Here is an 83,501-nt window from a genome sequence, read left to right on the forward strand (position 1 = left end):
CCCCCCCCCGAAATTTTCTGTCAATTTTTCTATGCGTATTTTTGCAATAAAAAAAGACAGTTCACAATATTCGCTGAACTGTCCATTCACTTCTTCATGCTACGGATAAACGTCATAAAAATTTCTCTTTCTTTTTCTTCCATGCTATCCCAAATATCAAGTATTTCTTTTTGCTCATCTGTCAGATTCAATCTTCTTCCATCCTCTGAAAAAAATTGTGCGATTGTAACTTCAAAAGCATCACAGATTCTTTCCAGGTTAGCCATTGTTGGCATACTTTTCTGATTTAATATATTTCCAAGAGCAGTCTGCGTTATTCCTGTAAGCTGAGCTAATCTATACTTTGTATATCCTCGCTTCTGGCATAATTCCGCTATTCTCAACGGAATATACTCTTCTATGCACAAGTATATGCACCTCTCTTCTAGTCTATGATACTTATATTGTACCCGTAGACCAGAAGATTTATTAGACATTTATTTATTGATTATATACTCTTGTACGCAAGACTATTCAAGTAAAAAAATATAGCTGGACAGTCCACGATATTCAGTTGTTGCATATATTTATGATACTTTCTACGAGGAAATCTGTCAAATACATGTTGTTAAAAAATGATATTATAACTCAAAAAATCCTGATAGATAACTTTATCTATGCAGTTACCTATCAGGATGGGAATTTTATCTTACACCACGATCAGCTCCTCTCTCCGGCTTCTGTTGATATTGTCAGTATAGCAAAATAAGCTTTTGCAATATACATCCATAATAAAAAATTAAATCTTTATAATTCCCATTTTTGAGGAATAACACAAAATAAGGCCCAAAAGGGCACTTTCCCTTTTGAGCCTATACACTTTATCAACTAACGTATTTTGCTTTCATTTTTCCATGTCTACACATGACATTTTTCTCTTAAATCGCATCCTATGATAGTTCTTTCATCTTGCTGATATCCTTTGCCTGCATTTTTCTTGAAGTGCTATATGGTGGTACCAGTTTTAAAGACAACCGTCCCTTTCTGATCATATACGTTTCACTTCCATCCTCCGCAGATCCTTTCAACCAGCAATCATCCGGATACTTCTCAGCAAAGGTCCGTAACCGTTTCTGCAAACTCTGATTGAAGGTATACACATCATAGAATCCGTCATCTTCATTGGTCAGAATAATCGTTTCTTTTTCACACTTTAACCTTCGCATATTCTACCCCCGCTTTCTTTCCATTTCCTGATCCAGGTATTTGGGTATCGGCTTTCCGGACCGGCGAGCAATAGCAATCTGTTTCTGATGGAGTCGCTTGATCACAGATCTTCGTTTCTTAGGTTTATTATCCTGTTCATTTCGGGAAGTCTGTTTGTTGCTGCGAGCATCAAAGGTCTTTTCCTGATTCCTCTTCTGATTATTCACCAAACCATCCACCATATCATAATTAGCTTCGGTACCGGATTCTCTGCTCCGTTCATAAGTGCCGTTCTGGTAGAACTTCTGGTAATGTTCCAGACGGATTTGACCATCTTGTTTTAACTGTTCGACTGAATTTAGCGGTGCCTGCTGTTGAATGTAATTATGGATCTTTTGTTTTGTTTTTTCGTCGAATTTCTTACATTCTTCGACAACCATTTTCCCATAGGCATCCAGGATAACACCTTGAGCCTGATCCCGGTATACTTGATGCTCCATCAGATAAAACTGTTTCCCGTCGATGATGATGGTGTCTGTTGCAATCCAGTTCCCTTTTTTTCCGTCAATTTGATAATTCTCAGTCTCCATAGTGATCAGTGCGCCCGATGTATTGATACGAATGAATCCGGCCAGATACTGTGGATAGTTCTCATCTACATAGTAGCAGTTGATTTCTCCATCCCTGTTCAGTACAAGTACGTCACTGACTTCGCATTGCTTTTTCATTCGTTTCCAGATGTCAGCGACTTTTTCTTCTTCCTGCATTTCATGAATCGAGATTACTCGGTAATTTTCGACAGTAATCGACACATTCTGCTGTCTTGCTTCTTGATATGGCAGATGCCACAGTGCTTTTCCTGCTGTCTGCTGATCTACTCGGTAGACTGCAAATTGATTAAGCTTCATAGGCATCGTCCTCCAAGTTATTCAGATAATAATTCAGGTCCAGAGAATAGTAGTATTTGTCTTCGATCTGCTGTAATTTTCCAACTGTAGAATTGATGATCTCAATCATTTCATCATTCTCAGGATCACTTTCTTCCTGTTCCAAAACTTCCAAAGCTTCTTTCAGTGTTTGGATTGTTTCTTCCTTTGTGTGCTGCTGGAAGATAGCAGTAATAGTCAGTTCGTTTTCTTCCAAGTTTACATTTCTCATAGGCTCATTTCCCCCCTTTTCTTTTTCGGTATTGGTTTCATCTGTATATTCAGCTCCTTCTCGTTTTTTTCTTCGCTTATATTTTTTTCGTTATCCACTTTCTTATTGGATTTCAGTGGATTTTCCACATTTGGATGTCTTTCTTCCAAGTACTTTTCCACACGACGGATTGCATTTTGCACATAAGAATTTTCTCTAAATCCAGGAATCGAATTCAAAAATTCTTTCTGTATTTTTCCTTCGATCATCAGACTCTGCATTCCTTCATAATCACTTCCGTCTTTCAGATCAAAGCCAACACATTTCAGTCCATGTATACGTTCTGATGGGATTTTCTCATAAGCTTCCAAGGCTTCCGGTAATGTCAGGTCATAATGTACTTCACCCATTACAGGAAATTCAGCACATTCAGCCGCATAAAAGCTGATACATGTAAGATCATTTTCATAATCCACATTTTCTATTTCCGGGACAATATCGAGTATTTTTTCTCTTTGTGCTGCAAAGTCTGGAAGTTCTGCAAATCCAAATCGATCCACGTAATATGCCTGCATATCCCCACCACGGTTTGTAATGATAACATCACTGACCGACATAGAATGTGCTTTATAATCTGCCGGTGGATTATCGTTAAATACGGCATACAAATCATCCAGCTTTTCATTTTCATGTAATCTGCCGGAATAGACACATTTATAATTTGCTGCATCGATTGTAATGCCATCTTCTTTGACCATTGCCATATTCATAAATAAATGTTGTTTTCCCGGTGTGCCTTCATCCACGTGGTAAATCGCATAGCGGTCACCATTACCTCTGAACATTTCTTCCTCTAGGGTATAATCATACTTAAATGGGTACATAGCCCGATCAACTCTTTCCGAAACATCCGTCCCTTCTGCAATCGTATCTTCCAGCCAGTCTTTGATATCTCCCCATGATTCAAACTGCAAATACCCAGCAATTTCATGTGTCCCATCCGGTGCCAGTACAATATGTCCCGGTTCGCTTTCCCGATAGTCATAGCGGTATCCGGCTGCTTCCAGTGCATCTACCAGAATTCCGTATTTTTCATGTAATTCTGTTTTCTGTTTTTCTTCAAGAATGATTTCAAGTTCTTCTGTAAGCTGATCGATCATTTCACCGGCTGTCTTGCGGATCACATCCATAGATGCTTTCATTTCCTTCATTTCCCGGCTGCTACTCCAACCTGCAATGTAAGGAAAACTATAATCCGATGTATCCAAACCAAAGGAAGAGCACACACAGTAAGCAACGGATTCAGCCTCGACCTCTTTTGTCAATCGGTCTTTTTCTACACCAAGGCTTTCCATGATTTCCCTGTCATGCAATTTTGCATGGGCTGTTTCATGAATAGCAGTCTTTAAGGTCTGGCTTTCACTGAGTCCTTTTTTGATCACAATTTCCTTATCTGCATTGTGATAATATCCATTGGCATTGCCATCGATCTCATCGAATCGTATCGGCACTGGGGATATTTTCTGAATAGCCTGCATGAAAGAATCAAAATCCTGCACAGCTGCAGTCAATAATTCCGGTGTCAGTGTCTGGATTGGTTCCCCGGATGTCTGAGCAATATCAAAGACGGTAACTGCTTTAAAATGTGGAACCGTAACTTCCACTTTTTCAGTCTTAGGTTTTCCATCGGTTCCCATGATTGGTCGCTGATTTTCATCCAGGACCTCTTTTTCCTTCATTTTCTTATATGGTGCTGGTGCGATGATCGTAATTCCTTTTTCGCCTTTCATGACCTGTCTACCCATGGACTGCCAGTTTTTGTAACTGGTAACAAGTGTGGCATCCGGTCGCTGCATAGCAATCAGCATTGTATTATTAAAGGAATAATTGTGAAACTTTGCCATGGTTTTAAGAAATTCCTGATAGCGGTTACTTGTAAAAAGTTCTTCCACACCGGATTCCAGTGACTGCATAATGCTGTCCATATCTTTTCCCTGAACCGGTAATGGAATTGTTGCTGTCTGCACCGTTGGAATATCTCTTACGTTATCTTTTTCTTTTGTATCTGTTACTTCTTCATAGGGTGCGATGGCTTCTGTCACCATTCCTTTAGTTAAATCAATGTCTTCAACACGAGTTGAAAAACGGTTCCTGCTATCTGGAAATTCTCCTTTATCTCGAAAGGAATAGTAATTTCCATCCCGTCCTGTAATGATGTGATCAACCAAGGAAATCCCCATCAATTCACCTAATTCCTGCATTCTTGCTGTAGTCTGGATATCCGATGTAGATGGGGTCAGATTTCCCGACGGATGATTATGAATGAGCATCATTGAATGAGCATTAGAAAGAATTGCACTCTTAAATATTTCTCTTGGATTAATCAATGCTTCATTCAATGAACCTACAGATACGATATTCATATTGATTGGTGTTAAATCTGCCTGTAGATTAACAATACAAAAGAGTTCGCGATCCATCTGAGAAAGAAATTCATTCATAACACGAATGGCGGCATCCGGATTGTTCATTGGTTCTTTACTATAAAGTGGCGGCTGCTCCACCATACGAATTGCTACCTGCTCTAATTTATCTGCCATCAACAACACCTCCAATCGGCACATTTATAATAAATTCCTGATCATGTAACATCTCAATTTGCTTCTTCATTTTTTCAAACGAAAATGTGTGTAATAATCTTTTTTGATACTGGCTGTATCTTAAGCTTGTATTTGTTTTAATGTTTTCTTTCGTCATAATCTTCTCCTTTTCAAAAATGCCCCACGACATTTCTTTATGCCGCAGGGCGTTTGCTCATTTAACGGTTTTCATGCTTGGTATTAAAGTTCCATATCATGTTTCTTTGTTTTCGGTTTCTGATCTGGCTGTTCTTTTCCTGTTTTCTCTGTTTTTGCAGCCTGTGCTTCTTTTTCTTTCTGACGTTCTGTGAATCTGTCAGCTTTTTCAAAGACATGATCCTTTGTATCAAAGTGATATACATCATTGGTAAGGCGTTCTGCTGGTGCTACCTGAGTGGCATTGACTTCTTTTACCATATCTCTTAACATTTCTGCATCCACTTGCCCGTCATCTGGCAAGACCAGCATTTCATGGATGGATGATGGCAAAATGAAGAAATCATTTCCCAGAAGTTCCCCCATGTTATCCATGAATTCCGGATAAAAGATCACACCGGCTCCATCAATTCTTTCTGTATTCGTAACAACAAAGAATGTCGGCATCTCGCTTGATTCCTGCAATGTTTCCTGCAGCATTTCACGTTCATCCGGTGTCAGCATGAGAATATTTTTCTGGTACATTTCATCTATCAATGCACCTATACTTGATACCTCCGGGGCCATGACACGCGGTGAACTTTTCATAGCATCTTCATGAAGCTGTTCTACAGAGATTCCATACTGTTCAAGCAGATCATTTTTGATAAACATGGAACTTAATCCATCCTGATCCTTGCCTACTGCCACATGATAGGTGATTGCGAGATCTTCCTTCAGCTGGTGTGGCGCATTTTCGAGGACTTCCTTATTTGCTTCGGCTGATGATACACGGATAAACAGCTTGTCCTTCACATCTTCATAATTAAAAATAGCTTTCAGATCAACCTGTATCGGTGCCTCAATAACTATATCTGCAATCTTTCTGCATACAGTTTCCATTGTTACACCAGGCTGTGCTTTATATGCTTCATACAGCTGGTTAAGATTGATCGTCGGGGTAAGCATCTCACCTTCTTTTCTCACCATCAGTCCCGTATAGACACGGTTCAGTTTCTGACACTCCATCGTTGATACTTCTGCATTCTCATAATCCTTTGGTAAAAAGAGTTTGATATTGTCCTTTACTTCATTTACAAATTCATTAAAATTCATTCTTCGTTTCCTCCTCTAATCTGTTTTCTTATTTCTTTTTGCTTTTGTTTTTTGGTTTCTTTTTGGGAAAGGATAAAGAAAAATTCACCTTTCCGGTTTCATCTGTATCCATATGGAGATCTGCCTCAAAGTACATATTTTTCTTTCTGGAATACAGGTCTTTTACATGCACACTTCCGTTTTTCAGAAGTTCTGCGGCCATCTTTTTATCCATGTTTTTTTCCATGCTCTGCAGATAGCGGTTATCTTTCCAGAGAGCAAAGTGACAATCATGGTCGCTGCAATAGAAGTTGGTTTTGCTTTCATATACCAGGCTTCCACATACCGGACAGGTTCCAATGCTTTCTCTGGTCTGAAATCTTCTTGTTTCTTCTTCGGAAATCGCATCACATCCATTCAGCATCATGGTAAGCATGTTTTTGATCCCAGTCATAAACTGTTCCGGTGCAATCTCTCCATGCTCCATCAAAAGCAGCTGGTTTTCCCATTCTGCAGTCATACCTGCAGATTTCAGGAAGTCTGGCAGAATCTCAACAAGGACTTTTCCATCATCTGTTGGAAGGATCTGTTTTCCTTTTCGGGTGGCATACTGGGAATAGATCAGTTTTTCGATGATACCGGCTCTTGTTGCCGGAGTTCCTAATCCTTTCTTTTCCGTATCTTCATCGAATTCCTTATTTCCAGCAGTTTCCATTGCCGCAAGGAGAGTATCTTCACTGTATGGTTTTGGTGGCGATGTAAAATGCTCTGTCTTTTCTGCATCTACAGCATAGAAAGTCTGTCCTTTGGTTACTTTCGGGATTTGGTCTTTCATTTCCTGATCCGGATCTGTGATTGCCAGGCTATCCTTATTCTTGAAGCAGTTTTCAAAGAGTTTCCATCCATCCTGCAGCACGGTTTTTCCTTTTGCCTTGAAGATTTCTTCCTGGCATTCCACCTCAATCTCTGTTTCTTGGTAAATGTGATCTTTACTCATTGCCATGACCGTATGGACTGCAATCAGGAACAGAATCTTTTCTTCCCAGGATTTCAATTCATCCAGATGGCAGGATGCAAGCTCCAGCGTTGGAATGATTGCATGGTGATCTGTCACTTTGCTGTTATTCATGACTTTCTTCACATTTGGCTGCTCCGTCTGATCAAAAGGACCTGTCAGCTGATATTTCTCATAAATCTGACGAACCACATTTCTAGCAGTCTGCTCCATATCTTCGGTCAGATACTGGCTGTCCGTTCTTGGATAAGTGATCAGCTTCTTTTCGTACAGGCTCTGGGAGGTATCCAGTGTCTGTTTTGCTGTCATTCCATAGATACGGTTTGCCTCTCTCTGCAATGTGGTCAGATCATAAAGCTTTGGTGCTTTTACTTTCTTTTCCGTTTCTTTTACTGCAGTGATACTAGCTTCACTTCCCTGGCATCTGCTTCTTAACTGTTCCGCCTCATCTGGATCAAAGATCTTTGGTTTTACTGCCGGAATTCCGTCACAATCCAGTTCTACATTGAAATACTTTTCTTTCTGGAAATTGCTGATCTGTCCGGCACGTTCCACCAACATGGCAAGTGTCGGTGTCTGAACCCTTCCAACGGTCAGCTTTTTGAAGTACTTTGTGGTGTAAGCTCTGGTTGCATTCATTCCTACCAGCCAGTCAGCCTGAGAACGGCATACAGCAGCTTCGGCCAGATGCCGGTATTCCTCTGCGGATCTCAGATGCTGCATTCCATCAAGGATTGCTGAATCTTCCAAAGAACTAATCCATAATCGTTTCACCGGCTTTTTACTTCCGGATAAGTCATAGACATGTTTGAAGATTAATTCTCCTTCACGTCCGGCATCACAGGCATTTACGACATATTCAATTTCCGGACTGTTGAGCAGTCTTTTTAAGATATAGAACTGATCTTTCTTATCTTCTGAGACTGTAACTTTCCAGTCTTTCGGGATGATCGGGAGATCTTCATATCTCCACTGGTTAAATTTCTCATCGTAAGCATCCGGTGAAACATATTCGGCCAGATGTCCGAAGCACCAGCTGACCATACAGTCGGTTCCTTGTAAATATCCGTCTTCTCGTTCCTGTGCTCCAATCACTTCTGCGATTGCTCTTGATACACTTGGTTTTTCTGCAATTACTAAATACATGATGTATTACCTCCTTCATATAACGAAACGGAGAGAGCATGTTTTACAGCCCCCTCCGCTAAAAAAGTTTATTTATTTTTCATTTTCTTCAAAATCTTCGTCTTCAGACTCTTCCTCATCCGGAACTTCTTCCAGTCCACCTGTTTCCAAACCTTCCGGCTGATCATCCTCATCTTCCTCTTTTTTAGGTTTATAGATCTTGAAGTAGTAGTAAGCTGCCACACCGCTGAGAGCCAAAATCAGGATTGTTGCCATTGCACCCATATTGGTTTTTGCAGATGCTGTTTTCTCCGGATCAATGGTAGCTTCCTTGTCTACATCCTCATTATTTGTTTCATCCAGCACTACCTTTGATTTATCTGGCTGTGGTGTTACGACAGTAGCAGTGCTGTCTTTATCCAGAAATTCGGACAGATCATTCTCATCAATCTGGGATAACATATAGACATTCTGTGATGTGGCACTACGGTCGATCACGATATAGAAAGTGTTGTTATTCTTCGTTGTAACCGTAAGAAATTCCTTTGTGGAATCATCGGTAATGTCATCCTTGACTTCACCATTGCCAGGTGTCGTAAATGCAGTTCCCTGGTCTGTTCCATCTTCTGGCAACGCCTCATTTGTACTTGCCGCCTCATCCTTTTTCTCTTCTTTGTCTGTTGATTGATCTGTCTGAGTTGTCTCTACTTTGGATGCCTCTGCTGATTCATCCACATAGGCAAATGCTGTGGTTGATGCAGTAAAAAGCATCATGACTCCTAACAGCAGTCCTGCCATTTTCTTATTCATTTTCTTCCATTTCACCATTCTGATATTCCTCCTTATTTTCTTCTGTGAATACAAAGGAGCCTGAACCTTCATCGTCAGACTCCCTGCTTACCTGAAATTTAACTTTTCCACTCTGGATACCATCCAAAAGATCATATAACTGATCATTCTCCATCTTCATACCACGGATGCACCTGATCATCTCATTGTCCTCTTCCTGCTTTAATGCAGCCTGGACACCCCTAAGATATTGCTGCAGATCCGCGATCTTTTTCTCTGTCTTGGCAATCTCATCCAGATATTTTTTAATCTTTTTATTCAAACTTTCACCTCCCTTCGTTCACCCCTTTATGGCAGTCTTCCAAAGCACATGAAATGTTGCTGCCAGTAGGATGTGCTGATATTTGAGTAATGGATCGGATCCCCGCAATGGATCATCATATTGTTACCGACATAGATACCCACATGGCTTGCACCGGATGTATTATACGTTCCCTGGAAGAAGATCAGATCTCCTGGTTTTGCTTCTTGCGGTGATACATAAGTACATACGCCTCTTAATCCATCTGCGGTCAATCGTCCATAGTTCCAGCCATTACCACAGTGGTTAATGACATAAGATACGAAACCTGAGCAGTCAAATCCGGACGGAGAGTAACCACCCCATACATAAGGTACTCCCAGATATTTTTCTGCTTCCCGGATCATCCGGGCAAATTCTTCATCCTGCAGTGCTTCCGGTGGAATCTCATAGCTCATTCCATTACCGCCTGATCCACTGGCCACATTGTTTACATCCCACAGATAATTTCTGTTTCCATAGGTCGTATTTAATGCATTATAGATGATCAGCTGCTCCGCATTCAGATTGGCTCTTGCCAAAGCATCAAAGCTTCCATTTGTCAGTGTCACATATAGAATCTTCTTAGTGCTTGTACTGGTAACCGTTACTTCCTGACTGCCATTGTCATCTGCGATATAGGCTTCCCAGGTCTGGTGTCCATGAGCAGAAGCGGCAGCATGGTTGTCATAGTAAACGTCAAACTGCACACCATATCGTGCAAAAGCTCCGGTATCTTCAACCGTGTATTCCACACCATTCATTACTACCTTCGTTCCGATTGGCACAAATGGATTGGAAGCATCTACAGCAATGGTATGGTTTGCAGTTGGATATGCACCACTGGCAGTTGGTCCGCCTGACCATACACCACAACAGATTCGACAATTACAATATCCACTGGTCACTACCTGTCCCAATGATTCTCCGACTCGAACATTTCTGGTTTCTGTCACCGTTTCTGTTCGACCTTCAGTATTCAGATGATATTGTGCTTCAAAAAGAGCTTGCAGTTCATTTTCAACATCTGAGTACGTCCAGTCCCCATATTTTGCGGTAAGATACGAGATAAGATGGTATGGATTATGACCAATCTCAGCAATGTTGTACTGATACTCGTCATAATTTGGATGTCTTCGTTCCATCTCATTGATCTGCTGATTCAAGGCACTTTCCAAAGCGGCATATCTGTTTTCGGCAGCATAGATATCCTCGTCTGAACTTGGATACGTTGTAATACCGATCACAGATCCAGCACCCTCAATAGAGGCACTGCAGCTCCCCAGAGATACTGCTATGACAAGAAAAAGAAGCGCAAAAATACCGATGCCTGCGAACATGGCACGATTACGCTTTATAATCTCTTTCAAGGCAATCTTTGCTTTCACCGTCATGTTCTCGACACCGGTAATGGTTGTCGCTCCACCTAGACTGCCAGCGGATTTTCCGGCTCTGGCTGCCCGGTATGCATCCTTATATCGTTTTTTCTGAAAGAAGCGGTTATAGAAATGTCTCTTTTGCTCAGCGTTCTTTACCGATTCTGCATGTTTGACTCCTTCCATACTTTCTGCAGAACCAAATTTCAGTTTCTTTTCTACAGTAGCCTCACGATAACCTCTGCGATGGGTTTTCACATCCGTTCGTTTGCTGCGGATCTGAGCATGACGTAGGCCACGTAACGCAGCTTCTGTTTCACGCTCTGCAAGTCTGGCACTTTCCACACCTGCATTTTCATCTGTTTCTTCCTCTTCGGAAGTGACTGCTTTCATGCCAGATATAACAGCTTGTGTAGCAATGTATTTCCCGGCTGTCCCTCCCGGTTTCATGCCAGCACCTTTCACCATTTGATTTCCTTCATCATCAAAAGATAATCTTCCGGCTTTTGCCTGTTCTTTGGTCATCTGTTTTTGCAGCTGCTTCTTCCGAATGGATTTCTTTTGGCTGTTCAGATTATTATCATCATCCGGGATTTTTTCATAACGATGCAGTTTCTTTTGATATCCGGATACTTTTTCTTCCGGTGTAACTTCAACTGTATCCTCAACAGCTTCCTGCCGGACAGAAGATTTCCGGATCTTTTCCATCTGCAGTCGTTTTCCTTTTCCTGATTTTGAATCTTCATTCTCAGCCTTTTTCCGTTCCCGTTCAGGAACAAATTCTTCCTTATTTTCCGGTCGTCCTCGACTCCTGTGACTGATATCTTTTACACTACCATCACGAAGATTTTCTTCTGTCAGACCATCCCTGGTCATCTTTGCGACCTTTTTATCTTTGCCTTTAAATTCTTTTCCAGCTATAGGTCATCACCTCCTGGCACAACTTTTCTTTCTGTACTCATTCAGTTCCTGGCGTCCTATAATCGGGATACCAGGATAACCATCTGCCTGTGTCCTGATTGCCGGAGAGCTTGCCTGAATATGAAATACCCAGTTCAGCTCACTCGGATCTCTTGGCCAGAATCTATTGATCAGCATGGCTTCCTTGAACTGGTTATTGTACAGATGGATCTGGGTTCGTTTATACAAAACTTCTTTCAGATCATCACTGGTAAGATGTGGGTAGATCTTTTGTGCCGGATAGAAATTCCAGAATACCCAGTCAAGGATAATATTCTGTGTTTCCAGCGGAAGTTCATACAGATGATGATCGTCATTAACTGTATGAACACGGTATCCAGGCTGCGCATTTTCCAGATTTTTCATCTGAATGTAAGGATTATCCTGGTTCCACTGCCTGATTCGGATCTTATCGATTTCCTTCATGCTTTTCCGCCTCCATTTCTTTCTCTCGTTTTTCAACTTCTTCCGGTTTTGTAGTCATCAAACTGTACAGCTTCAAGCTCTTATCGAACTTGTCCTTAAATGGAATAATTGTTGTTCCATAGAAAAGAAGTCCTTCTCCTTCCCCGGAATTCGTCACATAGGACAACTGATATGGGGAAATATTCAGCTGTTTTGCGAGGATCTGTCTGTCACCTGCCGCCTGGTTCAGCATCAGGATAAAATCACTGTTCTCAAAGATATTTTCAATTTCCCTGCTGGCAAGAAGATCTTTGATATTCTGTGTGATTCCAGTCGGTACGCCTCCCCATTTTCTGAATCTCTTCCAGATTTCTACGGAATAAGCTGCTGTCTGTTCTTCTTTGAGCAGAAGGTGGAATTCATCGATATAGTACCTGGTAGATTTGATGCCACGGTTGATCGTAACTCTGTTCCATACCTGATCCTGGACGATGAGCATTCCGATTTTCTTCAGCTGCTTTCCAAGTTCCTTAATGTCAAAGCAGACAATACGGTTATTCAGTTCCACGTTGGTTCTATGATTGAACACTTTCAGTGATCCATTTACATAGATTTCCAGTGCTGTTGCAATCCTCTGGGCCTGTGGTTCTTTCTGTTTTCTAAGGCAGTCATACAGATCACCGAGGACCGGCATATTTTCCGGTTTTGGATCTGCAAAGTACTTCTGATACACCAGTGGAAGACAACGATCGATCACGGATTTTTCTTCCGCTTCAATGCCATCCCTGCTTCCCATGATCAGCTCACATAAGGACAGGACGAAATCGGATTTTACACCAAGTGGATTGTCATCATCGGAATAATCCATATTGATATCCATCGGATTGATATAATCCTTACTGGTCGGTGAAATGTGTACGACCTGTCCGCCAAGTGCATGGACCAGTGGATAATACTCACCCTCCGGATCTCCGATGATAATGTCATCCTTCGTGACAAAGAAAGCGTTGGTGATTTCTCTTTTTGCAGCAAAGGATTTACCGGATCCAGGTGTACCAAGGATTAGTCCATTCGGGTTTTTCAGCTTTTTACGATCCACCATAATCATGTTGTTGCTGAGTGCATTTAATCCGTAATACAGGGATTCTCCTGCCATAAAAAGTTCCTGAGTGGTAAACGGTACGAAGATAGCAGTGCTGGTCGTGGTCAGTGCACGTTTGATGGGGATATGATTGACTCCCAGCGGAACACTGCTCATCAGTCCTTCTTCCTGCTGATAGTCCAGACGTTTCAGTACACAGTTGTATTTCTGTGCAATTCCGGCAGTCTGGAAGATGGCATTGTCCAGTGCCTGTTTGGTCTTTGCTGTATTTAAAAAGAGCGCTGTTACAAGGAACATACGCTCATTTCGTGACTGCAGGTCTTCTAACAGACGCTTAGCTTCTCCGCCATACGTGTTCAAATCCGATGGAATGATATCCATATCGTATCCGGCCCGGACTGCTTTTTTCTGTTCTTCGATTTTCATACGGTTGATATCCGTCACTTTGCTTTTTACCAGCTTGATTGCCTTCATCTGATCCACAGACTGGACATGCAGGTTGACGATCAGGTTCTTATCGATATCCAGAAATTCTGCCAGCATCTTATCCGTAAGCTCCGGTGCCAGGATCTGCAGATAAGAGACAGCCCCGATAGTATTTCCCATCTGGAACGTATTTCTGTCTCGGAATACAAAACTGGTCGGTGCCACATAATCCTTTGTATTGAGTCCTGTCCGGATCATGGAACCATAATCAAACTGGAAGTCTGTCATGACATCCGGATTGAAAGTCTCATACAGTATCTGCAGACGTTCCACGCCATTCAGCGGATATGCCGGAACTCCAAGGATCTTGAAGTTGTTCAGGATATCTGATTCAATACGTTCCAGCTTTGGCTTTGCTTCCCGGATATTATCCGCTTCGATGGAAAAGGTGATATATTTTGACTTCACCAGACCGTTGTTTCCTTTTGCCAGCTGCTGTTTCAACATCTTTGCGTATTCCATACGGACATCATCAAAAGCATCCTCCTGTGGTCGGATCCGGATGACCTGCTCAAACTCCTTCATGCTGCTCTTATGGTTGATAAAGCTCAGCTGAAAATGGATGCTGCTGTCAAAGTAATTGAGGAAGTCACACCAGTTTTCAAAGATTGCATTTTTATCTTCATTCTGAGCCAGCTGGTAGTTGATGTCATAAAAGCGGATACACTTAGAATACGTTTTTCCCTGTACCCTGCAGATTCCATCTCTTCCCATTTCCTTATAAGCGATCGACTGCTGGACGGACAGTTTTTTCTGCCTGCGTTTTTCCTCCTGCTTTTCTTTTTTCTTTTTCTCTTTTCTGTCTACTTTTTTGTATCCGGTATCTGTGACAGTTTTCTTATTTTTCTTTTTTCGCAACCGTTTTTCCTCCTTTCGGTTTTCCTGTATCCGGAGACTGTCTGATCTGTTCCGGATCTGTCTCATAATAGTTTTCAGTTTCATATTTTCTAACGGGTGAACGAAGAAACTTCACCCTGATCATGTGCATCAGAACATCTTCAAGATGCATCCCGTCTTTTTCGTACATGGCAAATAAAAATGCCGGTAACATTAAAAGCACCATGACCGTTGCTGCATTACTGTTTCCCATCACATTTCGCAAGAGGAAATAGCTTGGAATTCCCATTGCAGCACCTATACCGATACAGATCAGCTGTCTTTTGGTCAGGTTAAATGCTACTTTATTTTTTACCTTCGTTAAATCTTTCGGTACGCTGACATATGCCATGATTTTCACTCCTTCCTGTAATTTAGTGCGCGTTGAATATCGACTTACTTAAAGAGGCCGTCTTAAAGAGGCTGTAACATAAGATTACTGTGTAAGCCATAACGCCAAATAATGAAGAACTCAGATTATCTGAATACTGGATACCTGCAACAAGCACTGCATAGATTGCAACGCATACCATCATCAGAAATGCCTGGAAAGCCAGGGCAAAGAGTCCTCTGAAATAATTCGTGCCGATCTGTCCCCATTCTCTGTTACTCATAGTTGCGAATGGAATCGGCGCAACTGAGGTATATAGGTAAATCTCTATCATACGTCCATACATGATCACTGTGATCAGTACAGACAGGATCTTCATACAGAAGCCGGCGATAAGGGTTTCCAGCGCCAATACAACAAGTTCTCCGATTTCCATACTTTCCAGGGTTGCGGAAAGATCCGTCAATGCCGAAGAAATATCAATGGCGGTACTTCCGCTGATAACACCGGCCGCAGAATTAACTACGTGCTGGCCCACATCGAATACCGCCATTGTGATCGTAAATGTGTTACTCACCAGATATACAGCGATCCACATTTTTACGAAGTACTTGAAAAACATCCAGGTATCAATATCATGCATGTTGTTGCGCTCGGTCAGCATAGAAATCAATTCGTAGCAGAGTACGAGTGTGATAATAATGCCTGCGATCGGCATGATCACGGAATCCGATAAGTTCCGGATCATACTGAATATGCTGCCGTTCCACCCTTGCGGGGTCTGTCCAACCTGGGTAGCGATCTCACCAGTCTTTTGATTGACATCAGTAAACATCGTGTCCAGGTTGGAAGTGATCATCCCGGTTAAGAGTTCCCTCATCCATTCCTCAATCGCATCAAAAATCTGACTGAACATGGATCTCTACTCCTTTCTCTTAACCAAATAATCCACTCAGAAGCGGGATCAGCTGTGTTCCGATCAGGATAACACCACCACCGCTCATCAGCTGCTTAATTCCCTGGGATTTTGCACCCGGGTTGTCGTTTCCATAACCTTCCATCAGGTTGATTACGCCCCAGACACCAAGACCGGCACCGATTGCAACAACCAGTGTCTGAAGGATATTGATTGCACTGCTAAAAAAAGCCATAATCAAATGTATGAACAAACGCTTTTCTTATGGTCTGTAAGCGTTTGGCTCTACTCCTTTCCCTTTTATTCAGACCTTTTTGTACCCCTGCCAAGTAGCAGGGTGCTCGAATTCTTTCTTTCATATCAGTCCTCACCTTCCTCAGCTTCAATCGCTGATACATCTTCTTGTGTTACAGTTACTTCATACATTTCAAATTCTGTATCTTTCGACATCACCAGTCGGTGTGCCAGGTATTTTTCGACATCAAACGCATTATTCTTATTGAAATCGGCAAGCTCTTTGTACCGTTTGTGCTTTGTGATGTCATATTTGTTGCTTAAAAACGGCCGGACTCCTCGAAGCTGTAAGATACATTTTTCTCCATCCATGACCGCCAGCTCATCTCTACTCATCAGTTCTTTTCCAGTCTTTTGATAGTTCAGCCCATAGGACCGGTTGCTACCTCTGGTGTCTGATGTGTTATAAAGATCTATGGTTTCCTTTCCCAGGGTTTCTGATATTTCTTTCAGTGTGGAACTTTCCTTTCCACCCAGGAAAAGAACGGTGTCACAGTTACCCGTGATCGTCTCAGCCGCATCCTTATAGATTGTTTTCAGCTGAGATTGTGACTGCAAAATGATAGAAGCGGAGATTTCCCTACTTCGGATCGTAGCAATCAATTTGTCGAATTTTGGGATCTGTCCGATATTGCTGAACTCATCAAGAAGCAGTCGTACATGATAGGGAAGCCTGCCTCCATGCTCATCATCCGCTTTATCACAAAGCAGGTTAAAGAGCTGGGTGTACATGATTGCTACCACAAAGTTGAATGTGTCATCTGTATCACTGATGATGACAAACATAGCTGTTCTCTGATCACCAATCATATCCAGTTCCATTTCGTCATACGACATAATTTCTCTTAGTTCCTGAATGTCAAATGGTGCAAGTCTGGCACCACAGGAAATCAAAATCGATTTTGCAGTTTTGCCGGCTGCAAGCTTGTACTTGCGATATTGCCTTACTGCAAAGTGTTCCGGATTTTCTGCTTCCAGTTCTTCAAACAATTCATCCACTGCATTTTTAAATTCTTCATCATCCTCCCTGGTCTCACTGGCATTGATAAATTCCAACAGAGTAGAAAAGTTCTGTTCTTCCTCTGGTGCCTCATACCAGATGTATCCGATCAGTGCAGAATACAAAAGACGTTCGGCCTTGACCCAGAAATCTTCCGTTGATTTTTCGCCTTCACCCTTGGTATTTGCAATAATGGTATTGACCAGCTTTAAGATGTCTTTTTCACTCCGGATATAATGGAACGGATTGTAATGCATGGACTTTTTAAAGTTGATCGTATTTAATACCTTGATCCGGTATCCTCCATTTACCAGCATCTTCCCGCATTCAACGATGATCGTACCCTTTGGATCAGTGACCACATAGGATACGTGGTCCGTCATCTGCATAAGATTGGGTTTCACATAGAATCTTGTCTTACCGGATCCGGAACCACCGATGACAATCACATTCTTATTTCTGGCATACTTTGGTGCTTTTGGTCTGCTGTTCATGGTCAGACGTTCCGTTTCTGTGAGGATGACATTGTTTTCAAAAACCGGATCCATGAAGGGTTCGATATCTTTTCTATTTCCCCATCTTGCAGATCCATACTCCACACCCTGCCGGAACTTCTTTGCGTTTTTAGAACGATAGTAGACAACCAGTTTTAATGCACTTGCAACCAGAACACCTACTGTAAGGTCCTGCAAAGCGATACTTGGCAGCCAGCTTAAAAATGCCAGTCGGAAATTGACTAACATCACGCCAAGTCTCTGGACCATGCTTTCTCCCAGGCAATGCCGGTACAGCCAGGATCCTTTATCTGCTACATAGAAGATAAAGAAATATGGGAGATTTAAGATCACCAGTCGTTTGACCTGGATCTTCTGTAATTTTTCCCGGATCATCGTTCCTGACCTCTGGATTTTTGTCTCTGCTTCACACGCTGGCGGTGCTTTGCTTTTCTTTCTACAGATTTCTGCAGTTTCTTTCTGACGGATGGTTTCTTCGCCTGTTTCTTTTTCAGTTCTACTCCGGCATATTCCCGGAAAGCCGCTGTCATCACATCCACATCTTTAGCCTTAAAGAAGACCAGATATTTGGGTGGATCCGCACCGACTTCTTTTTTCAGGCTGTAATCAATCCCGTACTTTCTTGCCACACGGTCAAAGGATTTGATATTTTCATCTGTGATCTTTATGTTGGAAAGCTGTACTCCCTGTGCATTCAGCTGCTTGATGGTCTGCTTTCCATGTGGCTTTTTCTTTTCAATCTTTTTTCGGGCTTTTTCCCTTCCTTTCTCCTGGGCCCGTCCGGTCTTTTCAGCCATTTTCACCTGCGTTGCTTTCTGTTTCCTCCGGTTGTCCATTTCCAGGAACTTCCGAATGGCTGCTTTTAGCACACTGGCAGTGATCTTGACTCCCTGGATGCTCAGGCTGATCACTTTCTGATTTACTTCTTCCTGCAATTACCCACGTCCTTTCTTTCCTTTCATTTCAGAATGAAGACGGGCAATACAATATCCGATGCATGGAACATGTTTTCCATACGGACAGCCACCACATGGTGTTGTTTTTACCGCTTTTTTCTTTTCAGGAAGCAGATAATGGCACTGCTTCAAGTTACAGCCTTTCTTTTTGCCTCCCCACCAGTAACAGTACTTACAGGACCATGGCTTTTCTTCGCTGTACTTTCTTCCTTCTATAGCTGCATTTGGTTCTATGATCAGATCTTTATTTGTCTTCATTCTGTTCTTCCTCTTTTCTCATGATTTCTGTCAGTTTTTTCTCTGCCTGACTTCCGGCAGCAATGAGACAATACAAAACTGTAAATATTGCCGCTGCTCCCAGAAGAGCAACAAAAATAATGATATTTCTCATGGTTTCTCCCATCTAAAAAAGCGTCCACAGATTCCTTTCGGTTTCCATGAACGCTCATTCTTATTTGATTAGTGTTTCTTTTTTCTCATAAATGCAAGGGCTCCTGTACCAGTCGCACCAATGCCGAGAAGCATAAACCACAGCCACAGATTGGTGTTATCCCCAGTCTTTGGTGAATCACTGACAGGTTTTCCACCTTCCGGTGTCTTTTCTGCCGGTTTTTCCTCATCTACCATGGTTACATGCTGTACTTCACTAGTATCCTTTACTTCGAATTCCACATCTTTTGCAACCAGATAGCCATCCGGTGCTGTTTCTTCACGGAGAGTGTATTTTCCGATTGGAAGCATTTCGATGTAATGTGCTTTCTCTGTACAGGTCCAGCTTTCGACAACTTTTCCATCCTGATCAAGGATCGTGAGTTTTGCTCCCGGAAGTTCTTTTCCGGCGATATCCTGTTTGGAGATTTTCACCTTCGTCACATCATCCTTCATCTCAACTTTCTGCACATCGGCAGTATCTTTGATGGTGAACTTCACGCTTTCAGCTGTCACATAACCATCGGCCGGTTTTGTTTCAACCAGTGCGTATTCTTTTCCGACAGTCAGCTCACGGATCACATGTGCTTCTTTACCGGACGTCCATTCATCCACGATATTTCCATCAGCATCTACCACTTTCAGCTTACATCCCGGAAGTCCTTTTCCGGTTGTCAGACTGGATTTTGTAAATTCTACAACGGTTGGCTGATTCTCAAAGGTAAAATCATAGGTTACAGTCGGCTGATTCTCACCTGCATACTCAAAAGTAAATTCCTTTACTTCATCGTTGGTTACGAATCCATCCGGTGCATAGAGTTCTTTTACATAGTAAGTGGCTCCTATTGGAAGATCTGCAACAAATGTGATCTTTCCTTCTTCATCCGTAGATTTCAGTTCAATGATCTCATTGGCTTCGATCAGGACTTTACCAGTTGTCTCAGACTTAATGTCTTCTTTGGCAAATAATCCAAAGATAGCGCCTTCCAATGTACGGTCAGAATCTTTTTCTTTCTTAAGTACACTGACTTCTACTCTCTGGCGGTTGTTCTGCCAGTCTTTGTCATAGACTACAACTGGTGTATTCTGATCCACGTAAGTCAGATCTACATGACGGATCTCACCATCCAGTACATGACCGTAAGCAGTTCCTGTTTCTTTCACATAGTATTTACCAAGTGGAAGATTTTCCAGTTTTGCAATACCAGTTTCATCTGTCTTTATTGTTGCAATCAGTTCATCCTTTTTATAGTAATCGTCACTGACGCCATCGGCAGCCTTAATGTCTTCCTCAGCATAGACTTCAAACGTAACATCTGTCAGCTTTCCAGTTACATAGTTGAAAATGTGTTCCACCACACCTTTGACCTTATCGGCCAGTGTAACAGAATCCAGGAATTCTCCCTTCTTGTTGATTATGAGTTCACCAACCGGTACCTCGTCCTTCATTTCCACTTTTTGAACCTCTCCGGTATCTTTGACTGTGAATGTCACATCATTGGCTACCAGATAACCATGTGGTGCAAACTCTTCATGTAGGGTATAATTCTCACCCACTTTCAAATATTTGATCACATGCGGTGCATCTTTGGAAGATGTCCAGCTGTCTACTACATTTCCATCTTTATCCGTTACTTTCAGATAAGCTCCATCCAGTTCTACACCGGTTGTTGCATCTGATTTTGTGATCTCAACAGTTGTCGGCTGGTTCTTCTTTACGGATTTTAATGTTACTGTCTGTACATCCTGCCCCTGATAAGAAGCATCAAATCTTAGTACTTCATCCGAAGATACGAATCCATCTGGTGCTTTCAGTTCTTTTACATAATAGCTTCCAAGTGGAAGATCCAGTGTACATGCTGCCTGACCTTTTTCATCAGAAGTCATTTCCTGTAAAAGAGTATCTGCTTTAACGATCACTTTTCCATCTTTCGTCTGAATGTCTTTTGCATTGTAAATACCGAACACTGCTCCGGCTACTGTATTGCCTGTCTCAGCATCCTGTTTTTCGACAGTAATCGACACTTTCTGTCGTTCATCTGTGACAGAGATTTCTTTCTCGATCACTGCAGTATCCTGATCCGCATAAGCAAATTCGACATTTTCCGGCACGGTATTTAACACATAAGTGTCCGGTGCATTCTTCTCTTTAACATAATACCTGCCAAGTGGAAGATTCTTTACGGTTGCATAACCATCTTCATCCGTTGTGACGGTTGCTACCAGTGCATCGTTTGCAAAATACAGAGTTCTCTGTCCATCTGCATCTACCTGATGATCGGCGGTATAGATATCCTCTGCCGCATAGACTTCAAATTCTGCACCTGCAAGGCCAGTCATTTCATACTGGAAATCCTTCTCAAATCCTTTTAACACTTCACCCTGTTTATAGATCTTTAACTGACCTTTGACCGGGGCATTGGTATATTCCACATCAATGACTGCATCTCCTGTGACAGGATCAGTCAGATAAGCAGTATCTGTATCAACTGCAACTGTCACATAGTTTTTGGATATTGTGTACCCATCGGGTGCCGTCACTTCCTCAATCCGGTAGTTGCCAGGTTTCAGATTCTTTGGCAGTACCAGGTATCCTTCCTCATTTGTGAAATAGGATTTGTGTACCGTTGTCTTCGGATAGGATGTTGTCTGTTCCACATATTTCTGGTTATCCAGGTCGTATACCTTGAACTCAGTATTGGCCAGGAGTACCGATTTCTGTGTTTCTGCATCCTTTTTGATGATCTTTAATTTTGCTTTGAATTCTTTATCCAGCAGCACTCGCCATGTCTGCGGTGTATCCGGATGATTCTCTGTGATCTTCACTACAAAATCATCGACCGGTGCATAGTTGTGTTTGCTTGTGGTTTCTCTTACCACATAAGTTCCATATGAAAGCGGAATCGATCTTGCATATCCTTTTTCATCGGTAAACATTTCTGCCTGGCCATCTGCAGTCAGTACAACTGGTCTGGCTGAATCAAAATCATAACTTCCATCTGCTTTTACTTTCAGATCACTGACAAGCCATGCTGAAAAACCAACTCCCTGCAGAAGATCTGCATCGGTCTTTCCGTTGTTTGCTGCCTTGATGATCTGGAACGGCTGCTTGATGACGGTTTCTTTACATACAGAAGTTCTTTCTACTGTCGGAACAGTAGCACCTTCGTAAGTACAGTCCACATCATGTTCTGTCGGATCCAGTACATATCCCACTGGAGCACTAAGCTCTTTCAGATAATACTTTCCAAGATACAGATCCGATACAGAGGCTTCGCCATTCTTATCCGTTGTCAGGGATGTGATCAGGCTGTCTTTCTTATGGATTGTTCCGGTTCTTCCATCCGGATGAACAATGTCTTCTCTTGCATAAAGGCCATATACCGCACCTTCCAGTGTTGCATCTCCCTGAGCTTCATTGCCTGTCTCAGCATCCTGTTTTGCAATGTTGAGCTTTGCATTTGTTCGCTTATCCGTTGCATTTTTGGTTGTTGTCTTTCCGATAGCAAGAGTCACATTATAAGACTTTGTATCGATCTGATACCCTGTTGGAACAGAGATTTCTTTCAGATAAACAACTTCCTGTGTCTTTTCCATTGTGAGCTGTGAAGCACCATTCTGATCAGTTGCAGGCATCTCTGCGATCAGCTTTGTACATGCAGCATCGGAATAGATCCCGTACACTGCACCAGCCAGTGCATTTCCTGTATCCTGGTCTTTCTTTACAATGGATACCTTGCATTCTTTTGTCCAGGTTACTTTAAAATCCACATATTTCTCATTTCCGACACCTTCACCGAAAACAAGAGCCAGGTCCTGTGTTCCAGATCCTGTTACAATCTTGTAAGCAGAGTATTCTTTATCAATGCTTCCCTTCATCCGAGAAGAAAATGTAGCACTGACGCTCTCTGCCTGATCAAGTGGTGCTGTCAGATAAAACTGTGTACCTCCACTGATTTCTACACTTGCTCCTGCAGCACTGGTTTTACCGGTTGTCACATTTACAAGCTTTACACCGCTTGGCAACTTAAATGTGATTGTCTGCAGTTTATCTGCTTTGAATGTGATCACGCTTGTTCGCTGGCTGTTTCCTTCCACATAAGCCTTTACATTAGATTCGGAAAAGCTCATATCTACAGACGGAATGTCCGGCATATTTACACAATAATTATAAAGTTCCATTGCCAGGTTCTTTCCTGTTGCATTGGTTCCTGATGCCCAGTCACTGGATCCATTTGCATATGCCGCTGCGATATGAGTAATAATGAATCTCTTTCCTGCCTGGAAATCCGGATGTTTCTCATCAAAGAAACCATTCTCATCACTTGCTTTTGTTCCGTAATAGCAGACCTTTGCAAGTGTCTTTCCATCGGCAAGTTTCTGGATCGTATAAGTTCCATTTCCCGGTCCTTTTTTGGATGGTTCAACACAGTATGCTGTCGCATTGATGCTTCCCCATTTCACATAATATGGACAAGTCAGATAAGAACCTAATCCATAGTCTGCATAATAGTACCAGGAACCTGCTGTAACAGTGACTGATTTTGTTCCTGTTTCACCGGAAGCAAGCATCATTGGCATATCAAAAGTAATACTTTCGCCTGCTTCAAGATCTGCAAGAGCAACTTCCTGGTCAACAGCTTCCTGCATGATCTCTGAGAGTGTGATCCCTGTTTCCGGATCAACGGTCTCCTGATTCTCCGTTGCTTCGATCTCTGCATCAAATTCTTTTTCTGTCAGTTCTGTTTTACTCTCCGTGTCAGCAGCACCAGTTTCCTCTGTAGACGAGTCAGCCTCAGAATCCTCTGTTTCTGTCTTATCGGAAGAACCAGCATCCTGATCAGAAGAACTTTCTGACTGCGAATCTTTCTGCTGATCCGCTTCTTTTACCACGACCTTTCGATTGATCTGGTAGGTTGGATGATCCGTTGTCTGTGGTTCTACATAATAGACTGCCTTATAGGAATTGGCATAATCGGTAGAAAAGTCATTCCCGTCCGTATCTTTTGCTTCCTGAAATGTAACTTTTACTTTGCTGTCATCCTGGATCGTAAGACCTGTATAATCACTCTTTACATCGAAATTGTCTCCAACCTTGATCTCATAATCCTTTGCAGTTACCACTTCATCTTCATCCAGCTGATCCTTGATTTCCTCATAATACGGGATCTTTTTTACAGATCCGGCATCATCAGAAGCATAGGCAACTGCGGGAGAGAGTACCGTCGATAAAACCGTTACTGCAGTCAATAAACCGGACATCACCCTGCGTGCTTTCTTTTTCACGTTCATTCTCTTAAATCCTTCCTTTCTGATTTTTTGTGTATGATTATCTGTTCGTGTCTGCGTATTATCTTTTATACGAAGATGATCGCCTCCTTTCCTGAAATTTGCGCTATTTGGGACAGTCAGCACAAGCTGAGATAACAGCACAAATATATGGCGGTACCTGTTTATCACAAATACCGCCACATGATTTCTACTGTCATCCTCTTTTCAGATTCAGACATTTTATTTTGATTTAAGATTTAAGCGTTTTCCTGTTTTCTTTCCCGGATCCGTTCCTATATCAGTTTCCATCTCTGATACGTTTTCTTCTGGCAGACACGCAGCTTTTCGCTCTATGCATGTTCAAACCGAATATCACTCCGGGCAGGCTATTCATTTTTCAAGGTTCAGGAGGAAGCATTTTTAACTCCCTCACATATACAAAAGATGAACGGCCTTTTTACAGGTTCCAAAATGAAATTTTTTTAATTTTTTATTGATTGGCATATTTTTTCATGATTTCAATCGAGCGTTTTATAGTTCCGGCTACTGTCTGCTGACTGATTCCAAGACTTTTCGCAATATCCATCTGATTCATCTGCTCCCAAAAATACAGGTAAATAATCTCTTTTTGTCTTTCTGTTAATGTTTGCAACAGTTCTTTGATCAACTCTTTTTCAATCACATCGTCCAGACAGTTCCTTCTTGGATCGATCAGATATTTCCGGTCTTCCACGAATACAGAATAAGATATAATTCCGTGATAATCGCCGATCTTGATTTGATTGGTTATCATTCGATCAGATGCAACTAATAATGGAAGCACATACCAGTTTTCATTATCAAAGAACTCTCGTTTCACTCTTTTTCTTGTTCCATCGGCATTTTCATATTCATAGCCACTACATTTGTGCAATGGAAATACTGTGGTCTTTGTTCCTTCCTGATAAAGTACATAGCCATTTTCATAGACAGCAATGGATGCATCTGTCTCAAGTACTTCTTTTACAACAATCTCTGCTCCAGATTCTTTTAACGCTTTTGCTGATGGAGTATCTGCCTTCATATCTGCTACTTTTACTACTTTCTTTAATTCTTTTAATGTCAACATATGGACCGCCTTTCTGCCTTTCGGCTACGGGCAGTCCATGAACAAAGCATTAAAAATGAGCATTCCAATGAGCCACGAACTCACCCGTTTTTTTTTGAACGGGAGTCCGTGACTCCAAGATCATTTATTTTTTCCTCCTCACATATACAAAAGATGGGAGGCTAAAATACAGTGTCTAAAACACAAAAAATTTAAAAACATAAAAAAACCCGACAAAACAAATACTTCAACGATCTCCAAAACCAGAAAATACTTCTGATCTTGCAGTGTATCCGTAAATGTTTTGCCGGGCTCTTAGTGATTCCAGTCAGGTTCAGCTCCTTGACAAACTCTTGCTGTCTGGTGCGTTCTTGATGGTTCCTGCCAAATCCAACGCTTACTACAGACAGCTCATTCTATTCTGTTATGATCCCTGATTCATCATCTTTCGGGAATACGTCCGCATCCTGGACTTTAATTGTTCATCACGAATGTGGATCGGACGAACCGACACCATATCATCCTTTACAAATATCTCCAATGTACTGCGACATTTTTTGCACTCCACTTCTGAATCGCTTTGTGCGCTCTTTTCAATAAATGCTCCACATACAGAGCAGTGTACATGCCATTTAATAGCACCTGATCCCATATAGGCTTCCTCCTTTAAGCAATAAGATATTTCTCCATTTATTACTCAACGGACCAAAGGGAAATCAAATCCGCCTTATGAGCATCATGCCATCCATTCCGTAAGTGCCAAAGCTGCACGAACAGCACGATTTTTATTCTGATCAGATCTGCTTTGTCGATCTGTGCATCCTTTTTATCCTTCCACCAGCTACCACACACTCTTTCCGGTATAAAAAATTCTGCTGTGATTCATTAACACGATATTTCTATAGTTTCAAATACATCACCAGTCAGATCACAGATGTCCTGGATCTGAATCTCAGTATCATCGATCCGTAAGTGAACGGATGGATCAAAAAATTCTACAGTTCCAGATAACGTATGGTACTGGCCAACTGACGGATTCTTCCAGGATTTTTGAAAATAAGTAGCCTGTATCTTCATCCCATATGCCAGGATCCTTAATTTCATATCCAGCTCATTTTTCTTTTCTTCGGATAAATCTCTTTTCGATTCGTAAATGATTTCCTGTTGCCGGATCGTTTCATCCAGTCCACGAAGTGCCGCAAATGGAGCAAACTGTTTTGCCCTGCGTCCTACATCCATGGGATGTCTCCTGGAAACCGGTCTTGATAAATATAAATACGGTTGATATGCACTTGCCAGCACTTTTTACACCTCCTCTAAGCACGGTGACCACCTATTTGTTCATTGCGTTCTCGATAAGTAGAACACTCTAGCAGGTTAGATCCACGCATGATCGCATTCTTTCCATAACGCTGCTTTACATTCAATACTGCTTCCTGTAAATGCCGTTCTTTATCGGTCTGTTTTGGATCATCAAACAGGCTGTACTGCACATAATTTTCAGGAGCAACCCTGTTCGCACACACCTCGATTCTTCGGATTCCGGTATATCTGTCCGCAATCCTGAGATATAAATCTTCCACTGCATCCATGATTTTTTTTGAACTGTTACTTCCTCTTTCGAGTTTTACGGTTCCTTTGGATGCCTCATGCTCATACCTGTGGTCATATGCGATCCATAAGGTGAAAGAGCTTGTCACCAGTCCTTTTTCAAACAGATCCAGGGCCAGGTTGTCTGTCATTTCCCTTACGATTACAAGTGCTTCTTCAAAAGAATAATTTCGCATCAGCACCTGACCATTTGAAAGGCTGTGTTCCTCCGAATGATAGTTCTTGATGTCACTCATCTGGCATGTTTCATAGCCCCATGCATGATCGATCAACAGCTCTGCATCAATCCCAAACATCTTATACAGCCAGTCTTCGGATCTTAAAGAAGCCATTGCGATATCGCCCATCGTATGAATCCCGTAACCGGCCAGTTTTTTTTCAGTCCGGGATCCAATCCTCCAGAAGTCACTTAATGGTTTATGATCCCATAGCTGCTCTCTGTAAGAGAATTCATCCAGGATTCCAATATGGTCATCCACATGCTTTGCTACGATATCCATTGCGATCTTAGCAAGATACAGATTGGTTCCCACACCAGCAGTTGCAGTGATACCCGTTTCCTCCATGACCGTTTGCATAAGCTTTACCGCCATTTCTTTTGCAGTGAGATGATAAAGCTGCAGATAGTTTGTCGCATCAATAAAACACTCATCGACACTGTACACATGGATATCTTCTTTTGAGACGTACCGCAGATAGATTCCATAGATCTTTGCGGAATAATCCATATACAGCTGCATCCTTGGCATGGCTGTGATGTACTTTACACAATCCGGTATCTCATGGATCCGGCACCGGTTCTTGATGCCAAGAGACTTCATAGCCGGAGTGATTGCCAGGCAGATTGTTGACTTTGATCTGGTCGGATCTGCAACCACCAGGTTTGCTTTAAACGGATCCAGTCCACGTTCTACGCATTCCACAGAAGCATAAAAGGACTTTAGATCAATACAGATAATAGAAGTCTGATCCTGACTCACATTGTCACCTCCCATACGTCTTTCCTCTTTTTGTAACATGTATCCCATTTTGACTGTCAATGACTGTGCATCCTTCCTGTTTTCTTTAAAATATAGGAAATTCATTCCACATATTCATTGACAAAAGAGGAAATATTGTGTATCTTATAGGAAAGATGTTTCCCTTATCTGTGATTCACATTATAGGAGAGATATTTCCCTTTGTCAAGATTAATTTTTGATTTTTAGGAGACACATTTCCCGTTTTGCCTTGAGGCGGTAATGAGACTTATAAGACAAGGCTTAGAAAGAGGTATGTTTATGACATTCGGTGAAAAAGTAAGATCATTAAGAAAAGAAAAAAAGATGAGTCAGCAGGAACTGGCCAGTATGGTTGGTGTTTCATATAGGACCATTCGATCCTGGGAAGTAGAAGGACGTTTTCCAAAACAAAATGTTCTGTATCAGAAACTGGCAGATGCATTACAGTGTGACGTTTCTTATCTCATGAGTGAGAATGAAGCTTTTATCACAGAAGCATCCGAACAGTTTGGTAACCGTGGTGCCAGACAGGCTCAGCAGATTCTGGAACAGGCTGCAGCTATGTTTGCCGGTGGATCACTGACAGACGAAGATAAAATAGCTTTTATGGATGAGATCCAGAGCCTTTATCTGGATTCCAAAAGACGTGCAAAGAAATTTACACCGAAAAAATATCTGAAAAACCAAGAGGAAAAATAATAGAAGGCGGGATTATTGTACACCTAATCTGTTACCTTATAGTTACAAGGATATTTCTGCCCTTTTATTTTTTACTTTTGAGGTGATTTATTTGAGAAACACTTACATATATACAGAAACAAAGAAATTAATCAAGAAATATGGAACCCGAGATCCATTTGAGATCATGGATCAGATGAACATTGTTGTCGGGGAAACTTCCAGATATAAGACACTGAAAGGATATTGTTTTATGAGCTGCAAGACGATCTATGTCATGATCAGCAGTTTCCTTTCAGAAGAAGAAAAGATGATCGTCGCCGCCCATGAATTAGGGCATATCATCCTGCATCGTTCCCAGCTGAAAATGGCTCCGATGCAAGATGATACACTCTACAATATGACGGATAATACAGAATACCAGGCCAATCTGTTTGCTGCAGATCTACTGATTGAAGATGAAGACATTGAAGAGATGGTTCAGAACGAAGACCTGGATTATTTCGGACTCTGCAGTTCATTGAATGCGACTCCGGAACTAATGAGCTTTAAATTATACAGCCTGACAAAACGAGGCCAGGCTTATCATATGCCGATGGAGATTCAGAGTAATTTCCTGGCAAAATAATAAAGGATAAGCGTATTCTACAATAAGAAAACTATCGACTTATCTCACTGAAAGGGGGATTATTTATGTCAAAACATCATATCGAAAAGGTCACCTGCCCTTCCTGCCATCATGAGGGAGATTTTGAAGTCTGGGACAGCATTAATACTGTACTGGATCCTGAAATGAAAGAGAAGGTACTTAATCAGTCTATTTTCCTTTATACCTGCCCGAACTGTGGAGAGACCTTTCGTTTAAACTATCCTATACTCTATCACCAGATGGAAGATCTTGTCATGATTTATCTGGTTCCTGAATCAGAAGTAAAGAAGACATATGAAATATTTTATGAAAAAAATGCTTTGGCTGATTATCGTACTGAAAAGTACTTAAACCGGATTGTGACATCAGCAAATCAGCTCATTGAAAAGATCCAGATCTTTGATGCAGGTAAAGATGACAGGGTAATGGAACTTGTTAAATTACTTGCGACAGATTCTATTCGCAAAAATGATTCTGATATAGAATTTGATGAACTGCGCTTTGCTGTCGACGACGACGGAACAAATATTCTTGTAATCATTAATAAGGGTGAAATCACTGCTGCAGTTAATATCGACAATATGTATGAATTTGCTTCTTCACACTGCAGTGATTTCAAAGATCTCCGCGATGATGAGGATATTGTTATCAACAGGGAATGGATCCTTAACAAACTTTCTGAAGAAGAAAATTAATAATATATTTGGTGGCTACACCCCCAAGCCCCTGTGGAATCAACAACACCGGTACCGGATATCAAAATCCCGCACCGGTGTTATTGATTGTAATTAGCTTACTTTGATAGAATGATAGATTGTCAGTCATACAACTCGTAATCTAGCTATCAAATAAATTATATTTTCGTTGAACATACCTTTCAATAAAAACGGCTTGCATTGAGTCTTCATCTTTTGTTTTATGATGAACAACAAGTATCATATTACTCATTTTATATTTATCTTTATTACTTTTCATGAATAGACGCCCAAATCTACGCTCATTTTCTTCCTCATCATGTAACGAAATATCAGGACTATTATAATTAGTTTTTCCGCCAATAAGACCATATGTTTTATTTGTCTCTATTTCAATAAAGAATTTAATATAAGTAAAGAATTTAGTCTCATCGTTTTTGTCTTGACGAATTTGGCTCCATTTTTTATAAATTGACATATCGTATTGTTTGACTTGGCCTTCAAAAATTTTTTTGAGGTCATCTTGTATAGAATCGAATGTATAGAATTCAAATTGAAGGGTTAGTCCAGCAGCTTCAACATCAAATATTTTACTTTCCATCATTACCTCCTGATTATTTAATTATCAGTTCATTAATTCTAGACGGTTAGATAAATGCCCGATTTGCACATCAAATCGTTTTCTTCATTCTATCACAGCATTGTATTATTCTGCCATCAATTTTTCGAACCAGGTATCCATGACAATAATAAACTGGCTTGCCCCTTTCCACTCTTGCAGCATTTCATCCAGAGTTTTGTGTTTCTCATATTTCTGCACGTACACCCAGGTGGCTATACCACTGGCCTCAGAGATAATTCCCGTTATGATCTTACGCATGATGTCCTCAAATTCTGCGATTTCCTCTTTAGGAACAATGTCATAAAGGTCGGGAATCTGGAAATCTTCTTTCCCACAATTCTCATGTACATCAATTAAATCTGCCTTAACTCTCTTTCTGGATTCCTCAGGTAATTTCAAATATTGCCAGATCATTGACACCACTTCGGATGGTGTGTCTTTTTTGATTGGTGGTAATTGTATAAAATCATTCTTTTCACTCATTTTCATATCCTCCTCAAGATAAAATAAAATCAATAATAGATTCTCTTGTCATGTCCAGTACAGTATCTACAACCACTCCTGCAAACAGAACCAGATACAGAATAGTGCTCAGCACAAACAGGAATGCAACCTGAACCCAGTCATGGTAACAGTATGCAGTCGCTATAATCAACAAAGTGAATAGAAACCCAAGGATTCCCCTGACAACCGCATAAGTCTGTACTGTCATCTTCACTGCCAGGCCGATCACAAAAAGGATCAGCCATACCGGCAGTAATAATATCTTCCCAGCAAGTTTTAAAATAAACATGTGTACCTCCTATCTTACCAGTCCTGCATATCATGGTTCACCTCTGCCTGATAATACCCGTTCATCGTGGACGGTGCATTAAACAGAGCTGCCAGCAAATATTTCTTGATATTCTTCACTTTGCTTGTATTCTCGCTCATACAGTGCAAGACATACTCTATGTGTGAATAAGTCAGCATCAAAAACTTTTTCTTCACCAGTGCTGCCGGATACCAGTTGCTGGCAATCAAAATCTTGTCGTTTTTACACATCACTGTCTCTACAATCAGGTTCACGATTTCATCAACCTGTCGCATATCGTCATGATGGGTTATTTCCAGTGACTCATAATCAACGGTCTCTTTGACCAGATTTTCATAAGCCTCATATTCCTCAGTAGGATTATCGCCATCGGATCGATTCTCATCTGCAGATACGATTTGATTAGATTTATTATAATTCATTTCAGTATCACTAAGATTAGTATAATTAGGGTTTGAAATGTAAACTTCTTGAAGTTTGTTTTCGGGACTTCTTGAAGTTTGATTTTGGGACTTCATGAAGTTTGAATTGTAAACTTCTGTAGATTCCTCATTTTCCTCAGAAGTTTGTTTTTTAAACTTCTTTAATTCATCCTCCAGTGATTTCTCTTCCGTTTTTTCCGGCATAAAGGTTTTCACGTAGATAATGTTCACCTTTCCAAATCCCTGTCTGCGTTTCTCAATCAAACCAATTCCTGTTTCATCATCCAGTTCCTGCATGGATTTGATTGCTTTATTTCGACCGCAATTCAGTAATTCCATGATATCTTCTATCGAAAAGTAAATATATGCTCTGTTATTTTCATCAAACCATTGATTTTTAATGGACAGGGACATACGATCCAGCATTAATCCATATAAAATTTTAGCATCGCTTGATAAATCTTTAAAGTAACTATCTGTAAATAATGCTTTTGGTATACGGTAGAAGCTGAACTGATCAGCTTCCGCTCCGTAGAAATATTTGAATTTCATCTTTTTATCCATAACTTCCTCCTTTCGTTTTCTATACAGAAGTCCTCTTTCTAAACTTCTGTGTCTCTTTTCTTCTTCTGTTTCTTACTTAATCATTTTGTTCTTGAGACCATTTTTCCAGCAAGGATTCTATCACCTGTTCCATATCATCAGCACTGTAGCTCTCCGGAAAATACTTCGTCAGCTTCTTTTCTGAAAATGTAATAGATCTTGATGCTGGCTTCACCATCATACATTTGTTAAAGATCGTCAGCATTCCCACCTGATTAACCGATCCTTCATTCAGCTGATTTCTGAGGGCTGTGATCTGCTGTGGTTTAATGAAGCCAGTGTCTTTGATATATTCGTAGATCCATTTCTGGATTTCTTTATCGATGTAGGAAATATCCACAGCTACTGTGAATTTCAATTTCTTACTATCTACTAAATCAAGTAACTCTGGTATCAGTTCTGTTAAACGAATATATCTTTGAACTTGAGCTCTGCTTTCACCCACTTGTTTACTTAACACTTCGTCAGATCTCGACTTCGTCTCATTTTGAGACAAAGTTAAATCTGTCCTGCTTCCTTGTCTCTTCATTGCCTCCAACTTCATCCGATACGCAAATGCCTTCTCACTCGGCAATAACTCCTCCCTTTGAATGTTGGCATCCACCATCGCTATTACCGCGTCATCATCCGATAATTCTCTTACGATAGCTGGGATGGTAGTAAGTCCTGCCATCTTTGCTGCATGTAATCTTCGGTGACCGGAGATCATTTCATATTCATCATTGTTGTCCACTCGAAGCAATACCGGTGTCAGCACACCACTAAGCTTTACGCTTTCAATCAGATCTTGCATCTTCTCATCATCAAGAACCTTAAATGGATGATTCTTGAATGCATGGATCTTGTTGATCTCGATTTCCATTGCTGATTCTTCATTAACAACACCTAATAATTCATCAATACTTGCCAGTTTAATTTTTTCACCCGGTCTATTTTTCATCACTCATAACCTCCTGTGTCAGATTCATATATGCCATAGATACTTTACCTTTCGGACAATGCGTGTAGATACTAATTCCTTCTGCACTTGTCTCTGCCGCTTTTACTGACATTGGAATTACATTTTTAAAGATTGCAATCTGGCTTCCATAAGTTTTCTGTACAAGTGCCGCAATATCCTTCGCATAGTTGGTTCTGAAATCTACCATAGTCAAAAGGATTCCTTCTATCGTCAATTTCCGGTTCAGTCTTTTCTTTACCATAGAGATTGTTTTGATCAACTGCTGTAATCCCTTCACCGGAAGATAGGCTGCCTGGACCGGAATTAAAACAGAATCCGAAGACACCAAGGCATTGATCGTCATCATTCCAAGGCTAGGTAAGCAATCGATCAAGATATAATCGTATCGGGATCGTATCGTATCGATGTATTCCTTCATGATCATTTCCCGACTCATTACATTTCCCATCGTCACTTCCAAAGTTGACAATTCAATATTTGCCGGAAGCAGATCTACATTTTCCTGATGATGCAGAATACCGTCTTCCTCTGATATTTCATCTTCATTAATCACTTTCGTCATGATGGTTGCCAAAGTAACTCCCAGTTCATCCGGCTCTACATATCCAAGACTTGCTGTCAGACTTCCCTGTGGATCTGCATCGATCAATAATACTTTTTTTCCTTCTCTTGCCAGGCCAATTCCTAAATTTACGGTTGTGGTGGTCTTTCCGACTCCGCCTTTCTGGTTTGTAATGGATATCACTTTACACATATGTTGTTCCTCCTGTATTCTTTCATCAAAATTCTTCATCACGGAATGCTTCCAGATATTCATCAATAAGATCCAAATTAACTAACACGATTCTTTTGACATGGTATACTGCTCTGGCATCTTTTGCTAACTGTTGAAATGTATGGACTCCCATGGAATAAAGCATTGCCCCTTCCTCATAACGGACAAATTTCTTGCGTCCTCCTTTGACAAGCTTTTCCAAATCCGGAACCTTGCTTCGGTTATTTCCCATAACGCTTCCTCCTTCTCTTCTTTAATTCTGATACAACCTCAGGATTGCCTTCTAAAAAATCATCCAGAATATTCAGATCCACAATGGCTGTCTTTCGAATCGGATAATTGGCTTCTGCTTTTTTCGCTAGTCTGACAAAAGGCCAGTAGGACATCTTATAAATCTTTGCTCCTTGTGTGTAATTTACAAATCTGCGTTTCTTTCCTTCCAGATATTTTTCCAAGTCAGGTGTTTTTCGTTTTTTCATGGCTTCCTCCTTGTTTCCAGAAATTTATTTGGCAGGTACGTGAAAGGATATGTTTTCTGCATATCATCAAAATGAACAATTGCTATGCCTGACAACAAAAAAAGGACACCTTCCATTGGTATTTCTACCAAAAGAGAAGTGTCCCTTTATACACCTTATTTTTGAAAAATGCTCCTCAAAAATAATCAATATTTTACTTGTAAACAAATAAGTCAAACAGTTAAGAATCCATAGAGCTCCTTATTCTGTTTCCTTATAATCCATACATCATTATTTCAATCTATACAGCTCCAAGCCGTTTCATGTAGCTCCATGTCAATCCGTGGAACCACTTTTCCTGATTGGACGTCTATGACTACCAAACCGAACTCTTTTTTCTGGATTAGTACAGCTTAGCACCTGCCGGAATATGGTTATCAACCATCAGAAGATGCAGTTCTTCATCCTCTGAATTCTTCAGGTTATTTACTGCTGAAAGCAGCATACCGCAAGACTCGATTCCCATCATCTTTCTTGGCGGAAGGTTGGTGATTGCGATCAGTGTCTTACCAACTAATTCTTCCGGCTCATAGTAAGAGTGGATTCCGCTTAAGATCGTGCGGTCTGTACCTGTTCCGTCATCCAGTGTGAACTGAAGGAGCTTCTTGCTCTTCGGAACTGCTACACACTCTTTAACCTTTACGGCACGGAAATCAGATTTACTGAATGTATCAAAATCAACCTCTTCTTCAAATAAAGGCTCAACCTTTACGTTGGAGAAGTCAACTTTTGCGGTCTCTGCTGGAGCAACTGCAGCTGTCTGAGCTACATTATTTGCTTCATTTTTTGCAGAACCTTGTGATTTCATTGTCGGGAACAGAAGTACGTCACGAATTGCCTGGCTATCTGTCAGGAGCATAACGAGACGGTCGATTCCGTATCCGATACCACCTGTTGGCGGCATACCGATCTCCAGTGCGTTCAGGAAGTCTTCATCTGTATGGTTTGCTTCCTCATCACCTGCGTCTGCAAGAGCATCCTGTGCTTTGAAACGCTCTCTCTGATCGATCGGGTCGTTGAGCTCGGAATATGCGTTACACATTTCCCATGTATTGATAAAGAGCTCGAAACGCTCTACCTTGTTCGGATCGGAAGGTTTCTTCTTGGTAAGAGGAGAGATCTCGATCGGATGATCCATGATGAATGTCGGCTGGATCAGCTCTTTCTCACAATATTCCTCAAAGAAGAGGTTGATGATATCACCTTTCTTGTGACGATCCTCATATTCAATATGATGCTCATCAGCAAGTTTCTTAGCTGCCTCATCATCTGCTACTTCGGCAAAGTCGATTCCTGCATATTTCTTGATGGCATCGTTCATGGTCAGACGTGCGAAAGGCTTTCCAAGATCGATCTCGATACCATTGTAGGAAATCTTTGTGGAACCGCAGACCTTCTCTGCAAGGTAACGGAACATGGACTCTGTCAGCTCCATCATTCCCTCATAATCAGTATATGCCTGATAAAGCTCCATCAGAGTGAACTCCGGATTGTGACGGGTATCAACACCCTCGTTACGGAATACACGGCCGATCTCGTAAACTCTCTCAAGTCCGCCTACGATCAGTCTCTTAAGATAAAGCTCCAGGGAAATACGAAGCTTAACGTCTTCGTTCAGTGCGTTGTAATGTGTCTCAAATGGTCTTGCAGCTGCACCGCCTGCGTTGGAAACCAGCATTGGTGTCTCAACTTCCATGAAGTCACGTCCTGCAAGAAAATTACGGATCTCCTTAAGGATCTGGGAACGTTTGATAAATACATTCTTGCTGTCCTGGTTCATGATAAGATCCACATATCTCTGACGATAACGGGTATCTGTATCTGTCAGTCCGTGGAATTTCTCAGGAAGGATCTGTAAGCTCTTGGAAAGAAGAGTCATCTTCTCTGCATGAATGGAGATCTCACCTGTTCTTGTTCTGAAAGCAAATCCCTCCAGACCAAAAATATCACCGATATCAGATTTCTTGAAATCTGCATAGGAATCGGTTCCAATGGCATCTCTTGCCACATAAACCTGAATGTTACCCTGTAAATCCTGGATATTGCAGAAAGAAGCTTTTCCCATTACACGTTTGAACATCATACGTCCTGCGATCGCTACGTGGATCGGGCTTGCGTCCATGATGCTTCTTCTTTCTTCATAATCCTTCTTCTGAGCCTCTTTTGCCTGCTCTTCATCAAGACCTGTTACGTCAAGCTCCTTGCGGTCTTTGAGAAGCTCTGCCTCATGTGCTTCATAAAGCTTCTTTACCTCAAGGGAATGATGTGTCTGATCAAATTTTGTGATCTGAAACGGGTCCCTGCCGTTTGCCTGAAGGTCTGCCAGTTTGTCACGACGTACCTTAAGCAGCTGGTTTACATCCTGCTTCTTCTGCTCTGCCACTTGTTGGCCTCCTTAATCTATCTATCGTTCAGCGGATATGTGCGATCCGCTCCGTTACCTGTTTTATACGTTTCTCTGGATCTCAAGAACTTTGTATTTCATGATTCCGGACGGCATTTCAACCTCAACGATATCGTTGGTGTGAGCGCCGATCAGCGCCTTACCTACCGGAGACTCGTTGGAGATCTTACCCTCAAGGCTGTTAGCCTCTGTGGAACCTACAATCTTCAGCTCCATGTCTTCATCAAACTCATAATCATGAACCTTAACCTTGCAGCCTACGCTGATTCTGTCAAGATCAACTTCGTCCTCTACTACAACCTCGGCATTCTTGAGGATCTTCTCGATCTCCTCGATACGTGCCTCGATATCTCTCTGCTCGTCTTTTGCTGCATCGTACTCAGCGTTCTCAGAAAGGTCTCCCTGCTCTCTGGCCTCTTTAATCTTTCCTGCAACTTCTTTTCTCTTAACAACTTTCAGATCGTGCAGCTCGTCTTCCAGTTTTCTAAGTCCTGCGTATGTGAGTAAGTTCTTCTTTGCTTCTTCCATTTTGCCTTACTTCCTTTCAAAACCGCGCTGTTTTTTTCTGAAAAAATACAGCTTCGGATATTTCTGTTGCTACCATTCCCAAGAGCTCTTTTTCCTAAAAAAGGGCGTAAAAACCTCAGGATATTCACAATTCCTGTATTATACCGAAAAGCCCCTGTATTGTCAAGCATTCCACGTCGAAAAAAGGGCCCTGAAAATGTAGAAAAAACCGCAGGAAAATTTAAATTTCCACACGGTTTTTTCGCAGCATTTTTTCTTATTTCTGTTTCTTATTTTTCTTCCGGGAAAAGGTCTTTATACCGGTTGGTTACCATCTGTGTCTGGAACTCAAAATCCTGCTTGTGCTGATTGACCAGTGTAGACAGGATAATTCCGGAAAACCAGCAGATAATCGCTGTCATGATCACAAATCCACTTACGATCAGTGTAGGCAGTTTGTTCACAGTTCCCACTTCCAGAAAGTGGATCAGTACCGGAATAAAAAATGCCATCCCGACTACAAACAGCACCGCTGCTATAATAGAAAAGAATTCCAACGGCTTATAATTTTTAAACATTCTCATGATCGTCTTCAGCACTTTAAATCCATCTGCGTAGGTATTCAGTTTGGATTCGCTTCCCTCCGGACGGTCGCGGTATTCAATGATCACATTCTCTACCTGCATGTTCTTGTCAATGGCATGAATCGTCATTTCTGTCTCAATCTCAAAATTTCTGGAAAGGACCGGAAATGTTTTTACAAAGCGGTAACTCATTGCCCGGTATCCGGTCATAATGTCCTTGATATCACTTTTGAAAAGGCGGTTGATAGAACCACGGACAATGCTGTTTCCGAAATTATGGAAAGGACGTTTGTTCTCTGTAAAATATGTAGAGGACAGGCGATCTCCGACAACCATGTCTGTTCCGTTTTTCAGAACTTTCTCACACATCTGTGCCGCAAATTCCGCCGGATAGGTGTCGTCCCCGTCAACCATCAGATAGCACTGTGCATCAATATCACGAAACATACTGCGGATTACGTTGCCCTTTCCCTGCTGATATTCATAACGGACAACAGCCCCTTCTTTCCTCGCAATCTCGTCTGTACCATCTGTGGAATTGTTATCATATACGTAAATCACAGACTCCGGAAGTGCTTTTCGCATATCACGGATAACCTTGGCTACAGTCTTACTTTCGTTATAGCAAGGTATCAAAACTGCTATTTTATCTGGCATCTGTACTTTTTTTCTCCTGTAAAGCTCTTATGTTTTCTGACCGACCCACTGACTGTAGCACGCGTTCTGTTCCTTGTCAATAGCCCTGGCGGTTTCTTCCTCTTTATCGTTCAAGAAGCATATCTGTAAGTTTTTTCAGTTCTTCATAACTTGCAATATTGTTGGATTCTCTCCGGATTCCGGCACTGTGCCGCATGCCTGCCGTATACCAGGCTACATGTTTCCGCATTTCACGGATTCCGATATATTCACCTTTGATTTCGATCTGGTTTCTGGCATGACGCAGGATCATTTCACAAACTTCCTCCACGGTTGGTTTCGGAAGTTTTTCTCCGGTAAGAAAATAGTGGTTCAGCTCCCGGAAGATCCACGGGTTTCCACGTACTGCACGGCCGATCATCACCGCATCACAGCCGGTTTCTTTAAACATGGCTGCTGCGGTTTCCGGTGAAATGATATCTCCGTTTCCGATCACGGGAATCGTCACCGCTTCCTTCACCCTGCGGATGGCATCCCAGTCTGCCTGTCCGGAATAATACTGCTGGCGGGTTCTTCCATGTACAGCAATGGCTGCTGCCCCGGCATCTTCCACACGTCTGGCGATTTCCACCACATCCACCGGTGTTTTATCATCAAAACCGATACGCACTTTCACAGTCACCGGCTTGGAAATGGCGCCGGAAACACTGCGTACGATCTCTTCGATCAGTTTAGGATTTTTCAGAAGTGCGGAGCCTTCCCCGTTGTTTACCACCTTGGGGACAGGGCATCCCATATTGATATCGAGAATGTCAAAAGGACGCTCCTCGATACTTTTTGCCACCTCTGCCATCAGATCCGGCTCACTGCCAAAAAGCTGCATGGATACCGGATGCTCCCCTGGATCGATCTCCATCAGTGCCTCTGTATTCTTATTGTGAAAAGAAATTGCCTTGGCGCTGACCATCTCCATACAGATCAGTCCTGCTCCCTGCTCCTTGCAAAGTCTTCGAAATGCCAGATCTGTAACCCCGGCCATCGGCGCAAGCACAAAGGGATTCGGGATCTCCACATTTCCGATCTTCCACTGCATCTTCATGGATCAGTCCTCAACTGTATCTGCTTTTTTCTTAAGTTCCTCGTCCGGGATATCTCCCAGGAAAAATACTTTGTAGTACATTTCCAGAGATTCCAGAAGCTCTCTTTTGTCACGCTGGAGTTCCTTGATCTTCAGCGCACTTCCGATCTCATCAAAACGGGCATCTGCCTCCAGTGCTTCTGTCTTAAACTGCAGGCTTCCGTCCTCGTCAAATTCCAGTGTCAGGATCCCGCCTACATCCTCTGTGAAAAGCACGCACATGATCTGCAGTTCCTGCTTTACTGCTTCCGGAAGGGACGCAAAATCCTGGTTAAAATAATATTTCTGCTCATATGAGCTCGCTCCGCAGAGCACAATGTTATCCTGATACATAAACTCTCCTTTATTTACACATAGCTGTACAGACCGCGCACAGAAACCTCTCCGGAATTTACTTCCTCAACAGTTCCATCTGCACGTTCCACCAGAAGTTCTCCGCCGGGGTTGATTCCCCTTGCAATTCCTTCGTATGGATTGTTCTGATCCAGCACACGTACCGGCTGGTTCAGATTGGCCAGAAGTTTCTCATAATCCGGTTTCAGGCCACTTAAATCTTCCGTCTCTACAAACTTCTCATAATTTTCCTCAAAGTGTTTCATCACAAGCCCGGTTACCTCTGCCCGGTCAAAAGGATGTCCGCTTTCCAGATACAGAGAAGTGGCTTTGTCCGCCATCTCTTCCGGGAAGCTGTCCATATTTACATTAATCCCGACTCCAATAACCGCACAGCCGATCTTATCCTGTTTCATGGTCATCTCGGTGAGGATGCCGCAGATTTTTTTGCGGGAAACTACCACGTCGTTGGGCCATTTGATTCCCACATCAAGACCAAGATCCTCAACTGCCTGAGCAACAGAAAGGCCCATGACCAGTGTCATCATCGGGGCCTTCTGAGGTGCAAATTCCGGGCAGATCAGAAGGCTCATGGTGATGGCGCTTTCCGGCGGTGCACTCCACCGTCTTGTGAAACGTCCGCGGCCTGCAGACTGATACTCCGCCACAAAAAGCTCACCATGTCCCGCTCCTTCTTCCTTCCAGGCACGTTTGCCCCAGAGGTTGGTGGAATCAATTTCTCTTGCAAAATGGACGGTTTTGCCCGCCCATTTTGTATGTGTTGCCTGTGAAATTATTTCTTCATTAAATAACTCTGCCATTATTTCTCCGGCTCTCCTAATGTAGCAACGATCACAGCCTTGATGGTATGCATACGGTTCTCTGCTTCGTCAAATACCTTGGACTGCGGAGACTCGAATACCTCGTCTGTAACCTCCATGTCTGTAAGGTTGAAACGCTCGCCCATCTCTTTTCCAATCTTTGTCTTAAGATCATGGAATGCAGGCAGGCAGTGAAGGAAGATTGCCTTCTCACCGGCGTTCTCCATTACATGTTTCGTAACTTTGTATGGTGTCAGGTCATGGATACGCTCTGTCCATACTTCGTCAGGCTCGCCCATGGATACCCATACATCTGTGTAGATAATGTCTGCATCTTTGGTTCCTGCCTCTACATCCTCTGTGAGAGTGATGGTGGAACCTGCCTCTTTTGCCCACTGCTGGCACTGTGCTACCAGTTCATCATTCGGGAAATATTTTTTATTGGTGCAGGCTACGAAATCGAGACCAAGTTTGGAGCATACAACCATGAGGGAGTTACCCATGTTGTAACGGGCATCACCCATGTATACAAGTTTCAGGCCTTTCAGTTTGCCGAAATGCTCACGTACTGTCAGCATATCTGCAAGCATCTGTGTCGGATGATACTCGTTTGTCAGACCATTCCATACCGGAACACCTGCATGTTTTGCAAGCTCCTCAACAATATCCTGGCCAAATCCGCGGTACTCAATTCCTTCATACATTCTTCCAAGAACTCTTGCTGTATCTGCGATGCTCTCTTTCTTTCCGATCTGGGAACCTGTCGGATCAAGATAAGTGGAACCCATTCCCAGATCATGAGCAGCTACTTCGAAGGAACAGCGTGTTCTTGTACTTGTTTTTTCAAAGATCAGGGCAATGTTCTTGCCTCTGTAATACTCATGAAGCTCTCCGGCTTTTTTCTTTGCTTTCAGGTCCGCTGCAAGATCGATCATGTAAGTGATCTCTTCCGGTGTAAAGTCTTTCAGTGTCAGGAAATTTCTTCCTTTAAGATTCATAATATATCCTCCTCACGGCTGCAGATTTATTTCTGCTCTGCCGGTTTATCTGTCATGATTTCCTTCAGGGATGTTGCCAGCCCTGCAATGCCCTGTATCTCGGACGGAATGATGATCTTCGTTGCCTTGCCGTCAGCAACCTTTGTAAGAGCCTCCAGGCTCTTCAGAGTAAGAACAGATTCATCTGCTCCTGCTTCCTTGATCATACGAAGTCCTTCTGCAGTTGCCTGCTGTACTTTAAGGACTGCCTGTGCCTGTCCTTCAGCCTCTTTGATCATACGCTCCTTCTGAGCCTCCGCATGAAGGATCGCCGCCTGCTTCTCAGCCTCAGCATCCAGGATAGCGGACTGTTTTTTACCCTCTGCAACAAGGATGGTTGAACGTTTCTCTCCTTCTGCTTTCAGGATGGCTTCTCGTCTCTCACGCTCAGCCTTCATCTGTTTCTCCATGGCATCCTGGATGGCTGCCGGAGGAATGATGTTCTTAAGCTCCACACGGTTAACCTTGATTCCCCATGGATCTGTAGCCACATCAAGGGAAGCACGCATCTTGGTATTGATAACCTCTCGGGATGTCAGTGTCTCATCCAGTTCCATATCACCGATGATATTACGAAGTGTTGTAGCAGAAAGATTCTCGATAGCCATGATCGGATTCTCAACGCCATATGCATAAAGCTTCGGATCTGTGATCTGGAAAAATACAACGGTATCGATCTGCATGGTTACGTTATCTTTCGTAATCACCGGCTGCGGTGGAAAATCCACAACCTGCTCTTTTAAGTTTACTCTTCTTGCAACACGCTCAATGAACGGAACCTTGAAATGAATACCTGTGCTCCAGGTAGCTTTGTAAGCGCCAAGACGTTCCAGTACCACAGCATAAGCCTGCGGCACAATGCGGATGCAGGATGCAAGTACCCACAATACAAGAACGATGACTACAAGCAAAACAATAACTCCACCCATAATTTTAGCCCTCCTTATTATCTTCTTTTACGATCAGCTTCACTCCGCGGATCTCTTTGATCTCAACTACTGCACCGGCCGGTATTTCAACCGATTCGTCGGCTGAACGTGCCGTCCATTCGATATCATTGATCCGCACCTGCCCGGTCTGAGCCAGGTTGTTGATTGGCTGTATCACTACGGCCCTTTTTCCCAGAAGGCTCTCTGCATTGGTCTTCTCCACGCCCTTGTTCATGTAGCGAACCGCCAGAGGTCTGGTAAAGATCAGAAGCACCACGGAAACTCCGAAAAATAAAAGGAGCTGTACAACAATTCCCCCGCCGAGCCACGAGACAATGCACGCCACAAGAGCACCGCCTGCAAACCAGACAGTGGTAAGTCCTACCGTGATCACTTCAATTACCAGTAAAATTGCCAGTATTCCAAGCCAGGCCAAAGGTGTCATAAAACCCCTCCTCTCTTATTCTCTTCTCTGTCTTGCAGCTTCATACATCAAAATCCCCGATGCCATAGCAGCATTCAGCGATTCTACTTTTCCGCACATCGGGATGCGTATCAGGCAGTCTGCTGCGTCCGCAGCCTGGTCTGTAAGACCTTTTCCCTCGTTTCCGATAAAAAATGCGGTACCACCTTTATAGGATTCATGATCGTAGGAATTCTCACCTTTCAGATGAGCTGCAAAACTGCGGATTCCTTTTTCTTTCAGCTTCTTTTCTAATGATACCACATCTTCCACATATAGAAAAGGCATTCTGTAAATGGAGCCCATGGTAGAACGGATCACCTTGGGATTTGTGATATCCACACAGGTTTTTGTAAGAAAAACGCCGCTCACGCCGGCACCCTCACCGGTCCTAAGAATGGTTCCCGCATTTCCCGGATCCTGAAGATCTTCAAGGACCATGACCAGAGGATTTTCTCCTGCCAGTACTTCTTCCTCGCTCCAGGAAGGCAGTTTCAGAACGGTAAGGATTCCCTGGGGAGTCTTGGTATCACACATCTGACGGAATACGGAATCTTTCACGATCTCATAAGGATATTTCTCTACCTGAGCCATCAGTTCCCCATCCTGGGAAAAAGTCTCAGAGACAAACACCTGAAAAACCCAGTTTTCCGGTGCTTCCAGGAACATCTTCCGGCCTTCTGCCACAAAAAGTCCCTGTTCTCTTCTGGCTTTTGCCTTCTGGTTCAGTTGCATGACATTTTTTATTTTTGCATTTGATACGCTGGTTATCATACTTTTTATCTTACTCCTTGCACTTATCCTGTTTACGGAATCTTCGAAAAATCACTTCATAAACGCCGGTTCCGCATTAAGATCCTTATTTTTTCCAATGGCGATTATGGAACAGCGGTCCGGAAGCGGCTCGGACGGTTTCAGATCTACTGTGACATTTTCGCCCTGTTTAATACCAATGATATTGATGTGAAAACGCTCACGTACATTCAGATCTATCAGGCTTTTTCCAACCCATGACTCCGGAATGGAAAACTCCGCCATACTGAATTCCGCCGAAAGTTCAAATACATCCAGATATCCGCCGGACAGGAGATTTCTGGCAACACGGAGTCCCATGGCCTGTTCCGGATAAATGATTTTATCTGCACCGATTTTGTCAAGAATACGTCCATGAAGAGAATTCATGCTTTTTGCAACTACAAAGGGAACTCCCAGATCCTTGGCCTGCATGGTTGCGGAAATGCTGGCTTCCAGATTTTCGGCAACTGCGATAATGGCCACATCCACATTCTGAACTCCCAGTGCTTTCAGGATTCCAGGTTCACGGACATCTGCTTTCACCGCGTAGGTTACTTTTTCGGAAATCTCTTCGATATTTTCTTCTTTGTCGTCAATGGCAAGGACATCACAGTCGGACTCTGCCAGCGTCACCGCCAGAGTCATTCCAAACTGTCCAAGCCCGATCACAGCAAAAGATTTATTTTTCATTTTATTCTCCTGTTTAACCGATCATGATATCTTCTTCCCCGAGATGAGTCGTGCTTCCCGGCCTGTTACGCACACGCACCACAACTGCAGTTCCCAGTGTCAGTGGTCCGATACGTCCCAGATACATGGTAAGGATCACGATCCACTTGCCTGCCACATTCAGCTGAGGTGTCAGTCCTCTGGAAAGTCCTACTGTAGCCCCCGCAGAAGTGATCTCATATAAAACATCTGCCAGATCCACTCCCGGCATTACTGCGGACAAAAGCACCGTCATGGTAAAAAGGATCAACACACTGGTTCCTGCAACAACCATGGCAGAACGGAGATAGCTCTCACGGATCCTGCGGCCGTATACCTCTACATCCTTTTTTCCCTGAAGATATGCTGCAATAGAAAGGATCAGAACCGCAATGGTAGTAGTCTTCACACCACCGGCAGTGCCCATGGGTGATCCTCCGATAAACATCCACAGTAGGGAAATGATCACGGTAGGTGTGGACAAAAGCGACTGATCCATGGTATAAAATCCCGCCGTACGTGTTGTCACTGACTGGAAAAAGGATGCCATGAGCTTTGTTCCCAGTGGTGCCCCCTTTAGCGTGGAAGGGTTTCCGGATTCAAAGATAAATACCAGAAATGCTCCTGAAAATACCAGGATCCCGGTCATCGTAAGGACCAGCTTGCTCTGAAGCCGCAGTACACGAAAAATTCTGGATGGGGAGAGCTCTTTTCTCAGAACCTTGCGGAATTTATCCCACAGATCCCACCAGACGATAAATCCAAGACCTGACACAATGATCAGGCCAATCGTAGTGATATTGACCAGCGGATTGCTCACATATACCGAAAGGCTTGTTTCCCCGAAAAGATCGATCCCTGCGTTGCAGAATGCAGATACCGCCAGAAATATGGCATGCACCAGACCTTTTTTTATTCCAAATTCCGGTACAAAGCAAAACGCATACAGGACCGCACCGATTCCTTCTGCAAGAAACACGCATTTCACCACACTGCGGACTACAGCCACGACTCCACCCATTTCATCCAGGTTATAGGATTCCTTGATGATCCGCCGGTTTTTCAGGGAAATTTTTCTGCGGAGGCTGATAAAGATCATATTGGCAAGGGCAATCAGTCCGATGCCTCCAATCTGTATCAGACATAGTATGACAATTTTTCCGATGTGGCTCCACTGCGTCGCCATAACAACTGTGGAAAGTCCTGTCACACATACGCTGGTTGCTGCTGTAAAAACAGCATCCGGGAAGGTAACAGCCTGCCCGGGTGCACTGCAGAACGGCAGCCATAAAATAAGTCCGCCTACAAAAATCACCCCCGCAAAGCCGAGGGCAATTATTTGTGACGTATTCAGTTTATGCAATCCGTCTGAAACTTTTTTCAAGTTCATATTTTTTATTTATTGTAGTTGTGAGAAAGGGAATTGCAAACCTCCCACATGTATGGGTCTACATTCTTCTGCATTGCAAGAGCCTCGTTGATATCGAAGTCGACGAACTCTCCGTGACGGTATCCAACAACACGGCTGCGTTTACCGGCAACAAGAAGGTCTACTGCAAGAGCACCCATCATAGACGCATATACACGGTCCTTACATGTCGGGCTTCCACCACGCTGCATGTGGCCAAGGATAGTAGCACGTGTCTCAATACCTGTTGCGGCCTCGATACGTTTTGCCATAGCTTCTGAATGACCGATACCCTCGGCATTTACGATAATGTGGTGTTTTTTACCTTTTTTACGGCTCTCTACAATGTTATCAATAAGTCTCTGCTCATCATAATCATATTTCTCCGGGATCAGGATATCCTCAGCACCGTTTGCGATACCGCACCATACTGCAAGGTATCCGGCGTTACGTCCCATAACCTCGATGATACTGCATCTCTCATGGGATGTGGAAGTATCACGTACCTTGTCGATGGCTTCCATCGCTGTGTTTACAGCTGTATCGAAACCGATGGTGTACTCGGTACATGCGATATCAAGGTCAATGGTTCCCGGCAGGCCAATGGTATTGATTCCAAGGTTCGCAAGTTTCTGAGCACCTGCGAAGGAACCGTCTCCACCGATAACAACAAGGCCGTCGATTCCATGCTTTCTGCAGATCTCCGCCGCCTGCTGCTGTCCTTCCTCTGTTCTCATCTCTGCACATCTGGCAGTATAAAGAATTGTTCCGCCTCGCTCAATCGTATCGGAAACATCTCTTGCTGTCATGTCTTTGATCTCTTCGTTTAAGAGACCGCTGTATCCTTTATAGATTCCCTTTACGTTCAGTCCGCTGCTTAATCCTCTTCTGACAACAGCACGGATTGCAGCATTCATTCCAGGTGCGTCACCGCCACTGGTCAAAACGCCGATCGTTTTGATTTTGTTCTCTGCCATATTGTTATCCTCCATCTTATGAAACAACCTATTGTAATACACATATTCGGATATAGTTTATAGCATTTTTATAAGTTTTTCAATACTCTGTCCACAATTTTAACATTGAAACTTCCATATTTTTCACCCATACGTTCCAGCCAGGAATCCTCGATATGGACCTGATAAGCAGGTGGAAGTTTCTTCATTGCCTTCACATCTTTGAGATAAATAACTACGGTGCTGTTTCCTCTGGATTCCATCAGATCATCTACCAGACCTGTCTCGGCTTTTGCGTAGTCTTCACGGCTTTCGAACTGAATCCAGAGTTCTTTTGGCATATCGTCAAACATGCGGACTTTTTCCAGGATCAGTTTGCTGGCTTTATCGTCTTCCGCAGATACTCTTCCCTGGATAAAAAGTCTGGCATCTTCGTTCAGGAACATCTGGCACTTTTCGTAATCACGTGGAAATACCACAACTTCTACGGTACCTACCAGATCTTCCACGGTGAGGAACGCCATTACCTTGTTATTCTTTGTATATTTTATGGTTTTATCCGTGATCATTCCGCCTACGATCACTTTCTGATTGTCGTAAACTTCCGGAATTCCGGTTTCATCATCCGGCTGGAAATCCGAAGTTTTTGCGGAGATCATTTTTTCCATCATATTCCGGTAGCGCTCCAGTGGATGACCACTGAGATAGATGCCAAGCACTTCTTTTTCGAAAGTCAGGATGATCTCTTTGGGATATTCCTCAACCTGCGGCATACGGATTTCGAATTCCTTTTTGTCCTCTTCAGAAGCAATATCAAAAAGGCTCAGCTGTCCGGCCATGGTGTACTTTTTGTCCTGGTTGATGCTGTCGATGATCTGTGTATATATGGTCATCTTTTGCTTACGGTTTCCTTCCAGACAGTCCAGCGCTCCGGCCTTGATCAGGTTCTCCACAACACGCTTGTTGATCTGGTCGATGTTCCGCTCCACAAAAGTCTTCAGGGAAGTGTATTCCCCGTGCTCCTCACGTTCCCTCACAATTCCTTCAATAACCGGACGGCCGATGCTCTTGATGGCAGAAAGTGCATAACGGATGGCACCGTTGTCAACAGAAAAACCATAAACACCATGATTGATATCCGGCGGAAGGATCTGGATTCCCATCTGACGGCACACGGAAATATACTCTGCAACCTTGTTTGGCATTTCCACAACGGATGTCATCAGCGCAGCCATGAATTCTACCGGATAGTAATATTTCAGATATGCGGTTTGGTAAGAAACCACCGCATAGGCGGCAGCATGAGACTTATTGAAGGCATACTTCGCAAAGTCTGTCATCTCATCGTAGATCTTGTTTGCGATCTCCTCGGAGATGCCATTGGCGATACAGCCCGGAACCCCCTCTTCCACATTTCCGTAAACGAAATTCTGGCGCTCTTTTGCCATAACAGAAGCTTTCTTCTTGGACATGGCACGGCGCACCAGGTCGCTTCGTCCAAGAGTATAGCCTGCAAGATCACGGACGATCTGCATAACCTGCTCCTGGTATACGATACAGCCATAGGTCGGCTTTAGGATGGGCTCCATCTGCGGGCAGTCATAACGGATGGTATCCGGACGGTTTTTTCCGCGGATGTACTGCGGAATGAAATCCATGGGACCCGGACGGTAAAGGGAAATTCCCGCGATGACATCCTCAAGGCTCTGAGGCTTCAGTTCCTTCATGAAGTTTTTCATTCCGGCACTCTCAAGCTGGAACACACCGTCAGTACGTCCTGTTCCGAGAGAATCCAGTACTTTTTTGTCGTTGTAATCAATTTTCTGCATATCCAGGAAAACGCCGGTACTCTGTTCTATCATTTTTACCGCGTTCTGGATAACGGTCAGGGTACGTAATCCCAGGAAATCCATTTTCAGAAGACCCAGTTCTTCCAGTGTTGTCATGGTAAACTGGGTGACAATGGAACCGTCCTGGGCTCTGGAAAGAGGTACGTATTCCGATACGTCTTTCTGGCTGATCACAACACCTGCTGCATGCATGGAAGTATGTCTTGGCAGCCCCTCCAGACGCTTGGCAAGGTCGATCAGGCGGTGGATATCTTCCTGTTCCTCATAGGCTTTCCGGAACTCCGGATTCATTCCCAGTGCCTTATCAATGGTGATATTTGGCTCCTGTGGAACCATCTTGGCGATGGTGTCTACCTGGGCATAAGGCATGTCCAGAACACGGCCTACATCACGGATCACACCGCGGGCTGCCAAAGTACCGAAGGTAACGATCTGAACCACGCAGTCATCGCCATATTTCCGCCGTACATAATCGATAACTTCCTGTCTTCGTTCAAAGCAGAAGTCCACATCAATATCCGGCATGGATACTCGTTCCGGATTCAGGAAACGCTCAAAGAGAAGATCATACCGGATCGGATCCAGCTGGGTGATCCCAAGTGTATAGGCAACCAGGCTTCCTGCGGCGGAACCTCGTCCCGGGCCGACCATGATATCATTGTCTCTGGCATATTTGATGAAGTCCCACACAATGAGGAAGTAATCTACATATCCCATGTTTTTGATGGTGGACAGCTCATAATCCAGGCGTTTTTTCAGCGCATCGGTTACCGGATGATAACGCTGTTCCAGCCCTTCATGGCAAAGCTTGTTCAGATACTCCCAGGAGGTCAGTCCGTCGGGCACATCATATTTCGGCAGCTTGGTCACGCCGAATTCGATCTCCACGTGGCAGCGCAGCGCGATCTTGTGGGTATTTTCCAGAGCTTCCAGAGCATATGGAAAAAGTCTCGCCATCTCTTCTGGAGATTTCACATAATACTGGCCGCCCTCATAGCGCATTCTGTTCTCATCGCTGAGTTTTTTCTGGGTCTGCAGACAGAGGAGCACGTCATGGGGCTCCGCATCCTCAGCCATGGTATAATGCACGTCATTGGTAGCAACCAGGTCGATTCCTGTCTCTCTGTGCATGCGGAGAAGCTGCTGGTTTACCGTCTGCTGCTCCGGAATTCCATGATCCTGAAGCTCCAGGAAGAAATTTCCTTTTCCAAAAATATCCTGATAACGCAGGGCTGCGATCTTTGCATCCTCATACATTCCACGGGCAAGATACCTTGCGACCTCTCCTGCCAGGCAGGCACTTAAGGCAATAATCCCCTCGTGATATTTTTCCAGAAGTTCCAGATCCACACGTGGCTTGTAATAAAAGCCTTCCACAAATGCCTTGGATACAATCTTCATCAGGTTGCTGTATCCCTGATTATTCTCGGCCAGCAGAACCAGGTGGTAATAACGGTCATCGCCACTTCCCACTTCACGGTCAAAGCGGGAACCCGGAGCCACATAAACCTCACATCCCAGGATGGGATTGATCCCGGCTTCTCTGGCAGCCCTGTAAAAATCGATCACACCATACATAACGCCATGATCGGTGATCGCCGCGCTGTCCATTCCCAGTTCTTTTACTCTGGCTACATACTCTTTGATCTTATTGGAGCCATCCAGAAGACTGTATTCTGTATGGACATGTAAATGTGTAAACTCCAAATTTTTCTCTCCTTACTGTAAAAACAGGGCTCCGGATCCTCCCCGCTCTGCACTTTTCTCGGAACGTGCCGGAGCGTGTCTGATCCGGAGCCGGTCAACACCTTGTTATTTTTTAATGTAGATCCTCTTATCACGGATCTCTACTTTTCCTTCTTTCATCAGATGGCCGACCGCACGCTTGAATGCGTTCTTGCTGAGACCAAACTCTCTCTTGATGACTTCCGGTGAAGCATGATCATCAAATGGCAGCACGCCTGCAAATTCCTCGATCACGCTGAGTACGCTCTCTGCATCTTCATTGATCTGGATGTAAGCTTTCTGACGGTCGCTGACATTCATCTTTCCATCCTCTTTTACCTCAGTGACACGAAGATCAAGAATAGCTCCCGGTCTGTATTTGCCGGTTGCCTCTCTTGCAGGGATCAGTGCGGAATATTTATCATCTACTGCAACAAATACACCGAAGTTTCCGCTGATCTCATAGACACGGCCCTTCACCATATCTCCCGGTACATAAGGAGTTCTGGTGGAAAGATAATGATACACTTTCATAGTTGCACAGAGTCTGCTGCTCTTATCTACATAAAGAGCTACCAGGCACTCCTCACCTTCACGTACTCTGTTGGTCTGCTCATGGTATGGAAGAAGAAGATCCTTCTCCAGTCCCCAGTCAAGAAAAGCTCCTATTCTGGTGACCTGTTTAACCTTGAGGACTGCTGTCTGTCCCACCTGGAGCATCGGCTCACGGGTAGTCGCAATCAGTCTGTCCTGAGAATCTTTGTAGATGAATACCTCGATCTCATCACCTACTTTGGTTCCTTCCGGTACCTGTTTGGACGGAAGAAGCACACGCTCGTTCTGAGGTGCGTTTCGGTCCTCTCCAAGATATATTCCGAAATCTACGGTTTTTACAACCAGTAATTTCTGTTTTTTACCTAATTCTATCATTCTTACTCCTGTTCCTAAAAAATATATATGTTCATTTACTGTTTGCTGTCTGTCCTGCATTATAACATAAGAGAATTATTATAGAAAGCACAAAAAAGGCAGCTTTGGAAATTTCTTTCCGTCACTGCCTTTTATCGGTCGGTTATGCGGATATCTGTGATCCGCATCCGGTCCATCTGTTTTTTTACTAATTTATTCTGTCGGTTTCTCAATCGGCATCGGGTTTTTCATCTTGATAACAAAAAGTACGATCAGCATCAGCACGATTCCAACCGGAAGCGCGATCCATGCTGTTTTTACAAAACCGGCAACAATATACGTTACGAAAGATACTGCCGCAGCTACGATCGCGTATGGAAGCTGTGTGGAAACGTGAGTTACGTGATCACACTGTGCTCCTGCGGAAGCCATGATGGTTGTATCGGAAATCGGTGAGCAATGATCTCCACATACCGCACCTGCCATGCAGGCAGACATGGAAATGATCATCATCTCAGGGCTGGATTTCTCAAATACCGCAACAACGATCGGGATCAGGATACCAAAAGTTCCCCAGGAAGTACCTGTAGCAAATGCAAGTCCGCATCCAACCAGGAAAATAATGGCCGGAAGGATAACTTCAATACCACCGGCAACAGAACGCATTGCTTCTTCTACGAATACCGCTGCACCAAGTGAGTCTGTCATAGCCTTCAGTGTCCATGCAAAGGTCAGGATCATGATCGCCGGTACCATAGCCTTGAAGCCTTCCGGGATGCATCCCATACAGTCTCTGAAATTGACCACACGGCGGATCATATAGAAGATAATGGCAAACACCAGACCAAAGGCACTTCCCATTGCAAGGCCTGTAGAGGCATCACTCTGTGAAAATGCGGTAACAAAATCTGTTCCGCTGAAAAATCCTCCTGTGTAGATCATACTGATGACACAGCAGATAACAAGCACAACGATCGGGATCACAAGATCGATCACCCTTCCTCTTGGATTCGGTGTCTCATCATCCGTTGCATTCTCATAAGGTCTTGCAGATGTTGTATAAAGATCTCCGTTCAGTGCGTTGATCTCATGTGTTTTCATGGCACCAAATTCGGTTTTCATCAGCACCATGCCAACCATCATTACGATCGTGAGAATTGCGTAAAAGTTATACGGAATGGTTCTTACAAAGATTGCAAGTCCATCCTGTCCTTCTACGAATCCGCTGACTGCTGCTGCCCAGGATGAGATCGGTGCGATGATACATACCGGAGCAGCTGTTGCATCAATCAGGTATGCAAATTTCGCTCTGGATACGTGATGTCTGTCAGTTACCGGACGCATAACGCTTCCTACTGTTAGGCAGTTAAAATAATCGTCAATGAAGATCAGGATTCCAAGGATGATCGCTGCAAGTTCCGCGCCCACACGAGTGTGGATCTTTTTGCTGGCCCATCGTCCGAATGCGGCGGAGCCGCCGGCCTTGTTCATCATACATACCACAGATCCCAGGATTACCAGGAAGATCAGGATACCTACGTTATAGCTGTCAGAAAGAACCTTGATGATTCCTCCCTCAAAAATCTGTGTTACGGTTCCTTCGAATTTGAATCCGGAATAAAGCAGTGCTCCTACTACAATTCCCACAAACAGAGAACTGTATACTTCTTTTGTGATCAGCGCAAGGATGATCGCTACAAGAGGTGGAAGCAGTGCCCAGATTGTTGCATACAGAGCAGGCTGATAAGTCTCCTCCGCATCCGCAGCCAGCACAGTCAGGGGACTTGCCAGTGCGCCCATGAATACCATTGCCATAACAGACAATGCTGTTCCTGCTTTTTTACTCATTTTTCTCCTCCCTTTTCGGGGACAAAAAAACGGAGGCTGTCCCTTCTTAAGAACACCTCCGGTTAAATAATCTTCTTTATTCAACTTACGATAGCGCTCCACATCCGTGACAGTACAACGCATATTCTGCGTTATCCCAGTACCCTGTCATCTGGCCTTTCAGAGCACTTCGGCAGATTTTCCTTTCTTTATGGACAGCCTGCCAGGGCCTCTCGTCCATAAATACTGATAAAATCCGCGCCTCTATCTCTTTATCCGTGACCGTTTACCCCCGCAAGGTTTCCCGGTCGCCTTTTTTCTTTATACTGTAGCAGTTTCCGACATAAATATCAAGTAGTTTGCTGTATAAATATCAGTCATACCAATTATCATGCTGCTGATCTCAGGAGCACTCTTCGTTCAGCAACCACTTCACATCCACACCCAGCACTTTTGCAAACACTCTCAGTTCATAATCTGCCACAAAACGTTCTCCGCCTTCGATCCTGCTGATACTGTCACGTTCCAGCATCACACCTTCCACCTGCATTTTTGCCGCCAGATCTGACTGTGACATCCGTTTTATATTTCTCATCTGACGTATTTTTTCTCCGGAAACGTTCTTTCTTCCCTGATAAGTGTAAATTTTCATCCTGCCACCTGTTTTCCAAAATGTGTTAATGTTCTGCATTTTTCTTGACATTAGCACATATTTTGATGGCACCTGTGTTAAAGGTCAGCAAATCTGGTTTTTTTCGACAAAAAATGAACATTTCTTCATTGTTTTACCCTGGATAGTATCTTTTACAGGACACTATTGTATCAGTAAAACAGTTATTCCATTCTGAATTACTGCCCGCCCGTAAACGGCACCTCTCCACAATTTATATTCCACAAAAAAAGAATGCCACACTTTTCCATGTGACATTCTTCTGCTTCTTTTTTTTCTTATTTATTTCCCTGTCCATAGTAGGCATTTGCGCCATGTTTTCTGTAGTAATGTTTATCCTGAAGCTCCTGCGGCGCCGGTTTTACATCCGGATTGATCAGCTCGCAGCGGGAAGCCATCTTGGCAACTTCTTCCAGGACAACTGCGTTGTGAACAGCCTCATGTGCATCTTTTCCCCAGGTAAACGGTCCGTGGTTTTTGCAGAGGACTGCCGGAACTGCTTCGTAATCTTTATCTTTGAAATAGTCGGCAATGAGAATACCGGTATTTTTCTCATAGGCTTCCTCGATCTCATCTTTTGTCAGGTTACGCACGCATGGAACTTCTCCGTAAATATAGTCCGCATGTGTGGTTCCGTAACACGGAATGGATCTTCCTGCCTGTGCCCAGCTTGTAGCCCAGGATGAATGAGTATGCACAATACCTCCGATATTCGGAAACGCATTGTAAAGTACCACATGTGTGGCTGTATCAGAAGATGGATTGTATTTACCCTCAACCTTGTTTCCCTCAAGGTCAACAACAACCATGTCTTCCGGTGTCAGTTTATCATAATCCACACCGCTTGGTTTGATGACAAAAAGTCCTTTTTCTCTGTCGATGCCGCTGACATTTCCCCAGGTAAACGTAACCAGGCCATATTTCGGCAGATCCATGTTTGCTCTGTAAACTTCTTCTTTTAATTTTTCCAGCATTGCGTTTCCTCCCTTTTATAAAGTGTCTTTACAATCCACTTCGTAATATATCCATGCTGTTTAAAACAGCTCTGATTACTTTGTAAATTCCACCACAGCGTAGGGTTCCTGATCTTCCGCATTGAGAACTACCGTTGCCTTATTTGCTTCCATATATACTTCCGGAATCATTACATTTCCAAGGACAGCCTGTCTCTTGTACTCCACACGAAGCTGATGGACCGCAAAATCCTCCGGCAGAAAATCAGCTGCCATTCGGATATACTGGCAGTTGTTTACGTGGTGGTTCGTATCCAGATGATGTTTCTGTACGGCAAAAGATTCCTGCGACTTCCGTTCTTTCGGAAGTGCGATCTTTCTCGGTGCATAATCCATTTCCATCTTCTCGCCCAGGTCATAAGGGTCGGTATCTGCTGCTGTCAGCTTTTCCGGAAGTCCTGTCTCTGTGTTGATAAAGGACCAGTAAGAATTCGCCCAGGCCAGTCTCTCGCCATCCGCTGTCTCAAGAATAAAATTACGCATTCCGATGAAACCACGGAATCCATAAGGAATGGTCGTTACTTTTATATTTTCACCAAGCTTCGGATATCTCTTCACAATTACCTGCCATGCGGAAAGTACCCAGGCTCTTTTCTGTACCTTTAATGCTTCCATTCCGAGACCTGTCTGTTCAGATTCAAAGGTACAGCAGTCCTGAAAATAATCCAGAACTCCCGGCAGCGTCAGGCAGCCATTCTCTCCGATCTCACTGAATCTTACGCGACTTTCAAAACTGTAGCTCATAATGTGCCTCCTGTTATACTGTCTGCAAATTTATTGTATCACTTGTTCTAAAGAAACACACTTGTTTTTTCTCTTATTTCATAGAACAAAAAAGCACCTCTCATCGAGGTGCTCAAGAAGCAGGGCTACAAGGATTCGAACCTTGAACTGACGGAGTCAGAGTCCGTTGCCTTACCGTTTGGCGATAGCCCTATGTGTTTTTGTTTCGCTTGCCTTATCGCTTGCGACGAATGATATTATATAACAGCTTTTTTAAAATTGCAACCCCTTTTTTTAAATTTTTTTATTTTTTTCTAAAAAACTTTTCCAAAGTGCCGGGAAGCCTTATTTTATGCGGCTTCCCGGCATTTTTCAGTTATACAGTAAAACAAATATTTATATTCCAAGTTCACTCTGATATTCTTTTTTATGTTCCCTCTTCTGATTATACATCACTTCGTCAGCCTCATGAAGCAATGTATCCAGATCTACCTTATCATGATTCCGGGGAACTCCTACAATTCCGCAACTGAAACTGCGGGCATAATTTGTTTTTTCTCTCAGGACAAACTGTTTCTGAATATCTGACAGGCGCTTCCTTGCATCATCGCCTGCACAATCCCGCATCAGAATGCAAAATTCATCTCCACCAATCCGGGCAAAAATATCTTCTTCACGGATATTTTCATTTACGATCCTGACAAAAAAGCGGATATATGCATCACCCTCCTGATGTCCAAACGTATCATTGATATATTTCAGGTGATCCAGGTCACAGTAGCAGACCGAAATCTGCTCCCCTGTTTGCAGAATCTCTTCTGCCTTTTCTTTCAGATAAAAACGGTTTCCGATCCTGGTAAGCATATCCTGGTATGCTTCTGCTTTCAGCTGTTCTTCCTTAACTCTCGTCTCTGTAACTTCCTGAACAATATTCACATAAGCCCATTCACCCTGCCATTTCATCTTGCCGGTAGTAATGGCATAAAATCGGTGATCAGAATCTTCTGCTTCCCACTTCCATTCATACAGTTCCTTTCGTCTGTTATTCTTCTGCGTTTTCTGCTCAATCTGACCGATCCACTGCTTATAAACATCCCAGTTCCGTACTTCATCCTCCGTTCTCCGGTTGCTGTACAGAAGGCTCTTTCCGTCCAGACTAATCACCAGGATCTACTTTTCACTTCTCGCGATCAGTTCCATCAGAAGCTGGCTGTAGCTCTCCGCCATCTCTGCATGTTTCTTCTCCTGCTCGGCAATAAGCTTCAGGGACTTTTCTCTTTCCCGGAGCTGCTCTGTCATGGTATTAAAAGCTTCCGAAAATTCCCCCAGATAAGAAACTGTCTGGGAATAATCCCCCTTGGCTACCTGCTTGGCCTGCCAGGTCAGATGATTCAGGTTCGCATGGATATTTTTGAGATTTTCACACAGAAAATTCTCTCTGGCGGGCTTAAAGCTGGAAAGGTCTCCTTTGGATAATGCGGCAGAACATTGTTTCATTTCCTTTACTGCCGTTTCCAGATACTGCAAACCCATTCCGAGTTTCTGAAAAGGCTCATCCAGACTGTCTATCTCCAAAGGCTTTACCTCAGAGTCGTATAAAATTGATCTCAGATATTCAAATAACAGTTCGCAGTTTCTGTCTTCCATTTATCAAACCTCTATTCCGATCATTCCTGTACATCTGCATGAAAACGGCAAACTCTGTCTCCCGTTGCCCAGCAGTCAACTTCTACCGCCGTGTACGGCTTTCCGGAGTACAGAGAAAGGATTCCTGCTATAAAACCTTCATCATAATTACATACGGTTTCCCCGAGAACAGGAAGCCCTGAACAGTCTGCATCTTCCGCAACGGTCAGGATAATTTTTCCGGTTTCTTCATTTACATCCTCAATACGGAGAACCCCGATTTTCAGCTCCTGCATTTTTTTCTGAAGTTCATTGACAAACTGATCCAGCGGCACATCCAGATCCAGCATGTTTTTTGCAAAATATTCTCCGGCTTTACGTCCTGCACTCCGGAATACCTCAATCTGAACCTCTTTTCCAAACCGGTTTTTCAGTTCGTCTTTCAGGGAATACTCCAGCATCCGATATACCATTACCGGAAGCTCATCTCCCAGATTTCCTCTGCATTTGGCATCATATTTAAAATAATCCTCAAACTGGATTTCTTTCATTTCCTTCAGAAAAATATTATCACCCATTGCCGTCTCCTGCTCAAATTTTTTATACATTTATAATAATCCATTCATTTTCCGGTGTCAATTTTATGTAACCTTTTTCTAATAAAAAAAGTATGAAAATTATCCATTTTTATGCACATCAAAAAATCTGACCCTTCTGTAAAAAAAATTTTACAATCCCCTCCTTTGTGTTATAATAAGCCTTATAAAAAAAGAACGGAAACTACCGTGTATTTTCCTCCGGTCACAATATCCGGAGGCACTTAAAGGAGAACTTTATGCGAGCAAATAACCTTACTCTGCTCACGGACCTCTATGAGCTTACCATGATGCAGGGATATTTCAAAAACCCGACCAACCAGACCGTTATCTTTGATATGTTCTACCGCAACAATCCATGTGGCGGCGGTTTTGCTATCTGTGCCGGACTGGAGCAGATGATCGAATACATCGAAAATCTCCGTTTCGCCGAAGAAGACATTACCTATCTGAGAAGTCTTGGCATCTTTGAGGAAGATTTCCTTGAGTACTTAAGCAACTTCAAATTCACCGGTGATATCTACGCGATCCCGGAAGGAACCGTAATCTTCCCGAGAGAACCAATGGTCAAAGTTATAGCACCGATCATGGAGGCTCAGCTTGTAGAAACCGCAATCCTGAACATCATGAACCATCAGAGCCTCATCGCTACCAAGGCAGCCCGCGTATGCCACGCAGCCAAGGGTGATCCGATCATGGAATTCGGTCTTCGCCGTGCCCAGGGTCCGGATGCCGGAATCTTCGGTGCCAGAGCTGCAGTGATCGGCGGATGTGCCGGTACTTCCAACGTACTGACCGGCCAGATGTTTGACGTTCCTGTTCTTGGAACCCATGCTCATTCCTGGATCATGAGCTTCCCGGATGAGTACACCGCATTCAAGACCTATGCGAAACTTTACCCGAATTCCTGTACTCTTCTGGTTGACACCTACGATGTCCTGAAATCCGGTGTTCCCAACGCAATCCGTGTATTCGAAGAGATGCGTGAGGAAGGCATCCAGCTGAAGAATTACGGAATCCGTATCGACAGCGGTGACCTTGCATACCTTTCCAAAAAAGCCTACAAGATGCTGGCTGCTGCCGGTTTTGACGATGCTACCATCTCTGCATCCAGCGATCTTGATGAATATCTTATCGAGAGCCTGAAAGCCCAGGATGCCAAGATCAATTCCTGGGGTGTTGGAACCAAGCTGATCACAGCCGATGACAACCCGGCATTCGGCGGCGTTTACAAACTTGCCGCTGTAAAAGACGCTGACAGTGATACCTTCCAGCCGAAGATCAAACTTTCCGAAAACACAGAAAAAGTTACCAACCCTGGCAACAAGACTGTATACCGTATCTACAGTAAGAAGACCGGAAAGATCAAAGCAGACCTGATCTGCCTGGCAGATGAGAAATTTGATCCGGAAGAAACCATGGTTATCTTCGACCCGGTTGACACCTGGAAAAAGACCAAAGTTCTGGGCGGAACCTACGAACTCCGTGAGCTTCTTGTTCCGGTAATTAAAGGTGGTAAGAGCATTTACAAATCTCCATCTGTCATGGAACTCCGCGACTATTGCAAACAGGAGCAGAACACACTGTGGGATGAGTCCAGACGTTTTGTAAATCCGCAGAAAGTATATGTAGATCTTTCCCAGCCACTTTATGACATGAAAAAGGCCCTGCTGGAAGAAATGAGTGAAAAAGCTCTCTAATTTAAAAAAATCTCCAATCATAAATCCCCTCTCCTTTTCATAAGCTTATGGATAAGGAAAGGGGGTTTTTTATGCACAGAGATTTTTACACCCGTCTGATCAACCGGGAGCATCCTCTGCCGGAATCCTTTGTACCGGAACATCTCATTGACATTGGCCTGCCATTTGAGGCAGCTCCAGGTGATCCCAAACGGCTGCTGGAATGTCAGACCGCCAGAGCCGCCTCCCAGCTTTTTCACGCCTGCCACCGATGTGGCCTGAATCTGTGGGCAGTTTCCGGATACCGTTCTTTCAGGCGGCAACAGGAACTTTTTACAGGAAGCCCTTTTGTGGCAGAGCCAGGAACAAGCGAGCATCAGAGCGGACTTGCCCTGGACGTTTCCTGTCCTTCCATCCATATGGAACTCTCCGAAAAGTTTTCCGAAACTGGTGAAGGCAGATGGCTGAAAAAGAACGCTCCGCTCTACGGTTTTATTCTCCGATATCCGAAAAACCGGGAGGAAATCACCGGCGTTCCCTATGAGCCCTGGCATATCCGTTATGTGACAAAACCGCTGGCATCCTGGCTTACCATCACCAACCTAACTCTGGAAGAATACCACAGCTTTCCCTCCCGCTGCCCACATCCGCCCTGACTGCCGGATTTTTGTTTACTGTTCCATCTGCCGTCCAAGGAAACTGGCCGCAGTACGGACCAGGGCTCTTTCTTTTTCTCCCAACACCGTTTTTTCATTTTTTCCAAGAAGAATCACGGAACCGATGGCATCACTGGCGCACAGAATCGGCTGTATCATTTTTCCACAGAAGGAATCTTCTCCGCCGGAAACCAGCGACATTTTTTCCCTGCCGTTTCCGTCGATAAATTTTCCCTCTCTGCCTGCAATAATTTCATCCAGTTCCGCGCTGATCTCTTTTCCCTCCAGTTCCCGGCTTCCACTGCCGGATGCCGCTACTATCAGATCCCGGTCTGTAATACAGGCTGCCAGCCCGGTAGTCTGCACCAGTGCATCTACATATTCTTCCGCAAAAGAAGTCAGCTCTCCGATCGGCGAATATTTTTTCAGAATGATCTGTCCTTCTCTGTCTGTAAAAATTTCCAGAGGCGTTCCCTCTTTAATCCGCAGCGTCTTTCGTATTTCTTTCGGAATCACTACCCTGCCCAGGTCGTCAATCCTGCGAACAATTCCCGTTGCTTTCATCTTTCCAAATTCCTCCTGTACTTTTTATCTGTTCATTGCCGCTTCCGGCAGTTACTGGTTTATCTGTATGGTTATTATGTGAAAAAATGGGAGAAATATGTATATAAAAAAATCGGGAAAATTAAATTTCCCGACTTTTTTCTCTGATAATTTTTACTGCATCCGGATTGACTTCCTGTGGTACTGCTGCCGGCCGTGCCAGATAATATCCCTGAAGCAGATCTACCTTAAGTTCCAGAACTTTCTCCAGCTCTTCCTTCGTTTCCACTCCCTCTGCAATAATGTACATTCCTCGCTGATGAGCATATTCTACAATATTTGACACGATCTGCTGTTTATCGGCATCCGTGTCAATATCACGGATAATCGCTATGTCAACTTTAACATACTGTGGCGAGAGAGTCAGCAGACATTTTTCGCTGTTATAACCAGTTCCATAATCATCCAGAGCGATTGCTCCCCAGAACTCCGGCGCGTTTTTCTTCTCCATGGCTTCCTGATCCAGGGTTTCCTGTTCTGTAATTTCAATAACCAGCTGGGACTGAAGTTCTCCATATTTGAGCCTGAATTCTCTGCTCTCCTCATCTGTCAGATTCTGACTGGCAATGGAGTTAATAAACAGCAGTTCATCACCTCTTACCTCGCCGTTATCCCGCAGAATACAGTAACCTTCCGCAGCCCGAAAAAAAGTAATTCTCTCCAGCTCATGAAGGCATCGTTCTTCCTTCGCAAGGCGAAGTACATCCTCCGGTGATCTCAGCAGCGGTATCTCCACACGCATCAGTGCTTCCAGCGCTATAACTTTACCGGTTATCGCAGATACAATCGGCTGATAATAATAAGTGAGTTCTTCTTTTCGAATCAGTTGCAAAAACTGCTTCCGTTTCTCCGTTTCATTTGCACTCCGGTCATAAACTTCCAGATCAAATTCCTGGAAATGTCCTTTACCGGAACGTTTTACCTGATACATTGCAAAATCCGCATACTTTTTCAACAGTTTCAGATCCGTTGAGTTTTCAGGATACCAGGCGATACCTCCGGAAATACTTAACCGGAGTTTTCGTCCACTTGGAAGAAGCACAAATTTTCTGTCGATGGCTGCTTTTACTTCAGCAATCACATTTCGGATTTCTTCCTTACTGTCATAACCATAGAAAAGAAGATTAAATTCATCGCCGGAAATCCTGGAACACAGAGTTCCTTCCGGTACATATTCCGCAAATCCTCTTCCCGCTTCATGAATATAACGGTCACCAAAATCATGTCCAAAATTATCATTTGTGTACTTCAGGTTATCCATATCAATCATTACAAACGCGGCAGTTTTAAGCTTCTCCGGATGTTCCCGGAACAGCGCCTCACTTTCCCACTGGAACGCCCGTCTGTTGTAAAGACCTGTAAGTGTATCATAATCTCTTTCATGTTCAATATTCATACGTTCCCGGGTAACTTTGGTAACATCTTCCACAAGTCCGATTCTCCGGTCAGACTCTGTCTTTATCTCCATACGGACATACCGGATTTCTCCTCCGGCATGCTCCACACAATAGACTTTTGCGCCATCACTTCCAACCGTATAGGAACAGCTGCGGTCAAAATTCTTCAAAAATTCCACAAACTGTTTTCCTGTCACAGGTTTTTCTGAGGATTCTTCTACTCCCAGCATGGAAAAGAAATTATCCGTCACATAAACGCTCTCATTATCCATCCGCACTTCAAAACCACCAAGTTCCACACTGGCCATTTCCATAATACGCAGGAACTTTGTGGATATGGTAATCATATCCTGATTCATCTGTATGATCGCATCGGCAAACTGATCCAGTTCCCGGATACCTGTATCCGAAAACTGAAGTGAGGTACTGTTATTTTTCTGTACTGCCTCCACTTCACCGGAAAGCTTCCTTACTGGTCGGGCAAGCCTTAAACTGATCACCAGGCTGCTCAAAACTCCCACCAGCACAGTGAGAAATACTGTCATTGCCAGCATTTTTATCACATGCCAGGAAAAAGAAAACAGCTGTCCCGTATCAACCGCACCGATCAGTATCCACTGCTCGTCAAAAAACGGTGCATTTCTGTTGTACAGCTGAAGTGGCTTTAATGTCATATAATATTTTTTTTCATTAAGTTTCAGCTGATAATCACCATACTGATTCTTTTTAAGCTTCAGTTTTTCTGACTGCAATTCTTTTTCCATGGAGGAATTTTCCCCACTGACACCGCAGACTCCTTCCAAAACGATTTCATCATTTTTCAGTGAAGATTTCGTATAAGCCAGAATATAAATCCCTGCGCTCTGATTCTGCAGTTCTTCATACGGCATCTGAACTTTCAGATATTCTGTAAGCATTTCTGTTCCAAGAACACCATAAACAGTTCCATCTGAAAGGATTAATGGAATGGAATAGGCAATTGCTGAACGGTTGTCGCCGTCCAGTATATAATCTTCTGTTGTCCAGTGGCCATAATCTGCGGCATCCAGCCGGCCCTGATCTTTAAAAGCTTCCTGAAAAACCGGATATATAATTTTCTGAGTACTTTCATCCGAAACAAACATCTGTGATTTCCAGCCCTTATCTGTAGAAATCCCCATGGATTTTACCAGTTCCACAGGAGATCTCTCCATCAGAAGATCCGTATTTTTCTCCGGCGGCAGCGAATCCGGATCCAGATCCCGAATATATAATGCTGGAATTGTATCTTCCGGACTTCTCTGATCCAGGTCTTCCGTATTAAACGCCACATAGATTCCGGTAACAGATTTCCGCCGCATGTTGTTAAGCATTCTTTCACTGATACTTTTCATCAGCAGAAGATAATCTTCTTTATTTTTTTCGATATCTCCAATACGGATCTGCCCTGAATCAACCAGTTCCTGTGCAGTGTTGTTGATCCGTTCTGCCAGGCTGGACAGTTCCTCATTGGCTGTCAGAAGATTTTCCAGATAACTTTGTCTGTTATCTACCTGTTTTTCCAGAATGTCCACTGCATTCTGATTCAGCTGTGTACTCACATGGCTGATTCCAAGCGCTGCTACCAGCAACAGGATTTCAATTCCCAGAACCAGAAGCATAGCTGCCAAAATTGTACGAAATATAGATTTTTCTTTTTTTGTATTAGCCTTCATATGCCTGAAGTTTTGAAAGGACATTCTGATACCATTGTTCAAAATATTCATCCGACAAAAATTCCGCCTCTGCTTCCTCCGCACTCTCACCCTGTGCAATCCGCTCGTCTACAGTATTCCGATCCTGCTGTGCAGTATCTCCGAATGCTTCCTGCAAAACAGTTCTCGCATCATTTCCATTTTCGAATGCATGCATATAATACAGATTATTATCATTAATTTCTGCCTCAGACTCTGTAAGGATTTCCTCCATGGAACTGCTGATATCAGAATCCACAGATTTGATTTTCTCTATATTGTTTGCTTCTTTTGTTACAGGCAGGTATCCTGATCCAACAGAAAATTCTATGTTATTCTCCGACTGAGTAAACCATTTCAGGAATTCTATACTCGCCTTAATTTCATCTTCAGAACCTTTTGTCACAACCATTCCGGCACCCTGCTGGACTGCATAATCATCTCCATCTTTAAATTTCGGACATGGAAGGACTTTCAGGTCTATATCATAGGCAGCTCCGCTGTCGTCACTTACCTGTGTCGGGAAAAATGTAGCACTGGATGTAGATCCAACGTAGCCAAGCACATTGCCAGTTTTTACATCATCACTGCGGAAACGTCCGAATGCTGAAAAATAGCCCTTTACATAAGGAACATAATAATTATCCCAGAGTTTACGGATAATATCTTCATCAAAATTCAGAGTCATTTTTCCATCCTTGACTCCAAAAATATCACATCCAAGTTCTTTTGCGCCTACCAGAAGATAGTTCGCCATGGCATCTCTTCCGAACAGAGCTTTTCCGTCATCTGCCTCCGGAGTCTGACTGTCCGTCCAGTTATAATACTTCTCTGCAGTTTCCACAAGGCCTTCGACAGTCTGGAGATCCTCATACTGAGCACCGGTTTCCTTCGCAAATTTCTGCCAGTCTGTATCATTGAGGAATAAAAGCTCGGTAGATTTCGCAACCGGGAAAATCTTGATACTTCCGTCGTCCGAAAAATCTCCCTCTTTCAGATATTCTTCTACGTACTCATCTTTTTCTTTATCTGTAAGATAATCGGAAAGGTCTACCAGCATATCCTTCTGGTCCATGGTATAAGCCGTATCTGAATATGCAGAAAAAATATTCGGTACTTCGGATGCTCCTACTTCGCCATTCACCGCAGCCAGGACATTCTGTTCCAAATCTTCCGCGGTTCCAAGACTCTTGGTTTCTACGGTAATACCATCTTTCTTTCCAACTGTATCATTAAATTTCTCTGTCAGATCATTAAAAGCATCCAGCTGATCACCATTATAATACGTCCATACTGTAACTGTAACAGGGTCCGACTTTTTTCCGGAACATCCACTGATCATGGACGTTGCCAGAGCCGCGCCTAACAGACAGAGCACTACTTTCCTGTGTGCCATAAATTCTCCCTTCCGCCTGCACTCATTTGCAGGAACACTGTTTTTATCTTATCACAGTACAGACATATTATCAAAGAAAAACCCCGCTTTTTACATTCTGTTTTCTTATTTCTCCATAACTACAGGAGCAGCGTTGTCGTATGCCTGCTCCAGAAATACTTCCTGGGAATTCAGCGGGGCATTATCGGATGGTTCGATTTTATAATTTCCTTTATTGTTCATGGTTCTTGCTTTACGGTTATCACTGAGCATTGTCACAAACATTTCCTGGATCTGCATCCGGATATCCGGATCTTCGATAGGAGCTGCCACTTCCACACGGCGAAGGGTATTTCTTGTCATAAAGTCCGCAGATGAAATATAGATCTTTGCCCTCTCCTGTGTTCCGAAAATATAAATACGGGAATGTTCCAGAAAACGTCCCACAATACTGATAATATGAATATTTTCTGTCTGTCCTTTTACTCCCGGGATCAGACAGCAGATACCGCGGACTACCATATCAATATGTACTCCCGCGCAGGATGCTTCCACCAGCTTGTTCATAATACGTTTATCTGTCAGAGAGTTCATCTTCAGGCCGATATATGCCTGCTCTCCGGCTTTTGCATGTTCAATCTCCTCATCAATCATGGCAAGTACTTTGTTCTGGAGACATTTTGGCGCAACAAGAAGATAATCCATATCTTCAACCGTTTCTCCCATTGCCAGTGCCTGGAATACTCTGGCTGCTTCTGTTCCGATCTTCGGATCAGCGGTCATCAGAGAAAGGTCTGTATACAGACGGGCTGTTTTTTCGTTGTAATTTCCTGTTCCGATCTGTGTATAATATTCCACATTTCCATCTTTTTTCTTCATAATCTGGCAAAGTTTGGAATGTACTTTATAACCATCCAGACCGTAGATCACATGACATCCCGCATCTTCCAGAAGTCTGGACCATCCAATATTGTTCTCCTCATCAAAACGTGCCTTCAGCTCCACCAGAACGAACACTTCTTTTCCATTTTCTGCCGCTTCGATCAGAGCTTCCACAACCTTACTCTGTTTCGCTACACGGTAAAGAGTCATCTTGATGGAAACGACATCCTCATCATTGGCTGCTTCATGAAGCATTGTAAGAAACGGTTTGATACTCTCATATGGATAGGAAAGAAAACGGTCTTTTTTCGCAATCTGGTCAAGAATCGGTTCATGGCTGTTAAACACAGGAGATTTCTGAGGAATTCTTTTTTCATAAAAAAGCTCTGTTCTTTTTCTGAGGCCATCCTGGATCTGGAATACAAAAGAAAGATCCAGCGGGATATCTCCCCGGAATACAAAATTCTTGTCCACTTCCAGATAATCGCAAAGTGTTTCAACAACATCTCCGTCCATTTCTCTGGAAAGTTCCAGACGGATTGGTGCCAGTTTCTTTCTTGCCTTAATCAGCTCCACCATAAATTCACGATAATCCAGATCTTCATCGTAAAGAGCGTCTGCGTCAATATCTGCATTTCTGGTAATACGAAGCAGGGATTTTGCCTTGATGTGGTAACCTTTGAAGATTTTTGAAACAAAGTGAAGGATCAGTTCCTCAGACAGCATATAAGTGCCTGTTTTTCCGGGAACCGGGATCAGGCGCTGGATACCTTCACTGCTGCACGGAATAATACCCAGTTTTTCTTTTCCTTTTTTTGTTTCCAGAACTACTACTGCATAGATTTCTTTATTCCGGAGAAATGGAAACGGCTGTCTTTTTCCCACGATAGACGGAGAAATAACCGGAGCCACTTCTGCTTCAAAATAACGTTCCAGATAATTGCGGTCTTCTTTTTCGATCTTATGGAAATTCAGCATATGTACGCCGTATTCTTCCAGGCTTTCCATAATCTCTTCATAAACCACATCTCTTTTCCGGTTCAGTTTTTTGGTTCTGGCAAGGATTGCGTCCAGCTGTTCCTTTGGTGTCATATTGGTTTTGTTTTCGCGGATATCTTTTGCAAGAAGCATCTGATCCACCAGAGATCCCACACGGACCATATAAAATTCATCCAGATTGCTCTGATAAATCGAAGCAAATGTGAGACGTTCACACAGCGGATTTTCCGGATTCTCTGCCTCCTCAAGTACTCTCTCATTAAATTTCAGCCAGGATAATTCCCTGTTCATGTATATTGTATCTGCCATTTTTTCCTCCTGTAAACGGGCCTTATTTTTTCTGTCTCAGTATACTGGCCTAATGTTTATTTCAGAGCAAGGGTTTGTTAAGTTCTGATAAAATTTTTGCAAAAATAGGGGTTGCATTTTCGAATAATAGTGGTATAGTATTCGTATACTTGATATGTAGTTTTGAATACTACATGTTATTTTATCAATTTCTACATTGTTTGACTGTTATTCCGCATCCGTACAACAGATTCCTGCGGAATATCATACAGGAGGTGTTTTTATGAAATTTAAATTAAAAGACCCTGGAAGTGCTATTACTCATGGGATCGCCATGCTCCTTGCAGTGGCCGGTGCCACTCCGCTGATCGTGAAAGCTGCCAGAAGTGCGGATATTCTTCACGTTTTTGCAGTAAGTGTTTTTATCCTGACTATGATCCTGCTTTATCTGGCAAGCACCCTTTACCATTCCGTAAACTCCACTGCCAAGGTGAACCGCCGCCTGAAAAAAATGGATCACATGATGATCTTCGTGATGATCGCAGGCAGCTATACACCGGTATGCCTGATCGTCCTCCACGGCCGTACCGGTTATATCCTCTGTGCCCTGGTATGGACCGTCGCCATCATCGGCATGATCCTCAAGGGCTGCTGGATCAACTGCCCGAAATGGCTTTCCTCTGTAATTTACATTGGAATGGGCTGGCTGTGTGTTCTGGCTTTTGTGCCGATCTTCCACAATCTGCCGCGGGCAGGTTTCGGATGGCTTCTGGCAGGCGGAATTATTTATACCATCGGCGGCGTGATCTATGCGTTGAAACTTCCAATTTTTAATGCGAAGCATAAGAATTTCGGTTCCCATGAGGTGTTCCACATCTTTGTTATGCTGGGAAGTCTCTGCCACTTTGTTGTGATGTATTTCTTTGTAGCCGGCATGGCCCTGCACTAAAATTTCATCAGCTCCAGCTTCTTTTCTCTGGTCAGCTGTTTGATCCGGTATTCCCGGATCATAGCTTCTTCTTTTGTTGCAAAACCTTCGTAATAGACCAGCTTCACCGGCCGCTTGGCCCGGGTATATTTGGCCCCTGCCTTTCCTTCGTTATGAGCTTTCATACGCCTGGAAAGGCAGTTTGTCCATCCGGTGTAGAGTGTGCCGTCTGCACACTGCACGATATATGTGTAGTTCATGAATTTTTCCTCTTCTGTAAAAACTATTCTGCTTCTATGTAAAGACAGCCGCCGGTGTTTCTTCAGCAGCCGTCCTTCTATTCTCAAGCAGCCGGAAGGATTCATGTAATTCATTCAAAATAAAATTTAAAGCAGGCTGGGATTCCGGCTGCGGATTTTCCCACCTGCTTTATTATACGTTCTTTCATATTTTCTGTGAATATAAATCTAATCCTGCAGATTTTCTTCACAGAATTTTTTATTCAACCACACAGTTTTTCAGTGTATAAATATTTCCATCTGCTTTTGAAGTCTCCAACTTCACAGCCTGCGTCTGTGTCTCCGGATAATATCTGGTAGAGAAAGCCACTTCTCCGCCATTCACATAAATCTCCACAGCTGTAGTATCCGCAAGGATTCTGAGACTTTCAACTTCGCCGGACGGAATATGTGCTTTACGTACTTTTCGTCCTGCACCGGCTTTCTCGGAGAGAGTTAAGATCACATCTCCGCCCTGATACTCCAGGAAAAGATTTTCCCCAAGACTTACCTTGCCCTGGTCACCTTTTACCTGAATATCCAGATCAAATGGTCCGTTCACCGGAAGCTCCACGCTGGAACCGCTGATGGAAGTCCCATTCTCTCTCAGCCCGTTCAGTTCTTTCACCGGATACTGATAAAGCATTCCGTTCTTATACGTAACTTCTCTCGGAACCGTCAGGCAATGCTGCCATCCTTCACTTTGCGCTGTAGGATTTACATACTCCTCGTCTGCATCCGGCATTCCCATCCAGCCGATGAGAATCCGTCTGCCTTTTCCATCCTGGAATGTCTGGGGTGCATAGAAATCAAAACCGTGATCCCATTCCCGGAAATCTTTTTCCTCCGGCTTTCCGTCCTTCAGGATAAAGTATCCGGACTGATAGATGTTCTGGAAACGGAACTCTTCCCTTGTCAGTCCCTGTGGAGATACAGAAAGTACTTCCTGTCCCTCAAGGGTAAAATAATCCGGGCATTCCCACATGTATCCGAAAGCATTCTCTGTGGTCAGCTCATGGTCGAATTTCCAGTTTTTCAGGTCTTCGGATTTATAAAAAAGTACGGCACCCTGGTCGCTTTTCTGACGGCCGCCAAGGATCATGCGATACTCCTCTCCATCTTTCCAGACCTTCGGGTCACGGATGTGGCATGTGTAATTCTTCGGATAATCCTCCCAGGAAACGGCTACTTCTTTTGTTCCAAAATGAACGCCGTCCTCACTCTCCACATGGAGAGTGCTGGACTGCCTTCCGTTATTGATATAATCATAATCTCCATCCATCTTGATGTTTCCTGTGTAGAAAAGATGAAGCTTATCTTTTTCCGCAATGGCGGAGCCTGAGTAAACACCATGACAGTCATAAATGCTGTCCGGCAGAAGCGGAACACCTTCATATCTCCAGCTGATCATATCTTCGCTGGAATAATGTCCCCAGAATTTCAATCCACCGTTGGACTCAAATGGAGAATACTGGAAAAACACGTGATATCTTCCTTTATACCAGCATAATCCGTTTGGATCGTTGAGCCATCCGGTGGGCGGCATCAGGTGATGGGTCAGACGGTTTGTCTGCATTGCCCTTCCCACTGCTGCCGTTTCCTCGATTTTTCGAACTTCCTCCGCAAGCACTTTTGTCAGAGAACTCATTTATTTTACCTCCAGTACTTCAGAACTGTTATTTACGGTTCCTTCTGCAAGCATTTTTACTTCTTCATAATCATCGGTATTGGTTACGATCAGCGGTGTGGTCACATCGTAACCTGCTGCCTTGATGGCATCCATATCAAATGTGATCAGCGTCTGGCCTTTTTTCACTTCGTCGCCGTCTTTTACATGTGCGGTGTAGAATTTTCCGCCAAGCTCAACGGTGTCAACGCCGATGTGGATCAGCAGTTCCAGTCCGCTTTCTGTTGCAAGACCGATTGCGTGTTTTGTGTCAAAAATTGTAGAAACGGTAGCGTCGCAAGGTGCTTTTACCTCACCTTTGGACGGAATCACTGCCATGCCTTTTCCAAGGACTTCTGATGCAAAAGTTGCATCTTTTACTTCTGAAAGCGGGATCGCGGTTCCCTCAAGCGGGCTGTAGAGGGTCTGTGCGCCAGCGTTGGCTGTCTCTGTTTTTTCTTCAACTGTTTCTGCCGGAGCGCTTTCTGTTTTCTCTGTTTCGATATTTTTTTCAGCTGTTTCCTGTACCTCGTCTTTATATCCTATCATCCATGTGAGTACGAAAGCCACTCCGAACGCGATGGCAAACATCAGGATATAAGCAACTGGGTTATTCAGGCACAGCAGGATTCCGAAGATACCGGTAACACCTGTTCCTGTAGCACCAAGACTGGTGATGGAGGCAAAAAGCGCTCCGCATGCACCGCCGAGGCAGCCCATGATAAACGGCTTTCCGAAGCGGAGGTTTACACCGAAGATCGCCGGCTCTGTGATTCCCATGCATGCACTTAAAGCAGACGGAACAGCCATGGATTTGATCTTCTGGTTCTTTGATTTCAGGCCTACAGCAAGAGCTGCACCACCCTGTGCAACGTTGGCTGCGGATGCAAGTGGCAGCCAGTAGGTAACGCCGAATTTGGCGATCTGTCCAAGGTCAATGATGGTGTACATGTGATGAACACCTGCAACAACTGTCGGTGCATAAAAAGCACCCATGATAAAGCTTCCGATTCCAAACGGCAGAGCGATCAGCCACTGGATTCCATCCAGAAGTCCGTTCTCAACAGCTACGAAGATCGGTCCGATAATGGAAAGAGTAAGATAACCAGTTACAAAAACACTGACAAGTGGTGTTACAAAAAGGTCGAACATTGCCGGTACAACTTTATGAAGTCTCTTCTCGATCTGTGCCAGTACCCATACTGCAATGATAACCGGGATTACATGTCCCTGATATCCGACCATGTCAATGGAGTAAAGTCCAAACCATACTTTCTGTGTTGCCTGTACGCCTTCTGTTGCGACGGTCCAGGCATTCTGCAGATTCGGATGGATCATGATCATACCGATAACCGCGCCCAGGTAGGGGTTGGCGCCGAATACTTTCGCACCGCTGTAAGCGATGAGGATCGGCAGGAATGTGTACGCCGTGTTACTGAAAAGCTGTGCAAATACATAAATGGAACCGTTGGTATTGATGTTCAGGAAGCCGTTGTTTACCATGAAGTTCAGAGCTTCCATGATTCCCATCAGGAATCCGCTGGCTACGATAGCCGGGATGATCGGGACAAAAATATCTCCAAGTGTCTTGATCAGTCTCTGTGCCGGATTGGCCTTGGATGCTGCCACCTGTTTCAGTTCTTCTTTGCTGCTCTCGGAAACTCCGGCGATCTGGATGAACTCGTCATAAACCTTGTTTACAACTCCTGTTCCCAGGATGATCTGCATCTGTCCCTGTGCGAAGAATACACCCTTCACACCGTCGATGTTCTCTACATATTCCTTGTCTGCCTTGTCATTATCCGCAATGACCAGACGAAGTCTTGTTGCACAGTGTGCTGCGGAAATTATGTTTGCTTTCTTTCCTACATGATCATAGATTTCCTGTGCGGTCTTTCTGTAATCCATGTCCGTCCTCCTTTTCTTTTACTGTCCTTCCTGCGGGCAGTAGACTCTTTTTGCTTTCCCTTTTTTGTGAAACAAATTTCTGATCTTTTTTTGTTTCTTTTATGAGATTGATTCCATATTTATTTTTCTTTTAAAAATGACTGTTTTTTCTTAAGTCCTTGGTTTTTATTAGTTTTTCAGGCATTTCTTTGCTTGTTTTTCATATTTGTTTATGTGTTCTTATGTGGAATCGTTCTCACATCTTGATTGTATTATAACCACTACATTCTCATTTGTAAATCCGCAACATCTCACAAATTTTTCTGGCCAAAATTGTACATATTCCATAAGAACAGGCATAAAAAAGAAGCAAACCTCTTTTTTCCAAAAAGATTTGCTCCTGTTCCACAATAACTTATAATTTTTCTCCCCTGTCTGCGGGGATATTCTCTGTCACCTGTGAGATTCCCGTTCCACAAGTTCACATCCCATTTTGATTTCCTTGCTGATTCCGGTATCGTTCTCAATAAGATCTGCCAGCATGGCTGCTGCCTCCATCCCACTGGTCTTATAATAAAAATGTACCGTAGTAAGCTTCGGTTCCACAATCTTGCCCGGAACACCATCACCGATCCCTGCGATCTGCACATCCTCGGGAATGCGAAGTCCGATCTCCTTCAGATAAGTCATGGCTCCAACTGCCATGGTATCCGTGGCACATACCAGCGAATCAATGGAAGGGTCCTCCTCAAAAAGTTCCTTCGCCATCTCATAACCGGAATCCATGGTAAAACTGCCTGCCTTCATCTTCTCCGGCAAGATCTCAAGCTTTCCTTTATGAAGCGCATCCACAAATCCTTTTTTACGGCGTGCACCAACTGCCTCATCTTTATCTGTAACACCGATGTAGGCGAACTTTTTCCCCTTCTTCGCAAGTTTCTCTGTCACCATAAAAGCTGCCTTGTAATCATCCTGATAAATACAGGGATACCCGTCCAGATGCTGTCCCAGAAGCACGATCGGCACTTTATAATCCTTCAGCATCTGTTTATGCTTTCTGGTAAACATGGTGGCAATAAAAACCACTCCGTCCACCTGGCGTTCTTTAAACAGAGAAAGATATTTCAGCTCTTCTTCCAAATCGTTGTTGGTATTGGCAAGAATCAGCTGATAACCTCTCCGTGTAAGAATATCACTGATTCCCTCAACTTCACGACTTATGGTATCGGAATTAATCTTTGGAAGGATGACACCGATAAGGCTGGTTTTCTTCGTCCGCAGTGTCTGCGCCTGGGAAGATGGCTGATATCCGGTCTCCTGGATCACCTTGCGGATGACTTCTTTTTTTTCACTGCTTACATATCCGTTGTTCAGATATCTGGATACCGTAGCTCTGGAAACTCCGGCAAGTCTGGCTATTTCATTAATGTTCATGACCTATGTACCTCTTCTTCTGTCCTCTTATGTCTGTCATTTTCCGTTGTTTTACAGATATTTATAGATAGATTATACACGTTTTCTTTCCGTTAAAAAAGATACTTTTAACTTCTTACGACATAAAAAAAGTACGGGATGCATCTCACTCGCATCCCGTATCCTTTTCAGCGATTATCCATGATCATATCTGCTGTTCCAACTTTCTGCATCACTCCAAATACTCAAACGGGTCCACCGGCGTACCGTCTTTTCTCATTGCAAAATAAAGATTCGGACCTTCTACAGAATAGTATTTGGTCGGTGCACTGATATTTCCGATCACTTCGCCTTCTTTTACTGTGTCACCTTCTGCCACAGTAAGGTCTTTCAGCTGTCCGTACACCGCCTGATAACCATTTCCAAGCTCCATGGTCACAGTCGTTCCTGTGCAGGCATCCTGTGTAATGGAAAGCACCTGGCCGTCTGCCGCCGCGTATACCGGTGCATCTTCCACTGCCTGCAGGGAAATCGCCGGGCTGACCCGATACTGATCCAACGTCGGATAATATACGGTTTCATTCATATTGTAATCCACAAGAACCGTTCCTCTCACCGGCCACTCCATAATGGAATCCTCTGTAAAGTTCAAAGTCTGTGCTGCGATTCCGGCTGCGGAAGTTTCGGCTGTATCTGTGGAGGAAGTCTCTGCTCCGTTATTTGCTGCATTTTCTCCAGTTGTTGCTGCATTTCCGGCGTTGGCGTTATCTACTACATTTCCGGTTCTGGCAGTACTATTGCCAGCATTTTCTGCCACTGCATTACCATCCGTTCCTGCATTTTCAGCTGCACCGCTTCCTGCAGTCTCACGGATATTTCCGGTTACACCGTCTGCATCTGCCCCATCTTCTGAAGCTCCTGCCAGACCAGTTTCATCTCCGGCTGCTCCATCAGTCATCTCATCCTGTGCCGCATCTTCCCAGCCATTTCCGGCAACTGCCGCATCCTCTGCGTTTTCCCCGTCCGAAAGCTCTTCTTCCAGCCCGGTCTCTTCCATCTGTACAGAATTTTCCTCCTGGGGATTTTCTACAACAGGTTTCGTCCCCAGCTGATAAACGGTAATCCCAAGTGCCGCCACTGCTGCCAGAACTCCGCCGTTGATAATGCCTCTCACAATTTTACTTTTCATATTCTTTCCACCTCTGTCTGATATGTTCATTTTCAGCAACGGAAAAAGCAGTACAGAGAATATCTTCCTTTCACTCTGCTACCGTTTCCAGTCACCATTTCTGTATCTATAGAGTGTCCAGAATATGGCTGTCTATTCACTTTTTGAATATTTTTCTTTTAATTCCATCTCCGGAAAATATTTTTTCAAAATCTCCTCCGCATTGCTTCCGTTTTTCGCCATCTCATTTCCGCCAAACTGTGAAAAACCTACACCATGGCCACTGCCCCGCACCCGAAGATAATAAGTATCATCTTTTTTCTGCAGACTGAAATTCGCCGATTCCAGCCCCATCCCCGACGCAAAACTTTCTCCCTCCAGAAGAGTTTCCCCTACCATAAGCTCCGTCACATAACCGGCACTGTCCCGCTTTTTGATCTTCAACTCCCCGGAAAGCTGCCCCGCCGGAATTTCCACAACTTTCATATAATCCGGAGATTTTTTGTCCCCGCTGCTGTCTGCCGGTTTCAGATATGTATACGCCTCATCATGAAAAGCCTCTGCTCCGCTGCGTGTTTTCCCCGCGCTGATCTTATGCCAGGGTGTCAGCTTTACTTTTCCCTCATATGTCAGTACCTGCCCTCCCGTCTCTTTCGCTGACTGCTGATAGATTTGATTTTTTTCTGTAAAAAAATATCTCCAGACTTCTCCTGCATTTTCGTTTTCCCAGAGGATCTCCGCGAGATTTTCTCCCTCCCCAAGCCACCTCTGAATATTCGACCGTGCGATCACAGTCTGCGCTTTTATGGTTTCTTTTTTCATATCCGGGGAAATCTGCGAAAAAACAATGATGGGAAGATATTCTTCCATATCAGGAGCCCTCTCTGCCAGGACCATCTCCGTCCCCTGAAAAGCCGCTGCCGTAAAATAAGGAAGAACAATTGCCAAAAACACCAGACAGTATCGAAGAAGCGCATATTTTTTCATAAAAACACCATAAACGGTCTTTTTCCTAATATATGTTCTTTTGCAAAAAATTATTATTTGCTGTATACTATAGCAATTCGAAGGGAATCTGATTACAATATCACCTGATTTTTAAGAATGGAGGTATCTCATACCATGCTTGCCATCTTTCTCGCACCACTATATATCCTCATTAATATTTATATCGTCCGCTGGATGATCCTGTGGATGGGTGCATGCACTCATTTTTTCCAGACCTTTGCGTTCCGGGCATGTTTTGTGGGTGTTTATATTTTTCTGTCCACTTCTCTTCTGACCTGTTTTCTTATCCGGAAGCCGCCTGTGGTCCACCGTTTCCTGAAAAATACAGCCAATTATTTCCAGGGAACGTTTCTTTACATTCTGATTGTGATCGTAACTACTGATCTTTGCAGACTGATCCTGAAGCACACGCTCCATCCGGCCTGGCTGTACTCCCGGAAAGCCTTCGTAATCACGGGAGCAGTCTGTACACTTCTGATCATCGGTATCAGTCTTTATGGAATTTTGAACCAGTGGAATATTAAGACAAAAACTTATGATGTGAAAGTAGACAAGCAGGTGAAGGGAATGGATTCTCTGAAAATCGTCCTGCTTGCAGATATTCATTTCGGATACAGCATCGGGGAAAAACATGCCGAACTTCTTGTAAAAAAGATCAACGCCGAAGATCCGGATCTGATCTGCATTGCCGGCGATATTTTTGACAACGAATACGAAGGGATCAAAAACCCCGAAAAAACAGCGGCCATTCTTCGTTCGCTGAAATCCAGATACGGAGTTTATTCCTGCTGGGGCAACCATGATCTCAGCGAACCAATTCTGGCCGGTTTTACTTTCCGTAATGCAAAAGAAGATTATGACGATCCCAGAATGTGGGATTTTCTGGAATCCGCCAACATCCGACTGCTCAATGACGAAACCGTTCTCATTGATAACTGGTTTTATCTGACAGGCCGCAAAGATCCGTCCCGCTGCCGAAAAATGTCTGACACACGGAAGGAACCTGACCAGCTTACAGCCTCCCTGGACAAAACACTCCCCATTATTTTTATGGATCACCAGCCTGGTCAGCTGGATGAAGTGGCAGCCGCAGGCGCAGACCTTGATCTCTGTGGTCATACTCATGACGGCCAGCTGTTCCCTCTGAACATCATCACCGGCCTGGTCTGGGAAAATTCCTGCGGTTACCTGAAAAAAGGAAATATGCACAACATCGTTACCTCCGGCGCAGGCATATGGGGCCCGAATATGCGTACTGCCACAAATAGCGAGATCTGTTCGATCACGGTGCATTTTTCATAAATTTCTCATGCTGCCCTGTATCTCTGTTTTTCTGCTGACACAGAATCCGGCCAGTCCCGGATCCTGTGTCTTTTTTTCTTCACTGAACGTATTTCCGGTTCATTCTGCTGTGTTATTTTCAATTGTTTTTTATCCCAGTATTTATTGCATGTCCCAGCTCCTTTGCGCGCCGACGCATACGCTCCACAAGACCTTGTCCAATTCCTTCCTGCAGCCGGTACACGGGAGATTTTTTCCATAAAGATCCCAAGGAGCATTGCTATTATGTGAAAAATCTGCAGTAGTTTTCCATAGCCATATACCATAAAATACCATCCTTTCCACAAAAGACTTCGTTCTCAGGTTTCTGATTACTGATTTCATTCCATCCACCACAGATTTCTGTAATGTACAGAACCGGGAATGCGCGTTTCCCACAGCTATACAGCTACCAAAAGCCTATGTAAGCCTTTCGCAGAAATAGAACCGGAAATTTTTTCTGCATATGACAGAACTGCTGGCCGGTTGGGACTTTCTCCTCATAAAGACTTTTATTCCAGGAAAAAGCAGCTGGTATAAGTGATTGTTCCAGGTCCGTAATAATATTCGATCCCGCTGTCCTGACAGACCTGTGTTACCAGCATTCCATATGCTTCCATTGATGAAAAACGTTTCTCCGGAAAACGGCAGGGGGCATCCGGATAGCTGCATTTCGCACATCTGGTGCAACATCCGGCCCCAAGGGAAAGAAGTTTGGGGAAAAATTTTTTCAGCTGGTCATGCATCTTTACAAAATGTTCTTTATGAAGTGCTTCCGTCTCCATCATTCCCTCTCCGTCAAATTCATCTTCCAGTTCCCCTTTTGTCTGTACAATGATTCCTTTTTTATAACCGGAAATATCTGCCGCACATTCTTCCAGTGTTCCACAGGCAGGCGGGCAACTCCAGTTGCGTCCGTACATATGGCATTTATCCGTGCTGCACATCTGGCGCACCTCCGGAAGAAGTTTAATCTTATCTATATTCAGTTCTTCTACTTTAAAAAATCCTATGCTGTTTCCAATATTTTTTAATTCTTCCAGCTCCATAATGTTTTCCTCTCCATGCTTTTCGATTCCGTTCCAGTTCTGGTGGATTTTATATCTCAGGAAATTCCAGCTCATCTACAAACTGATCCTGAAATTCAGGTAATGCCGCAAGCTCCAGAAATTCCGTATGACGTGCAAGCCGCTCTGCCCGTTTCAGTTCTTCTTTATTCAGAAGTGCAAGCTTTGCGCCTTCACCGGCCGCATTTCCAACCGGAATGATCCGATCCTTCAGAACCCCGGGAAGCATTCCGATCCTGCATGCTCCCGCCGGGTCCATATAATTTCCAAAAGCTCCTGCTATATAAACCTGCTCCACCTGTTCCAGAGTAATCCCCATCTGTTCTGCCAGAAGAGCAATTCCTGCAGCAATGGCCCCTTTCGCCAGCTGTACTTCCCGAATATCTTTCTGGCTTAAATATACCGGTTTTCCATCCCCGGATTCCAACGGATCAGCCAGAAGATATGCTTTCTTTGTATTTTCATCGATCTGAACCACCCGCGGATTTTCCAGCAGCTTTCCGCTTTCATCGATCACCCCCGCATCCAGAAGACATGCTATGATATCGATCAGACCGGAACCGCAGATTCCCGTTGGTCTGCCTCCGCCGATTACCTTACATTCCAGTTTTCCATTCACCAGATGTGCATGTTCAATCGCACCCTTTGCGCCCCGCATTCCACAGGCGATCTTAGCTCCCTCAAAAGCCGGCCCTGCCGCAGTAGAACATGCAATACGGCGTTTCTCATTTCCAAGAACAATTTCTCCGTTTGTTCCAATGTCGATCATCAGCGTCATCTTTTTCTCTTCTTCAAGATTCACAGCCAGAAGACATGCTACAGTATCTGCCCCCACAAAACCTGCAATAACAGGTAAAGCTACCAACTGTCCTCCCGGGTGAATACCAAGATGGAATTTTTCTGCCGGAAACATCAGCCCCTGACTGATGGCCGGATTATACGGTGCATGAACCAGAGAATCCGGTACAATTCCCAGGAAAAGATGATGCATGCAGGTATTTCCCACAACACTGACCTGATAAATATCCTCCGGAGATTTTTTCGCCGCTTCACAAAGTGTACCGATCAATTTTCTTAAAAGCTCCCGGATACATGTGGAAAGTTCTTCTGTACCGTGCTCCAGCGAATAATTTGCTCTCATGATCACATCTGCGCCATATTCTGTCTGTGTATTTAATGCACTTGCTGTTGCCAGCTGCTCTCCTGTTTTTCCATCCAGAAGATATCCTGCCACCGTTGTTGTCCCAATATCAAAAGCTGCCATCAGTACCGGTCTGTCGTCCTGTTCTTTCAGCTCCAGGATCTGATCTCCGCTGATAATCGCTCTCGCTTTTCCATTTTTCTCTTTTATCAGTCGGCTGATTACAGGCAGTATTTCCAGTTTTGGCTGAAAAAAGATATCTTTCTTCCGGCAGCTTTTTATCGCTTCGCAAAGTCTTGTCCAGTCTGAACTGTTTTCTCCCACTGTACATGGCGGGATCTCAATATCCAGAATTTCCAGTTCCGGTGAAAAAGTCACGGCTCTCTCTGTTCCCTTTACAAGGATTCTGTGTTCAGATTTTTTCTCAATCGCTTCTACTTCAATATCTGTAGTTATCTTTGTCTGACAGGCTTTTTCCACAGCTCCGTTTATTTTTACCATGCATTTTCCACATTTTCCGGCTCCTCCACATGGTGCATCCGGGGATAAACCTGCGATTCGCTCAGCCTCCAGTACCGTAGTTCCTTCCTTCACCGTGACTTCTGTTTTTTCTTTTATAAAAAACACCCGGTATGTATTCATACTCTGTCCCACCCCCTATAATCTATAGTCAAAAATCCGCAGAAACTATTATACCTTTCTAGTTTCTGCGGATCTTAATCTGCTATTATACCGGAGATTCCTGCCCAAACAAGTTTCTCCTTAAGCAAGCGGATTGCAAATACCCGCTTTTTTGCCTGTTTACTTTATGCGGCAAGTGATTTTGCAACCTGCGCTGCGGAAGCTGCATCTGCTGTATAAGCATCTGCACCGATCTCTTCTGCAAATTCCGGAGTGATCGGAGCTCCACCAACCATGATCTTGATATCTTTACGGAAATCTTCTTTATTAAGAGCTTCAACCGTTTCTTTCATAGCTGGCATGGTTGTTGTCAGAAGTGCGGAAACACCTACTACTTTAACATCCGGATTCTCACGTACTGCTTCAATAAATTTCTCTACCGGAACATCTACGCCAAGGTCAATTACTTCAAATCCTGCACTTTCAATCATCATGGCAACCAGGTTTTTACCGATATCGTGAAGATCTCCTGCTACAGTTCCGATGATCATCTTTCCTGCTACACCAGCGCTTCCACCTGCAAGATGTGGTTTCAGAACATCTACACCTTTTTTCATAGCTCTGGCTGCTACCAGCATCTCCGGAACAAAGATCTCATTATTTTTGAATTTCTCACCAACAACGCCCATTGCCTTGATCATATTGTCAAGAACATCTGGTGCCGCATTTCCCTCATCCAGGGCTTCCTGTACCGCTGCTGCGATCAGTTTGGATTTTCCTCTCACTACCAGATCAAAAACTTCATCCATTTTACTCATAAGATTTTACCTCCTGAAATTAATTTGCACTCATTTATCTGTTTTTCAAATACAGTCTGTTTTCGTACCTGACTGTATTTTTTTGTATGTTCCTTAAGTCTTCTCTGACAGACTCCGCAATCAGCCAGACTTGCCTTAAGCCCATTTTTTATTTTTTTACAGGTCCGATCAGTCCTTCTCTGTATGCCCCGATATATTCCATACAGTAGTCATCTTCTCCAAGAAGAGCTTCTGTCGCATAAATCAGTCCAAGCATATCTCTGTTTGTAGGATCAAGGATTCCACTGTCCAGTCCGGCGTTCATAGCCAGTACCACAAATCCAAGATTGATCAGCTTACGAACCGGAAGGTTAAATGAAATATTGCTGATCGCTGCTGTAATATGAATAGAAGGGTATTTCTCACGAACAGTAGAAATAACTTCAATATTTGTCTCAATTCCATTCTCAGATGTACAAAGCATCTCTACCAGCGGGTCAATGTGGATCCTGGATGGCGAAATTCCGTACTCTTTGGCTTTTGCCATGATCTTATCGAATACACGAAGTCTGTCCGCTGCGTTCTTCGGAATTCCACTGTCATCACTTAACAGTGCAATAACCTGCCAGTCCTTATTTTCCTCCTGCGCCATAATTGGAAAGATCTTATCAATCTTATCTCCCTCACCAGATACAGAATTAAAAAGTCCCGGTCTTTTACAGAATTTATACGCCTGCGCCAGAACATCTGCACTGGGGCTGTCTACAGAAATCGGAAGATCTGTTACTTCCTGGATACAGTCGATCATCCATTTCAGAGTTTCAACTTCCTGTTCTTCCGGAACAGATGCACAACAGTCAATAAACGTTGCATTCGCTTCTGCCTGTTTTCTTGCACGATCCTTGATAAATTCAGCATCTTTGTTGGCGATTGCTTCTGCCACGGAAGGAATCGAACCATTGATCTTTTCGCCAATAATAATCATTTGCTACACCTCCTGAAGTATTCTTTCCGACAAAACGTACAGTCCATGAATCCCCCGAAACATGCTGTAGTTTTCTAACTGTCTTTATTGTAGCAGATACTTTTTACAATCTACATACTCTATAGCGTGGAGTTTTCACGCTTCTTTTCATACAATGTGTAGGATAGCCGTGATGTATTTTTGATACGAAAAAAGCACTGTCATTTTGACAGTGCTCTTAAAAAGTAGTGAGGCATCGGGGATTCGAACCCCGGACAACTTGATTAAAAGTCAAGTGCTCTACCGACTGAGCTAATACCCCATATTAAATTATATGCTTGGTTTAGCATTAAAACATGCCCAGGCTTTTTCTAACCAGCCGTTCGCAGAACCTAGCATTAAAACATGCTCAGGCTTTTTCTAACCAGCCGTTCGCAGAACCTAGCATTAAAACATGCTCAGGCTTTTTCTAACCAGCTGTTCGCAAGACCTAGCATTAAAACATGCTCAGGCTTTTTCTAACCAGCTGTTCGCAGAACCTAGCATTAAAACATGCCCAGAGCCGGAATCGAACCAGCGACACGAGGATTTTCAGTCCTCTGCTCTACCAACTGAGCTATCTGGGCATAAGTAGCGGGGACAGGATTTGAACCTATGACCTTCGGGTTATGAGCCCGACGAGCTTCCAGACTGCTCCACCCCGCGTTATTAAATGTTAAAAGCCGATGATCGGACTCGAACCGATAACCTGCTGATTACAAATCAGCTGCTCTGCCAATTGAGCCACATCGGCATTTAAGTGGATGGAGAAGGATTCGAACCTTCGAAGGCGGTGCCAACAGATTTACAGTCTGCCCCCTTTGGCCACTCGGGAATCCATCCATAATCTATGGGACCTATAGGGCTCGAACCTATGACCCTCTGCTTGTAAGGCAGATGCTCTCCCAGCTGAGCTAAGATCCCATATTTAATTCATTACAGCTAAGCTGTAACGACCCAGAAGAGACTCGAACTCTCGACCTCCGCCGTGACAGGGCGGCGCTCTAACCAACTGAGCCACTGGGCCATTTAAGGTTTGTACCTTAAAAACTACATACATGTTTGTTGATTGTTAATCAAACTCTTTGAATCAATTCTTAACCTGCGTTTCTTGGTCAAGCCCTCACCCGATTAGTAACAGT

The 83,501-nt window shown here is 43.6% G+C and carries 75 protein-coding genes, 8 tRNA genes, 1 pseudogene and 1 riboswitch; of the genes and pseudogenes, 7 read left to right on the top strand and 77 right to left on the bottom strand.

What is annotated here, in order from left to right; translation table 11 throughout:
- Positions 1–86: 86 nt before the first annotated feature.
- The 25 genes from GPK88_RS19145 to GPK88_RS10545 form a co-directional block, all read right to left on the bottom strand.
- Positions 87–476, bottom strand: coding sequence for a helix-turn-helix domain-containing protein (locus GPK88_RS19145; protein WP_215707764.1), 390 nt, complete (start codon positions 474–476; stop codon positions 87–89).
- Positions 477–929: 453 nt separating this feature from the next.
- Complete coding sequence (locus GPK88_RS10430; RefSeq protein ID WP_004843816.1) at positions 930–1,205, bottom strand: hypothetical protein; 276 nt, start codon at positions 1,203–1,205, stop codon at positions 930–932.
- A 3-nt stretch (positions 1,206–1,208) separates the two neighbouring features.
- Positions 1,209–2,093 (bottom strand): DUF4316 domain-containing protein, encoded by an 885-nt coding sequence (locus tag GPK88_RS10435; protein ID WP_215707765.1) that lies wholly within the window; start codon positions 2,091–2,093, stop codon positions 1,209–1,211.
- A complete protein-coding gene (locus tag GPK88_RS10440; protein WP_005423594.1) occupies positions 2,083–2,343 on the bottom strand; it encodes a transposon-transfer assisting family protein in 261 nt (86 codons plus the stop codon). Before GPK88_RS10440 ends, GPK88_RS10435 begins: the two co-directional genes overlap by 11 nt.
- Positions 2,340–4,922 carry a JAB domain-containing protein gene (locus GPK88_RS10445; RefSeq protein WP_215707766.1) on the bottom strand — a complete coding sequence of 861 codons (2,583 nt, stop codon included), beginning with the start codon at positions 4,920–4,922 and terminating at the stop codon, positions 2,340–2,342. Before GPK88_RS10445 ends, GPK88_RS10440 begins: the two co-directional genes overlap by 4 nt.
- Complete coding sequence (locus tag GPK88_RS10450; protein ID WP_173690221.1) at positions 4,912–5,079, bottom strand: hypothetical protein; 168 nt, start codon at positions 5,077–5,079, stop codon at positions 4,912–4,914. Before GPK88_RS10450 ends, GPK88_RS10445 begins: the two co-directional genes overlap by 11 nt.
- An 83-nt stretch (positions 5,080–5,162) precedes the next feature.
- Complete coding sequence (locus tag GPK88_RS10455) at positions 5,163–6,212, bottom strand: DUF5688 family protein (protein ID WP_215707767.1); 1,050 nt, start codon at positions 6,210–6,212, stop codon at positions 5,163–5,165.
- 28 nt (positions 6,213–6,240) lie between these two features.
- Positions 6,241–8,352, bottom strand: a complete 2,112-nt coding sequence (locus GPK88_RS10460) for a DNA topoisomerase 3 (RefSeq protein ID WP_215707768.1) — start codon at positions 8,350–8,352, stop codon at positions 6,241–6,243.
- A 72-nt stretch (positions 8,353–8,424) separates the two neighbouring features.
- Positions 8,425–9,159, bottom strand: coding sequence for a CD1107 family mobile element protein (locus GPK88_RS10465; protein ID WP_215707769.1), 735 nt, complete (start codon positions 9,157–9,159; stop codon positions 8,425–8,427).
- Positions 9,134–9,442, bottom strand: coding sequence for a DUF4315 family protein (locus GPK88_RS10470; RefSeq protein WP_044925244.1), 309 nt, complete (start codon positions 9,440–9,442; stop codon positions 9,134–9,136). The genes GPK88_RS10465 and GPK88_RS10470 overlap by 26 nt, the downstream gene beginning before the upstream one ends.
- A gap of 26 nt (positions 9,443–9,468) precedes the next feature.
- Positions 9,469–11,712, bottom strand: coding sequence for a C40 family peptidase (locus GPK88_RS10475; RefSeq protein WP_215707770.1), 2,244 nt, complete (start codon positions 11,710–11,712; stop codon positions 9,469–9,471).
- 51 nt (positions 11,713–11,763) lie between these two features.
- The gene (locus tag GPK88_RS10480; RefSeq protein WP_005423581.1) at positions 11,764–12,222 is read right to left on the bottom strand and encodes a hypothetical protein; all 459 of its coding nucleotides are present in this window, start codon (positions 12,220–12,222) and stop codon (positions 11,764–11,766) included.
- Entirely contained in the window at positions 12,206–14,713 is a 2,508-nt protein-coding gene (locus tag GPK88_RS10485) for a VirB4-like conjugal transfer ATPase, CD1110 family (protein WP_252197748.1), read from the bottom strand. Before GPK88_RS10485 ends, GPK88_RS10480 begins: the two co-directional genes overlap by 17 nt.
- Positions 14,628–15,017 carry a PrgI family protein gene (locus GPK88_RS10490; protein ID WP_055163308.1) on the bottom strand — a complete coding sequence of 130 codons (390 nt, stop codon included), beginning with the start codon at positions 15,015–15,017 and terminating at the stop codon, positions 14,628–14,630. The genes GPK88_RS10485 and GPK88_RS10490 overlap by 86 nt, the downstream gene beginning before the upstream one ends.
- Positions 15,018–15,039: 22 nt before the next feature.
- Complete coding sequence (locus tag GPK88_RS10495) at positions 15,040–15,912, bottom strand: VirB6/TrbL-like conjugal transfer protein, CD1112 family (RefSeq protein ID WP_215707772.1); 873 nt, start codon at positions 15,910–15,912, stop codon at positions 15,040–15,042.
- Positions 15,913–15,931: 19 nt separating this feature from the next.
- Positions 15,932–16,147 carry a Maff2 family mobile element protein gene (locus tag GPK88_RS10500; protein WP_005334815.1) on the bottom strand — a complete coding sequence of 72 codons (216 nt, stop codon included), beginning with the start codon at positions 16,145–16,147 and terminating at the stop codon, positions 15,932–15,934.
- A gap of 125 nt (positions 16,148–16,272) precedes the next feature.
- Positions 16,273–18,096: a VirD4-like conjugal transfer protein, CD1115 family gene (locus tag GPK88_RS10505; protein ID WP_215707773.1), complete on the bottom strand. Its 1,824-nt coding sequence runs from the start codon at positions 18,094–18,096 to the stop codon at positions 16,273–16,275.
- Positions 18,093–18,656 carry a PcfB family protein gene (locus GPK88_RS10510; RefSeq protein WP_178665089.1) on the bottom strand — a complete coding sequence of 188 codons (564 nt, stop codon included), beginning with the start codon at positions 18,654–18,656 and terminating at the stop codon, positions 18,093–18,095. The genes GPK88_RS10505 and GPK88_RS10510 overlap by 4 nt, the downstream gene beginning before the upstream one ends.
- Positions 18,657–18,935 carry a hypothetical protein gene (locus tag GPK88_RS10515; RefSeq protein ID WP_055297478.1) on the bottom strand — a complete coding sequence of 93 codons (279 nt, stop codon included), beginning with the start codon at positions 18,933–18,935 and terminating at the stop codon, positions 18,657–18,659.
- The gene (locus GPK88_RS10520; protein ID WP_173795261.1) at positions 18,922–19,080 is read right to left on the bottom strand and encodes a hypothetical protein; all 159 of its coding nucleotides are present in this window, start codon (positions 19,078–19,080) and stop codon (positions 18,922–18,924) included. Before GPK88_RS10520 ends, GPK88_RS10515 begins: the two co-directional genes overlap by 14 nt.
- Before the next feature lie 56 nt (positions 19,081–19,136).
- Positions 19,137–24,398: a SpaA isopeptide-forming pilin-related protein gene (locus tag GPK88_RS10525; protein ID WP_215707774.1), complete on the bottom strand. Its 5,262-nt coding sequence runs from the start codon at positions 24,396–24,398 to the stop codon at positions 19,137–19,139.
- A 469-nt stretch (positions 24,399–24,867) separates the two neighbouring features.
- Positions 24,868–25,485, bottom strand: coding sequence for a sigma-70 family RNA polymerase sigma factor (locus GPK88_RS10530; protein ID WP_215707775.1), 618 nt, complete (start codon positions 25,483–25,485; stop codon positions 24,868–24,870).
- 403 nt (positions 25,486–25,888) lie between these two features.
- A complete protein-coding gene (locus tag GPK88_RS10535) occupies positions 25,889–26,116 on the bottom strand; it encodes a hypothetical protein (RefSeq protein ID WP_005334838.1) in 228 nt (75 codons plus the stop codon).
- A 233-nt stretch (positions 26,117–26,349) separates the two neighbouring features.
- Positions 26,350–26,766, bottom strand: coding sequence for a hypothetical protein (locus GPK88_RS10540; protein ID WP_330626666.1), 417 nt, complete (start codon positions 26,764–26,766; stop codon positions 26,350–26,352).
- Positions 26,767–26,780: 14 nt separating this feature from the next.
- Complete coding sequence (locus tag GPK88_RS10545) at positions 26,781–28,070, bottom strand: Y-family DNA polymerase (protein ID WP_442860219.1); 1,290 nt, start codon at positions 28,068–28,070, stop codon at positions 26,781–26,783.
- Positions 28,071–28,316: 246 nt separating this feature from the next.
- On the opposite strand from GPK88_RS10545, the gene GPK88_RS10550 reads away from it, so the two are divergent.
- From GPK88_RS10550 to GPK88_RS10560, 3 genes are all read left to right on the top strand, one after another.
- Positions 28,317–28,775, top strand: a complete 459-nt coding sequence (locus tag GPK88_RS10550) for a helix-turn-helix domain-containing protein (RefSeq protein WP_118534939.1) — start codon at positions 28,317–28,319, stop codon at positions 28,773–28,775.
- A 91-nt stretch (positions 28,776–28,866) separates the two neighbouring features.
- Positions 28,867–29,382 (top strand): ImmA/IrrE family metallo-endopeptidase, encoded by a 516-nt coding sequence (locus GPK88_RS10555; protein WP_243149150.1) that lies wholly within the window; start codon positions 28,867–28,869, stop codon positions 29,380–29,382.
- Positions 29,383–29,447: 65 nt separating this feature from the next.
- Positions 29,448–30,098 carry a CpXC domain-containing protein gene (locus GPK88_RS10560; protein WP_215707777.1) on the top strand — a complete coding sequence of 217 codons (651 nt, stop codon included), beginning with the start codon at positions 29,448–29,450 and terminating at the stop codon, positions 30,096–30,098.
- Positions 30,099–30,240: 142 nt separating this feature from the next.
- Here the strand turns inward: GPK88_RS10560 and GPK88_RS10565 are convergent, their stop codons facing one another.
- The 31 genes from GPK88_RS10565 to GPK88_RS10715 form a co-directional block, all read right to left on the bottom strand.
- On the bottom strand, positions 30,241–30,702 hold the full coding sequence (locus GPK88_RS10565) for a hypothetical protein (protein WP_215707778.1): 462 nt from the start codon (positions 30,700–30,702) through the stop codon (positions 30,241–30,243).
- Between the two features lie 102 nt (positions 30,703–30,804).
- A complete protein-coding gene (locus tag GPK88_RS10570) occupies positions 30,805–31,203 on the bottom strand; it encodes a hypothetical protein (protein WP_215707779.1) in 399 nt (132 codons plus the stop codon).
- A 13-nt stretch (positions 31,204–31,216) separates the two neighbouring features.
- The gene (locus GPK88_RS10575; RefSeq protein ID WP_215707780.1) at positions 31,217–31,513 is read right to left on the bottom strand and encodes a hypothetical protein; all 297 of its coding nucleotides are present in this window, start codon (positions 31,511–31,513) and stop codon (positions 31,217–31,219) included.
- A 14-nt stretch (positions 31,514–31,527) separates the two neighbouring features.
- On the bottom strand, positions 31,528–32,520 hold the full coding sequence (locus GPK88_RS10580; RefSeq protein WP_215707781.1) for a replication initiator protein A: 993 nt from the start codon (positions 32,518–32,520) through the stop codon (positions 31,528–31,530).
- Between the two features lie 76 nt (positions 32,521–32,596).
- Positions 32,597–33,499, bottom strand: coding sequence for a ParB/RepB/Spo0J family partition protein (locus GPK88_RS10585; RefSeq protein WP_215707782.1), 903 nt, complete (start codon positions 33,497–33,499; stop codon positions 32,597–32,599).
- Positions 33,489–34,274 carry a ParA family protein gene (locus GPK88_RS10590; RefSeq protein WP_117944153.1) on the bottom strand — a complete coding sequence of 262 codons (786 nt, stop codon included), beginning with the start codon at positions 34,272–34,274 and terminating at the stop codon, positions 33,489–33,491. The genes GPK88_RS10585 and GPK88_RS10590 overlap by 11 nt, the downstream gene beginning before the upstream one ends.
- Before the next feature lie 25 nt (positions 34,275–34,299).
- Positions 34,300–34,527, bottom strand: a complete 228-nt coding sequence (locus GPK88_RS10595) for a DUF6462 family protein (RefSeq protein WP_004843802.1) — start codon at positions 34,525–34,527, stop codon at positions 34,300–34,302.
- Complete coding sequence (locus GPK88_RS10600) at positions 34,517–34,774, bottom strand: DUF6462 family protein (protein WP_009245610.1); 258 nt, start codon at positions 34,772–34,774, stop codon at positions 34,517–34,519. Before GPK88_RS10600 ends, GPK88_RS10595 begins: the two co-directional genes overlap by 11 nt.
- A 382-nt stretch (positions 34,775–35,156) precedes the next feature.
- Positions 35,157–36,935: a lysine--tRNA ligase gene (lysS, locus tag GPK88_RS10605; RefSeq protein ID WP_252197751.1), complete on the bottom strand. Its 1,779-nt coding sequence runs from the start codon at positions 36,933–36,935 to the stop codon at positions 35,157–35,159.
- Between the two features lie 324 nt (positions 36,936–37,259).
- Complete coding sequence (gene greA / locus GPK88_RS10610) at positions 37,260–37,745, bottom strand: transcription elongation factor GreA (RefSeq protein ID WP_021975942.1); 486 nt, start codon at positions 37,743–37,745, stop codon at positions 37,260–37,262.
- 269 nt (positions 37,746–38,014) lie between these two features.
- Positions 38,015–38,965: a glycosyltransferase family 2 protein gene (locus tag GPK88_RS10615; RefSeq protein WP_021975943.1), complete on the bottom strand. Its 951-nt coding sequence runs from the start codon at positions 38,963–38,965 to the stop codon at positions 38,015–38,017.
- A 103-nt stretch (positions 38,966–39,068) separates the two neighbouring features.
- Complete coding sequence (gene dusB, locus GPK88_RS10620; RefSeq protein ID WP_118063435.1) at positions 39,069–40,037, bottom strand: tRNA dihydrouridine synthase DusB; 969 nt, start codon at positions 40,035–40,037, stop codon at positions 39,069–39,071.
- 9 nt (positions 40,038–40,046) lie between these two features.
- On the bottom strand, positions 40,047–40,415 hold the full coding sequence (locus GPK88_RS10625; protein WP_021975945.1) for a DUF6145 family protein: 369 nt from the start codon (positions 40,413–40,415) through the stop codon (positions 40,047–40,049).
- A 14-nt stretch (positions 40,416–40,429) separates the two neighbouring features.
- Complete coding sequence (locus GPK88_RS10630) at positions 40,430–41,236, bottom strand: biotin--[acetyl-CoA-carboxylase] ligase (RefSeq protein WP_148448284.1); 807 nt, start codon at positions 41,234–41,236, stop codon at positions 40,430–40,432.
- Positions 41,236–42,234 carry an ornithine carbamoyltransferase gene (gene argF, locus GPK88_RS10635; protein ID WP_021975947.1) on the bottom strand — a complete coding sequence of 333 codons (999 nt, stop codon included), beginning with the start codon at positions 42,232–42,234 and terminating at the stop codon, positions 41,236–41,238. The genes GPK88_RS10630 and argF overlap by 1 nt, the downstream gene beginning before the upstream one ends.
- A gap of 26 nt (positions 42,235–42,260) precedes the next feature.
- Positions 42,261–43,202, bottom strand: coding sequence for an SPFH domain-containing protein (locus GPK88_RS10640; protein WP_195566838.1), 942 nt, complete (start codon positions 43,200–43,202; stop codon positions 42,261–42,263).
- 4 nt (positions 43,203–43,206) lie between these two features.
- Entirely contained in the window at positions 43,207–43,647 is a 441-nt protein-coding gene (locus tag GPK88_RS10645) for an NfeD family protein (protein WP_215707784.1), read from the bottom strand.
- 15 nt (positions 43,648–43,662) lie between these two features.
- Positions 43,663–44,439, bottom strand: coding sequence for a TrmH family RNA methyltransferase (locus tag GPK88_RS10650; RefSeq protein WP_021975950.1), 777 nt, complete (start codon positions 44,437–44,439; stop codon positions 43,663–43,665).
- A 51-nt stretch (positions 44,440–44,490) separates the two neighbouring features.
- The gene (locus GPK88_RS10655) at positions 44,491–45,150 is read right to left on the bottom strand and encodes a potassium channel family protein (protein WP_021975951.1); all 660 of its coding nucleotides are present in this window, start codon (positions 45,148–45,150) and stop codon (positions 44,491–44,493) included.
- Positions 45,151–45,163: 13 nt separating this feature from the next.
- The gene (locus GPK88_RS10660) at positions 45,164–46,552 is read right to left on the bottom strand and encodes a TrkH family potassium uptake protein (protein ID WP_330626667.1); all 1,389 of its coding nucleotides are present in this window, start codon (positions 46,550–46,552) and stop codon (positions 45,164–45,166) included.
- Positions 46,553–46,563: 11 nt separating this feature from the next.
- The gene (gene pfkA, locus GPK88_RS10665; protein ID WP_195566840.1) at positions 46,564–47,553 is read right to left on the bottom strand and encodes a 6-phosphofructokinase; all 990 of its coding nucleotides are present in this window, start codon (positions 47,551–47,553) and stop codon (positions 46,564–46,566) included.
- A gap of 68 nt (positions 47,554–47,621) precedes the next feature.
- Complete coding sequence (locus tag GPK88_RS10670) at positions 47,622–51,089, bottom strand: DNA polymerase III subunit alpha (RefSeq protein WP_195566842.1); 3,468 nt, start codon at positions 51,087–51,089, stop codon at positions 47,622–47,624.
- Positions 51,090–51,194: 105 nt separating this feature from the next.
- On the bottom strand, positions 51,195–52,037 hold the full coding sequence (locus GPK88_RS10675; protein WP_021975955.1) for a CvfB family protein: 843 nt from the start codon (positions 52,035–52,037) through the stop codon (positions 51,195–51,197).
- Positions 52,038–52,229: 192 nt separating this feature from the next.
- Positions 52,230–53,816: a Na+/H+ antiporter NhaC family protein gene (locus tag GPK88_RS10680; protein ID WP_432365436.1), complete on the bottom strand. Its 1,587-nt coding sequence runs from the start codon at positions 53,814–53,816 to the stop codon at positions 52,230–52,232.
- A gap of 131 nt (positions 53,817–53,947) precedes the next feature.
- Positions 53,948–54,118, bottom strand: a riboswitch (Lysine riboswitch).
- Positions 54,119–54,246: 128 nt separating this feature from the next.
- Positions 54,247–54,495 (bottom strand): helix-turn-helix domain-containing protein, encoded by a 249-nt coding sequence (locus GPK88_RS10685; protein WP_021975957.1) that lies wholly within the window; start codon positions 54,493–54,495, stop codon positions 54,247–54,249.
- A gap of 296 nt (positions 54,496–54,791) precedes the next feature.
- The gene (locus GPK88_RS10690; protein WP_275945130.1) at positions 54,792–55,487 is read right to left on the bottom strand and encodes an L-ribulose-5-phosphate 4-epimerase; all 696 of its coding nucleotides are present in this window, start codon (positions 55,485–55,487) and stop codon (positions 54,792–54,794) included.
- Positions 55,488–55,562: 75 nt separating this feature from the next.
- Positions 55,563–56,270 (bottom strand): acyl-[acyl-carrier-protein] thioesterase, encoded by a 708-nt coding sequence (locus GPK88_RS10695; protein ID WP_215707786.1) that lies wholly within the window; start codon positions 56,268–56,270, stop codon positions 55,563–55,565.
- Between the two features lie 120 nt (positions 56,271–56,390).
- Positions 56,391–56,462, bottom strand: a tRNA-Gln gene (locus GPK88_RS10700).
- A gap of 183 nt (positions 56,463–56,645) precedes the next feature.
- Positions 56,646–57,413, bottom strand: a complete 768-nt coding sequence (locus GPK88_RS10705; RefSeq protein ID WP_195566848.1) for a GGDEF domain-containing protein — start codon at positions 57,411–57,413, stop codon at positions 56,646–56,648.
- A gap of 6 nt (positions 57,414–57,419) precedes the next feature.
- Complete coding sequence (locus GPK88_RS10710) at positions 57,420–57,896, bottom strand: hypothetical protein (RefSeq protein ID WP_195566850.1); 477 nt, start codon at positions 57,894–57,896, stop codon at positions 57,420–57,422.
- Between the two features lie 20 nt (positions 57,897–57,916).
- Positions 57,917–58,483, bottom strand: a complete 567-nt coding sequence (locus GPK88_RS10715; protein WP_252197749.1) for a V4R domain-containing protein — start codon at positions 58,481–58,483, stop codon at positions 57,917–57,919.
- 227 nt (positions 58,484–58,710) lie between these two features.
- On the opposite strand from GPK88_RS10715, the gene GPK88_RS10720 reads away from it, so the two are divergent.
- Both GPK88_RS10720 and GPK88_RS10725 read left to right on the top strand, forming a co-directional pair.
- The gene (locus GPK88_RS10720) at positions 58,711–60,171 is read left to right on the top strand and encodes a nicotinate phosphoribosyltransferase (protein WP_215707787.1); all 1,461 of its coding nucleotides are present in this window, start codon (positions 58,711–58,713) and stop codon (positions 60,169–60,171) included.
- 71 nt (positions 60,172–60,242) lie between these two features.
- Positions 60,243–60,806 carry a M15 family metallopeptidase gene (locus GPK88_RS10725; RefSeq protein WP_195566854.1) on the top strand — a complete coding sequence of 188 codons (564 nt, stop codon included), beginning with the start codon at positions 60,243–60,245 and terminating at the stop codon, positions 60,804–60,806.
- A 15-nt stretch (positions 60,807–60,821) separates the two neighbouring features.
- Here GPK88_RS10725 and GPK88_RS10730 read toward each other — a convergent pair whose 3' ends face one another.
- The 4 genes and pseudogenes from GPK88_RS10730 to ppk1 all read right to left on the bottom strand — a co-directional run.
- Positions 60,822–61,370 (bottom strand): stage V sporulation T C-terminal domain-containing protein, encoded by a 549-nt coding sequence (locus GPK88_RS10730; protein ID WP_148448270.1) that lies wholly within the window; start codon positions 61,368–61,370, stop codon positions 60,822–60,824.
- A gap of 121 nt (positions 61,371–61,491) precedes the next feature.
- On the bottom strand, positions 61,492–64,500 hold the full coding sequence (locus GPK88_RS10735) for a bifunctional diguanylate cyclase/phosphodiesterase (RefSeq protein ID WP_195566858.1): 3,009 nt from the start codon (positions 64,498–64,500) through the stop codon (positions 61,492–61,494).
- A complete protein-coding gene (locus tag GPK88_RS10740) occupies positions 64,490–65,914 on the bottom strand; it encodes an extracellular solute-binding protein (RefSeq protein WP_148448266.1) in 1,425 nt (474 codons plus the stop codon). The genes GPK88_RS10735 and GPK88_RS10740 overlap by 11 nt, the downstream gene beginning before the upstream one ends.
- A 105-nt stretch (positions 65,915–66,019) precedes the next feature.
- Positions 66,020–68,098, bottom strand: a pseudogene (ppk1, locus tag GPK88_RS10745) (polyphosphate kinase 1); the annotation flags it as partial.
- 247 nt (positions 68,099–68,345) lie between these two features.
- On the opposite strand from ppk1, the gene trhA reads away from it, so the two are divergent.
- Complete coding sequence (gene trhA / locus GPK88_RS10750; RefSeq protein WP_148448262.1) at positions 68,346–69,011, top strand: PAQR family membrane homeostasis protein TrhA; 666 nt, start codon at positions 68,346–68,348, stop codon at positions 69,009–69,011.
- Here trhA and GPK88_RS10755 read toward each other — a convergent pair.
- The 6 genes from GPK88_RS10755 to GPK88_RS10780 form a co-directional block, all read right to left on the bottom strand.
- Positions 69,008–69,250 carry a GIY-YIG nuclease family protein gene (locus GPK88_RS10755; protein ID WP_173762862.1) on the bottom strand — a complete coding sequence of 81 codons (243 nt, stop codon included), beginning with the start codon at positions 69,248–69,250 and terminating at the stop codon, positions 69,008–69,010. The genes trhA and GPK88_RS10755 overlap by 4 nt on opposite strands.
- Before the next feature lie 238 nt (positions 69,251–69,488).
- Positions 69,489–70,916 carry a glycoside hydrolase family 32 protein gene (locus tag GPK88_RS10760; RefSeq protein ID WP_173762863.1) on the bottom strand — a complete coding sequence of 476 codons (1,428 nt, stop codon included), beginning with the start codon at positions 70,914–70,916 and terminating at the stop codon, positions 69,489–69,491.
- A complete protein-coding gene (locus tag GPK88_RS10765; RefSeq protein WP_173762864.1) occupies positions 70,917–72,842 on the bottom strand; it encodes a PTS sucrose transporter subunit IIABC in 1,926 nt (641 codons plus the stop codon). It abuts the gene before it with no gap.
- A gap of 432 nt (positions 72,843–73,274) precedes the next feature.
- Positions 73,275–74,255, bottom strand: coding sequence for a LacI family DNA-binding transcriptional regulator (locus tag GPK88_RS10770; protein ID WP_173762865.1), 981 nt, complete (start codon positions 74,253–74,255; stop codon positions 73,275–73,277).
- 211 nt (positions 74,256–74,466) lie between these two features.
- Positions 74,467–75,423 (bottom strand): peptidoglycan DD-metalloendopeptidase family protein, encoded by a 957-nt coding sequence (locus GPK88_RS10775; protein WP_173762866.1) that lies wholly within the window; start codon positions 75,421–75,423, stop codon positions 74,467–74,469.
- 132 nt (positions 75,424–75,555) lie between these two features.
- Positions 75,556–76,389, bottom strand: coding sequence for a SpoIID/LytB domain-containing protein (locus GPK88_RS10780; protein ID WP_173762867.1), 834 nt, complete (start codon positions 76,387–76,389; stop codon positions 75,556–75,558).
- A gap of 117 nt (positions 76,390–76,506) precedes the next feature.
- Here GPK88_RS10780 and GPK88_RS10785 point away from each other — a divergent pair, with 117 nt between their 5' ends.
- Entirely contained in the window at positions 76,507–77,712 is a 1,206-nt protein-coding gene (locus GPK88_RS10785; RefSeq protein WP_330626668.1) for a metallophosphoesterase, read from the top strand.
- A 530-nt stretch (positions 77,713–78,242) separates the two neighbouring features.
- Here the strand turns inward: GPK88_RS10785 and GPK88_RS10790 are convergent.
- The 11 genes from GPK88_RS10790 to GPK88_RS10840 all read right to left on the bottom strand — a co-directional run bounded on the left by GPK88_RS10790 (position 78,243) and on the right by GPK88_RS10840 (position 83,386).
- Positions 78,243–78,854 (bottom strand): DUF2284 domain-containing protein, encoded by a 612-nt coding sequence (locus tag GPK88_RS10790; protein ID WP_252197750.1) that lies wholly within the window; start codon positions 78,852–78,854, stop codon positions 78,243–78,245.
- Positions 78,829–80,580 (bottom strand): ASKHA domain-containing protein, encoded by a 1,752-nt coding sequence (locus GPK88_RS10795; RefSeq protein ID WP_215707789.1) that lies wholly within the window; start codon positions 80,578–80,580, stop codon positions 78,829–78,831. Before GPK88_RS10795 ends, GPK88_RS10790 begins: the two co-directional genes overlap by 26 nt.
- A gap of 164 nt (positions 80,581–80,744) precedes the next feature.
- Positions 80,745–81,377, bottom strand: a complete 633-nt coding sequence (locus tag GPK88_RS10800; RefSeq protein WP_021976028.1) for a cobalamin B12-binding domain-containing protein — start codon at positions 81,375–81,377, stop codon at positions 80,745–80,747.
- 148 nt (positions 81,378–81,525) lie between these two features.
- Entirely contained in the window at positions 81,526–82,341 is an 816-nt protein-coding gene (locus GPK88_RS10805; RefSeq protein WP_021976029.1) for a methyltetrahydrofolate cobalamin methyltransferase, read from the bottom strand.
- Between the two features lie 228 nt (positions 82,342–82,569).
- Positions 82,570–82,642 (bottom strand) — tRNA-Lys (locus tag GPK88_RS10810).
- Between the two features lie 231 nt (positions 82,643–82,873).
- Positions 82,874–82,946 (bottom strand) — tRNA-Phe (locus GPK88_RS10815).
- 5 nt (positions 82,947–82,951) lie between these two features.
- Positions 82,952–83,025: transfer RNA gene (locus GPK88_RS10820), tRNA-Met, on the bottom strand.
- Between the two features lie 15 nt (positions 83,026–83,040).
- Positions 83,041–83,113, bottom strand: a tRNA-Thr gene (locus GPK88_RS10825).
- A gap of 7 nt (positions 83,114–83,120) precedes the next feature.
- Positions 83,121–83,202, bottom strand: a tRNA-Tyr gene (locus GPK88_RS10830).
- Between the two features lie 8 nt (positions 83,203–83,210).
- Positions 83,211–83,283 (bottom strand) — tRNA-Val (locus tag GPK88_RS10835).
- Between the two features lie 29 nt (positions 83,284–83,312).
- Positions 83,313–83,386: transfer RNA gene (locus GPK88_RS10840), tRNA-Asp, on the bottom strand.
- Positions 83,387–83,501: the final 115 nt, after the last annotated feature.

It is taken from the genome of Blautia sp. MCC269 (genome assembly GCF_018785655.1).
In the GTDB taxonomy this organism is placed as follows: domain Bacteria; phylum Bacillota; class Clostridia; order Lachnospirales; family Lachnospiraceae; genus Blautia_A.

Coding starts and splice junctions, on each gene's coding strand:
- GPK88_RS10695 (WP_215707786.1), bottom strand. CDS start 56,270: ATGAGCTACAGTTTTGAAAGTCGCGTAAGATTCAGTGAGATCGGAGAG.
- GPK88_RS10585 (WP_215707782.1), bottom strand. CDS start 33,499: ATGAAAAATAGACCGGGTGAAAAAATTAAACTGGCAAGTATTGATGAA.
- GPK88_RS10590 (WP_117944153.1), bottom strand. CDS start 34,274: ATGTGTAAAGTGATATCCATTACAAACCAGAAAGGCGGAGTCGGAAAG.
- GPK88_RS10780 (WP_173762867.1), bottom strand. CDS start 76,389: ATGAAAAAATATGCGCTTCTTCGATACTGTCTGGTGTTTTTGGCAATT.
- GPK88_RS10625 (WP_021975945.1), bottom strand. CDS start 40,415: ATGTATCAGGATAACATTGTGCTCTGCGGAGCGAGCTCATATGAGCAG.
- GPK88_RS10675 (WP_021975955.1), bottom strand. CDS start 52,037: ATGATAGAATTAGGTAAAAAACAGAAATTACTGGTTGTAAAAACCGTA.
- GPK88_RS10575 (WP_215707780.1), bottom strand. CDS start 31,513: ATGTTTATTTTAAAACTTGCTGGGAAGATATTATTACTGCCGGTATGG.
- GPK88_RS10520 (WP_173795261.1), bottom strand. CDS start 19,080: ATGGGAGAAACCATGAGAAATATCATTATTTTTGTTGCTCTTCTGGGA.
- GPK88_RS19145 (WP_215707764.1), bottom strand. CDS start 476: ATGTCTAATAAATCTTCTGGTCTACGGGTACAATATAAGTATCATAGA.
- GPK88_RS10600 (WP_009245610.1), bottom strand. CDS start 34,774: ATGAAAAAACGAAAAACACCTGACTTGGAAAAATATCTGGAAGGAAAG.
- GPK88_RS10595 (WP_004843802.1), bottom strand. CDS start 34,527: ATGGGAAATAACCGAAGCAAGGTTCCGGATTTGGAAAAGCTTGTCAAA.
- GPK88_RS10630 (WP_148448284.1), bottom strand. CDS start 41,236: ATGGCAGAGTTATTTAATGAAGAAATAATTTCACAGGCAACACATACA.
- GPK88_RS10480 (WP_005423581.1), bottom strand. CDS start 12,222: ATGAAGGAAATCGATAAGATCCGAATCAGGCAGTGGAACCAGGATAAT.
- trhA (WP_148448262.1), top strand. CDS start 68,346: ATGAAATTTAAATTAAAAGACCCTGGAAGTGCTATTACTCATGGGATC.
- GPK88_RS10725 (WP_195566854.1), top strand. CDS start 60,243: ATGCACAGAGATTTTTACACCCGTCTGATCAACCGGGAGCATCCTCTG.
- GPK88_RS10720 (WP_215707787.1), top strand. CDS start 58,711: ATGCGAGCAAATAACCTTACTCTGCTCACGGACCTCTATGAGCTTACC.
- GPK88_RS10690 (WP_275945130.1), bottom strand. CDS start 55,487: ATGCTGGAAAAATTAAAAGAAGAAGTTTACAGAGCAAACATGGATCTG.
- GPK88_RS10455 (WP_215707767.1), bottom strand. CDS start 6,212: ATGAATTTTAATGAATTTGTAAATGAAGTAAAGGACAATATCAAACTC.
- GPK88_RS10475 (WP_215707770.1), bottom strand. CDS start 11,712: ATGACCAGGGATGGTCTGACAGAAGAAAATCTTCGTGATGGTAGTGTA.
- GPK88_RS10570 (WP_215707779.1), bottom strand. CDS start 31,203: ATGAGTGAAAAGAATGATTTTATACAATTACCACCAATCAAAAAAGAC.
- GPK88_RS10765 (WP_173762864.1), bottom strand. CDS start 72,842: ATGGATTACAGAAAGACCGCACAGGAAATCTATGATCATGTAGGAAAG.
- dusB (WP_118063435.1), bottom strand. CDS start 40,037: ATGCAGTGGAAGATCGGAAATGTGGAGATCCCGAATCCCTTTGTGCTT.
- GPK88_RS10655 (WP_021975951.1), bottom strand. CDS start 45,150: ATGAAAAATAAATCTTTTGCTGTGATCGGGCTTGGACAGTTTGGAATG.
- GPK88_RS10525 (WP_215707774.1), bottom strand. CDS start 24,398: ATGAACGTGAAAAAGAAAGCACGCAGGGTGATGTCCGGTTTATTGACT.
- GPK88_RS10490 (WP_055163308.1), bottom strand. CDS start 15,017: ATGGCATATGTCAGCGTACCGAAAGATTTAACGAAGGTAAAAAATAAA.
- GPK88_RS10500 (WP_005334815.1), bottom strand. CDS start 16,147: ATGGCTTTTTTTAGCAGTGCAATCAATATCCTTCAGACACTGGTTGTT.
- GPK88_RS10680 (WP_432365436.1), bottom strand. CDS start 53,816: ATGGGCGCACTGGCAAGTCCCCTGACTGTGCTGGCTGCGGATGCGGAG.
- GPK88_RS10730 (WP_148448270.1), bottom strand. CDS start 61,370: ATGAAAGCAACGGGAATTGTTCGCAGGATTGACGACCTGGGCAGGGTA.
- GPK88_RS10485 (WP_252197748.1), bottom strand. CDS start 14,713: ATGAGACAGATCCGGAACAGATCAGACAGTCTCCGGATACAGGAAAAC.
- GPK88_RS10795 (WP_215707789.1), bottom strand. CDS start 80,580: ATGAATACATACCGGGTGTTTTTTATAAAAGAAAAAACAGAAGTCACG.
- GPK88_RS10755 (WP_173762862.1), bottom strand. CDS start 69,250: ATGAACTACACATATATCGTGCAGTGTGCAGACGGCACACTCTACACC.
- GPK88_RS10640 (WP_195566838.1), bottom strand. CDS start 43,202: ATGGGTGGAGTTATTGTTTTGCTTGTAGTCATCGTTCTTGTATTGTGG.
- GPK88_RS10580 (WP_215707781.1), bottom strand. CDS start 32,520: ATGGATAAAAAGATGAAATTCAAATATTTCTACGGAGCGGAAGCTGAT.
- GPK88_RS10560 (WP_215707777.1), top strand. CDS start 29,448: ATGTCAAAACATCATATCGAAAAGGTCACCTGCCCTTCCTGCCATCAT.
- GPK88_RS10770 (WP_173762865.1), bottom strand. CDS start 74,255: ATGAACATTAATGAAATAGCCAGACTTGCCGGAGTTTCCAGAGCTACG.
- GPK88_RS10805 (WP_021976029.1), bottom strand. CDS start 82,341: ATGATTATTATTGGCGAAAAGATCAATGGTTCGATTCCTTCCGTGGCA.
- GPK88_RS10710 (WP_195566850.1), bottom strand. CDS start 57,896: ATGGAAGACAGAAACTGCGAACTGTTATTTGAATATCTGAGATCAATT.
- GPK88_RS10445 (WP_215707766.1), bottom strand. CDS start 4,922: ATGGCAGATAAATTAGAGCAGGTAGCAATTCGTATGGTGGAGCAGCCG.
- GPK88_RS10545 (WP_442860219.1), bottom strand. CDS start 28,070: ATGGGAGGTGACAATGTGAGTCAGGATCAGACTTCTATTATCTGTATT.
- GPK88_RS10460 (WP_215707768.1), bottom strand. CDS start 8,352: ATGTATTTAGTAATTGCAGAAAAACCAAGTGTATCAAGAGCAATCGCA.
- GPK88_RS10435 (WP_215707765.1), bottom strand. CDS start 2,093: ATGAAGCTTAATCAATTTGCAGTCTACCGAGTAGATCAGCAGACAGCA.
- GPK88_RS10790 (WP_252197750.1), bottom strand. CDS start 78,854: ATGAGCTGGAATTTCCTGAGATATAAAATCCACCAGAACTGGAACGGA.
- GPK88_RS10715 (WP_252197749.1), bottom strand. CDS start 58,483: ATGTATAAAAAATTTGAGCAGGAGACGGCAATGGGTGATAATATTTTT.
- GPK88_RS10465 (WP_215707769.1), bottom strand. CDS start 9,159: ATGGTGAAATGGAAGAAAATGAATAAGAAAATGGCAGGACTGCTGTTA.
- GPK88_RS10800 (WP_021976028.1), bottom strand. CDS start 81,377: ATGAGTAAAATGGATGAAGTTTTTGATCTGGTAGTGAGAGGAAAATCC.
- argF (WP_021975947.1), bottom strand. CDS start 42,234: ATGAATCTTAAAGGAAGAAATTTCCTGACACTGAAAGACTTTACACCG.
- lysS (WP_252197751.1), bottom strand. CDS start 36,935: ATGGACGCAAGCCCGATCCACGTAGCGATCGCAGGACGTATGATGTTC.
- pfkA (WP_195566840.1), bottom strand. CDS start 47,553: ATGGCAGAGAACAAAATCAAAACGATCGGCGTTTTGACCAGTGGCGGT.
- GPK88_RS10505 (WP_215707773.1), bottom strand. CDS start 18,096: ATGATCCGGGAAAAATTACAGAAGATCCAGGTCAAACGACTGGTGATC.
- GPK88_RS10740 (WP_148448266.1), bottom strand. CDS start 65,914: ATGGCACACAGGAAAGTAGTGCTCTGTCTGTTAGGCGCGGCTCTGGCA.
- greA (WP_021975942.1), bottom strand. CDS start 37,745: ATGGAAGAAGCAAAGAAGAACTTACTCACATACGCAGGACTTAGAAAA.
- GPK88_RS10615 (WP_021975943.1), bottom strand. CDS start 38,965: ATGCCAGATAAAATAGCAGTTTTGATACCTTGCTATAACGAAAGTAAG.
- GPK88_RS10645 (WP_215707784.1), bottom strand. CDS start 43,647: ATGACACCTTTGGCCTGGCTTGGAATACTGGCAATTTTACTGGTAATT.
- GPK88_RS10550 (WP_118534939.1), top strand. CDS start 28,317: ATGAGACTTATAAGACAAGGCTTAGAAAGAGGTATGTTTATGACATTC.
- GPK88_RS10515 (WP_055297478.1), bottom strand. CDS start 18,935: ATGAAGACAAATAAAGATCTGATCATAGAACCAAATGCAGCTATAGAA.
- GPK88_RS10535 (WP_005334838.1), bottom strand. CDS start 26,116: ATGGGATCAGGTGCTATTAAATGGCATGTACACTGCTCTGTATGTGGA.
- GPK88_RS10650 (WP_021975950.1), bottom strand. CDS start 44,439: ATGATAACCAGCGTATCAAATGCAAAAATAAAAAATGTCATGCAACTG.
- GPK88_RS10685 (WP_021975957.1), bottom strand. CDS start 54,495: ATGAAAATTTACACTTATCAGGGAAGAAAGAACGTTTCCGGAGAAAAA.
- GPK88_RS10760 (WP_173762863.1), bottom strand. CDS start 70,916: ATGAGTTCTCTGACAAAAGTGCTTGCGGAGGAAGTTCGAAAAATCGAG.
- GPK88_RS10440 (WP_005423594.1), bottom strand. CDS start 2,343: ATGAGAAATGTAAACTTGGAAGAAAACGAACTGACTATTACTGCTATC.
- GPK88_RS10565 (WP_215707778.1), bottom strand. CDS start 30,702: ATGATGGAAAGTAAAATATTTGATGTTGAAGCTGCTGGACTAACCCTT.
- GPK88_RS10495 (WP_215707772.1), bottom strand. CDS start 15,912: ATGTTCAGTCAGATTTTTGATGCGATTGAGGAATGGATGAGGGAACTC.
- GPK88_RS10530 (WP_215707775.1), bottom strand. CDS start 25,485: ATGTTGACATTAAAAGAATTAAAGAAAGTAGTAAAAGTAGCAGATATG.
- GPK88_RS10450 (WP_173690221.1), bottom strand. CDS start 5,079: ATGACGAAAGAAAACATTAAAACAAATACAAGCTTAAGATACAGCCAG.
- GPK88_RS10735 (WP_195566858.1), bottom strand. CDS start 64,500: ATGAAGGCTAATACAAAAAAAGAAAAATCTATATTTCGTACAATTTTG.
- GPK88_RS10775 (WP_173762866.1), bottom strand. CDS start 75,423: ATGAAAAGTAAAATTGTGAGAGGCATTATCAACGGCGGAGTTCTGGCA.
- GPK88_RS10785 (WP_330626668.1), top strand. CDS start 76,507: ATGGAGGTATCTCATACCATGCTTGCCATCTTTCTCGCACCACTATAT.
- GPK88_RS10430 (WP_004843816.1), bottom strand. CDS start 1,205: ATGCGAAGGTTAAAGTGTGAAAAAGAAACGATTATTCTGACCAATGAA.